We start from the raw sequence: 113,802 nt of genomic DNA on the forward strand, positions 1-113,802 counted from the left end.
CCAAGTTCTGAGTGGGAACCAAGGCGGACAAGGCGCAATGTATCCGCATCGGGTTTCTGATAAATCAGTATCAAGTCAGGCTTAATATGACAATCTCGAAAATCCTTCCAATCACCAGAAAGAGCATGATCGCAATATTTCGGCTCCAACAAGCTATCAGAAGCCAATAATTCAACCACTTGCATCAGTGCATCATCAAGAATTTCACGATACCGACCTTTCTTTTCTCTCTTGTAATCTCGCTTGAACTGGCTTGCGTAATCAATCGTCCTCATTGAGATCGGCCATTAAATCTTTCACTGTGGAGAATGATTTACCGCAACCTTTGCGAGCTTCTTTCATTGCGGCTATTGTTGTCTCGTTGGGTATCAAAGGCTCAAAAGGTAACACTTTTTCTCTTGCTACTCGCGTTAACATCATGCGAACGGCATCTGATACAGTCAGCCCCATAGCAGCCAGAACCGCAGCCGCCTCTGCTTTGATCTCCCCATCAATACGGGTTTGTACTAATTGGTTTGTAGCCATGTAAAGAACTCTCATTGAATTACATTGTAATGCAATTGTAATGCAATGAATGTCTATAATAACTAATGAGCAAGAAACAAACCTGCTACAATGGCGGGGTTTCGTTAAAGCTTTTCGACTCTGACTGTTACACCGTTTTCGAATGTCATTAAAATTTGTCCCTTAGATGGCAAGTCAGAAATCATCGAACTGTGATAACTTCCCGTCTTACGAATTGCCGGTAATACTTCAGCATTATTCTAAATACATTAAAGTTAAAATCACAACCTGAATTTTTTCTAACTCGCAATTCCCCCCTCAGGAGACTAATTATGTTTTCAACTCTTGATTTTCTCAAAGTTATCAGGAAATATTTAGCCTGATGCTACACAACTGTGAATAATCTGAGCACATCTATTTAGCCCCGCGCTGCGGAATTGGATAAGTTCTTCAAGCATCGCTAATTTGATATTGAGATTAAAAAATCCGAGTCCTGTTAAATACAGAACTCAGACTTTAATAGCAGCTTGACTTAAAACATCCCGTTTTTGGTATCAATTAGAAGATAAGAGGTGTTTACTTTTGCACTGTTCAATACCCTATTGCAAACCAAAATAAAAAGATTTATTTCGAGTATATTCAATAATAAAATCCTGTTACAAACAATTATCTTGCAACAATATTATGTGCTGATTTTAAGTCAGACTTATGACCTAATGTTAACAAAACCATTATAAGAATAATCTGTTTATTCAGGTCAATGTCATTATTTTGGCTGTTCCGGCCATTCAATATCGGCAGCCTGTAAAGTATCAACCCTGTTCAGCATTACTCTATATTTTTTCCATACCAACAGAGCCGCTTCCTCTTCTTTAGTCGCAATTCCTAAATCAACAGCATCTTGTAATGGTGCTATCTGCTGGCTAGCTTCCACAATAAATTGTTGTTTTTTACTTTCAACATACTGCTGCAATTCTTCTTTTGTTGGTGGAGGAATATCGGCCCATTCCGGTAAACCATTTTGACCTGCTACACGATATTTTCCTTCTGGTACATTACTGACAGCATATTCTTGATAAATATCAATACTAACTTCCATAATATCATCAGGCAATGAACCAGAAGCAATATAATTTTGTTTCAATTCTATTGGGTAGAATGCATTTGTCTTTGCACTATAAAAATACATAATTAATATCCTATCGCCAAATATCTCACTAAATTATTTGATAGCTCGTGTATAGAATTTCTGCACGTCACAATAAATTGACTTGCAGAAATAGGCATAGCAGCAACCCCAGATCCATAATTACCAAAATCAGGATATGTTGCAACAATCTGAAAACAAGCATTAGGAAATGGGATGGTGAAATTTCTGTAATCATTTATATTCATAGAGCCGCTTGCTTGCCCCCACTGAATAATTATTCCAGTATCACCACATTTCCACCAACCGTTCACAACCTTGTTAGCCGTATTCACATTAAGATTACAACATTTCGCAATTTTTTGTTCTAACACGCTTTTGAATTGTGTGGTGATTTTGGATACATTACCGTCATCCAAAACATCAGTGCCAGATTCTGTCGCAATAAAATCAGCTATAGCAGATGATATGGTTGATGTTTGACGCAATACCTTATTTAATACGTGATTAGGAATATACTGATTATCTGGAAACCCAACTGGCAAATCCGGATATATTTCATAGCCTTGCTGACTAAGTACATTAGCATTATTACTAACAGCAAAAGCTCTAAAATCATTTTTGGCACTCATATACATTTCCTTAAATTAAATGACATTATTTCATAATAAACATATTGAACTATCACTAAAGATGATTTCTCACAATTCACATCAATAATAGTCTAGTTTATAAAAACAATAATGAAATATTTTTATAACTAAAATGAGTAACTATTTTTATATAATTGGCAACAATAAATAACCAATGCATCGCAATCAAAAACATCCCAAAAATCATTATATTCAATATTGAAAACTATTATTTCCCATATCTTTCTTTTTCCTTCAATTCTTTTTCCTTTAAGTCAAGAATATAACTATTACAATATTTTAATTATAACACTAACAAAATGGCCTGAATAAACAACCCATTTATTCAGGCCCGTTAACGGCGATTTTCCCTTGTCATTTTCCATGTTATTCATATATAGCCAAAATCCATATTTAAATTCTGGCTATATTCTTATAGCATTCACTGAAAGATTACTACCTGAATTAACATCGGATGAACCAATAAATAAGTGCTAACTTAACACTCTCAAAATAATAATTTTATACACCTAAATAAATTATCGGTATCATACTAATGTTTAATGGGCGGTTTTCGTCTGCCGTTGGTACTACTCTTGATGCATCAAAAGTGGCATGTGAGAATTTTGCATATTCATCAGGAGCATTCTTCCTCGCAAGGCTATTTTTAGAACTCGCATTAACACCATAAAATACTCCGCTGGCACGAGCAATAAGCCCATCATTCCACAATCCTACATCACCTGTAATATTTCTAATTGCATCGCCCTGTATCACACCAGGTGTCAATCCAGCACGCGCAAATACCCCTCGCCCCTCAACAAACAGATTAGGAAGGTTGATTTTATCGCCATTCTGTTTGATTCCCCATGCTGCCTTATATGCATCAGATAAATTATTTAATGCACTACCAACAGCCGAATCAATTGGGTAAACAGCACCATTCGCAATATACTCTCCTTTAGCTAAATCTGATGCCGGATGTGCAGATAAATAGATATCACCCGGTCGCTTAGCGCCAACATCAATCGCGGAAAGTGTAATATCCTCAGTCAATGCCTTCCCGTTGATTTTCCTATTATCAGGTACTCTGCTATTAATATTTACAAGTAATGATTCGACTATTCCCTTAATTAACTTTTGCGTCACAGCCAATGTATCACTATCACCAATCACATCAGTAAGTTGAACAATACCTTTTTGGGTTAATGAGGCATTGGGAATTCCTATTATGGCTTTTTGTTCTAAAGCTTTATTTAATTGTGCGGTGAGTTTAGTTACATTACCATCATCTATAACATCCTGACCAGATTGTTCCCCAATGAAATCAGCTACAACCGCGGCTATCGTTGATGCTTGACGTAATGCCTTATTTAAGATGTGTGGCGTCATAGAATAGGGTGGAAACCCATCTTGCAACTCTGTACTCGCTTCATATCCTTGCTGATTTATTACATTAGCATTACTATCAATAGCAAAAGCTTTAAAATCATTTATGACACTCATATACATATCCTTAAATTAAATAACATTGTTTCATAATAAGCAGATTGAATTATCAATAAAAACGAAATATTTTTATAACTAAAAGGGATAACTGTTTTATATCATTAGCAACAACAAACAATCCGATATATACTCCGCTGGCACGAAAGATAAACCCATCATGCCACAATCCTATATAATCTGTTTATTCAGACCATTTTTCATTATTTCGGCTGATCCGGCCATTCAACATCAGGAGCCAGTGAAATATCAACTTTGCTCAACATTACTCTATATTTCTTCCATTCCAGTAGAACTGCTTTTTCTGCTTCGGAAGCAATACCTAAATCAACAGCGTCTTGTAGTGGCGCGACAAGATTATTAACTTTAGTCAATAACTGAGACTTATCATATTCTGCTTGCTGTATTAACTCCTCTTTGGTTGCAGCATGAATACTATCAGATCCTGCTTCCCTATTCTTCCCAACAGCCTTGTCAGAAGGTTTATTCAACGAGTTATATTCTTGTGCCCAAGGTGTCCACGGATTATCGTGAAATTGGCTACGCGTATATACTCGACTGCTGTTATAAACAAAATAACGTTGAATAACGCCTGCCGCTTTCAACACAATAAGCGAACCCGCAAATGGCTCAGGGTAATTCGCGCCATTTTTGGCATGAGCATTATACTCTTGATAATAAATCCCGGGTATTTTATAACTATTTAAATCCGCGTTATCACCTAAATTAATCGACTGCCCGGCGAAGATATCTTGAGAAGTAATATTGATATCCGCAGCCAAAGCTTTTCCATTAATTTTGCGGAGTCCTGTGATATATCGAGCATCAGACTCTGCTTTTGCATATACTCCAACTTCTCCAGCAGTAGGTCTATTCAGTGTGTTATATTCTCTAGCCCAAGGCGTCCACGGGCTTTCATGAAATTGACTACGTGTATATACCCGACTGCTGTTATAGACAAAATAACGTTGAATAACCCCGGCTGCTTTCAATACAACCAGCGAACCAGCGAACAACTCAGGGTAATTATTACCATTTTTGGCATGAGCATTATATTCTTGGTGATAAATCCCCGGTATTTTATAATTATCCAAATTGGCATTGTCACCTAAACTATGCGCCTGTCCAGCAAGAATATCCTGAGAAGTAATATTAATATCCTCAGTTAATACTTTCCCATTAACTTTTCGGGTATTTGGTATTCTGGTATTAATACTTTCATGTAACGAATTTATTATTTCCTGAACCAACTTTTGCGTAACCGCTAATGTATCACTATTACCCACTACATCGGTAAGCTGAACAATACCTTTTCGTGTTAATGAGGCATTTGGAACTTCTGCTGCAATTTTTTGCTCTAAGGCCCTATCTAGTTGATCGGTAAGTTTAGCTATATTACCATCATCCAAAATATCATTGCCAGATTGTGTCGCAATAAAATTAGCTACCACAGATGATATTGTTGACAATTGACGTAATACCTTATTTAACAGATTAACAGGAATATTATCTGGCGGAAATCCAATCTGTAAGCTCTGGTTTTCTTCATACTTTACTTGACTCACTACATTAGCATTATCACTAATAGAAAAAGCCTTAAAATCATTTTTGGCACTCATATACAATCCTCAAATTGAATAATATTATTTTAAGAGGAAATTCAAAAATAAAAACATCTATTTTTGCATTACAAATTACATATCAATATCCTATTGCAAACCAAAATGCAGAGCTTTCAGTCTCGTATGCCCAATAACTAAATCCTGTTACAGACAAATGTCTTGCAACAACATTATATGATGATTCTAGGTTAGATTTATCACCTAATGTCAACGAAACATTTACACAAGCATTAGGAAACTGAATAGGAAAATTAACTGGTGTATCATGTGCTGCCCAATTCACAATCCCCCACTGATAAATCACCCCGGTATCCCCACATTTCCACCAACCATTCACTGATTTCAAAGCTGTATTTTTATTTCCTTTAGCATTAACTAGGTTATCTACTTCTGCTTTTGTATACCCGCTAATAACCCTGTCAGAAGGTTTATTCAACGAGTTATATTCTTGTGCCCAAGGTGTCCATGGGTTATCGTGAAATTGGCTACGCGTATATACTCGACTGCTATTATAAACAAAATAACGTTGAATAACGCCTGCCGCTTTCAACACAATAAGCGAACCAGAAAGCGGTTCAGGGTAATTGACGCCATTTTTAGCATGAGCATTATAATCCTGATAATAAATTCCTGGTGTTTTACAGTGATCTAAATTTACATTATCACCTAAACTAATTGCCTGCCCATTCAAAATATCCTGAGAAGTAATAGTGACATCCGTAGCTAAAGATTTTCCATTCACCCTGCGAATTCCCGCAATATATCGAGAATCAGATTCTATTTTTGTATATGCGCCAATCTCATCAGCCGTAGGTTTATTCAGCGTATTATATTCTCTAGTCCAAGGTGTCCACGGATTATCATGAAACTGACTACGTGTATATACTCGACTACTATTATAGACAAAATAACGTTGAACAGTCCCTGCCGATTTCAATACAACAAGGGCACCGGCGAGAAATTCAGGATAATTAAGGCCATTTTTGGCATGAGCATCATACTCTTGATGATAAATTCCCGGTGTTTTATAGCTATTTAAATCCGCCTTATCACCTAAACTAATCGCCTGCCCACCTAAAATATCCTGAGAAGTAATAGTGATATCCTCAGACAATGATTTCCCATTAATTTTTCGGGTATTAGATACCTTAGCATTAATATTTTCACACAATGAATTTACTATTTCCTGAGCAAGCTTTTGCGTAACAGCTAATGTGTCACTATCGCCCAGCACATTAGTAAGCTGAACAATGCCTTTTTGTGTTAATGAGGCATTTGGAACTTCTGTTGTGATTTTTTGTTTTAAAGCCTTACTTAATTGCTCGGTAAGTTTCGCTATATCGCCATCATCCAGAACATCACCGCCAGATTGTGTCGCAATAAAATTAGCCACGACAGATGCGATTGTTGACGATTGACGTAATACTTTATTTAGCAAATTACTAGTAATATTATCTGGTGGAAACCCAGCCTGCAAACTCTGATCTTTCTCATATTTCTCTTGACTCACTACATTAGCATTATTACTAATAGAAAAAGCCTTAAAATTATTCTTAGTACTCATATACACCCCTTAGATTAAATAGCATCATCTATACCCGTTATCTTTCAAGTTGCCTCTTTGTTGGCTGCGCTCACTCACCCCGGTCTCATAGTTATCTATGCTCCCGGGGATTCGCTCCCTTGCCGTCGCAATCCATCTTGAAATCCATTGGGTATATAATCAACATATTGAATTATTATTAAAGTAATCATTAATAATTTAAAGCAGCCATAGTTTAATTCATAAAAATAATAATAAAATGTTCTTCTAACTTAGAAGAATAATTATTTTTATATCATTATCGGCAAGAAAAAACCCCAACAACTTTCATCTGTAAATATATTCAAGTCATTCATATTCAATATATAAATTATTTCAATCCGTCATTATTTATTTTTATATTTCAACTTCAGAACAAATAAAACCACAGTATAAATGGCCTGTTTATTCAGGCCACTTTCGTTACTTTGGCTGTTCCGGCCATTCGATATTGGGAGCCTGTGAAATATCTATCCTGTTCAGCATGACTCTGTATTTCTTCCATATTAATAAAGCATCTTTTTCAGCTTCTGTAGCAATATCTAAATCAACAGCATCTTGCAGTGGTGTTACCTTCTTATTTACAGTGAATAAAAGTTGTTGTCTCTTATTTTCTGCGTCGTTAATGACGACTTGCTGAATATCATTTTTCCATCTTTCTTCATCATCTTTCGAAATTGACCATTCTCCATTCCATCTATGATATTGCGACGGCCTTGGCTGTTCTATAAAACCATCAGGAATAATGACTTCTCTATTTTCCTGTGATTGCCCTGATTCAATATCATAAATCATGATTCCTTTTTTATTTTCAACGAGCTCCCATTGCCCTGACTTTTCACACGGCCAAAATCCATCTTTAAATAATGGTTGTATTCGTAAAGCATTCACTGGAGGTTCACTACCCGGATTAGCATCAACCGCGCCAATAAATGGTCGATGTAGTTTAGTATTATCAAAATAATAATTTATCATTGCCTTATACTCCCAAATAAATTATAGGTATCATACTGACGTTTAGTGGGCGATTTTCATCTGCCGTCGGTACTACTTGTGATGCATTAAAAGTTGCATATGAATAATGTGAATATCCATCAAACCTTCCTGTCTGGACGCTTGTTCTAAGATCATTACTGACCCCCTCAAATACGCCTCTGGCATTAGAAAATAGCCCTTGATTCCACCATCCCAGACTGCCTGTAATATTTCTAATCGCATCTTCCTGTATCACACCAGGTCTCATGCCGGCGCGCATGAATACCCCGCGCCCATAAAAATATAGATTCGGCAGGTTGATTTTATCTTTATCCTGTTCGATTCCCCAATGTGCCTTATATACATCGGATAATTTATTCAATGCCCTACCAACAGTTGAGTCAACCGTATAAGTATCTCCGTTCGCAATATATTCCCCTTTAGCCAAATCTAATGTCGAATGTGCAGAAAAATAGATATCACCCGGCCTTTTAGCGCCAACATCAATTACTGAAATATCAAGATCTTCAGCCAACGTCTTTCCATTGATTTTCCGACTATTGGGTACTCTATTATTAATCTTTTCAAGTAATGAGTTGACTATTTCCTGAACCAGCTTTTGTGTCACTGCTAATGTATCACTATCGCCAACTGCATTGGTAAGTTGAATAATACCTTTTTGCATTAATGTAGCATGAGGAATTCCTATTGTGATTTTTTGTTCTAAAGCGCTATTTAATTGTGTGGTAAGTTTAGCTACATCACCGTCATCCAGAACATTATTGCCTGATTGTATTGCGACAAAATTCGCTATGACAGATGCTATGGTTGACGATTGACGTAATACCTTATTTAGTAAATGAGTGGAAATATTATCCGGTAAAAACCCAGTCCGTAAATTTTGACTTTCTTCATATTCCTCCTGACTCACTACATTAGCATCATTACCAGTAGAAAAAGCTTTAAAATCATTCTTGGGACTCATATGTCCTCCTTGAGTTAAATAACATTATTTTATGATTAATATATAAAATTATTGTAAAAATGATTTATCACAACTCCACATCAATCAAAGTCTAGTTCAAAAAAAACAACAATAGGATTTTATTCTCAATTAGAATGTTAACTATTTTTGTATGACTGGCAGTAATAAATAACGCAATATTTAAAAAATACTCCTTCTAGATTCCTATGATTTTTTCTGATAATGTTTATTGAATTAATTAACTAAAGAAATAAGAATGACTTATTATATCGTAGAGATATTTTTAACATGCCAATAAGCTCATTTTTTACTTTTTGCCTAATCTTTTATTGGATCAAAGTACTCGCTAATCTTTGGAGGAAACCCAAAATACAAGATTGTTTATAGCGTATAACACAGGTGAATGAAAATAAAGATTCGCTCACTTTACCACCTAAAACATCGATACAAAATTATTTTAATCTTTAAAATAATTTTTAAAAACTGCTTGACTCTGAAGTTTTTCTGATTAAAATCACAGCCACAATTTAGATTTTCGTGAAACAAATCACATTTTATCAATAAAGAGAGTTCATCATGAAATCTGTTACATCTTTCATATCAAGTGTTCATCATGTTGTTGTCTACTTGTCAACACCTTGCTTTCTGTAAGTCTGCTTTTTAACCGATGCGTGTAAGGCCAGTTTCCAAGCTGGCTTTTATGTGAAGGACTTAACCCCCAGCCAAATTAACCGGCTAATCCATTTTTTATTTCCTGATTTCGTTTCAACATTTTGATAATGGTTGATGGACTTCAGTGCATTTTCCTTTGGAAAAGGAAAGGTGTTAAGGTAATAGCAACTCACCTTCCCTCCTGAAAATGCACTTATTAGTTTCACCGAATCCATTTGTTATTAATAATCCAATGCGTTAAAAATTCACTTCTTCAATAAAGCAACTTCATCCGCATTTTTCTGGCACAACAGAGTAAGATGAGTAATAGAATGGGTAAGATCATCTATAGTACTCTCCAGCTTTTTAATATCCATTTCCAGTTGCTTATTTTTTATATCCAATGTATTCATTCTTGCCAATTCAGCATATAATTGCTGACCATTCACTGCCTCCGTACTGTTCTTGGAAATATCCCCGGCAGCAACATTCACAATCTTACGTTGATTACCCGGTCTTCCTACAGAAACAACATTCGATTTGCTGGCAACAGAATTTGCGCCTAATGCAATGCCCCCATTTGCTGTTACAGAGGCGTTTTGCCCAATCGCAATTCCCTGAGACGCACTAATATTCACCTTTTGCCCCACGATAATAGAAGACGAAGAGCTGGATTTAGAGTCTGATCCTAATACAATACTCCTACTTCCTGTTACAGAAGAGTTTTGACCAATCACAATTGCTTGAGACCCACTGGCAGAAACCTTTTGCCCCAGAGCAATAGAAGACGAGCCGCTGGATACAGAACTGTCTCCTAATGCAACGCTAGCATTTCCTGTTGCAGAGGAATTTTGACTAATTGCGACTGCCTGATTCCCCCTGGCAATCGCTTTTTTCCCCAGAGCAATAGAAGCTGAACCACTGGATATAGAGCCTGATCCCACTGCAACACTCGAACTTCCTGTTGACGTGGAGTTTTGACTAATCGCTACTGCCTGAGCCCCACTAGCAACAACCTTTTGCCCTAGGGCAATAGAAGCTGAACCACTGGATACAGAATCAGCGCCAATTGCAATGGGCCATTTGACTTTATCATTCTCATTCTCTTTCTCTTCTCTACCCGCCAGTTGATTTTGCCCAATAGCAATAGCGCCCTCACTAATTGATTTAGAAATTAGTGGTGAAGCACCAATCGCTATAGCATATATTGCTGGTGCTTCTGCATTCCCAACAACAACGGAATCTTTACCAACTTTTTGATCAGTTATATTCATATCTTCTGTAGACATATATACCTCTTAATTCAGGAATTAAATTATTATCACTTGGTATTTTCCATCAAGAATAATCCAATCATATATTTACCCAAGAAAATGAAGTTAGTATGTTAAATCGAGCAGGAAAATTATTACATTATTCACTGAGACATATCCCATAAATCATTATCAAATAATAATCCTACCACCAAATAATTCATCATATATTCTCAGCCTTATAGCCAAGAATATATGAAACAACAACCAACGGATATTAATAATTCAATGCATCGAGAAGCCGTTTCTTCAATGATGCAACATCATCCACGCTATTCTGAACCAACAGAGTAAGATTAGCTATATCACTTTCCAGAGATTGAATCTTCTCTCCCAATTCCTGATTCTTTGCATCCAATAATATATCAATCCTTGCCGATTCAGCATATAACTGCTGACCATTAACCGCCTCATTACTGTGATTTGAAATCTCACCGGCCGCAACATGTATAATTTTACGTTCATGGCCGGTTTTTCCTACAGAAACAACATTCGGTTTATTAGCAATAGAATCTGCGCCTAATGCAATGCTCCCTTTTTCTGTTGCAGAGGAGTGTTGACCAATCGCCACGGACTGAGCCGCACTAGCCGTCACCTTTTGTCCCAAAGCGATAGAAGCCAGGCCGTTGGATACAGAGTCAGCACCAATCGCAATAGGCCAAATGACTTTCGCATCACCTTGTTTACCCGCAATTTGGTTTTGCCCAATCGCAATAGCCGCTTCACTGATGGTTTTAGAATTTCGGGGTGAAGCACCAATTGCGATAGAATGTACTGCTGGCGCTTCTGCATGTCCAAGTACAACTGAATCCTTGCCAGTTGTTTGTTCAGCTACATCGATATTTTCAATAGACATATTAAACCTCTTAATTTATAAATTAAATAATCATGCGTTGTTTGAAACTTAATAAAATGTGCAACAGAATATGGATTGCGTGAACCTGTAATTCTTTTACATATCAAAACCTAAATTAACGTTATATTTATTCCACCGACAATATTAGATATAAATCCCAACTTGTAAATAAATTAAAATTATTGGATGGTGAAATACATTGCATGGAATTTATTTAATGTATTATCAAGCTTTATTGAATATATATTCAATAAAGTTCATCATAACCAATTAATTAATCACCTCAATATTAATTGGTTTTTATATACTTAATCCAAGTAAACATAGGAGAAAACTTTATTATTAACCTTAAATTATTTGAAAAATAATTATCCAGTATACTTTTAACACCCAAAAAATACAATCACATTTGGCTAATTATAATTTTAATAATAAATACTCTCAATGAAAATTTTTACCACTGATGATTTCGCAGCTTTCATGGACAACAATTCACTAACTCAAGACATTCCCAATAAACTGTTGAAAGTTTATAATCTATTAGCCAAAAAATTTGTTAATATCAATAATAATCTTGAAGACAACTTATACCCTATGGATTTCAAGATGCATCGCGGCGGCAAGGGAGCGAATCCCCGGGAGCATAGATAACTATGTGACCGGGGTGAGAGAGTGCAGCCAACAAAGAGGCAACTTGAAAGATAACGGGTATATCATCTGATTTATTAATCGAGGTAACATGTAATGAATAATAATCGACTCATCAAAATGCAGAAAATGGCTGAGCGTTTTCATCAATCTGGCACAGTATCAAATATCACCATGAGAGAAATTAATGCATTGGTTAAACAAGATAAAAACATGAATCACTCTTCATCTAATGTGATGACCGGAAAACGCATAATTAAGTGAAAACATATTTTACCGGACACATTTCACTCACCGTATCAGCCAATTCAATTAATTCAACAGGGTAATCTTGTCCGGTAATGATTACCGTCTGATTAATTGGCCGTCCGTTTAATGCCTTGATAATTTCGTCGAGCAATAGATAACCGTTATTTATCGCGCAAGCCAATTCACTAAGCACTACCAATGATAATTCAGGATCACGCATCATGCGCAACGCATGCTGCCAAACCTCAGTACAAGCGGCAATATCCTGAGTACGATTTTGCATTTCTCCAGTCAGGTTCATTGATATTAATTGAAATTCTATCCCATGCGACTGCAACAAAGTACGCTCGCCGGCTGACCATTCATCCCTAATAAATTGGATAACGCCAGCCTTTAATCCATGACCCAACGCTCGTGCAACCGTTCCCATTGCTGCGGTGGTTCTCCCTCTACCATTACCGGTATAGATAATGACAATCCCCCGGTTTTCCTGAGCGGCTGCAACTTGTGCCATAAATCTCTCTTTTTGCCGCTGTTTTCTCTGTTTATATCGCTCCTCACTCATTTGTCCGGCTCCAATATATTAGTCAACTGTTTGTTTTGTTTGTATTCGCTTGAGATGACTCAGAGAATAATGTTTCTACCACCCGATCAACTTGTTGACGATCTTGACTGACCAACGATTGCATTAATCGCTCATCAGTGAAAAACCGCTCCCAAAAGTGACGACGTGCCGCCAAATGATGAAAATGTCGTTTTACCCGCTGGCGAAGTGTTCCACCGTAAGCGGCCAGACGGCCAAGATGCATCGGTAGCAGCCGTTCGAGTTTTTCACGCCATAATCTGACCAATACTGGCGCATTCCCCCCGGAGGAGATAGCTATCACCAATGGTGAACGATCAATCACTGACGGTGTGATAAAACTGGCTTGCTGTGGTTCATCCACCACATTACAAAAAATGCGGCGCTCCGTCGCACAATCACACACGTAGCTATTCACCGCCGCATCATTAGTAGCAGCAATAACCAGCCAACTATGCTCAAGCCAGTGAGGCTCAAACTCACTGCGAATGAGTGTCACTTGGCCGTTATCCCCCCATATCTTAAATTGTGGGGTAAATTCCCGTGCGTTAACTAATAGATGTGCGCCAGCATCTAATAACAGACGCGCTTTACGCTCGGCTACCTGACCTCCTCCAACCAGCAGACAGGTTTTATCCCGGATCTGACAAAACATCGGCAAATAATCCAACATAAGTCTCCTCCTACAGTTAACGCACACCACCCGGTATCATGGTCAGCAAGTGCTGACGAGGATAAAAACGAATTATGCCCCTCTGTTTCAGCCACCAGCATAGGTATTCAACATCATGATGGTGGCGATCACACAATAACCCGACGACACTGCCACTATGAGCAACATTCAGCCCGTAGATCCCACTCCGCTCTACCAATTCCAACAAACTGTCAAACGCCGGTTTTACCAACAACTTTTGACTGGCCAGTGCACTGAGCGTCGTAGCTTCTCCCAACCGCCAGTAATTCCGAGTCGTCACAGCCTGACAAAATAGTTTCCAAGCATGCTCTAGCATTGCGGCATTTTCCAATAATACCGGATGGCGATCTAAACGGTGATAATCAGCCGTGATCAGGGTTTCCGGGCTTTCCAATAACAAAATGTCTATAGATGGCTGCCAGTCACATGCAATTTGAGTGGTACCTGTTTGATGATCGAACAAGGTAAGCCGGCTGAATAACGTGCTATCCGTAGGCTCAAGCTGTACGCAAAAGCTAGCCAGTGTCGTTTCATCAAGTGTTTTCCCCAAATAACGCGCCGTCGCCAGCGCGGTAGCGGCAATATCAGAGGTACTACTTGCCAGCCCTTTTGCCATCGGGATCGTAGAAGTCAAAGCGATCCGTAAACCTCGCGCCATCTCTATCGACAAACCAAAATACGCCAGAACAGTTTTCATCACTTGGCGCATACGGGGACGTTCCTCTTTTCCCGGCACGCCATCTGTAACAGACACTTCGCTAAACCAATTCACCGGACAAGAGATCAATTTCTCACCACCAAGAATCCACCCTTGGATAAGTTCACCACACGATGCAGGACAACGCGCTTCAGCCATAACCAAATACCTGACGTAACGCCGATACCAGACGGCGATTATCATGCTCGCCCTTAATGGCGACCCGATAATGAGCTGCATTCAAGCCCGGATAATTAGCACAATGGCGAATCAATATTCTCTGTTTCAGCAATACTTGTTGAAGATCGATTTCTGGGCGCAGGCAACGCAGGAAGATATAATTTGCCGCGGGAGGCCAAACACGCAATGCCGGTGATGCAGCCAGTGCCTGATAAAGCCAACGTTGTTGCTCAGCTAACCAGCGGTGTGTTGCTTGAATGTAAGCGTTATCATTAAGAACAATTTCACCCGCCAACGCCGCGAAAGCATTAATGGTCCACGGCTCCCGCCAGCGCTTCATTGCTCGAATCCCCGTGACATCACTGCTGACCAGATAACCAAGGCGCAACCCCGGAATAGCAAAAAATTTCGTTAGTGAACGCAGAATATAAAGACGAGGAAAATGCGCTATCTGAGGAATAAATCCAGCAATATCCGGGAGAAAATCGATAAACGCCTCATCAACAATCAACGCAATATTATGCTGACGGCAACGTTCAAATATCGCCTGCAATAGCACAGCATCTGGCATCAACCCCGTCGGATTGTTCGGTGTCGCAAGAAACAAACAGTCAGGCCGATGGCGCTCTAATGCTATCAACAAGCGTTCATCAGGTTGATAGCTATCAGCTTCACTCATCACATACTCATCAATCTGGCAAGCCACTCGCTGCAAGGCGCGTCGATATTCAGCAAATCCCGGTATCAACAACATGGCTCGGCGCGGCTTAAGATAATTCACCACAGCATAAATCAATTCAGTCGCACCATTACCCGCCATCAGGTTTTCGACAGTGCAATGATGAGCCTGCGCTAACGCTGCATGTAACCGGCGATATTCTGTATCAGGATAGTACTCGGCACATTGCAATTGGTCGATAATGGCCGTTTTCAGGGATTCCGGCATTCCTAACGGATTGATATTCGCGCTGAAATCAATCATTTCTTCGACTGTAACACCGATTTTCAGCGCCATTTCCAGCACATTACCGCCATGTTCGCTCATCAAATAGTATCCCCAAATGTTAAGCAGAGAATCAGAGTGCCATCAGTGATGGAACAGAAGACAACAATAGATGATCCCGGCTAAAAGCCAGTGTTTCTCGCAAACGCACCACATCACCAATCACAATCAATGCTGGTGCAGTCAATCCCTGAGCGGCTACCCGCTGAGCCAAAGTTAACAGGGTTGCGCTGGCAACCTGCTGTTGCTGATGGCTAGCATACATCACAACCGCCGCCGGCGTTGTCGGCGCTTTACCGCCTGCGATCAATTGCTCACAGATACTCGCCAGTTGAGTCATTCCCATTAAGATCACCAACGTACCTTCCAGCTTTGCCAGCGTCGCCCAATCCTGTGATTCATTTCCCTGACGCAGATGGCCGGTAATAACATGAAAACCTGATGCATAATCACGATGGGTGACCGGGATCCCGGCACAAGCCAGACCACCAATGGATGAACTGATGCCCGGTACCACTTCAAAAGGGATTTTCGCCAGTGCCAAAGCTTCCGCTTCTTCACCACCACGGCCAAACACATAGGGATCTCCCCCTTTCAGCCGGACGACATTTAACCCTTGTTGCGCACACTCTACCAAGATTTGATTAATTTGCCGTTGCGGCACTGGGTGATAGTTCGGCGTTTTGCCGACATTAATCATTTTGCAATCATCAGGTGCTTCGGATAACAGCTCCGGGCTGACTAATCGATCATACACCAGCGCCTCCGCCTGACGGATACAATGTAATCCTCTGACAGTAATTAGCGCCGCATCGCCGGGACCGGCACCGACCAACCAAACTTTTCCGCTATTCATCATTTTTCTCACCCCGTAACGAAAGTCTGTTGGAAGATATATAACCGATAGCCAGCAACGCGATCTGGTGTAAGATCAATAATTCTTCATTTTTGTTAATGTATTGATGATAACCATCTGTTCTGACATCTTGGCGCCTTATCTGCCTGTTTCTCTTAATAACTTCGCCCTGTATCTTGTATCTATACCCTATGGATTTCAAGATGGATCGCGGCGGCAAGGGAGCGAATCCCCGGGAGCATAGATAACGATGTGACCGGGGTGAGTGAGTGCAGCCAACAAAGAGGCAACTTGAAAGATGACGGGTATACGCCATTTTTATTATGGCCCCTAATATTTTTGTGACTACAGTTGATTTTCCAACCAAATTGCCGATATTTAATACTGATTAATAAAAAAAAATGCCAACATACGCCTTATTGCAGACAAGAGGCGTAGCGATGGAAGCCAAGGAGTTATTTAGTGTCGGTATTGACATCGGCACCACCACCACACAAGTGATCTTTTCGCGTCTGTCACTGGTGAACCGTGCAGCGGTATCACAAGTGCCACGCTACGAGTTTGTTAGCCGCGAGATTATCTGGCAAAGCCCGGTATTATTTACCCCCGTAGACTTCGCCGGACAATTACGTGAAGACGAACTGTTCAGTCTGATCCAAGCACAATATCAGGCGGCAAACATCGATCCGAAAAGTGTCGATTCCGGTGCAGTTATCATTACCGGTGAAACCGCGAAAACATGCAATGCACGCCCTGCAATTATGACGCTGGCACAAAAATTAGGGGATTTTGTTGTCGCAACAGCAGGACCCCATTTGGAATCGGTGATTGCCGGTTTGGGCTCCGGCGCTCAAGCTCTTTCACAGCAGAAAATGACCAGAGTGCTCAATATTGACATCGGCGGCGGTACAGCCAACTATGCGCTATTCGATGCCGGGCGACTTATCGCCTCCGCTTGCTTAAATGTCGGCGGCCGCTTATTGGAGACCGATCTTCAGGGGAACGTTTTACGAGCACATCCGCCCGGAGCACTCATCGTTGATTCACTGTTTGGCGAAAACACAGATATTCAACATCTGACAGCCACGCAATTACAGCAAATTGCTACGCGGATGTCGCAATTGTTGTGGGAAGTCGTTACCGGGCAACTCACACTTCTGGCGCAACAATTACTGATGACCGAGCCGCTGCCAAACTGTGATGAACTCTACGCCGTCACTCTCTCCGGCGGGGTAGGAGAATGTTATCGTGAAACATCGGATCATGACCTATTCCGTTTTCACGATTTAGGACCATTGCTGGCACAAGCTATCCATCGTGATAATGATTTCGCCAAACTGCCGCTACAAATGCCAAAACAAACCGTACGCGCTACCGTCATTGGTGCCGGCGCTCATACATTATCGTTATCCGGCAGCACTATCTGGCTCGATACACTATCACTACCACTGCGCAATATTCCCGTCGTCCATCCTGACACAGAAGCCACTGAATCACTGGCAGAAGCCTGGCAACATGCGCTCACACAAATGGATCTGAATGCCGAGCAAGATCTATATGCATTGGCCCTACCCGACGCCTTGCCGGTGAATTATGCCGCCGTGCAGACATGCATTACCGCTTTACAGAACTTTGTCAGACGCTATCCCTCTTCTCACCCGCTGCTCATCGTTGCAGGTCAAGACTTTGGTAAGGCATTGGGCATGCTGTTACATCCTCTGATGGGAGAACGGCCGCTGGCGGTTATTGATGAAGTTATCACCCGCACCGGGGATTATATCGACATTGGCACGCCACTATTTAATGGCACTGTGGTTCCCGTCACTATCAAATCACTGGCTTTTCCTTCCTGAGAGAGCGTAAACATGAAATTGAAAACTCAGCTTTTTGGTAAGACCTATCAGTTTAAAGATGTCAAACAGGTGCTGGCAATGGCTAACGAATTGCGTTCCGGGGATGTGCTAGCCGGGGTGGCTGCCGAAAGTTCCCAACAACGCGTAGCGGCTAAACATATCCTCTCGGAAATGACGATTACGGATATTCGCATGAATCCGATCATTCCTTATGAAGAGGATTGCGTGACTCGCATTATTCAGGATGACATTAATGAAATTGCCTACGCCCGCATAAAAAACTGGAGCATTGGTGAATTGCGTGAATACATACTAAGCGATGATACCAGCGTGGATGATATCGCCTTTCTGCGTAAAGGAATCAGCGCCGAAGTCGTTGCCGCCGTGGCAAAAATCAGCTCCAATGCGGACCTGATCTATGGCGCGAAAAAAATGCCCGTGATCAAAAAAGCCAACACCACCATTGGGACGCCGGGAACGTTCAGCGCCCGGCTACAACCTAACGATACCCGCGACGATGTACAAAGCATTCTGGCCCAGATTTACGAAGGGCTATCATTTGGCGTTGGTGATGCAGTCATCGGCGTCAACCCGGTGACCGACGACGTAGAAAACCTCACCCGCGTACTAGATACCCTCTATGAGGTAATCGACAAATTCTCCATCCCAACACAGGGCTGTGTTTTAGCCCATGTCACGACCCAGATAGAAGCCATTAAGCGTGGCGCACCGGGTGGTTTGATTTTCCAAAGTATTTGCGGCAGTGAAAAAGGGCTAAAAGAGTTTGGCGTAGAATTGGCTATGTTAGATGAAGCACGTGCCATTGGCGCGGAATATTGCCGTCTTGCTGGCGATAACTGTCTCTATCTTGAAACCGGACAAGGCTCCGCCCTCTCCGCCGGTGCTCACTTTGGCGCTGATCAAGTGACGATGGAGGCACGAAACTACGGTTTAGCACGCCACTATGACCCATTTCTGGTGAATACTGTTGTCGGTTTCATCGGGCCAGAATACCTCTACAATGATCGCCAGATTATCCGTGCCGGATTAGAAGATCACTTTATGGGAAAACTCAGCGGCGTTTCAATGGGATGTGACTGCTGCTATACCAACCACGCAGACTCTGATCAAAACCAGAATGAAAACCTGATGATCTTGCTGGCAACCGCAGGATGTAATTTCATCATGGGGATGCCGCTCGGTGATGACATTATGCTCAATTACCAGACATCTGCTTTCCACGATACCGCCACTATCCGCCATCTGCTTAATCTACGCCCGTCACCGGAGTTTGAACGCTGGCTGGAACAGATGGGGCTGATGGCAAATGGCCGCTTAACATCACGGGCGGGCGATGCATCGTTCTTTTTCTGATTCTTTGCTGAGATAAATCATCATGAACCAAAAACCAATTGAAGAGAATGTAAGCGAGCGGGTATCTAACCTGAAACCTCATGCATCCCCTGAAATCACTAACGAAACGGAAAGCTGTACGCCGGATTTAGGCTCCTTGGAAGCCAAACAGTGGATCGGTGTCCAAAACCCAAACCGGATAGAAGTATTACAGGAATTACGCCGCAGCACGGTGGCGAGAGTCGGTACCGGCCGCAGCGGTCCACGTCCACGTACTCAGGCATTGCTGCGTTTTCAGGCTGATCACTCCCGTTCTAAAGATACGGTGTTAAAAGAGGTCCCGGTTGAATGGATAAAGAAACAAGGATTGCTAGAAGTGCAATCTCAAGTCAGCGACAAAAATCTCTATCTGACTCGCCCGGATTTAGGGCGAAAACTCAGTGCGAATGCGGTAGAAACTTTACTGACACAGTGTAAAACAGCGCCCGATGTACAAGTTGTTATCTCCGATGGCCTGTCTACCGATGCCATTATCACCAACTACGAAGATCTTGTGCCACCACTGCTAAAAGGGTTGGAACAAACAGGAATGTGCATCGGCACACCGTTTTTTGTGCGCTATGGTCGCGTCAAAATCGAAGATCAAATTGGCGAGTTACTCAAAGCTAAAGTGGTTGTTTTACTGATTGGAGAACGCCCCGGATTAGGGCAATCGGAAAGTCTCTCCTGCTATGCCGTTTACCAACCGACTGTAGAAAAAACGGTTGAAGCTGACCGCACTTGTATCTCTAATATTCATCATGGCGGCACGCCCCCAATCGAAGCCGCGGCAATTATTGTCGATTTAGCTAAAAACATGCTGGAACAGCAAGCTTCCGGCATTGCTCTTAGTCGTTGATGGAAGGGTATATACCCCTTTTACCTCGTTAAGAAAATCATCAATATAAAGATAAAAAATAGGATGGCAGGCCAGAACCTGCCCCCTGATTTATTCATCATAGCCCAACAATAAATGCGATATAACTTCAAGTTCTACATTTTGAACATAGTTACTTATGTTGGTGAATACAATTTTATAGTAATTAATAATATTAGGAGGTGATGCAAGTATTTCAGTCTTACCGGGGGAAATATCAACATAGCTATACATATTATAATTCCCAAGTGGACCAGCCCAAAAATTTACAGCCCTAATATATGCCACGCTATTGTTTTTTATAATTGCGTCAGCGAAATCAGTGGGGAGTATTGCATTACCCTTACTATAAAATTCAAATGGCTCGTTAGAGTTCATATATACCTTTTTTGATGGCATTCCATATTTGTTCCACAAAGGGTCCATTACAAATTCAATTTCTGCATTTTCGGTATTGCTAAGATTGGAGACTACAATTTTATAGCGGTAAAAAAGGTTCTTTGGTCCTACGAATATTTTAAGTTCGCCAGGATAAACATCAACATGACTATACTGCTGATAATCTCCAATCAAACCAGCCCAGTAATTGATAGCCCTAATTGGTACCATACTCTTGTTTTTTATAATTGCCGTTGGGGCAACACTTGGCATTACAATATCGCTATTACTATAAATCTCAACGGTTCCAAGAGGAGCTATAGAGATAGTTTTTTTCAATGACATTATTTTTTTCCTTATTATTTCTGTTGTTTAGTAATATATATAATAGGTAGTTTTACCTGTAAAATTTAACTTAACACTTCCCACGAACAGTTAAATGTTGAAATTTGTCAGCACAGTGAAAAAAATACAGTCAACGAATTCATTATATATAATTTGTCATTCATCATGTAATAAATAATAACCGAAATCAGATAATGTTTTTTCCGCTTTATTTATTATGATAACACTTTTTTCTCTCATTTCTATTACGACGGCAGCGCCATACTACTAAGTACAACAAACTTTCGAAAAACAGATTTAAATAAAGCATTTATTATACCCAATGGATTTCAAGATGGATCGCGACGGCAAGGGAGCGAATCCCCGGGAGCATAGATAACTATGTGACCGGGGTGAGTGAACGCAGCCAACAAAGAGGCAACTTGAAAGATGACGGGTATATAAGAAATTAAGCATGTTACGGTAAAAAATTCATATAGTTAGAAAACGAGTTTAAAAAATGGATTTAATTGACTTAAGAAAATTAATATTAAATAGCTGATTTACCTTAAAAGAATTGCTTAAGATAAAGAGAAACTTTATTATTCTACACAAAGACGATCCTGATATTTATGATAAATATCAAAGCAAAACAGATTGTTTTTGTCAATATCTGTTACTTATAGGTGAAGAAGTCGCTATACCATTGATATATTCAACACTAATTAACTTATTTATAATATCCGGAATGTTTTTCAGTGGAAAAGCATATGGAATTCCATTGATGTTTTTTGTTTACTTATCAATAACAACATCAGCTTTATTCTATTTCAGCCACTCCGTTAACTGTAATTTCATAACAGGATTAAAATTAGCAACATGCTATATTCGTTTTAAAATAAAAACCGGATATATAAAATATATTTTCAAGCCCTATATTTAATTAAAAAATCAAAACAAAAGTCAAACCATATAACATAAAAACATAATTTTTAATCCTATAGAGGAAAAAATTTCCTATCATTTTATTAAAAATTTACTCATTTTTTGGTGATAATTTATCGTTCCGGCTGTTAATACAAGCTGGAAAATTTGCAAGAACAACTAACCTTCGAAAAACATGCCTAAATAAAGCATTTATTAAGCATCACAAAACAATAGTTATGTTATAATAAGTCATTATATCGAATAAATATTATTAGGTTAAATAAATGGATCTGGAGAAATTAAGAAAATTAACCCTCAGTAGTGGATTCACATTTAAAGAGCTTCTTATGCTGCAAAGGACCTTTAAAAATCTTGACGATGACGAAAGAAAATATGTAATAAAGTATTATACAAAAAGCGATAATATTTACAACGTTATAATAGTGCTTGCTGAAGATGCCGGCGATCCCGTATTATTTTTTGCTCTCATGTATGTAGGTTGCATAATAATGGAGATTTTCCTCTATGACGAAAATTCAATATCCTATTTATCATTAATATCGATCATTTATATCATTTTAACAATAATATGCATATGCTATAAATCTTTTTATCACCGCTATCGTTATAATTTTTTCACATGCATAAAATTAGTTATTTTCTATATTCGTCTCAAAATAAAAGAAAACTTCAAACAGTTATAAAGAATAAGTATTTTACGGTAAGCAATTTATAGAGTTAGAAAAATGAGTTTAAAGAAATGAACCTAATTGACTTAAGAAAGCTAATATTAAATAGTGGATTCACCTTAAAAGAATTACTTAAGATAAAGAGAAGCTTTATTATTCTACACAAAGACGACCCTGATATTTATGATAAATATCAAAGCAAAACAGATTGTTTTTGTCATTATCTGTTATTTATAGCTGAAGAAATCGCCATACCATTACTATATTTAACCCCAGTTTATTTATAATAACAGGCATGTTTTTCAGCGAAAAAACATATAGCATTTCATTGATGTCATTTATTTACTTATTCTTTGCCATTTCTGCTTTTATTTACTATAGCCTCTCCGTTAGCTGTAATTTAATCACAGGCTCAAAATTGTTAATTTTCTATATTCATTTTAAAATAAAACACAAATTAAATCGTTGAAACAATAAATTAAATATGATAAAAATAACCATACAATCAAATAAATAGAGCCAAAAAAAATGAACCTAACCGACTTAAGAAAATTAATATTAAATAGTGGATTCACCTTAAAAGAATTACTTAAGATAAAGAGAAGCTTTCTTGTCCTGCATAAAGATGACCCGCACATTTATGATAAATATCAAAGAAAAACAGATTGTTTTTGTCATTATCTACTATTTATAGCTGAAGAAGTTGCTGCACCATTAATAATGTTAACCTCAGTTTGTTTATTTATAATATCAGGTATGTTTTTCAGTGAAAAGGAATATAGTATTCCATTAATGTCATTTATTTACTTACTCTTTTTTATCTCATTCTCAATTTATTATAGCCTTTCCGTTAGCTGTAATCCCATCACAGGGTTAAAATTAGCAGCCTTTTATATTCGTTTTAAAATAAAAAATAAATTTCAATCGTCATGAAGTTTATTTATATCATCTATCAAAAGTTTGACTTTATATATACTACCAGATATTTGAATGGTTAAAATAGGATTTGGTGTTAACCGCCATTTTCTGGAAAAATCCGAATTAATATATCTGAACAATTTCCCTGCTCCCGGTTTAAGTTTAAACATTCCATATGTTCCATATGCACTCGCCACTAAATCAACTGAACTATAAGCAATATCAGCTATATCATCATCATAACCCAAAACATGAGAAATATATTGATAGCCTTCTCTGACCCAACCTATATCTTGATTTTCATAAAGAATTGGAGTAACAGATTCATAAGCATTATTAAGTCCATGAGCGAACAAAACAGCCCCCATTGACTGGACCGTTTTAGATCTTCGCAACTTACCTGAATTAAAAACTGCAAAGCCAGCAACTGACTGAACAATACCAGCAACAACCCCACCGCCTATTTTTGCGTATTTAACTACGCCCTGATCTTCAAATATATCGGTTACAATATATTTGGTATAATCCTTACGCCTTAAAGCCTGATATTCTTTTTCCGTTATTTCATATTCATCTTTTACTTCATAAACCAATCTCTTTTTTTCATTTACATCAAATGTATTTTTAAATTCACGTGTTTTTATATTAACAAAGTCATCAACTTCTTTTAAATATGACATTCGCAATTGGCTATCTTCTATAAAAAAGCTGGCAGCCAAGTGTGCTTTACGCTTCAATGACGAAGCGTAATTATTTAAATCATAAGAAAGATGAGATATCCCTTTCATAAAATCCTCAGTAAACGTTGTCTTCCCATATGCTATATGCACTGGTGCCGGACATAATATGTTCCCACGTTATTGATTTATACATCAAAGATAAACTCTCTTGTGGCTGGCATTCATTATGCGTAGATGAATTTGGATAAAAGCCATTCAATGCACAGATATATGCGCCAGTGAGTTTTATTTTATAATAGAGCTCTAAACCACCTTTAGTTGATGTTCTGTAAAAATAAAAAATACATTGCAGCGATTCTTTATTCGTTATAGCCAACCCCAGCAGAGGAGAAGATTTATCTATTGGCTTTCTTATCTCAACCGGCTGATGGTTAACATGTTGACCTCTGGTTATATTGGAAGTCAATTCATAAACAAATATATGGTCTTCATGACCAAGCTGACATGTATTACCAATAGAATCAACCGTTGAACATCCTTGTGATATCAAACCTTGCTTATCACCCTTAATTTCCAAATATACCCGTCATCTTTCAAGTTGCCTCTTTGTTGGCTGCACTCACTCACCCCGGTCTCATAGTTATCTATGCTCCCGGGGATTCGCTCCCTTGCCGCCGCGATGCATCTTGAAATCCATAGGGTATAGATTATATTCGCCATAGAAAACCATCAATTAGTCAACATTCAAAAACATGAATATATATTATCTTGAGAAGAAATATAATATAAGTATTGATTCTATTTTCGAAGAATGTGATAAATCTCATGGCAATAAAAATTTTGTTAACCATTTTGTGTTAGGAATAGAATTCAACTACTGTAAATATTCTACTTAAATCAACCTTGAAATCCAAAACAACTACGTATGATGAAAGTCATTGACAAGAAAATATTACGAGATATATTTACCTGAAATACTTAAAGTTATTATTCAAGAATAAAAAAATCAAAAAGAGCGAAATTCAGTATCAAGTAAAATAGAGGATGGCAGGTTAAAACCTGCCTCCTGCTTAGTTTGGTAAATAGTGAAACTCTTAAAATATGCTCCATGAAAGTTCAACTACCAATTCCAAAACTGCGATGTCACTTCAATTTCCGTGTTGTAAATAGGACTAAGATTGGTGACTATAATTTTATAGAAATAAACAGCGTTAACAGGTGCGAGAAGCGTTTTCGTCTCACCGGGGTAAACATCAATATAGTTATATTGATTATAATCGCCAATCGGAGGAGCCCAGTAATTTATCACCCTAATGGGTGCCGGGCCATTGTTTTTTATAATTGCCTCAGGATAGCTATTGGGAAATATTATATTTCCGTGCTTAAAGATTTCAAAAGATTGATTAGGGTTTATATATATAATTTTCGATGACATTTTATTTCTTCCTTATTATAGCTGTTATTTGTTGGCATATATATACCCGTCATCTTTCAAGTTGCCTCTTTGTTGGCTGCACTCACTCACCCCGGTCACATCGTTAGCTATGCTCCCGGGGATTCGCTCCCTTGCCGTCGCGATGTATCTTGAAATCTATAGGGTATAATCAGGTAATTTTACCTGTAAAATTTAACTTAACACTTTCCATGAACAGTTAAATATTGAAATTTATCAGTGAAGTAAAGGAAATACGATATACGAATTCATCGTATACGAGATTTCACTCAACAGAACGGAGGAGTTTCATATTTGCTAGCAATCAATATGGGTTATCAAATTATCCTGATAATTAACGCGGCAACACAATATTACTTTCAGCGAGTAGTCCCATATTGTTATACACAGCACAAGCCGCATCCACCAAATGCATAGCCAACGCAGCGCCGCTACCTTCCCCTAAGCGCATGTCCAAATGCAGGTAAGGCGCTAGTTGCAGGTGTTGCAACGCAATAATTGAGCCTTTCTCTGCCGATAAATGCGAAGGAATTAGGTAATGACGCACATCAGGAGCAATTCGACAAGCGGCCAGCGCCGCCGCGTAAGAAGGGAATCCATCCAAAATCACCGGCAATCCGGTAGAGGCGGCGCCAAGCATTACGCCCGCCATACCCACCAAATCATAACCACCAACCTTTGCCAATACATCAATGCTATCTCTGGCATCAGGCCGATTGATTTCAATCGCCTGTTGCACAACCGCCACTTTGTGATGCAAGCGTTCTCTAGGGAAGTTAGCCCCAACGCCTACGATCAGTTGTGGATCATTGTTCGTAAGAACGCTGACTACCGCCGCCGCCGGTGTGGTATTCGCCATACCCAATTCGCCCACACCAAACAGTTTCACGCCATTTGTAACCTGTTCCAGCGTTAAACGTGCGCTTGCCAATAACAAATCTTCGGCTTGCTGGCGGCTCATCGCCGGTCCATGAGCAATGTTGCCACTGCCACGCCCCATCTTCATATTCACTAATCCCGGCACAGGATCACTGTCAATGCCCACATCCACAACTTTAATATCCGCGCCCGCATTCACCGCCAGCACGCAAACTCCGGTGATCCCTTTCATCATGTTCTGCGCATGAATAGCCGTCGCTGACTTAGGCGATATGGTCACGCCTTCGTCATAAACCCCATGATCAGCAACCATCACGATAATCTGCTTACGATCAATATGATGGTCCGATAATCCCCGCATTCCGGCAAGTTGAATCGCCAAATGTTCCAGACGTCCGAAGCTACCTGTTGGTTTAACCAGCCCATTCAATCGAGTAGCAGTACGCGCCATCGCAACGTTATCCAACGGCACAATCGCATTAATGATCGATGAAAGTGTTTGCATGATGTTATTTCCGTGTCTCAAGCTGCCAGTCAGTCCGGTTATTAAATGTTCGCAAGGTAGTAAATCCATGTTGGATTTCCACGACACTGTATGTTCCTTGTTCAAAATGAAAGTGCCACATAGCAGCAGGCGGCATAGCCAACAGACGCGCCAGTAACAAGCCCAATACTCCCTGATGAGCAACCAGCAACAGATTATCCTGACTTTCTGGTGTCAACAGTTGCTGAACCACATTTTCTATCCGAGCCGCAAATGTCGGAAAGGTTTCACCTTCGGTCGGGGATGACTGTTGCCAATCCGCTAACCAGGCAGCCCAAGCTTCAGCGTCTTCATGCTGCAAATCGCGGTGGTGACGCATTTCCCATGCGCCAAAATGCATCTCATTGAGTTGAGTATCAATGGTAGCTGACAGCGAATGACCGGCCAGAATAATCTTCGCAGTATGACGCGCCCGCCGTAACGCGCTGCTTATCGCTTGCGAAAATGTCACTGCCGATAGATAGCGAGCAACTTGCCGAGCCTGATTTATCCCCGTTTCAGTCAACGCCACATCCGTCATCCCACAGAAAACACCGCTCAGATTCGCTTCTGTTTGACCATGCCGAACCAAAAATAGTCGCATTATCGTTACTCTACCTCAGATGTTTTTTAGAGCAGTTAATTCAGAAACACGTAGATTCAGACTCGTTTTTTAGCATGTTACCCCCATTCATCATAAAATGACTTGCGAATGTGTATCGTAGTACATGTCTCGCCAGCCTTTTTGCTAGATTGGGAATCATTGATTTAATACCGTTTTGGGTAGCGATTACCCAACGTTCATACTGTTGCGCTTCGGACTTTGTGCCGAAGCACTTACGAATATGCTTGCCCTTGCGGGCGAACATCAGCAAGGTACTTGCCCGCTATCCAGTTTGGATACACTCACAAAATGTCTACCAGAAATTTCACCCAAACAAATAACGAGCCACAGCTAATGCTAACCCAGCGGTACCAATTATGGTTGCAGCTAACCACTTCGTCTATGCACTGATTTCTTTATGTAGATCGCCTTTTGTCGCAAACTCTTCAGATCGAGTTGTTAGCTTGGTTAACTCTATCTTTATTTGCATGACATCTGATTCAAGACGCGCCACTCTTGGCTCTAAACTGCCGCCATCACCGCCATCATTACGGGTAGTATCCATATCATCACCCCCTTTACGTTTAGTACTATACCCGTTATCTTTCAAGTTGCCTCTTTGTTGGCTGCACTTAGCGAGAATAGGGGTTGGGTATTTTGCCAGGAAATTACTCACAATAGCGCCAGTAAAAACACCAACTCCCCGATTTCCACTGACGCGCCAAGGGTATCACCGGTCTGACCGCCTAAACGGCGGTGCAGATACAGTGCCAGCAACCCAATAACCAGCAATGTGATCACCAACGCCAACATGCCAGACCACCGCATCAGTAGAGCAATCAATATTGCCCCACTTAACAATGTCAATAGTGTCTGATAACCGTTAACCCGACCGATATAGAGATTCCCCAAGCCACTCCCTTCACGAGCACAACGCTGGCGGTACATTAATAAGATAATCGCACTCCTGCCGGCAACAGATGCGGCAGTCAAAACCATCAGCATAGGAGCACCACGCAGAGATAATTCACTCACCACCAGCACTTTCGCCAAAATAAGCAAGATCAATGCCAACCCACCATTTGTTCCCAAACGGCTATCACGCATAATCTCTAGCATCCTTTCCCGCTTACGGGCAGAAAACACGCCATCACAGGTATCCGCTAAACCATCAAGATGAAGAGCCCCGGTTAACAACGCCAGCGCTAATACGTAACCCAGCGCCGCCAAGGGCGTGCCACTCCAAGGAGCCAGCAAGGTAAAAACCGCCGCTGCAAGCACACCGACAATTAATCCAACCAATGGGAAACTCGCTATGCCACGCACGTACTGATCGATTTCTAATCCCTGTGTCCAGCGCGATGGTACCGGAATGCGAGTCATAAATTGTAAGGTGGCAAGAAACAGACGCAGGCTCATTTAACTTTTACCTCAATCCCCGATATCATCAGAAATACTTCACTGGCAGCCGCCGCCAGCCGCTGGTTAACCCTTCCAGCAATGTCGCGGAAATGGCGAGCCAGACGGTTCTCCGGCACAATGCCCATTCCCAGTTCATTAGTAACCAGATATATCGGGGAAGTCATGCAAGTACAAGCCGCTAACAGATCGCTAATTTGCTGCTGAATCCCCACCTCTAATACAGCAAAGTCCATTTGTTCAGGTGGTATCTCTCCAGCTTGCTCAAATAATAGGTTGGTAATTAAGGTGGTGATACATTCCAAGATAACCGCTTCTCCCGGTCGGGTTTGTGTCGTGATAACTGCACCGAGATCGCGATAACCTTCCCATGTACGCCAATGAGCCGGCCGATTTTCGCGGTGCAGTTGTATACGTTCGGCCATTTCACTGTCTGTCACTACGGCAGTCGCAATATACAATACCTGTTCACTCGCTTGTGCCACCAGCCTCTCTGCCAGCGCACTTTTACCACTTCTAGCCCCCCCAGTGATTAAGATCACGGAGCCGAACCTTGTCGATGAGTTTTCATACACTGATAAATCCGTTCTATATCCAGATGTTCACGCATGGCTTTCGCCAGAAGGTCAAACTGCGTCTGTTTGTAGTGAGTATAATCCAATGTTTCCCCTTGATAAGCCGCCAATCCTTTACGCCAACGCAAAGTATTAAGCAGCGCACGGGTAAAATTAGCACTATCAAACAAGCCATGAATATAACTGCCCATCACATTGCCCTCTCGATTAACCGCGCCATCACACCAACCACCAGATTGGCCGTTACGCTCGGTAATACAGGCAAACGGGGTGGCATCCGCTCCCAGTAACGAGCTGCCCATATGAATTTCATAACCGCGAATAGGCTGTTCAATGCAATCTGACAACAAGCCCGGCAATGCCAACAAGCAATGACCATTTATTCTGGTTGTCACTTTTTCATGGGCAAATCGGGTTTCCATATCCAGCAATCCAAGACCATCCATCTGTTCAATCCCCGATTCCACACCATCAATGATCCGTTTCCCCAGCATTTGATAACCACCGCAGATACCGATAACAGGAACACCAGCCTGATGTGCCGTTAACAAGGCATCCGCTAACCCGTTCTGTCTCAGCCATTGCAAATCTCCCAATGTGTTTTTGCTACCGGGCAAGATAATCAGATCCGACGGCTGTAACGCGGATGGTTGAGTCACATAGCGCAAGCGAACATCCGGCTGCACCGCCAGCGCGTTAAAGTCAGTAAAATTAGCAATATGAGGCAAACGAATCACGGCAATATCCAGCGCTTTTTCTGTTGCGCCATCATATTTGCCGGTTTGTAGCGCTACGCCGTCTTCATCTTCCAGATCAATATTCAACCAAGGCATGACACCCAATACAGGCACTCCAGTTAAAGCTTCAATCTGTTTAATACCCGGCAGGAGCAGGCTGACATCACCTCGGAATTTATTGATGATCACCCCTTTTACCCGCGCTTTCTCCTCCGGGCGTAACAGTGCCAATGTGCCATAAATGGCCGCAAATACGCCGCCGCGATCGATATCCGCTACCAACAACACAGGGGCATCCACCATCTCCGCCATTCCCATGTTAACAATATCTCGATCTCGCAGGTTAATCTCCGCCGGACTGCCAGCCCCTTCCAGCACAATGACGTCATATTCACGAGCCAGACTGTGAAAAACTTCACAAATTTGCTGCTGTAAACTGGGCTTGTACTGGTGATACTCCACCGCATTCATGCTACAGGCCACTTTTCCCATTAACACCACTTGCGCCTTACGCTCGCTGGTGGGTTTAAGCAATACCGGGTTCATCCGTACATCAGGTTCGATACCCGCCGCCTCTGCCTGAAAAATCTGCGCCCTGCCCATCTCTTCACCGTTACTAGTGATACCAGAATTCAACGCCATATTCTGTGATTTAAACGGCGCACAGCGATAACCATCCTGAACAAAGATACGGCACAATCCTGCAACCAGTACACTTTTCCCAACATCGGATGCTGTACCCTGCAACATTAAAGACAAGCCCATCATGCTATCTCCTTTATATTGGTGTAGCAGAGCAAAAAGCTGCTCCTCAGTTTTTACAGCCGCGATTCCATTCGCCATGCAGCTTTAGCTGCCTTTCCGGCACTTATTTCTCAGTATGCCACTGTTTATTCACTAGAATGGTGGAGAAATAAGGTAATTTTTGATCGGCGTCTATCTGATCCAAACGGCGCCAGCACTGTTCACTTGGTAATGTCGCATCCGCCATCAATAAAGCATGTTCAAACAAATTCAGACGCGCCAACAACGCACTCACGGTGGTAAAACGGTTATAAATTTTCATCAACACCACGCAATCATGCGTTTGCAGTGCCTGCTCCAGCTCGGCTTCCGGCGCAGTACAAGACATTATCGCCATTGATTGCTGTTCCATCGCCAGTGGTAATACGGTACGCGCGGCAATCGCAGCAAAAGAGGTGATGCCAGGGACAATTTCCAACCACTCTTGCCGACCAATTCTCGCCAGCAAAAAGACCCAAGTACTGAACAACATGGCATCACCCAACGTGATAAAACCCACTTGCCGCCCTTGTGCTACTTCATCTTGTAACTGTTGCGCGACTTCATCCCATACCGCCTGTTTCTCTTCGCCATTACTGTTCATCGGAAAATGGCAGGTGCGAATTTCCGTGTGGGGTAGCAGGTACTCACGCACAATGGAGAGCGCCAGACTATCTCCTCCTTTACGCCCGGCAGGGGCATAAAGCACATCAAGGCCAGCGAGTATTCGCGCTGCACGCACGGTCACCAAGTCACTCGCTCCCGGACCAACGCCTATAGCATAAAGTTTTCCATTCATCACACCACCTCCCGCTGATCTGCCTGTAATGCATCTGTCAAGTGTTGAACGAACATTTGGCGAATTAATGGATTTTCACCTAATCCCTGTAACCAAGATTGCGTTTTGATCCCAACAGATTCCAGTTGAGAACGCCACGAATCCGGCTCGTCCGATGCCATATCGTTAATCGCATGATCACCGGCCACCAGCATTAGCGGCATTAAATGCACTTTACGTACCGCCTGTCGCCGCAAGCGGATAATGATATTGTCGATTTCCGGGTAGCTCTCCACCGCGCCAACCAATGCCGGGAAATTATGGGAACTCATCAGGTGATCAAGACACGCATAGGCAGAAAAAGCATGATGACTGGCGCCGTGCCCCATAAATACCACGCGTTCATCTTCAGCTAATGGCGGCATCTGACTTTTCAGGGCAATAAGCAGTTGTTGATAATCGGCAAAGCTATTAAGCAGCGGTGTGCCTACGACTAATCGTTGGAAATGATCACTGAAGGTACGCACTTCACTGACAATCTTTTCATATTCATCACCGTTGATGACATGGAGGGATTGAATAGCCACATCCTGATACCCTTCATTGACCAAACGCTCCAACGCCTGACGTGGGTTATCCACCTGTAAACCATCACGTTTTTTTAATTTACGGATGATCATCTCTGAGGTGAATGCACGATATAGATCGCGATCACGGTAAGCTGCTGCCAATTGTTGTTCACAGACATCAATATTCTTTTGCCGGGTTTGATGATAGCTGGTACCAAAGCTAATGATTAATAATGCTTTTTTCATTTTATTGCCCTCATTATTCCTGCCAACTGGCTAGGTGTTGGACAAACTCATCCAGCGAACTAATCTGCTCTCCTTCATCCCCCTGTAAAGTCTGTGTAGGACGGCACACCACAATACAGGGAATATTGAGTGCCAGACAGGGGGCCACTTTCTGTTGATATCCCCCCTCGGCCCCAGACTCTTTTGTGATCACCACATCAGGGTGACAAAATTCATACACTGCATGATTGAATTCAGCCGTAAATGGCCCACGCAACGCGATAATATGATCGACCCCCAATCCTAACGCTTCGCACTGAATCAATACCTCAGCGGTCGGCAATACCCGCACCAACAACGTTTTTCCCGGTAGTAAACGCTGATACAACTCCAATTGCTTACTGCCGGTGGTGAGCAAGATCCGTTGCCCTAGTGTCCGGGCAACGTCGCAAGCCGCCTCGATACTATTTACTTTGTGCAACAGTGGATGGCTCAGTAAATCAATCTCACTGGGACGCTGATAACGAGTAAGCCGCAGTGACAAGCGACGACAAGCTGTGAGCACATTTTGGCTTAGTGCATCTGCATAAGGATGAGAAGCATCAATCACCCAACGTACCTTATGCTGATCAAAGTAATCCACCATAGCCTCGGCATCCATTCGCCCCACCACCACCTCTCCTTGAATATCACCCGCCAGTTGTTTCCCTGCATCCGTAGCAACAGAGAGACGATAACGCGCTCCTGCTGCGTCTAGTGCCTGACAGAGCAACCGGGCATCGCTGGTACCACCGAAAACATGGATAGCCGGATGGCTCATAATTCATACCCCCGTGGCGTGATCATCAATCCATCACGGCAATAGGTTGTTTGATTGCCAACGATTACCAGACTGGTCATATCTACCGGGGAGAAATCCATCTCGCCGAAAGTAGTGATCCATTTATCCTGTTTTTTACGTCCCGCCGCTTTTACTACGCCAACCGGCGTCTGTGCTGCTTTCCACGGCCGCATAAGGTCAAATGCTTTGGCAAGATGCCCTTCCCGGCCACGGCTACGTGGGTTATAAAAACAAATAACAAAATCGGCTTGTGCGGCGGCAATAATACGTTTTTCAATCATCGGCCACGGCGTTAACAGATCACTTAAACTGATATGACAAAAATCGTGCATCAACGGTGCGCCCAACAACGACGCCGCGGCAATACTGGCGGTGATCCCGGCGACCAACTTAACTTCAAGCTCACATTGTTGCTGGCAAACCAATTCCAGCACTAAACCCGCCATGCCATAGATTCCCGCATCACCGCTGCTGATCAAAGCGACTTTACGGCCGGACAATGCCAAATCGATCGCCTTCTGGCAGCGCTCAATCTCCTTGCACATACCGGTCTTAATCACTTCTTTATCCATCGTTAGATGTTTAACTAAATGGGTGTAGGTTTTATAGCCGACAATAATTTCAGCTTCGCGGATCGCCTCAATGGCCTCCTGTGTCATCATGGATTCATTGCCTGGTCCAATACCGATTACTGTTAACATGATTGTGATACCCCCAAAGTGATAGTAACGCCCTGCTGACGCAAGGTCCGACCAACCAATTTTCCTTCACTCATCAACCAAGCGACAGGCTGCGAAACACTGCCAACCCCCACCGTCTGGCGGACAAAATCGGATGCAGGAAAACGTTGCTCATGAAGACTTAATTCATTAACACTGAACAACTGAAACGGTACACGCCAACGTTGTGCTAGCTGATTTAACGCCGGTTCATCCTTTTTAATCACAACACTGCCGATGGCACGTAACGCCATCAGATCGAAATGGTTTTCCGCCATCTGCTGCTGCAATAGCTCAATCACTGTTTGCAATGGCGTATCCCGGCGACAACCGATCCCGGCCACCACACGCTTCGGCACCAGTTTGTAAACCGGTAGAGGCAATTCCGGCAATGCATCTCGCAATGTGATACACACCAGCGCATCCAGTTCTGGCAATTCTTCCAGACACGCTACCGAGACAAAACCCCGGATATCACACTGCTCACGTTCACTAAGCAGTGGTTCATCCCACCACAACCCCACTTTTTGACCACTGACCAGCATTTGATTTATCACCTTCACCACGTGGCGAAAATCCTGCATATCGGCATCTAATTGCGTGGCAAGGGTGTCCAGCGCCGCCATGCCATTAACATCGGTGGCGGTTGTGATCACCGGATCAGCCCCCAATAACGCCGCCAAATGGTGAGTCAATGCATTAGCGCCACCCACATGACCGGATAACAGGCTAATAACATGCTGACCCCCTTCATCAATCACCACCACAGCGGGATCATGCATCTTGTCATTTATAAGTGGCGCAAGCAGGCGTACCGTGATGCCCAGCGCCGCCACCACCACCAACGCCGAATAGTGTTTAAATGCCTCACGCAACGTGTCGCCAAAGCTGCCATTAAAAGGCGTAAACCCCGGCTCCAGTAACTTTTCGCTGGTAAAACAGGTCAGAGGAAGATGAGTTTTCAATCGATGTACCAGTCTGACCCCTCCCGGCGTCAGACAGAACACCGCAATCGATTCATGCCCGGCGATATTCATGGCTAAACCCCGCATCATAAAGCTTGGAATAGTGGTACTCCTCTCCCAAAAAAGCACCAACCAGAATCAAAGCGGTTTTACGAATACCCGCTGCCTGTACTTTTTCAGCGATATCCGCCAAAGTACCGCGCACGGTTAAGCTTTCATCCCAAGTCGCTTTGTAGATCACCGCGACCGGCGTCGTTGCCGGATAGCCACCAGCTTGAAGACGCGCAGCCACATGTCTCATTTTCTGTACAGAAAGATAAATCGCCATTGACGTTTGATGAGCAGCGAAGGATTCCAGTTGTTCGAGTGGCGGCACCGGTGTACGCCCTTCAATCCGGGTAATGATCAAGCTTTGCGCCACTTCCGGTACGGTGTACTCCACCCCTAATTGCGCTGCCGCCCCAAGGAAAGCACTGACACCCGGTATCGAGACAAAACTGATACCCGCTTCGGTCAAAACTTCGCCTTGTTCGCGTATGGAACCGTACAACGAGAGATCGCCGGTTTGCAGCCGCACCACCAATTTACCCGCACGTACACCATCAACCATCAGTGCAACAATCTGTTCCAACGTCAGGCCGGCGCTGTCATGACACTCAGCCTCCGGCGGGCAATAATCCAACAGTTCGGTATTAATCAGTGAACCGGCATAAATCACCACCTGCGCCTGTTGCAGCAAACGGTAACCTTTCAGGGTGATTAGCTCTTTGTCACCCGGTCCGGCCCCGACAAACCACACTTTTCGCGGATCAAAATATTCAGACATCGATCTTCTCCTTGTAACAGGAAATTAGATAAGTCGGATTATTCGGTTTGAAATAGTGACCAGTACCCAGGGACGCCAGAGTAGATGCTTGTAGCTGTATACACTCCAAGTTACTGATCTGACAGGTCCGCAAATGTTCCAGTGCATCATTTAGGTTATTCAACAAAATGAAAGTCAGTACCAAGCGGCCACCGGGGTACATGTGATCCAGTGCCCAATCGATCAAAGCGGTCAATTGCCCGCCACTGCCACCAATAAATACGGCATCCGCCATCACATCCGATGCTAACGGAGCCTCTCCTGCAATAATCTCCACATTATGACAACCTAGTCGTTGGCGATTCTCCTCAATCAAGACCAGTGCTGCCGGGTTGCGTTCAATGGCAGTAACGGTCAGCGCCGGGAAGCGTAACGCCGCCTCTAATGCCACACTGCCCGTACCCGCCCCCACATCAATCAATTGGCTAGCATCATTCAGTTCCAGCCGCTCCAGCGCCAATGCACGTACAGGTTCTTTGGTCATCGGCACTTTCTGTCCGCGTAAAAATTCATCATCTCTCATTTAGGATCACCACCACATTCATGTCATAGTCAGTCGCCACCGCTTCCGGCCGCAGACGGTGAATACGCTCATTAGGCAAAGAGAGGTTTTCACCAATAATCAATGTACGGTTCAGGCCACGCTCAATAATGGCCTGCGCAATTGCCCGCGGGCCGACGCGCCCATCAGTTACCATGCCTACTTTGTCGTGTTGCAGAAGCCAGCCAAAATCCGGGGTACGCCCGTGACTGCTGGTCAGATAAATATCGTTCATATCCAGTGCAGCTTTGGCACACAGATACTGAATTGAACTGATACCCGGAATGATGCGCAGATCCTCTGCGGTAAAATATTCAGACAATAATTTGCCAATGCCATATAACAGCGGGTCACCAGACGCTAATACCACAATCCGGCGTGTACTGTTGTTCTGTAGCCAAGCAAGCAAACCAGCAAGATCAGCATCCACTACGCGGGTTTCATGAGTAACGCCGCTAAATATCTCCAGATGGCGTCTACCACCAACCAATACCTCCGCCTCAGTGATAGAGTGCTGTGCCTGCGGTATCAGATACGCAGTATCGCCGGGACCAATTCCCACTACGGTGATCATCGCATTGCCTCCAAAATGTCATTTAATGGGCGACTGGTGCCAAGTATTTGATTATCAAAGGAGAACATGATGGCATCACAGCGCGGCGGGTTAACCGCAAAACGCAACATTTCACTCATTCGTTCACAAATGCGTTCGGCAATACGGTCATAAACCGCTTGCAAGCCGTGTTCTGCAATCAGTTCCATTGCGGCTTCTGTGGTATCGCAACGACTCACCTCTAACAGCATTTCCTGCGACGCCCCCATCAGTGCCAGATAAGCAATTAACGTTTCCATGCGGCCATCAGCAATATGACTGTGGGTATGGAAAATTCCTGCGGCCACTTTCACCAGCTTGCCGGGGTGTCCCACCAACATGATATGGCGGAACCCAAGCCGCACCGCTTCCTGCAACATGTAACCCACGAAGTTACTCATGGTTACTACTAGCTGACCATCAAGCCCCAATTGTTCACGCACAAAACGTTCACCATGATTGCCCGGCACCAGAATGACCTTTTCAGCACCCGCCGAACGTTTCATTTCCAGTTCTATCGCCAACGAACGTTTCCAACTCTCTTCCGACATTGGCGTGACGATACCAGTGGTGCCAATGATGGAAATGCCGCCCAGTATCCCCAATCTCCCGTTGTAAGTTTTCTTTGCCCGCTCTTCACCTTCCGGCGCGAAAATTTCCACCTCCGCGCCCCGTAAAGGACCGATAGCCTCCCGTACCGCTGCCTCAATAGTCTGACGCGGTGTACGATTAATGGCCGAGCTGCCTACTGGCAATCCCACACCTTTGCGGGTAACCGTACCCACGCCTTCCCCGCCCCGCAGATGGATCTCACCGTGATCGCACAAGGTGACACGAGCAAAAATCAACATGCCATGAGTGGCATCCACATCGTCGCCACCGTCTTTACGAATAGCAGCAGTCGCCTGCTGCCCTTCAATCAGCGGCTGTTCAACATTAAGGCGTAATGTCACACCAGAAGGGGTAACAATAGAAACGTGATCGATAACTTGCTGACGCAGCACCATTAATGCGGCAACCTTGGCGGCAGCGGTAGCACAGGAACCCGTGGTATAACCTTTGCGATACTGCTTACCGTTATGCCAGATGCTGTCTAGTTGCATGGTGTCACTCATTGTGCCTCCTGCAATCGGTACAGAATGGCATTGATAATCGCCGCCGCGATATTACTTCCCCCTTTACGGCCTGCGGCGGCGATATAAGGCAGTTCACTTTGCATCAAAGCGGCTTTCGATTCCGCCGCACCGACAAAACCGACAGGCACCCCAACCACCGCCAATGGTGAAGCCTTCCTTTCCAACAAACGGAACAAGGCGGTTGGAGCGTTACCGAACACGAAGATTTTGTCCCCTTCTTCCGCCAGTGCGACATCTACCGCAGCCATAGAACGCGTGATACCCTGCGCTTTCGCCATCGCGACCACACGCGGATCACTGATATAGCAACGGCATTCACACCCCATCTGATGTAACAGTGCTTTGTTGATACCGGACTGAGCCATCGTCGTATCGGTATACAAAGTGCATCCCCGACTCAATGCTTCTGTAATGCGGGCCAGCACACCCGGCGAGAACCATAAAATATCCAACCAGTCAAAATCTGCGGTGGTGTGGATCACCCGTTTAATCACTGCTTCTTGCATTTCATCAACAAAACGGTAATCGGGCCGCTCACTAGCAATAATATCGCCAATGATTGCGAAGCTATTCTGTTCAATTTGCTGAGGTTTCTGGAGGTAGTTCATATTGTTGCCCTTTTTTAAGCCATGCCGACCAACAGTAAGCGCAACAGCGCAAACAACAGTAAGGCCAGTTGCGAAGCTATCATCATCAAATGGATACTGAGCGGGATATCCGTCAGCGCGATTTTACGGCGTTCATCACCCATCCAGGGTTTATCTACTCGTTCACCAAAATAACAATTCGGGCCGCCAAGGCGGATACCCAACGCTCCCGCCACCGTCGCTTCCGGCCAGCCACAGTTAGGGCTGCTATGCTGATAGCGATCACGCCAGCCAATACGTAGTGCCTGACGAAAATCAAGTCGAATGAAGCAAGCAGACGCACTCAACAACAGCCAACTCAACCGCGCCGGTAACCAGTTTGCTAAATCATCCATACGAGCGGAAACATACCCAATCGCGCGGTATTCCTGAGTTTTGTATCCCACCATTGAGTCAAGGGTGTTAACCGCTTTATAAGCCATTGCCAATGGCGCACCACCAATCATTAGAAAAAACAGTGGAGCAATAACCCCATCAACGCTGTTTTCCGCCACCGTCTCCACCACCGCGCGGGTGATTTGCGGTACATCTAGTTGGGAAGTATCGCGCCCGACAATCCGCGACAATTGCTGACGACTCTCATCCAATGAGCCTTGTTGTAATACCTCATGTACCTCTAGCGCGGCGTCACTCAGACAACGGCCAGCCAACAGGGTATAAATCATCCACACTTCAACCAGCCAGCCGACCCAAGGATGAATGAGGTTCATCAGCCACAGACACCCCCAACTCACCAACCAAGTCAGCCCCACAACCACTATCCATAGCCCTGCTCCACCAACTTTCAATGCACGTTCACTGTGACAACAGCGCCGAACCGCCCGCTGTACCACAGAGATCAGCTTACCAATCCAACGCACCGGATGAGGCCAATGCGGCGGATCACCTAACCAGCTATCGAGCAAGAAAGCAGCAAACCAGGCAGCAAGTGTCACAATAGCCTCCTTGCAGACCTCAACCAGCGATCAAGCAGACTAGGGCGCTGAGCAAAATGGATATGAAGATAACTAGCCAGTGTCTGCTGTACCTGATAGCCTCCGGCCCATTGCTGTATTGCCATCCCGTCACGCCATTTAGTACAGTCAAAAACTGAAGGCACTGAGCTGATAAAATCAGAATAATGAAACTCGTGGCCCCGTAAAATCTCACCTTCTGCGGCCAGCAAAGTGTCAAAACGGGCCTGTGCCTGACAGTAACCAAAGCGCATCAACCGCGTACCCATATGGCTTTCCCCCGGCAGAATACCGGCCATCTGGTGGCTCGCTCCCTCGCCATCGGTCAACGATTTACCAAGGTACATCAGGCCACCGCATTCAGCATAAATGGGAACTTGACGACAATGCGCATCCTGTAAAGCTTCCCGCATGGCACTATTGGCGGCCAACTTAGCGGCATAGATTTCCGGGTAGCCCCCACCGAGATAAATCATCTGACAATCGGGTAAACGGCGATCATGCAGTGGACTAAAACGGTGAATACGTACCCCCACCTGTTCCAACATCTCCAGATTATCGGGGTAATAAAAATTAAAGGCTTCATCATCTGCCAGCGCTAACGTCAAGCCATCAGCCAATGCGGGATCAGGCAATGATGGTGCCTCACCCTCGGGTAAAGTAGGACAGTCACAAAGCGCCAACAGACGATCAAGATGGATATGCGCCTCTACCTGCTGGGCCAGCCGCTGCCAGCGAGCATCATTGTCAGCCTGCTCTTGGGCAGGAATCAGGCCAAGATGACGAGACGGTAACGACACATCCTTCATCACGGGCAAACGTCCTAGCACCGGCACACCACAATAATGTTCAATCGCATGACGAATAAGTTCGAAATGATTTTCAGAATTGACGCGGTTAACAATGACACCCGCAATCGTTAAAGAGGGATCAAAACGGCAAAAACCCAGAACAGTTGCGGCAACAGAAGTCGATACTGCCTTACCGTCCACCAACAAAATCACCGGGCATCCCAACTGCTTAGCCATTGCAGCGCTACTGCAATAGTTTGGGTTGGTACCATAACCATCATACAACCCCATCACACCTTCAATGACCGCGACATCAGCATGACGCATATGCTGATTATAAAGACCATTAAGCGTCGCTGTTGGCAGCATAAATGCATCAAGATTACGAGATGCTACGCCACACACAGAGCTGTGCCAGCCGCTGTCCAGATAATCCGGCCCCACTTTAAACGGCTGGACAGTCAACCCTCTCAACATCAATGCCCGCAAAATGCCAAGGGTAACCGTAGTCTTACCACAGCCACTACCCGTACCCGCGATAACAAATGCCTTCCTACCTGACCATTGCATAGAAAATTCCCGATATGTCGATCGGAAAAGGAGCGCCCATAAGACGTGCCAACACTGCGCACACCACTTGGATGACAACTCGCTTCCCACCGAAGGAGTTAATGTCTCGTGCCTGTCAGGTCGGTCTTCTGGCTTAGCGTCACCCTTCCCCGCAACCTTCCCAGTCTTTCCGACCAGTGGCATCAGCGGAGTTGTCAGCATCACAGCAGCGGGGGCTGCGGAGGATTTTCACCTCCTTCCCAACCACACCATTAAGGTGCGGTATTAACCTAACGGCGGTTTATACCCGTCATCTTTCAAGTTGCCTCTTTGTTGGCTGCACTCGCTCACCCCGGTCACATAGTTATCTATGCTCCCGAGGATTCACTCCCTTGCCGTCGCGATGCATCTTGAAATCCATAGGGTATATAGGGTTTATTTATTTTTAACGTGGTCTACTTTTAAAATTATTAAATTATTAGATAACTAATGATATATATTCATTTTCACCATAATAACCTTATTAAATGCATTGAATTAAAATGTAGATCAAATATATATTTCCCATACCAATAAAGCGGCTAATTTTATTATTTTCGGTGATGAACTTATGCGTTTCATAACAAAAATCGCCGTCAATCTGGTGATAAAGATAGTAACAACACCGCAACAGATTAATCGTTGATCATAATCAACTATCTATTCATATCGTATAAGCTTATGATGTGTTTATGCTGCTTACACCATTGGTATAACCAAATCATAATGAGAATTTTCCATGTTATTAGATACTGCTGTACCTCGCATTATTGGCGCCTGTTTTTATTACTCACCGAAATCAGAACAAGTCCGCCCACTAATTCCATTGCTTATCGATATTGATAAATTATTTCCCTGGTCAAATAACCGCACAATAGAAAATCTGACGAAAAAGCTCGCTACCTTCTCAGTCGAATCTCTACAATATGACTACTCCATCTTGTTCGAAGGGCAAGGTGTTATGCCAGCCCCACCTTGGGGATCGGTTTATCTGGACAGAGAAAACGCGTTATCAGGTGAAAGCACGCTGGCTTACCGGGAATTTCTGACAAAACAGAATATCGTCATGTCCAGTAAACAACGGGAACCCGAAGATCAATTCGGTTTGATGTTGCTGGCCTTAGTTTATATTTTAGAACAAGGGCATAAACCTGCTGCACGTACATTGTTAGAACAGCACTTACTACCTTGGGCTTACCGTTATCTGGAATTGATGCAGACAACCAAACTAGAAAATGATTTTTATCCCATTTTAGCCACTATTGCTATTGACTATTTAAAAACACTGCAAACTGAATTAAAACTCATTCCGGCAAGACTAGAATTATTTTGCTAACACTTTTATTATTCCACAACAAATGCTCTGGGTGATAAATTTAGTAACAACTCATAAATATACACTCTCCCGGAGTTCAACTCTCATTTAATCAACTCATCCTTTATAACAACGAATTTATACCAGAAAAACCTTTATAGTCAGTTCTCGTTCCATTGAACGTTATAGCTCTATTGCAGTATATAAAACTATTTGGCTGATTTTTATGTTATTTATTATTGGCTATGGATAACAGGCACCCAATAGAATGATCTTATGCGCTAAAAAAACTGTCTATTAATTCATAAATTAGTAAACATTAAATACTCATATAGAGGATTTATTAAAGCTCTAAAAACACTTAGCGATAATTTTTTCTTCATTGAATGTCTGTTTCCATTACATGGAAAGATTAAAAATGTAAACAACATGAGGTAAAAACATGAGAAAAATTTTTTTAGCTACACTTATTACAGGGATTGTGTCAACAAGTTATTTCGCACACGCACTTCCCGAAAATAACAGCGAGCATATGGCTAATCTGCAAGACAATAATAGCAACGAAGCTCCGCTATTAAAATCTACCGATCCGGGTGCTGAGCGATTTAAGCATGTCGGAAAACTGAGCGGTCGCGGCCAATGTACCGCGACACTTATTGCCGGTTCAGAAACCCCTGATGCCAATCAACAAGCCCTTATTCTTTCCGCGGGCCATTGTTTTGATTCTTCATTAGATACCAATGAAGTCATCATTGATCAACCTGTAGGCCCAGGTTGGACATACACGCCAAACTACTTCATTGACTTAATTAATGAACACCAACCTGTTGATGTTGATAGAGTTTTATACGCAACAATGAAAGGCGGCGACCTTGCGGTTTTCAGACTTAAAGCAACGTATGGTGAGTTGGCAAAGCGCGGAATACTGCCGGTGACGTTACAAAAAGATCATGAACCATCGGCATTAGAATTAACCAGCCAGCAGATTGAACTTGCTCATATTCCGGTCAATGGCATAGAGAGTGATAAACGTTATCTGCGCTATTCGGCTTGCAACATTACTGGAAAAGCTTCGCTTGTATATGAAGGCATATGGGCTTGGTCTCCGGCCGCTGCGGTTAATTGCGCCGGTGTTGCCGGAGGAACTTCGGGTTCACCGGTTATGTTAAAAGATCAATCCAAGATAATTGGTGTATTAAATACCACCGTCGATCGAAGTTACTGGGGTTGCGGTCTTAACCGGCCTTGTGAATTTATTATCGATCACAGTTTCTCTCGTGCAGGCGCCAGTTATTATATGCCTATTGATAAAATTGCACGTGCATTTACTTCTGATGGAAAACTGGATTTAAGTAAATTTGACGATGGAAAAGGGATCACTATTAACGCCAGCGGCCCATTGATTACGAAGGGCACAGTTAACAACAAACCTGTCACCTGGAATTTACGCCTTGTAGAGAAAGGTTTTGATAATATTAGCTATAAAAGAGGGCTTGCGAGTAATATTGATTGTACCGATCCTAAAGGATACAGCAAACCTATTCCAGTCACGACACAACCGTTGGAAAAACTTACCGTTCCTTCCAAAGAAGGGATTTATACCATGTGTGTCATTGGGCAATATTCTGCAAATAAACGCTGGCAGAGTACATCTAATGCATCAATAAAATTACGTGAAATTGACAACACCCGTCCGGGAGTAAGACCGGGTTCGACATTACTTTTTGAAACAGATGATAGTTGGGTTGTCGACGCTAGGTTTAGCCCTTGGGAAGTTGTTGATATACGTTATAAGGCCGGCCCAAGAAAATCGACAAAATGCGATGATTATAAAGATTACTCTATTTATAGAAGAGTACCGATTACTCTTAAAAAGAAAGACTCACCAGTACGCTTTTGTATGTATGGCTTAGATCAAGCAGGCAACATAGGTGCAATATTTTTTGAGGACTTTGGAGAACAAAAATAAATTTTTAAAATGGGCCTGCATTTGCACTGAGAAATCCCCACAAACTCAGCGCTAATAAATCAAAGCCCTATTTCGATAGATTTTGGCAAAATGGTTTAATACATTGTCGAGAGCTATCACTAGTAAAATTAGCGGAGAATGTCGTAAGATATTCTCCACCATACCGCTGACAAACCTCGTTGAAAATAACGGGGTTTGTTTCTTTTATTATGAATCATAATGCCATCCATTTTCCTCATTAACCCGATGTAATCCTCCACCAAGGCGTTATTTTCGCTTATCCTGCAATAAAATGCTCGCTCTCCTGAGATAAAAACAACACAGCATTGCGACCAGCAAGGCTATCTTCTTAATATTTTGGGCTATAGATAACAGAACAGCCATTATTGTGGCAATACAATGGGGCAACTAATTCGCGGATAAATTCGAAATTAATAGCGGCATCGACTTGACGGACTATACCCGTTATCTTTCAAGTTGCCTCTTTGTTGGCTGCACTCACTCACCCCGGTCACATAGTTATCTATGCTCCCGGGGATTCGCTCCCTTGCCGCCGCGATGCATCTCGAAATCCATAGGGTATAAATGATTTTTAGGAACCAGCTCGTCAAGCGAGAGTGTTTCTGGCGGGAAAGTCTGGAGAGTGGGTGTTCTTAACAAGATGGCAAGCCCCGTTTAGTGAACGGCACTGAATTAAAACAGAGTACCGGATAAAAAAACCAGCACTTTGTCAATAATCTGATATTATTTCATCAAAAAAATGTTGTTGCGCAATGATCGACACGTGTTATGCTGTCTCTCGTAACGCAACAGGACTCAAACAATGATTAAAAGTTGGAAGCATAAAGGGCTACGAAAGTATTATGAGAAGGGAACCACGGCGGGAATTGTTGCACACCACGCTAACAGGCTAGACCTACTGTTAAACGCATTAGATTTAGCAAGCGGCCTGAATGATTTAAGTTTACCGAGTTTTCAACTTCACCCACTTACAGGAGATCGAAAGAGTATTTGGGCGGTAAGCGTATCGGGTAACTGGAGGTTAACTTTCGAATTTAACGATGGTGATGTTTATATACTGAACTACGAGGACTATCATTAATGACTAAACGTATGCCACCCCATCCGGGGCGCTATATCTCTGACGAGATAGAGCACTTAAATATTAGTCTTAGAGCGCTTGCTCGTGCACTGGATGTCTCACCGTCAACTATTGGGCGTGTTGTTGAAGGTAGCGCGGCAGTAACGCCAGGAATGGCCGTTCGTTTAGCCAACGTGATCGGCAGTACGCCGGAAATGTGGCTGAGACTCCAGGAAGCGTATAGCTTGGCACAAGTTAAACAGGAAATAGATTTAACTCGTCTCACTCCCCTGTTTACGCCAATACCTTAACATGGCGGCAAGCTCCGTCTGGTGAACGGAGCTGAATTAAAACAGAGCGCCGGATAAAAAAACCAGCACTTTGTCAATAATCTGACGGAGAATGTCGTAAGACATTCTCCGTAATATCAAATAAGAAATAATTCGTCTCGATTTAAGGCTATTTGCCTGATATCTCAGGTGAAGCCCTTTATTTTCAGCATTGTATACCACTAGCCAAAAGATTATCGTACTCAGCGTGGCTAATAAACTCAGGACGGATTTTTCAGAGCGTTTGCTGATTTTTTCATTTTTACTGACAAATATCAATTCAATTAAAACGTCTCAGTTTTTTCAAGTTTAATATGATAAACATCACCTATACCCTATGGATTTCAAGATGCATGGCGACGGCAAGGAAGCGAATCCCCGGGAGCATAGATAACGATGTGACCGGGGTGAGCGAGTGCAGCCAACAAAGAAGCAACTTGAAAGATGACGGGTATATAATCATATTAATACAACAAACATACAGATGATGTTTTTATAATTGATGGAATTATTTTGAAATTAGATAAAACCAATTTGTTATTATTTACATAATAAACCACATCCGTAAAAGATGCATTCACAAACATTTCATCAGGATGTGCATTTAAAAAAACAATTCAACAGATAAAAATATGAATTATACTTATAATTACGATATCAATAACGTCCAACAACACTTGCTTAAGTACAAATAAAATAATTTTAATGGGATGAGTTATTAATATCTTATGGAAGCTATTTAACGGGTGAAAATTGACCCACAAAAATCACCTAATGAGGCTCCGAATAATTTCATCAAAGGAGTTTATTAATATGATCACTTTGAAAACGTTAATTGGTACAACTATTGTGATTCTAGCTTCATCAACACAATTAGCTTTAGCTGCTGAGACAAAAGAAAACATTACCGATAAGGAGGCAACATTAGAAGTTTCAGAAAGTAGAATTTCTAATTTATCAGCCACATATGCACTACAAATTAAAAATTCATCAGCGACAAAGAGTATTACTCTTATTACACAATCATCTAATTGCATGTACGATAGTGGAGATGAAAAAATACGCTTAGAGGCAGGTAAAACCTATCTGGGAAATTTACAGGATAATAATAACTGGATAGATGGATGTACAAATGAAACTAAAACTGTCGATTGGAGTGTTAGTTATATTAATGTTGCCAATACAGACACAAAAAATTGTACACTAACATTTCGGCATGGTCGTGGTCATGCAAATTCAGATGGATCTGGCCCTGAATGGTATACATTAATTAAAGGGTGTCCTGATATAGTTGAAAATGCTATTTGCGGAGGACAGATTTGTTATAACAGCCAGGCTTTTTGGGTAAGAAATCGAAGTGTAAATATAGAGCTTTCCGTTAAATAAATTTGGATGTGTTAGTTGAAACTTTATCTAAAATTGGGAGTTACCTGCTTTGATATGGTTACCAAATCCCATACAAGATTACAGGTAACTCTCAGTTTATTTCGTTATAACAAATCTCCAGAATCAGAATACGCAAATCAGAAAAAAATAGTGACTAATACAGATCATAGCCAATCTGTTTCCACCATGATTGGGAAAGGCACGCATTTTGCCAATATATGTGCTCTACTTTGACTATTTTCAGGTTGTTTTATAGACAAAGGTTGCTCGTAATTAAACCATTTGCAATTCTGTTCCCCATAATCGTCATTTTGGTCATTTATTAACACATGGATATACCCAGTTTTTACCTTTTTTATCTCCATTTAATGCCCTGACATACTGCTTCGACACGATTTATTGTTAATTTATAGATTCTATAAAACATTGGTTTAACAGAAACCGCGGCATTGGCGAAAAGTGCTGTGCCGAACAACCGGAGAATTAATGGCAAGGTGTTGAGTGGGGATGTCGATATTACCTCTCAGGATATTTTTAATGGGCAAGCAATATCGATCCCTGACAAAGCCGATTTAAATGATTATCAAACGCCAGGGCTTTATTATCAGGGTTTGAATGTACAAGCGACAGCCGGTAAAAACTACCCCGAAGCATCCGCTGGTTCTCTTGTTGTTTTACAGGCTGCTGGCACTATTCAACGTTATTTTGTCTATAATAGCAGTCGGATATATACACGGGCTTTATACCCGTGGAGCGGTCCGGGATGGACACCTTGGGCACAAGAATATAACACGCAGAATAAACCTATTGCGAGTGAACTTGGTTTAACAGACACGGTGAATTTGGCGAAAAGTGCTTACCCAAAATCCGGTGGTGTTTTGAATGGGTATGTGGATGCAACAGGGTCTATTTCCGGCAGAGGTGTGTATGAATACCCAAGTATTCGTGTTTATAGTGCTGTAAACAAACCGTCACCGGGCGAGTTAGGCGCATATACCACAGGTGAATGTGATAATCGTTACGCCTTGAAGAACAATGTTGGGGTGATTAATTTACGGCTTGGAAGTTGGGTAACAGAAGGCGGATGGACAGACGAGACAAAAGACTGGTCTGCTCCTTCTGGGCATGTCCTTGTTGGCTTGGGTACAGTGATGTGGAGTTCAGGAAGACAGCACCTTGCCAGTGCACATTACCGCCCTGTACAAGCATACATAAATGGTATTTGGGTAACAATCTCCTCAATCTAGGGTGACATTATGAAAACTGGTATTTTTACACCTTATATTCCAAACGGTGGCATATCTTGTGTTCAATACTTAAGAGATGATGAAGGCAATGACTGGTATCAGATTCAAGAAAAATTTTTAGAAGAAACTATCAAATTCACATTTAATAAAGATGGCGTTATCACTTCAATATCAAAGGATATATCTAGTCTATTCCCTATATATTTATCCGTTGCTGAACTTGCATCAGAAGATGTACCAACGGAGATAATTATCACTGATGGGTGGGTTTTTGACGGTAAGAAAATCATCCAACGCATTTACACATTGGAAGAACAACGACAACAGGCAAAGAACCAGAAGTCAGAAAAAATGATTGCTGCAAATGAGGTAATTCAGCCTTTGCAGGATGCTATTGATTTAGGAATAGCAACTAACGAGGAAAAAATCTTATTACTCGAATGGAAAAGGTATCGAGTGTCACTGAATCGCATTGATACTTCATTAGCAACAGCAATTATCTGGCCTGAACAACCAAAGTAAAATAAACGACGGCCTGCTCTCCAGGCCGTAAGTTTTTAGATTTAAGAATTACAAACAGAGCTATAGGTACTTATCGTTTCTGAAACCATTTTTCTCACATCAAACTCATTAACTGCTTTTTCTCTAGCTTTTTCAGATAATTCTTTTAACTCTTGAGATGATAAATTAGCAACCAGATTTAAAATATTATATATTGATGTTTCATCCCTTGCTTTTGTGATCCAACCATTAACACCATGATCAATATTCTCTGGTAATCCTCCGAAATCACTGATAATAACAGGCAAACTGCAAGCCATCATTTCTCTGCAAGCAAAGCTGATAGTTTCACAATCAGTAGATAAAACAAACCCTATAGAAGCATTTTCCATATAATTAATAATTTTTTTATCATCATTAATATAACCAGTAAATTCAATATCGACGTGGGAGAAAGGAGCACCCACTAATTTATCTATGTCTCCTTGGTGAGGAGTACATCCAATAATTTTTATACGAAATTTATCAGATAGCTCTTTATTCTTTGCCAAGCATCTTATCAAAAAATGCCACCCTTTGTGTTCAGCGGTTCCAGCAGAAGAAATAAGTGTTATTTTCCCTTTTTCTATAACCGGATGTTCAGTTTTCCATTTATCAGTATCAATACCATTTTTTATAGTAACAACTTGTTTATCATAGATAAAAGAGGAACATTGATTTCTAATGGAGTCACTTACGAAAATAATTCTTTCATTAAATCTTTTCAGCCTGATTTTAGATAACCAAGATACAGGATAATGATTATGTTTTGTATAGATTATTTTGCATCTCATCCCGAAAAGTATTTTTGCGAGGATAGCAATTTTGTTGTCAGAAGTTCCATTAGTATGAATTATGTCTATTTTTTGACTTCTGACAATTTGTGATAAAATCTTACAGGTTGTTACGAGTTGTTTTAGCTTATTAAGCTTGCAGGAAAAGTAAAGAGGAATAACATTATTAAATCCGAAATTGGTAAGTTCTTTGTATAATCTGCTTTCAGGTGGACAAGCAATAAGCAGTTTTCCTTTATTATAATCAAAATATTTAACTATATTCATGATATATGTGGTATGACCTCCACCATTCCCTGCATGGAAATTTGTTATCATAATATTCATTGCTTACCTACTCTTATCTTTGTCATGAGTTAATTTTATCTAGAAATTAAAACCAATACAGACCTTATTGCTAAAATTCAGAACATAATCTTGATTTTCACATATTTCATTAGAAAACATTTTATAATTCTCAGGTATTTTAGATTCTTTAATACCTGTCCACCCTGAAAATAGTGTTAAGAAGCTCATAAAATTGTGTTGAACATCAATAATATTACGTGACATATCGTCGTAAGATAAGATAAACATAGGAACCTGATGGTTTTGTTTATATTTATCATTATGAGCAAACCTCATTCTTTTAGTATCTGTACCCTGTACAAAAGCTTTTAAAGAGTGGTGTATTACCGTAATTAATGCAAAAGAAAATAGAAAAATACTAATGTTTCTATGTAAATTAATGTTTACTTTCAGAGAGAACAAACAAAAGATCAGGATAAATGCACTAAAGAGATAATATTCAACTGGAATAGAAGAGATAAATTCACTGGCTTCTTGTTCGTTTGTATAGAATAACGAAAGAATTGAGTTGAAGTTTGGTGAGCCATATGTAAGCCCTATAGGGGCATAAACGAGAGTTGCTATACCGAGAACAATAAGCAGGGGCCTGTAAACCACAGTGACTTTGTTTAGCAAAAGAAAAGTAAAGAATATAACGAATACATACGCTATTTTTAAGCGATAACCTAAAGCCATATGGGCTAAAAGGCAAAAGATGAAAAGTGCAACAACTGGTAGCAGCTTGATTAGGTGGTTTTTTGTAAGTTTCATATTTATCTATCAATAGGGCACCATGTAATAGTAAAACGTAGTTTAGCTCTCGAAAAACAAGAAAAACGGAGATTCAATTTCCTCATCCATCCAGATTTTCTATTAGTACTATACTATGTATTTTTCGCTATGTGAATAAAATAAATTTTAGTTAAATTTTAAACCAGAATCCTTTACTTGCAATATAAAAGGAACCATATAATGCAGAAGTATCACCATAACCCCCAGTATAGGAAAATACACATATCATGCTACGCGCCAATAAATTATAGTAACAGGATAAAGTAAACAAAACAGTTATCAAATATATGTGTGGCTAAATTTTACCGTATTTATTCCTATTGAATATTTTGGAAAACTGGCTTATCAAGGCTTTCTGTAGTTCATTAACTGACGGCAATCTTTGTCAACGCAGCTTTTAAAGGCATTCAATGGGATTCAATATGGTAAAAATCGGGTAGATCTGAGTGCCAATAAATAACCAAAATAATGATTGAGAAAGAAATATATTAACCGCGATGGAATTACGAACAATGATTGGGTGGAAAATATACAGAAAAATTAGCGTCACTTTGCGTTTTAACGCAAGTTCATTTGAGATAAATAAATTTACTTTGTGTGTATGCGTGCATATGCTTATGTCAGGTTGAGAGGATATGAAATCAACTGACCTGATAAAAGAGCTGATTGCTGTTGGACGCGAACTTAGAAGGAGTTACCAATAACCGGAAAGACATACTCGGTTCCGCATCCCAAAAAAGATCTGCCTATCAGTATTGTCAAATCTATAAAGAAAATGGTGAGAGTTTAATCCCCGCCGACTTTGGAGGTCATCATGTTTTTTTCAGTAGGTGTTGAGTTATCGAAAAATGAAAATACAGCGTATGGTTTGGTCATTCCTGCTCTGTGTGTCGAAGATTATGGCTGTTTTTCTGCCGCGGATAATAAAGAAGACATTGCGATAATGGCGTGTAAGGCTATCTTGTTAACAGTAGAAGATATGGTCGCGAATAATAGCGCAGTTGAACATATTCAGGATGCTGGCTATCTGGTTTATGCAAAAAACACAGAATATCAATACATTGATAGTGGTTTGTTATTGATGTTGATTTATCTGAATTTTCCGGAAAACAACAGCGTATTAATATCTCATTACCCGATACACTCATTCAGCGTATTGATAATCGCGTCAAAGAAAGTCCGACACAATATCGAGATAGAAGTCACTTTTTAGCTGAAGCAGCAAAACATGAACTTAGGTAACACTATGGTGCATGGATGCGCCATAGTTTAAAAAGCATTCAATTGATGCTATGTTTGTGAGTCCTTTACACTGCCGTATGAACGCAAAACCCGAATGATAGGTGCCACACCTTCTTTGCTGGTCATAAAGCAACCAAAATAACGATTTATTTAGAGAAAAATACATTCATTTTGAAAAAACTATGAACAAGCTTTAGATGATAAATTAACGAGTTTACATAGTTTTCTTTAACTCGTATTATGCGATGTATTACACTTTTAGTTTTAGAATTATCTATCATGATCATGCAACTAAGGAAGCCGATAGTTTACTGAAATTTACTAAAGTAAAGTATCAGGAGGAAAACTCGTAAATATTGCGGGAACCAAATATAAAACCCTTTAATTTGCATGAAGCCCCCGCAAACCATTAGATCACTCATTAATACACATAAATCAAATAGATATTAATTAAAATCCTTTAATAAAATACATTAAAAAGCATCCTGTAATTACACCAAAAGTAAAATACTTTATTTTCCTTCTATTTTCGCGTTTCCTCTGTCTTATCTCTTCATCTGTATTTATATGGTCATCCCAACCGATATGCTTAACTGCGCTTTTATCTAAAATTACTGCATATTTATCTATCTCTGCATACTTCTTCGATAGTGTCATCTCTGTATCACCTGACAGATTATAAGGCATGAATAATTCATAATCTGATTTTCTTCTAAGCCCTGGATTAAAACTAAATCCCCTCCATTTGGGATCATTGCTTTCCAGAGTAGAAAAGCAAACACCTTCTAATTCTCTGAAATTACTAGGATAATGGAATGGATAATGAAGCATCACATCTTCTTTTAAATCCCTAAGCCATACTTGGAGTATGTTTTTATTAGATTTCAATGCAACAAAAGAATCCTCAATAAATCTGTCTCTATAAAAAAGCCAATCGTCTTCACAATGGAAGATATAGTCAGTTTTTACCTTACTATATGCTAGATCAATTGACTTAATTTGCCCTAGCTTAGGATTGTTTAAAATAATTTCACAGTATGGTAGCCAGTGCTCAGGTATGACAGAATGAATAGACTTATCTCCAGAATCCTCCGTTACAACAACCTCTTTTATAGGATAAGAATTATACTTATCAAACGACTCAATAGTTTGCTTTAATAAATCAAACCGGCCACAACTTGTAATGACCAAGGTAACATCACTTGAATCAGAAAATAACATAATATTTACTCATTGACTTTTATAAAATTCACTATTACTTGGTATGATAACAAACAAAATACTACTTTCATAGTGTCAGAAAAAATGACTTCATTTTAAGACCTTTTAGTAAAAGATCATATATTAAACCTAAATCTTAATTTCTTAATTTCTTAATATCCCCAATACAATATTTATGGCTTTATCCGTTTCACCCATAGACGGACAAATATTCTCCACAACATTGTATGTAATTTCAAGTATAATGATCGTCTTCTTCTTTGAATATTGAAAAATTCTTGTCTACGCTGCTTTTGTTTTTTTCTTTCTGGCTCCAGATTTGATTGAATATATAACGGCATTGTAGAGATGACGGGAGGTATCACTGCTTTCACTTTTATAATCCGTCTTTCATTGAGAAAACGCCACTTATCAGCTTCAAGCCAAACGGGCTGTAGAAAATCAAGTAAACATTGTGCAGCGTAATTATTAATTACGTAACCATAAGTGCCAGCTGCTTCAATCACATTAACTAAATAATACGGTCCCGTTATATTTTTCTTGAAAGTGTCAATATATTCAGTGGTCTTATTTAGTAAAATGACATTGGATTTATTCGGATTTTTTGCATTGAGTTTATCCAATGCTCTCAGTACATAAAAGATATTTTTATTGATTTCTACATCGTCTTCCATGATAAGAGCTAAGGGGATGTTTTCATCAACAATTCTCTGGTAAACAGATAGATGGCTTAACGAACATCCTAACTCACCAAGAGTCATTCCATTACTGTAAAAGTCGCGGCTAAGCTTCATCATGATCATAAGTAAGATATTTGAAAAGAAACTGAAAGATAATTATGGGAAAAACTTGGACTAAGTGGGAAGTTATGGAGATTCAATTGTAAATCCTTTTCAGTATTTGAAAGGCAGACCGAACGAGAATCATGCTTAGTCTGCCACCTGATTTTACTAAGCTCAATCAGTTTGACCTGCCTATTCAGACTCGTTATCGAATAACTTACCTTGCAGGCGATCTAGTTCCTCCTTTCGAATACGTTTCACTACGCTGTAAATCCATTGAATAGAAACACCAAACTTACGAGCCAGATCATGATGATTTTTACCGTTAAATTCGTTGAAAATCTCACGATCACGGAGGCTGACTTTCCAAATCATGCCCATAGGAAAATAGACATTCTGACCGCCCCAAACCTGCATCATATGGTTAGCAACAGCTTCACCAATTTGTTCGGCTAACGCAGGCTCAACATGGATTATTTCACTGACCGTGCAGGCTGTATGCTGTGCCAGTTCGACTAGCAACTCAGGACCTTTGCTACGAAAGTTATTCACATCATTCATACTTTTTCCTCGTGACGCGGTTCTGCCACTTCTTCAGTTTTTCAATAATGCTGCTGGCTTGGTCTGAATCTAACCACTGTAAACCATCAATATTCGTTTCACGCTTAACCCAGTGAGCTAAGGCTTGTTCAGAACTATTACGAACAATACCTATAGATGCCATTTCCAGCCACAATGCACGTATCTTCTTTGATTGGGGATGTCTATCTAATGGACGTGATTTTTTGGATTTCCTAAAGGATTGAATTTTAAAACCGCGCTTTTTCATAGCTTCCAAAACGCGAGTTAACTGCGGGATATCCATTTCCCGCGTAGAGGCTTTTCCGGTTTCTGAAAGTAACATCTGGCGATACGTATCCTCGTCTAGTTTTAGATCACTACGTGCAATATGAAAGTAAGCTGAATAAGTTTCTGTTTTGCCATCTTATTCATCCTCTGCTATGTACTCTTGAATTAAGTAAACCAGAATAGCCAGCATTAACTTGATACTACTGAGCTTGGCTTTTCGGTATAAGGCCGTTTTATCCATGAGTGGTCTCCAGTGGCTGTAAATCCCATGTTGACACAGATACACCGTATTGCTGACTGCAATGTGGACAAACCAAGATTAAATCAACAACCCACTCACCAAATTCAGGAGTCTGAATAACCTTGGCTTGTTTTAGATTCATTTTTTCAACAGGTTGTTTGCAGTGATTACATGTTATTTTCATAAGTATGTTCCTTACTTAATTTTCTGTTCAAATAGGATAATTGAAAAATCTTCTTTACCTGAATTAATTGATATTTCATTAATATCTTTTACAACAGCTTTATTTACATAATTACGGAGTGTAAGAAGCCGCAGTAGCTTTAAACATAACTTTTCTTTCTACCATATTTAATTATCTGTTACTTAATGAATGTTTTTATTAATACCAATATATTTTCTTCTTTTCCTCAACAAAGAAATTTTTTCAAGTAGATCGACAATGAAATTCCGAACTTAATATTTACAAGACTTCCATTTCTTTGGTTATGGTATGTTCCGTCCTTGTTGTAACCAACTTGAAATTAATAAAATCAGAAATTAGTCGAATCCACCTTGAATATTCAACTTGTTATAAGGCAATTTTAATATGAATATTGTTAATATTAATTGTTAAGTAAAACTTTTTCTTATAATGATCTCTTCAGCTAACACTGCGAATGATATTGGCATCAACCATAGGTATCTCATTAATTGCAGCCATGTTCATAGCTGCAATAATCAAGTTTCCGATAGCTAATGGATATAATAAACTAACAGTTTCTTTACTGCTATGCCGACTAAGACATAAACGGTCACGGATAGCACCAATAGCGCTATTATCTAAAATCTTGTTAGCCTTCATACCTACGCGACTAAATTTAAAATCCAGAAATGTTTCCAGATAATCATTAAGAGGAAACAAATTAACAACTTCACAACGTTGCACTACTTCACGAACCTCTTGATTACGTTCAGATAGCTTCAATTCCAGCTCAGACTGACCAATCAAAATGATCGATAATAGTTTTTTAAATCCATCTTCTAGTTCAAAGAATCGTTTAAGGTGTTTTAATGTCGGTAAAGGCAACGAATGTGCTTCTTCTATTATTAATACATGTTGGTAGCCTGCCCGTGAACTGTCTTTCAATATCTTGTGCAACTGGCGGAAGCGTGCTTCAGGCGATCGTTTCAAGTTTTCCAATGGTGCTAAGGTATTCACAATAGATTCAGCAATGTTTGATGCTTTTAAGGTTTTACCTTTTACGTCATTGTCTTCCATCGCTAATACATAGGGTTCAATAACAATAACGGGGGTATTTTCCCTGTTAATACGGTCAATAAGATCACGACGCAGTGTCGTTTTACCTGAACCCGATTCCCCTGATACTGCCAGAAAACCACCATAGCGGGCTGTTTGATACATGGCTTCTCGTACATAACGGCTATCTGGAGTGACAAAAACATCTTCAGCACTTTGAATTGCATTATCTTCAAATGGATCACGAAATAAACCAAAGTGCTTTTTCGTAGCTGGAAATAACACTTGTTTTTTTAGTAACATGTTTTCCTCCGCAGAAATGAGGGTTGTATTTTTATTATCGGTATAGGTGTCTGATTTATCGGTTGTTTGTACCACCTCAAAACTTTTTGCAGTATCGATACCTCTTTTTGCCAAGAATTCAGTAATACGCTGACGAATTGCACCTGCATTCTGTCGTGGCCATATATTGTGATTAACAATTTGAGCCAACGCCGCCGCTGAAATTCCTGCCGCACTTGCTGCTGCACTTTGCGTTAACTGATGTGCCTGTAACTGCTGTTTAAACACCAGCATAATAATCCCCCGTTAAGCGGCTATCTTTATTTCTGCATATGCTATTGATAATAAGAGATAGCAACATCATTCCCTGGCAAAATATCCTGTATACTTCTTACGTTATAATGAGTTTCACGAAAACAAACTGTGTCTCTTTTATAAATAAACCTCAGTTGTATTTTGAGTTGTCAGTGAAAGCAGTGGATCATGAATTTTAATTGCCATTTTTCTTTTCCTTAATATACACCATGAAAAATTAATTACCGTTAACAATACTGCGTGCAACAGTTGTTGATTTCCCCATGAATTCATCAACCAACTCATCAATTTGATCTGTTGGAACACCATTAGGAAAGCATTTAACTATTTGCTGATAAAATTCACCACACCATGCCTTACCATGTGATTGGAACCGTTCACGTAAAATTTTGACAACATCAACGGGGTTCATAAGCTGTTCAATTCGTGGACTATGTACCGTAGAGGCTTGTCCACGTTTTGGCATATACGTTGGTGCATCATTACGTTCAATATCCAAATATGGATCAAACCGACCATTGAGGGGAAGTGTTTTCAATTTACGTGCTATTTCAGTTTCAGCCGTGTTGTTTGTCCCCATGATTTTCTGTTCAACTTCGGCTAAATTACGTTGTGCAATTGTTTGAGGAATGGCTTGGAATTCACTACCAATTACAGGTGCGCCGATGGCAAAGCCGTACTCATCTTTAGTAACTTCATTAACAAGATGGAAAGCCTCAAAGCCATCTTCACCAGTAATGACTACCTGTGCCTCTTCGTCACGCCACGGATTGCGGGTGATCATGATTGAATCACCAACACTCACCCCAGGAACAGTACTGACGTCATACTCACGTCCCCTGAAAGATACTCGCAAGGTTGCTTGTACTTTGCGGCTTTCTGGTGCGCCAATTGCCAATTCACGACAAACGTTAATGGCTGGTGCTTTTACTAACTGTTCTACTGTGATTTTTAGCCAGCAATCTGTACGGGTTTGTCTATGTCGGCTATGTATTGCACCGCGGTTAAATTTCATACGCCATAGCCGTGCCAGACGGTTAAGTTCATCAATATTATCAACCTGTCGAAAGCGTAAACCGGATTCGAAATTGCGTTCGATGATGTCACGTGCTTTTTCAACAGAGCCCGTAGCACGGGCGTTACGGGCCTTGTGTTGTATCATTTGAATGCCTAAGGCCTTACACAAGTTACGTAGTGTAGGTGCTGTCAAAGCAGAACCGGGGTCAGTAAATAAAATTTGGGGTACACCGTGTAATACATCTGCGTCACCACGATCTTGCATTGCGTTAATCAACACAGAAGTAAAATTCTGACTGGTTTCACCGCCAAATAAGTATTCAACATATATCCAGCCACTTGTGTGATCTGTTAATTCAAACGACCAAACGCGATCATTAATGATACGAGCCAGATTTTTCGGCTTATTTTTATTAAATTCAGCCACAGGCATCATGCGTAATCCACTGTCAACCCCATTGTTTTTATTAGGGTTTTTTAGGTAATACAGTACACAAATTGAGGCGTCTAATTCCCAGACATGATTGGGATGCAGGCTAGCCAATTGTAGGCTGGGCGCAGGCACTTTCAACTGTTCAGGATGAAGTTTGTACTGGCGCAATGCACGACTAATAGCGTCAATGGATAACGGAGAAAATTCGCCCGTTTCGGTATCAATATGGCCTGCATTAATCAGGCCATTTGAACGCAGATCATTAACGGCCTGTTCGAGGCTATATAACCGTTTCCCTGTATTACAAGTGGCCTCCATCAATACCCCTGAGATCAAAGTTGCTTCTTCACGTGTCAGCGCGCTATTACCTGCATCAGAACGTTTCTTGCGTGGCTTTTTGCCAGAAACTTCACCAAGTTTTTTAATCAATGTTGAACGTGACATACACAGCTCTTCACAAGCCGCCCGATATATTGCTTCTTTACTGCCATGTCCGGCTTTATGTGCTGCCTGTGCAATAGAAACTAATCGTTCGGTCATTGTGGTATTCATGTTATTGCCCTTATTTCTTCAGTTTCTTTTCAAGCATTTTTTTCAATTCAGATTTATTCATGTGCCTCTTCCTTATCCATCCATTCTGGTCGTTCGAATCTTTCCTCTTCTGCTTCCGCACCTTCTTTAGCCCAATCAGGAACAATGCTGTGTTCTCTGTACTCAGGCAGATTAAAGTGATTACGTAGGTTACGAATTTTGACTTCAAGGTCGTCGAGGACGCCTGCCATAAACCCAACATGACTAATATCGGTTCGTGTGGTATGGTCATTAAGCGTTTCAAATCCATTGAAAAGATTGGTGATAGCTGCATCAATAGCAAAAGACAATGAATTAACCTCTTGTGTCAAAGCTACACCTTCTTCTTCAGGTTTTTCATGATTGATTCGGCGCTGAAGTTTGTGCTGGATTTCAGATTTCTCCTCAATCAAACTACTAACAAGTTCCTTTTTTTCTTGTACCGTCTGGCGTGAAATATCCAGATCAGCACGTGTATCACGCAGGGCTTTACGTAGTTCGCGGACAGACATGCGATCAATATCATCTAATGTCAGACCAGCTACAGTGCCACCTTCAGCCAATTCAGACAGTTCATCATCGTCTTCAAGCATCAATTCATACAGTTTGGAACGTCCCAAAAGCGAAAACGTTTTCGCTTTTGTTTCTAATCCAGGTGAAAGAAATTTGAGTGCAGCTTGTGCCATTTTTTGGGCAATACGGGGTTCCAGACCGAGTTGATCCTTAACGATGTTAACAAACTCGCCATGAGGTTCATTCTCTTTAAGAATAATGAGACGCTTCCCAGCTTCTAACATCGCTTCAGCACTCTGAGCCATGTAGAAACGGGTTTCATGGACGATGCGATCACGTTCATACGGCAAACCATCACCAAACTGTTCCATGATTTGCAGGCGGTGTGTTGTCATAGCGTTGAGATTGACCTGTAGATCGTCAGCAAGTTGAACATCTTCGGCCAGTTTTACTGATGTTGTATTTTTTGAGCGTGCCATTATATAAATCCCCTGTTAATTAATTTCTGCTACCAGCTAGAACGCGCTGATTCATTTCTGTAATTCTGGCCTGTGTGTTAGCCATTTCATTAGAGAACGATTGTGCTATTTGCAGTAATTGCATACCTGGTGCATATCTGCCACTACTCAGTTTTTGCGCCAACCCTTCTTCTATTAATGTATTTAGTGCACGATTAATATTTGCCGGAGATTCCCCCAGTAATTCCGCTAATTCACCATTACTCAGCCCAGACAAGGAATGACCACGTAGAGCCTTAAGAACCCGTAATATGCGCGTACCAGAACTGGAAACGTTAATTTTGCGCATGTCACACTCTCCCTTTTCAATATGTGATAATCTGTTACATAAAGTGATAAAATAGTTAGGCTAAATTTAAATGCCTAAACTTGGCGTTTTCAGACCTAGCTTTACAGCTATTTCATGGGCCTTTCCGTAATTAGCTTTGGATTGTCCATTAAGAACTCGGTATACAGCTTCGCGGGAATACCCGTTCTCCTGTGCCCATTGGGTAATAGTGATGCCGTGTTGATGAAAACGGCTTTTAATTTTCTCGGGTGTCATGCTATGGCCTCCGGTAATGCAATGATGTTTGTACAATACATGACATTATTGTCCCATTAATGGGACTTGTAAAGGGTTTTGGTGACAAAAATGTCTCTTGGTGAGAGATTAAAAAAAGAGCGTGAGCGATTGGGGTTTAGTCAGTCTGATTTCGCGGAGATGGTTGGCGCATCAAGAAAATCACAGATAAGGTGGGAAAAAGATGAATCTGCACCAGGGGCTGACGCTATAAGCCTTTGGGCAAAAGCAGGTCTTGATGTGTTGTACCTAATAACAGGGCAAGTTCAACAGTCAGCCTCTACCGCTTACAAAAACAGTGAGATAGATACAGAATTACTGGGAAAAATTGTTCATAAACTAGATTCGATGGCACAACAGGCTAATCGCCGCTGGACGCCCGATGAACTCGTCCTGCAATCATCAAAAATATATAACTTTTTAATTAAAGAGTCGGTTGTCGATGACAGTAGAATTGACAGAGTATTAAAACTGGTTGTTAATCATTAAAAAATAAAGGATTTGCATGGACAGAAGAGATGAAGAATTACAAACATTAGCAGGACAAGTTTTTGATAGCCTTAAACAACTTCCCCAAGATGGGCAGGAACGACAAATAACCATCAGCGTTGGTGGCAATAATCATGGCTCTATTCATGTAGGTTCAGTCGTCAATATTAACCCTATGCCATCTCGCCCGCGTGAGCTTCATGAAAGGAATAGTCGGGAATTATTTGCTATAAAACGAGAATTACTTATAGAAAATAAAGATGCTAAATGGCGTTATTACATCAATACACCTTGCCTGCTATTACTTAGCCTCGTGCTTATAGCATTCACGTTTGCCCTATGGAACGCTTATATGATATTTTTCGGTGAAGGATTTACTAATGTATTGGTACTTAATGATAAAACATTGATAATCTTTATTTCTTGGGTCGTGTTGATAGCGCTTTGCGGAAAAAAAATGGACAAGCACAGGAAGATAGAAAATAGGATAATAGATGAAAATCAGGATGTTATTGATACCATAGATGTCATCTTGCAACGTAGAAATTCTTAAAAATATAGTTATTTTCTATTTCATATAAGGGTATGGACTGTGCGTAACTTATTAATTCCCACAAATGCCAAACTTCCCAATGATTATATAGCCAATGGGAATAATTGTTTTCTTTACATAGGGGATAACGAAACAGTTTTATCTATATCTAAATCAGCTTGCCAATCTGTTTGTTTAGATCAACAGAATGTACCTGGTGGAACATTGAAATTGAAACTTTAGAAACAAATAGGATATTTATGTCTACTACAAACATAGAAAAGTTTAATGAAATTGTAGGTATTATATTTGGGAAACTATATGAGTCATTTCCTTTAAAGATAGATCTTTTATCTATAGAGGTAATCGGTGAACCCCTTCAATATTCTGATGGAACATACTCTGACGAACTTTGTACTACAGTAGAAGATCATAGATTTTTTCTGGATACAGTGGATTGGCTCATAACGAATGGTTATTTGGCAGGGACTATGAGCTCTGAAGGTTGTCATAGAGCCGTATTAACGGCTGAAGGTTTAGAAGTTCTTAAAGTAATCCCTGACAGCTTAGAAACCCCATTAGGTGATCGTATTAAGGAAACACTGAAGACTGAAAGTAAAGAAGCATTAAGGTCTTTAATTAGCCAAACTCTCGGAATAGGTTTACAGTTTGTATCCCGTTCTATTGGCTTAGGTTAAAGGTAAAAAATGGCAAAGCAAATATATTGCCTTGCCATTCTCGGTTATTAGAAATTACAAATAATCAGCTCTTTACTCTGTTTAGCTTTCCCCGTAACTTTCAAGTTGTAACCGATATTGACTACTTGCATTTTTAATCCTTTGAATGCCTTACGCATTTCTGGAATATCGTTCACCGAAATTACCATTTCCCCTCGGATGGTATGTGCTAGTTCTGCTAATAGATCATAGTTCTCAAGTCCGAAATCTATGCCATATCCTTCGGTCCCCCAATACGGTGGATCACAGTAAAACAGCGTATGTGGCCTGTCGTACCGTTGGACGCATTGTGCCCAGTCCATATTTTCAATGATCGTTCTTGCTAGTCGTAGGTGAGCCATTGATAGCTCTTCTTCTATTCTGAGTAAATTAAATCGCGGTGGGCTGGTGGTGGAAGTACCGAAAGTATGTTCAGCAACCTTACCGCTAAACGCCTGCTTTTGGAGATAGTAAAAACGTGCTGCTCTCTGAATATCGGTTAGCGTTTCTTCGGGGGTAATCTGCAACCATTTATAAATTTGACGACTGACCAATGCCCATTTAAATTGCCGGACAAACTCTTCCAAGTGATGTTTTATTACGCGATAAAGATTCACCAACTCACCATTAAGATCATTAATCACTTCACATTTGCTCGGTACTTTTAGGAAATACAGCGCGGCAGCACCACAGAACGGTTCGACATAACAGGTATGCTCAGGAAATAACGGTAAAATATGTTTTGCTAATCGGCGTTTACCACCAATCCACGGAACGATAGGTAAAGATTGTTCTTTCATTATCCGTAAGCCTTTTCCATTAGCTGAAAATGAGTTAGGCTTTCCCGGTCATCAATAATCAATAGCGGAAAGAGCCTCGGTTGACTCACAGTACATACCTGTGAGTTGATAGCCTACCCAGTATTCGAGTGTTAGGCAGGTCGCTCTTATCCTGTCTTTTACTTTTCTGATGCGCTCTTAACGCCCTTTAAAATCCTTTTCCCGATACATTGGCAAAACTGTTTCCATCAACAACTACGGAGACAGTTCAGTGAAAACTTTCAAATCGTTTGTATCACTTATCAAAAAATTACGCCTCGGTGGCTGGTTGTTAACAGCTGTTCTATTGCTGATCACTATCGGTTTAGTTTCCCCTCAACAAGTCCCTGTCGTGATCTACAAATTGTCGCTTATTGCTCTGGCTGTTGTCTTGGGGTACTGGCTAGACCGCAGTTTATTCCCGAAAGCAAGGCCCGGTCAGTATCTGAAATATGATGAAATACTCATGAAAGAAGGAAAATATCCCGTTCAGACTGGCTACCATATGGTATTTGCTGCCGTTCTGATACGCCGTGCACTGATTGTTGCCGCTACCTGTCTGAGCGTAGCTACAGGGTTGTGATTATGAATTGGCGGCAGATTATCGGAATTGTTTTGTTGTGGTGTAGTGGTATGGTCAGCCTAGCATTGGCTGACGAACTGCCACACCGTTCGCGGCAATACCGCAATGACTTAATACGTGCTTCTCGTGTGATCTGGGGATTGAATGCGCCTGTAGCTGATTTTGCCGCTCAGTTGCATCAGGAGAGTGGTTGGAAATCATGGGCAGTTTCTCCTGTCGGTGCTCAGGGCATGGCTCAATTCATGCCTGCAACCGCAAACTGGATCAGTCAACGTATCCCTGAATTATCTAATAAAGAACCATTCAATCCAACTTGGTCTATGCGGGCGATGGTTCACTATGATCATTGGCTATGGCTACGCATTAAAGCTGTCGATAAGTGCCAAAGAATGGCGATGGTGCTGTCTTCCTATAATGGGGGCTTAGGCTGGTTACTACGGGATAAGAAGAAAACCGAGGTAGTTGGTCTCAATCCGTGGGTCTGGTTCGGCCATGTTGAATCTCAGAATGCTGGACGTAGAGCGTCAGCATGGAAAGAAAATCGACATTATTCCAAACGCATATTACTGGAACTCGCGCCCCGTTATTTGGCTTGGGGAGGTACCAGCTGTGCCAATTAAATTATGGGCTAAACCTGTTGTATTGATTTTGTTGCTAATTGGTATGTTCGCTTTGGCTCACTGGAGAGGCCATACCATAGGCTTTCAGAAAGCAACGGAGACAGGAAACACTGCATTAGCACAGCAGAAAACCGAATTTCTTCTGTTGGAAAAGCAACGGACAGAGCGGGAACTGTCAGTACTCAATGCCTTGCCGCAACGTTACCAAATGCAGGTCAACTCAGCGCATCAGGCAGAAGCCAATTATCTCAACGATATTGAACAACTCCGCACTCAGAACCAACAACTGAAGAGGAAAATTGACCATGTTACCCAGAGTTGGATGGATGAAAAACAACAGTTTCATCCTGTTAATTGTGTGTTTACTCGTGGCTTCATGCAGCAATACAACGCCGCCCTCGGCCTGTCCAGTGAACAAACTCGCTCTGCCTCCGTTACCTCCGGCGCTGATGAAACGTTCCGTGGAAATGAAAGCTCTGATGCCCAACTACGGCCATCTGGTATCACACAACGAGATATCCTTGCCAATATCATCGACAACGGAGAACAGTGTCTTGCATTGAAAGCGCAGGTCAATGGCCTGCTGGATTACATCGAAGGATTACAACAATGACACTACAGATTGAATTTTGGGCTGCCGTAGGTTTTCTGCTCTCTTTCCTTGGTTTCGTTTTTGGTATCGCAAAGTGGTTATTCAGCAAAGCCGAAGAGCGACAGGAGGAAAGACACGCCTCGTTAGAGCAGGCGCTTAAAAATTCCGTAGACAATTGGTCTCAGCTCGAACGTGAGTTTATGCAGTTTAAGGCTGACTTGCCGCTGAATTACGTGCGCCGTGAAGATTATATTCGTGGTCAAACAGTAATTGAAGCCAAGCTGGATGCGCTTTACAGCAAATTAGAGATGGTGCAGCAGCACCGAATTGCCGGAGGTAAAAATGATTGATGTTGCTCGTGTTCGTCGTGAATCATTGCGCTGGAGTCTATTGGTCGCACTGAATAAAACCCGCCCATATACCGCCAGTGAAACGCTGTTATTGGATATATCTCGCGCGATTTATCCTGACGTCACTGCATTGGAATTACGGAAGGAATTGGATTATCTGGCAGACCGTAAATTAATTGACCTCAATAAACAGCCATCGGGTAGCTGGTTTGCTGACTTAACTCGTATTGGTGTTGATGTTGTTGAATATACGGTCGAATGTGGTCTTGGTATTGCTCGTCCTGAAAAGTACTGGAGTGAATAATGGCGCGTCGAAGCACTATCGATAAACTCCCTGAAGACGTTCGGCGTTGGTTGGAACGGGCTTTGACTGAATCAGGATTTAGTGGATACCAGGAACTCGAAACCTTGCTGCGTGATCAAGGTTATGTAATCAGTAAGTCTGCTATTCACCGTTATGGACAAAAAATAGAAAAGCGATACGGTGCAATACGGGCAGCAACAGAAGCAGCACGGATGCTCACAGAAGGTGCCGTGGATGATCAAGATGCACGTTCTGAGGCTGTGATCGCTCTGATTCAAACCGAAATCTTTGAGCACATCGTTAAATTGCAGGAAGCTGATGAGAAGGAAGTAGACCCAGCAGAACGAGTTACCCTGCTATCTAAGGTCGCCAAAAATGTTGCTACTTTAAGTAGGGCCAGCATCAACCTGAAGAAATATCAGTCTGACCTGCGCCAGAAAATCGCTGACAAAATGGAAGCACTGGAGAAAGAAGCCAATACCAATAATACCAATAATGGTGGTCGCATGAGTATTGAAACTTTGCGCCGTGTCCGGGAAGAGATTTATGGGATTGTCAAATGAGTGCAGCCATTCAACTTTACAAGTACCAGCGCACATGGTTTCTAGATCGTTCCCGTTTCAAGATAGGTAAGTTTGCTCGTCAGACGGGGAAAACATTTACCACAACACTGGAACTGACTGATGATTGTTTCGAAGTTGAGGCAACAGGTGGCCGTACACGTTGGGTGATCCTCTCCAGAGGGGAGCGTCAGGCCAGAGAAGCGATAGAAGAAGGCGTGAAAAAACACTGCCAAGCCTACAACATGGTGGCCCGTGAGATTGAAGGCTATTTCAAAGGGGCTTCAGGAGAACGCTATACCATGTTGGAAGCTGAATTGCCGGGCGGCTCCAGAATCACGGCCTTGCCTGCCAATCCAGACACGGCTCGCGGATTCGCATCCAATGTCTTTTTGGATGAGTTCGCCTTTCATCTCGACAGCCGCAAGATTTGGACGGCTTTGTTTCCTGTCATTTCCAACGGCTACAATTTACGAGTGACATCAACCCCCAATGGTAAAGGCAATAAATTCTATGAACTAATGACTGACAAGTCATTGGAACAGATTTGGTCACGGCACATTGTCGATATACATAAGGCTGTACAAGACGGCTTGCCACGGAACATTCAGGAAATGCGGACAGCCCTTAATGATGAAGATGCCTGGGCACAAGAATTTGAACTGAAATGGTTGGATGAAGCCAGTGCATGGCTTTCTTATGAGCTGATTGATGGTGTAGAGAATGACTTGGCTGGGCTGCCAGAACATTATCTGGGAGGCCCCTGTTTTGTTGGCGTTGATATTGGTATCCGCAATGACTTATTCGTTATTTGGGTATTGGAACAAGTTGGCGATGTCTACTGGACTCGTGAAATTATGACTCGCAAACGGGCAACATTCGCTGAACAGGATGCCCTGCTAGATGATGTTTTCTTCCGTTATCGCGTCTTGCGTTGCTGTATGGATCAGACTGGGATGGGCGAAAAGCCCGTCGAAGATGCCAAACGGCGGCATGGTAACAGCCGTGTAGAAGGCGTTATTTTTACCAGTAACAACAAACTGACACTGGCAACTAGGGGTAAAGAGGTGTTTGAAGACAAACAAATTCGCATTCCTCGTGGCGATCAACCCTTGCGGGCAGACTTGCATAAATTACAGAAAATTTTAGGGCCGACAGGCGCACCTCGTTTTGTCGCTGACAGTGATACAGCAGGTCATGCTGACCGAGCATGGGCAGGATTTTTGGCTGTGAATGCGTCAGATGGCCCATCAGGCCCTGTCACCATTTCATCCCGTCGTCAACGTCTGAGTGCTCAATTGTTGGGAGGATACTAATGGCTCGTGGTATCTGGGTTTCACCAACAGAATTTATTAACTTTTCCGAATCAAAGCAGTCATTCACTGAACAAATTGCATCGCGTAGCCGTTCCATTGACTTCTACAGTCTGGGCACATATCTACCTAACCCTGATACTATTCTCAAAGCCCAAGGGCGGGATATTCGTGTCTATCGTGAATTACGTACTGATCCTTTAGTTGGTGGATGTATTCGCCGCCGCAAGGCCGGAGTGAAAGCACTGGAGCGTGGTGTAGAACGTAGTAATGCCCCTGTGCGAGTCTTTAACTTTATCCGTGACATGCTCGCGGACTTGGATATGTCACGTATCATTGGCGAAATGCATGACGCTGTTCTATACGGCTATCAGCCTTGTGAATTGATGTGGAACCAGAATCAATCATGGTCAGTGACGGATATTGTTAGCAAACCGCCTGACTGGTTCCACTATGACCGTGATAACCAACTGCGTTTTCGTGCCCGTGATGCAGGCGTAGAAGGAGAACGGGTTCCTCTCTATAAATTTGTAACACCACGTCAAGATGCTACTTATGACAACCCTTATGGATTTCCAGATTTATCCATGTGCTTCTGGCCCGTCACCTTTAAGAAAGGCGGCATGAAGTTTTGGGTACGCTTTGCTGAGAAGTATGGTTCACCGTGGGTGATTGGAAAACATCCACGAGGTACGCCACAAAGTGAAATTGATCTGTTATTGGATTCGATGGAAGCGATGATTGATGATGCAGTTGCCGCCATTCCTGATGATTCCTCCGTTGAGATTAAAGAGGCAGCAGGTAAATCAGACAGCAGTGATATTTACCAGAACTTAATTACCGTTGCTCGCAGTGAGATCTCTATTGCGTTACTGGGACAAAACCAAACAACCGAAGCAAACAGCAATAAAGCCTCTGCACAAGCGGGATTGGAGGTAACGGATGATATTCGTGATGCTGATGCTGACGTTATCACCAGTGCCATCAATCAGGCTATACGCTGGGTTGTAGAACTGAACTTCGGTAACGTTGAATGTCCGGTCTATCGTCTTTGGGAACAGCAATCGGTAGATGAAACACAGGCTAATCGTGATGTTAAGTTGAGTCAGGCTGGTGTCAGATTTACTCCGCAATACTGGAAACGCGAATATCAATTGCAGGATGGGGATATTGATGAAACAACCTTGTCAACCACGCCTATTCCACCACTCCCACTGGCGTTCTCTGAAGCTGTTCACGCAGATTTAGCAGCACAAGACACCTTAGATGAAGCACTGGATATTTTGATGAATGAAGGATCATTGAATGAATCATTGGAATCTCTGCTGCTTCCTTTGTTCTATCGTGTTCAAAACGGTGTTAATCCCAGCGATCTAACAGGAGAGTTAGCCGAGCTTTATCCACACATGGACGCAGAGGGTTTGCAAGAGCAGCTAGCACGGGTTTTGTTTGTGTCTAACATCTGGGGGCGCTTGCATGAGCATAACCACGCCTGAACTGGCGTATTGCATGACATTACCTCCCAAGCGAGCCATTGGTTATCTGCAATCTAAGGGCTACAAGATAACGTGGGATTGGGAAGAACTTTGGCAAGAGACTCATGCCCGTGCATTCACGGTGGCGAAAGTCACGCGTCTGGATATTCTGGAAGATATTCGCCAGGCGCTACAGCAGGCACTGGATGAAGGCAAGACTGATCGTTGGTTTCGTCAGGAGCTGGAGCCAACATTAAGACGTAAGGGGTGGTGGGGAACGAAAGAAACCGATGACCCCGTTACAGGGGAACGTGTCACTGTTCAGCAAGGTAGCCCGTGGCGCCTTGAGACTATCTTTCGTACCAACATGTCGGTGCTGTACAGTGCAGGCCGTTGGGCCGAACAAATGGAAAATATTGATGACCGACCGTACTGGATGTATACAGGGATCAACGATAACCATACACGCAAGAGCCATCTCGCATTGCATGGTTTGGTATTTCGCTCTGACGACCCTTTTTGGCAAGCCTTCTATCCTCCCAATGGTTGGCGTTGCCGTTGCAGTGTGATTACCCTCAGTCATGATGATGTTCGTGCCAGAGGGGTGAAAGTTATGCATTCAGGTAAAGCAATGGGCTGGGAGTTGAAATTGGTTTCACAAAAAACAGGTGAGATGCAGCCTGTTGCTACATTCAATACCGGCATAACAAAAGTAGCGACTGATGTAGGTTGGTCATATTCGCCGGGGGCAGCATATCGTCCCGATTTATCCAGATATCATGGGGAGCTATCTGGACTGGCCCGTCGCGAACTGGGAAGACAGAATGAGTAATATCACTATCACCATTAATGATGGAGACCTAAGACGTGGACTGCGGGCGTTAGAATTGGCTACTAATGATCTGACACTTGCCATGCGTAAAATTGCTGGAACATTGTCAGCAGAAACCGCTTTTAACTTTGAAGCCGAAGGACGCCCGGCATGGATACCCTCAGTAGCGGCAAAAGAACGTGGTGGTCAGACACTGCAAAAAACTGCTCGTTTGATGCGTTCAGTCAGTACCCGATATGATGCTCACACGGCAATTGTCGGTACAAACTTAGTCTACGGGCGTATTCATCAATTGGGAGGTAAAACTGGCCGCGATCAATCTGTATTGTTACCAGCCCGGCCTTATCTGCCCGTAACAGAACAAGGCGAATTATCACCAGAAGCAGAAAGAGCCGTATTAAATACCATTCAACGACATCTTGAATCAGCGGCACACCGTTAAACGTTGCCTCACTATGCGGGTGATTTATCATTGTCATCCGCAAAAAACTTTATAAAGCGTTTACAGACTCAAATTTTCGGTATCTAATTGCATACAGTTCTCCACTTTTTTATTTCCTTCCGAAGTCTTTTCTAAAGCAGATTAAAAGTAGTTTTTTCTGATTATGGAGAAACTGCCTCTATTAACGTAATAGAGGCAGTGAAATGAAGTCACTTCACATTTTCAAATCCGGTACACATACCGATATGAATGGCAAACAATTGCCGTTCAGCCCCGCAGATTTGCAAGCTTGTGCAAACGCTTATGACTCATCGTTGCATGAAGCACCGATTGTGATTGGGCATCCAAAAGACAATTTGCCCGCCTATGGTTGGGTTAAATCGCTAACGTCTTCCGGTGATGACTTAATTGCGGAGCCTCAACAGGTTGATGTTCAGTTCGCTGAATTGATCGATGCAGGCCGCTATAAAAAAATTTCTGCTTCTTTCTATTTACCTGATTCCCCAAACAACCCCAAACCCGGCGTGCTCTATTTGCGTCATGTCGGCTTTTTGGGTGCGCAGCCACCCGCCATTAAAGGATTGAAACAAGTTGAATTCAGCGAACAAGAATATGGTGTTGTGGAGTTCTCTGATTGGAGTGATATCACCAACGCCTCACTTTGGGGGCGTTTGCGAGAATTTTTGATTAGTAAATTCGGTATGGATGAAGCAGACAAAGCGCTTCCTTCTTGGCAGGTAGATTCATTACGTGAAGAAGCTTATAGCACGGCTCAGCCTGCTCCTGCCTTTCATGAACCCAATAACACACATCAACATGAGGAAAACATCGTGACAAATGAAGAAAAAAAGGCGCTCAAAGATGAAAACACTCGCCTGAAAGAACAGCTTACTGCCCGTGATGCTGCCGACGCAAAGCGCAAACAAACTGAGCAACATGCCGGAAACGTGGCATTTGCCGAAAAGCTGATCACAGACGGCAAATTGGCGCCAGCTGCTCAATCTATCGTGATCGCCTTGCTGGACGCTGTAACCCAAGGAGATTCCCCTGTCGAGTTTGCTGAAGGTGATGTGAAAAAACCATTGGCTACTGCGTTTAAAGATCTGCTGAGTTCTGTCCAGCCTGTTATTGATTTTGGTGAACATGCAACAAAAGACCGGGTAGACCAAAACACATCATCAGATATTGCTGAGTTTTCTGATGCAGATCCTGAACGTCTGGCGTTGCATCAAAAAGCCGTCGCTCTGGTGAAGAAAGAAGGCATCAGTTACGACGTAGCCGTTACCCGCTGCCTGTAACACTAGGGACGTAATTATTGAGGAGAAATAAATGTCTGATTATTTGAAAGGCAAACGTATTGTTGATCCTGTGCTAACCAGTGTTGCTCGTGGTTATAAAAATGCGGCATTCATCGGCGAACATCTTTTCCCCGTCGTCGAAATGGAGAAAGAAGGTGCTAGTGTGCCGACATTTGGCAAAAGTGCTTTTGTGGAATATGACACCACGCGTGCCGTTGGTGCCAACAGTAACGTTTTGATCCGTGAGAAAGGCTCTTCGTTAGATATCGTGCTCAACGAACATGATCTAGCTGCACCTGTTGATTATCGTGAGAAATCGGAATCTTTATTTAATGAAGAAGCAAAGGCAATCCGTCGTTCCACCAATGGCGTGAATCTCAAGCGTGAACTGTATGCCGCTCGATTGGCACAAGACCCTGAAGTTTATCTTAATGACTCGGTGAAGAATCTGACAGCTAATGAACGTTGGGCTGGTGGCAAAGGTAATCCAATCAAAGTCATTGAAGCTGGAGTTGATGTTGTTCGTACTGCCATTGGTGTACGTCCAAACCTCATGACAATGGGGGCTAGCGTGATGTCACTGTTAAAATTTCATCCTGAAATTCAGGCAGCTATTGGAGCCAACGAACGTAAACGTATCACAATAGAAATACTCAAAGACCTTTTCCAAATCCAAAACGTTGTCGTTGGTGAACCTGTTTCTACCCCAAGTATTAAAGAAAATCCCGTTGATATCTGGGCTGATAATTTGATGTTGCATTACGTATCACCTCCGCAGGCAGGAGCAGAAAGCGCTGATGAATATGAACCCTCCTTTGGCTATACATTTCGCCGCAAAGGGATGCCTGTAGCGGATAAATATGAAGGTGTGGGCGGTAAGGTCAATTACTGTCGTTATACCGATATTTATAAAGTTGCGGTTGTTGGCGGTGATGCCGGCTATCTGATTACCAATATTGTGAAGTAAGGGAGACATCATCATGGCAGTAACACAACAATCCGTATTGACGACAACAATTATCGCCAGTGCGAACATCATCCAGCATCGTTTAGTTAGTACTGATAATGCACCGTGTCAGGCTGGAGCCGTTGCACTTGGTATAGCAGAGGTGGATGCGAAGGCTGGAGATGTCGTTCCTGTTAATGTATTGGGCATTATTGCTGTTGAAGCTGGTGGGCCAATAACCCGTGGGCAAGTCGTACAGTCGGATAAGGATGCCTGTGTGGTACCACTGAGTTCGGCTGAAAATGCTGCCGGAACATCTGTCGGGTTTGCGCTGGATGATGCCACAGCGGCAGGTAATATCATTCGCATCTTACGTGGCATATGACATGTATTGCTCACTGAAAGATTTGCAAGAGCAGATACCAACTCAATCATTGATATGGCTGTCTAACGAAGAACCTAATGCTCAGACGATCAATGAGCCTGTGGTTAACAGTGCCATCCGCTATGCTGATGAACTCATCGATGCCCATTTACGTGGGCGTTATATCCTGCCTCTGGCGGAAGTTCCCACGGTATTACGTGATGCCGCCATTACGTTAACACGCTATCGGCTGTATGCCCGCCGTCCAGAGGGTTCTATTCCTGAAGCCGTGATAGATGATTACAAAATTGTTTTGCGCCAACTGGCTGACATCCGAGATGCCAAACTAACACTGGGCCTGCTTTCCACAGGAAAAGATGCCCCTGAACCGGGGGAGTTTCGTGTTCGGGCGCGTCGTCCCACCTTTGGAGGGAGTAAAGGAATGTTGGAGAAATACTGATGGATGTTTCGCCGATCATTGATGCCATTATCATGAGGCTAAGAGAAAAACTACCTGGCTTACAGGTGGAGTATTTCCCTGAAAGGCCAACTGAATTCAGGCTGAACCATCCGGTGGGAGCCATTTTAATCAGCTATCCCGGTTCTCGCTTCGACAAGCCTGAAGATGTTGGAGCGGTATTGCAGACACAAACTGTCATGCTCAATGCCACCATAGTTTTTCGTCAGCTTAATGGACGTCACGGTGCCGTTGCCACATTAGATGATGTACGCCGGGTTCTCGGCGGATTCCAACCACCGAACTGCCAACGAAAATGTTGGCTGGTACGGGATACATTTCTCGGTGAGATAGCTGGTTTGTGGCAATACACGCTGGATTTTGCGACTGAAAGTGTATTTATCGAAGACTGTGAGTTACCGAATGGTTCGCCGTTAGCCCAAATCAATTATGAGGGAACTGAACAATGAAATACCTCTATACAGGCCCAGCAAGCGGCGTCACTTTAGCTGATGGCACTGAAGTTTTGCTCTGGTCAGAAAAAACTGTTGATTTACCAGAGCAGCATGATTATGTGAAAACATTGATCGCGCTGAGATATCTTCATCCACTGTCAGAACAGCAAAAAAATCCCCTGAAGAAAAAAGAAAAGCCTGAGGAGGCCACTGATGGCCGCTAATTATTTGCATGGCGTCGAAACTATCGAAATCGAAAAAGGCTCGCGTCCTGTCAAGACAGTGAAATCCGCCGTGATCGGCTTAATTGGTACTGCACCGATAGGGCCAGTAAATGCAGTGACACTTTGTCTGTCAGAAAAAGATGCCGCTCAATTTGGTACTCAAATGAATGGTTTTACCATCCCACAAGCACTGGATGCTATTTATGATCATGGGGCGGGAACTGTGCTGGTTATTAACGTTCTTGATCCTGAGGTGCATAAAGCTAATGTTGCCAGTGAAAGCATTAGCTTTGATAAAACCACAGGAACAGCGAAACTGGCTAATCCCGTGGTCAGTAATGTCTTACTAAAATCCACCTCTGGTAGTGCCCCTTATGTAGAAGGGCAAGATTATTCTTTGGATGCTCAAACAGGCAGCCTCAAGAATATCGGTAAAAACATTGCTGCGGGCGCAACCGTGATTGCCAGCTATGACTTTGCCGATCCTACATTAGTGACGCCTGCTGACATTATTGGCAGCATCAGTGCAGCGGGTAACCGTACAGGTATGAAGTTACTGAATGATACTTATAACCTGTATGGGTTCTTTGCCAAGATTTTGCTGGCTCCTGTCTACTGTACCCAGTTAAGTGTGACAACAGAACTGATTGCCCTTGCAACTAAATTGGGTGCCATGACCTATATTGATGCCCCGATAGGCACCACTTTTGTTCAGGCTATCAGTGGCCGCGGCCCGTCTGGCACAATCAATTTTAATACCAGTTCTGATCGTGTCCGGCTGTGTTACCCACACGTCAAAGTCTATGATGCGGAAAGCAATAGCGAGCGCCTGGAACCCTTGTCATCTCGTGCAGCAGGGCTGCGTGCCAAGATTGATGCAGACAAAGGTTTTTGGTGGTCATCCTCCAATCAAGAAATTATGGGGATCACAGGTATTGAGCGCCAGCTATCCGCCATAATTGACGATCCACAAAGTGAAGTGAACCAGCTCAATGAACAAGGGATTACTACAGTGTTCAATAATTATGGCTCTGGTTTGCGCTTATGGGGCAACCGTACCGCCGCGTGGCCAACTGTGACACACATGCGTAACTTCGAGAACGTGCGCAGAACGGGCGACGTGATTAATGAATCCCTGCGTTACTTCAGTCAGCAATATATCGATATGCCGATCACGCCAGCGCTGATAGATGCCCTGACAGAATCTGTGAATGCCTATGGTCGTAAATTGATTGCTGATGGCGCTTTGTTGGGATTCAAATGCTGGTTTGATCCGACCCATAACGAAGAAACGGAGCTGGCATCAGGTCATCTGTTACTCAGTTATAAGTACACACCGCCACCACCACTGGAACGGCTGACATTTGAGACCGAAATTACCTCTGAATATTTGCTGAATTTAAAGGGAAATAATTAATGGCCGGAAAAATAGAGATTAACCGCATCACCAACGCCAATATTTATATTGACGGCAATAACCTGTTGGGACGGGCTGAAGAAGTGAAACTGCCAGACGTTTCCATGACCATGCAGGAGCATAAGGCGCTGGGGATGGTCGGCAAAGTGGAGCTACCGGCAGGCTTCGATAAACTGGAAGGCGAGATTAAGTGGAATAGTTTCTACCGTGACGCCATGTTATCTGCTGCCAATCCCTATAAGTCTCTGGCATTGCAGTGCCGTTCCAGCGTCCAGAAATTCAGTTCACAGGGGCGCATTGATGAAGTGCCATTGGTGACATATCTGACCATTTTATTTAAGAAGAATCCGCTGGGCACATTTAAGCAACATGAAAATGCTGATTTTTCCAGTAGCTTTACCAGTACCTATATTAAGCAGGTACTGGATGGTGAGGAGCTGTTAGAACTGGATTATCTGGCCAATATCTTCCGTGTTGGCGGCATTGATCAACTGACCGATTATCGCATCAATATTGGAGGTTAAACTAAATAATGACTGCACTCGCTCCAAAGCCAGAAAGCTTGCCAACTTGATTGATAAGTGGACTCCTCCGGAAGGTTGGTTTTCCGATATCGGTGCAGCGAAAGGGAAAGAATATCTGATAGACTTTTTCCGTAACTGTAAAGGCTTTCGCACTCACTAATGACAGGGGCATCAGCCCCTTTCTTCTTTAATCCCCTTTAATATTTCCGTTTCCATACATGAATGATACTGAATGAAACTTACAGAGGAGTATCATCATGTCAACCACGACTTACCATCTTCAATTTCCCTATACCACAGCTGCTGGCGTTCGCATTGAAGAGCTTCAGTTATCACGTTTGAAAGTTAAAGATATCAAGGCTGCCCGGCGAGCCAGCGAAAATCCTACTGACTGGGATGATATTTTGATAGCACGTTCGACAGGATTGTTACCAGAAGATATCGAACAGATGGATGTCGCTGATTATCTGGCACTACAGAAACGATTTCAGCAAGTTATCGGATTGGATCAGGGAAATAAAAACAGTGTGGCAAGCATCGGCGATGTTGGCACGATGGTTCCGGTTCCAGCCGAGCGAGATTGATAATCTGGCGCTGGATGAATTTGAATGTTGGTTGAATGAGGCCAACACTCAAATCAAACGCGAGAATGGAGGCAGTTAATTCGTGTCAACAGAATTTTCCATTGGTGTCATTATTGGTGGAGCCATTAGTAGTGCGTTCAGTTCTGCCATGTCTGGTACACGCCGTACTCTAGGAACACTGGGAGAAACGACTCGCCAACTGGAGAACCGACAGCAGGCACTGAACCGTGCTGTTGAACGTTACGGTCAACTTGGTTCCCGTAGTGCCCAGCGTTTGAATGCGGATCTACAACGCATCAGTCGAACACTGGAACAGTTGAACCGCCAGCAACAGCGCTTACAGTCTACGGCTAGTATGAGTGATGCAGCCAAAGCGAATCGTATGGCGCTATATGCACAGGGAGCCGAAACCTATGCATTAACTCGCACGATATCCTCTCCCGTTGTTCAGTCCGTAACAAAGTATGCCTCTTTTGAATCAGGATTAAGGGATATAGCTGTCACGGGCAATTTGTCTCCGAAAGAAGAGCAAAAAATCGGAATCATCTTGCGCCAGAACGCCAAGCAAACAAACCAATTACAAGAAACTCTGCTGGAAGGTATTGGTACATTGGTTGCCGCCGGAAAATCTCCCATGAAATCGACCGATATGAGTAGATTATTGGGCCGCGTCGCCACGGCATCCAAAGCTAATATTAATGACTTAGCCAAAATGGCTCTGTCCTTTGAGTCCCTGAAAATTGAAGGCGATCAAGCGCTAAAGGAAGCCTTTAACCGAGCCGTTTTCGGTGCTAAATCGGGTCGTTTTGAATTAAAAGATCTCGCCCAATACTTTCCAGAAATGGCGCAGCAATTTGCTGGTAAGGGAATATATGGTCAGGAGGCAGTTTCACAGATTATAGCCAGCTTGGAAGTTGGCCGTGAAGGCGCAGGAACGGAAGGTGAAGCAGCTACCAATATGAGGAATTGGCTAGCTTCAATGGGACGTGGTGATATTGCCAAAAGATACGCTGAAGCTGACGTCGATTATCAAACCTCAATGAGCAGATATGTTTCTTCGGGGTACTCACAATATGAAGCCTCAATCATGATCGCAGACCGCTTTATCAAGAGTAAAGGCGCTGATCTCATGAAAGAGTGGAAAAAAGCGGGAGCCAGAGGTGATGAAGATGCACAGCGTATGCTCATGGAATCCTTCGGGCTATCCTCTATTTTCACCGACGTACAGACAGTCAACCATCTCTTGTCCATGCGGCAACGTTGGGGAGATTATCAGCGTATCAAAACAGGCATGGGGACTGATTCGGCTCAAAAATCTGTTGATACCGACTTTGATAAACAAAACGATACCTTAGAAGCACAGTGGCGGCGTACTCAAATTGAGTTTAATGATTCGGCTATTAGCATTGGTCAGTCGCTGCGTCCAGCATTAATACAGTTAGCTGAAACCTTTATTCCATTGATGGACAAGACCGGAAAATGGCTGGCCGCTAATCCTGAACTTATCAGCAATGTTGTCACGTTGGTCGGCGGGTTCTTGGCATTCAAAGCAGCTTCAATCGGTGTCAGATTAGGTCTTAATATTTTGCTTTCCCCTATAACTGATATCTGGAAAGGCGCAATGTTAATGCGCACTCGGTGGTTACTGTTTCGAATGGCTATCGGTAGTGGCGGCAGATTCAGTGTCGTTGCAAACATCTTGGGGAAAATAGCCGGAGCAGCTCTCTGGTTGGGCAGAACCCTTGGTAGTGCTCTCTATAAGGGCTTGATGGTAGCTGGCAGAGCTATTTTGTGGATTGGACGCGTACTATTAATGAATCCTATCGGATTGATCATCATTGGTATTGCAGTGGCCGCTTATCTTATCTATCGCTATTGGAAGCCCATCAGTAATTTCTTTAAACGGCTTTGGGTCTTAGTGAAATTCGCTTTCCAAATGGGATGGCAGGGAATCAAAAATATTTGGTCTAACGTCAAAGGTTGGTTTACAGCTCGATGGAATGACATTACTAATGCGTTTGATGGCGGAATATTTGAGGCCAGTAAATTAATTTTAAATTGGTCGCCATTGGGATTGTTCTATAAAACATTTGCTGACGTTATGAAATGGTTTGGCATTGATATACCCAATAATTTTACTGATTTTGGTAAAAATATGGTTAATGGGTTGGTTAATGGTATTTCTAATATGCTGACCACGGCTAAGGACACCATTAAAAACTTTGGTGGCAAAGTTTCTAGCTGGTTTAAAGAAGCGTTGGGTATTCAATCCCCCAGTCGGATATTTATGGGATTTGGCGATAATATTGTGCAAGGTGCGGTTGTTGGTATTGATCGTACTACGCCGTTAGCTGCTCGTGCCACTCAGCGTCTAGCTGAGGGAATGACCCCTGATGTCCCACAAATTTCACCTCCTGAGATGATGTCAGGCAATCCGGTCAGACGAACAGGTTATAAAGATGCCAGCAACAACAATAACGGTTTTTCTATCTCTTTCGCCCCGCAAATATACATTGGTGATAAACAACAAACGGCTATACCCGATATTAGTCAAGCCTTAAACCTGAGTATGCGTGAATTAGAAAAACTGCTGGAACGTATTGTTATTCAGAGAGAACGCCGGAGGTACGGATAATGTTTGCAGTATTAGGTGATATCGAATTTGAGCTTATCACATATTGGGATGGTTTTGATGTAACGTTTGGTGTTGATTATGCCGAACATGCACGAATTCAAGGTAAACCCGGCTTGCAGTTCGTGGGTGAGAAACTGGATGAAATTCAAATTAGTCTGGTCTTTCATCAACATTATTGTGCGCCGGATGTTGAATTGAATCGGCTGCGTGAAGCAATGCGGAAACATCAAGCACTCGCGCTAGTATTCGGAAATGGTGATTACCGTGGCTGGTTTGTTATTACTGATGTGACAGCCACCAGTGAACAAACGGATTCAGTAGGTAATGTATTTGCCCTCAATGCCTCGGTGACATTACGTGAATATATCGGTGATCCTAAAAAATCGCTGAAACCACCTGCCATTAAATCCCATGTTCCGAATACAAAGGCGTTGTCTAATGCAATACCGAAACCATCAGGTATGGCTAAAAAAGTCAGGGATGGCGTGAATTATGCCAAACAAGCACAATCAGCACTGCAAACGACTATCAGTGCGGTACGTATTGCACAGAAGATGAAAGACAACCCGGCCGTAGCGTTAACCCGCGTACCAGGTCTTCTTACCGGACTCAACAATATTGTTGGGCCATTAGGGAAAAGCTATCCGGCTTTTCAATCACTCGGTAACTCATTGCCAGATGCAATTCAATTGACCAGAGCAACGGGACAAGCAGCAACATTTGTTAACAATGCTCAATCGTCATTAAGCCGTGCAGATAGCCGTAATATCGCGGCTGCATTGGACTCTGTATCAGCTCAACTTGAATCGGCAAGTTCAACATTTACATCAATATCACCCGCGATCAGTAAGATGGCAGCGCAAATTACCACAAGGGCACTTTGATCATGTTTCTTGAACACATAACGAAAGATGGCGATAGATGGGATTTATTGGCTCACTATTATTATGGTGACCCTTTAGGTTACGCTCGCATAATTGCTGCTAATCCGCACGTTGCAGTTACACCTATATTGCCATCAGGTGTCGTATTGTTGATCCCTATCATTGACGCTGACAATGTAGTAACTGCCGAGGATACACCACCGTGGCTGAGATAATTGATCCCAAGCAAACACCATCTATAACGGGTGTCTCAGAGGTTTTAAGTCCGACATTCACGTTACGATATTTGCAAAAAGATATCACAAATGACATCACTCCTTATGTCACTCGTGTCAGCTATACCGACAACATCAAAAGCGAATCCGATGAAATAGAGGTAGAGTTGGATGATACTGATGGTCGCTGGCTGGATAAATGGTATCCGGGCAAAGGTGATACATTAACATTGAAGTTGGGCTATTTCGGCGAACGGTTACTGAATTGTGGCTCATTCTATATTGATGAAATTGAAGTCAGCATCCCTCCTTCTATTGTATCTGTCCGAGGTGTAGCAACGTCCATTAATACGGCATTGCGTACCAAATCTAACCGTGGATTTGAGAATACAACTCTGGCAGCTATTGCTAACCGCATCGCCAAGAAACATCAGTTAAAGCTGATCGGTAGTATCGAAATCATCAAGATTGACAGGGTGACGCAATATTCAGAAACTGACGTGGCGTTCCTGAAGCGGTTAGCCAATGAATATGGTTATGCCGTTAAGATTGTCAGTGAACAGCTAATTTTCTCCCACTTGGCTACTTTGCGCAGCCAAAAAACCATAAAAAAATTATACCCTCGCGATGTCGCTCAATTTTCGCTGCGGGACACGATTAATAAAGTCTATAAAAAAGCCAAAGTGAAACACCAAAAGGCTGATGATAAAAAGTTGATTGTCTATGAAGCTGATGGCCCGACCAGTGTAAGTCATCAGTCCAATTCAAAAGGCAAGAGTAGTGGTAAAGAAACCAGCGTAGATACCTTAAAAGTAAACAGCCGAGCTGCTAACAAGGATAACGCTGAAATAAAGGCCAAATCAGCACTGGATTCATATAATGAGTACCAGCAGAACGGCTCACTTTCATTGATGGGTGCCCCTCAGCTAACCGCCGGAAATAAAATTGAGTTAATTGAATTTGGCAAGTTATCTGGGCAATGGTTAATTACTTCAGCTCACCACTCTTTTGATCGCAACAGCGGATATATAACCGAACTTGAAGTTGCTCGTGGCCCTGTTACATCAAGTAGATCCAAGAAAGATAAAAAGGGTAAGACTCAGAAATTGGTTGTCTATAAGCCCGATGGTTCTTCCGACATGATAATCAAGGAGAAATCCAAATGAGCAGCGTAACTCGTCAAGTCGGCACGATTAGCGCCGTAGATCCTGCTACTGTTCGTGCCCGCGTACGATTGCCTGAATGCGATAATATGCGTACTAACTGGCTGAATGTGTTGCAGCGTAATACCCAGAATAACAAGGACTATTGGTTGCCTGATGTTGGAGAACAGGTTGAAGTACTATTGGATGCCAATGGTGAAGATGGTGTTATTTTAGGTGCTATCTATTCCAGTATTGATAAACCGCCACCAACTAACAATAAAGACGTTCGTGGTATGACTTATGCAGATGATGCAGCTTTTTACTATGATCGTACCTCACACACCCTGACTATTAATGGTGGCATTCAGCACATTAAGATCGCGGTGGGAGCCAATGTTGTTATTCATGCACAGCAGGCAACTATTGATGCGCCGGAAACAATCGTAACCGGAAATATGTTAGTGAAAGGTCAATTAACTTATCAAAATGGACTGTCGGGTTCTGGTGGTAATGGAGCTGCTGCGACCATTCAGGGCAATGTCAGCGTTAATGGCAACATCCATGCAACGGGCAACATCATGGATGAAGGTAGTAACTCAAATCATCATCTTCATTAGTTTCTTTAAACATCTTTAATATTAGATATGCCTACAGGGGATGATACTGTTCCCCATGAATACGAACTCACACTCTGTTTTTTGGCAACTCGCTCTCCAGAACTCAGGCAAAATTGCCTGTGGGCTGGATGATATCGCCCAAGCAATACGCATTATTCTACGTACACCACGTGGCAGTGACCCACATCGACCTGAATTTGGCAGTAATTTACACCTTTATATGGATTATCCAATAGACCGCGCGATTCCTCACGTTGTCAGGGAGTCTATTGACGCTATTACTCGTTGGGAACCTCGTTGTCAGTTGTTATCGGTGAAACCAAATGTTGAGGCAGAGCACCTGACTTTGCGCGTGAATTGGAAAGCAGTTGATGGCATCACACAATCTACGGAGTTGCTATGGCGCTGACAGAACCTGATTTTATCGAGCGTGATGTAGAGAAAATCACAACCGAAATGATCGCAAAGTATGAGGCTGATGTAGGTAAGACTTTGTACCCAGCACAGGCAGAACGCCTGCTGATCAATTTATTTGCATACCGTGAAGCACTGACCCGAATGCGGGTTCAGGAAGCCGCCAAGCAGAATTTGGTCGAGTTTGCCCGTGCGCCCATTTTGGACTACTTAGGGGAATTGGTCGGAGTATATCGGCTACCCGCCCAACCGGCGCATACAATACTGCAATTTAGTGTTGATGAAGCATTAGAGCAAGATGTACTCATTCCAGTTGGAACTCGTGTTAATGCATCGGACAGTATTACTTTTGCTACTAATACAGATGCTGTTCTGAAAGCAGATACACGTTTCGTTAATGTCACAGCTACTTGTACAGATGCTGGATTATCAGGGAATAGCTGGCAACCAGCACAAGTCAATACATTGTTGGATGAAATCGACGACATTGACCTGCAAGTGACCAACACAATAGTGAGTAGTGGTGGTTCGGCAGAGGAAAGTGACGAGAGGCTACGTGTACGAATCAAAATGGCCCCTGAATCGTTTACTAATGCGGGCAGTCGTCAGGCTTATCACTTTCATGCCATGCGTGCTCACCCCAATATTGTTGATGTTGCAGTCAGGTCTCCCATTCCGGGTGTTGTTGAACTGTTTCCACTATTGGCGACGGGGCTGCCAGATGAAAGCATTTTAACGCTGGTGAAAAGTTTTTGTTCTGATGAAAAAATCCGCCCGTTGACTGACACTGTATATGCAAAACCTCCCGTGAAGGTTGATTATACCATCAAGGCGAAACTGACCTTGTACAGTGGCGTTAATGCACCTGATATTCAATCAGCAGCAAAACAAGCCATACAAGCATGGGTAGCTGCACGAGCAACAACGTTAGGGAAAGATATTGTTCCCAGCCAAATCATCTCAACATTGTCTGTTTCTGGCGTCTATCAAGTCGTACTGGAGTCTCCCACGTTTCAGGTTGTAGGTGAAAATGAATGGGCGAACTGTATCGGTATCACTGTTGTGGTCACTGGAGTCGCTGATGGTTAAGTTACATCTAGCACCTCCACTAGAAGCTGATATCAGTATGCGTGCATTAGGTCAGTTGGCCTCCCGTTTTGATGATATCGATTTAACTCAATTAATGGTTTATCTCATTGATACTGTCGATAGCAGCGCACTGCATTGGCTGGCAAATCAATTCTCCCTATTTGGCGATGGTTGGGAGCTTGTCGAATCAGACAATGCTCGCCGTACGTTAATCAAGTCAGCTATAGAATTGCATCGATATAAAGGCACACCGTGGTCAATTCGTGAAATTATCCGTCGTTTTGGGTTTGGTGAAATTGATTTAATTGAAGGCACTGGTCAAATCAATTATGACGGACATGCCAACCATAACGGTAATTATGTTCATGGAGATTCAACATCCTGGGCAAATTATCGCGTCATACTTCAGCAACCTATTACCAATGATCAAGCCTCGCTATTGCGTACCACATTGGCAGCGTTTGCGCCAGCACGCTGCCACCTTGCCAGTTTGGAATATCAATCTGTATCAATTCGTTACAATAATACTGTCAGTTATGACGGTAGTTACAATTATGGGAGCAGTTAAAATGGCTAATTTGCTGGAAACCCCACAGTGGTCAGAGGGAGTGTATCAAATAGAAACCTCAGATCCCGTGTTAGGCGGGCCTGATGGTATTTCCAATCGGCAGGCTAAACAGTTGGTCAACCGCACAAGTTATCTTAAACAGAAACTAGAACAAAATGGGAATGAGTTGAGGGAACATTCTGAGGTGCAAGATCCGCATACTCAGTATGCACCGAAAGCCAGTCCCATTTTCACAGGAACGCCAATCGCCCCCACACCTGCTAAAAACGTTAATAATACTCAGATTGCAACAACAGCATTTGTGCAATCACTGACGAATACGGCGAATCAAAGTGCTGTAGCTGCAAATAACAACGCTAATAGCCGAGTACCGTCCATTCGTAAAGTGAATGGAAAAGCGTTGTCATCTGATATTTCATTGAATGCCGGAGATGTGGGAAGTTATGCTAAATCTGAGAGCGATAATACTTTCTTGCGCATTTCTAGCGATAAAACCGCAACCGTTGGTAGTTTATTGATTGATAGTAAAACTCCTTTTCCTGAGCTACGTTTCAAATCGAAAGATGGGTATGTGGTAGGAATTAATAGTTCGGAAGGAAAATTGTTACATATTTATTCTAACGATCCGAGCAATCAGCGACGTTATAATATATTAACACCTGAGCGAAGCGGTACACTCGCATTACAAAATGCAGCTATAAAATCTGAAAATGGCTGGTGGCAATGCGGGGATACGGGAATAATGATTCAATGGGTTAAAGTTGCATCAAACCAACAGTCATGGGTAAAAGTCAATTATCCAATTTCTTTTAAAAATCAGTTTATTGGATATGTCGCAAGCATGTCGAGTATAAATACATCAACAGGTCACACATTAGTACGTAATGCAACATTATCGACGTTTGAATATCAGGCTGGCACTCCCAACAACAATGAAAATCCAGGTAAAGTTGTTCATATATTATTTTGGGGGGTATAAATGGTTTATTTCTCCAGAAAAGAAGGCGCTTTTTATAGTGAAGCCCATGAAGAATGCGTTGAAATAACAGCAGAGAAACACAATGAATTACTAACAGGGCAGTCACACGGTTTGTCTATTGTCAGTAATAAAGAGGGTTATCCAGTGCTTACTGAACGCGCTCCGTCCGTTTATCATAAATACGATGGTGAAAAGTGGATAATATCAGAAAGCGGTGTGATAAAACTTAGGCAGGAACAGCAGCAACAAGCAGAACATAAGAAACAGCAACTTATGTTCACTGTAAGTAAACAGATAGCTCCGTTACAAGATGCTGTAGATTTGGGGATGGCGAGTGATGAGGAAAATTCTCGGTTGACCGCTTTGAAAAAATATAGGGTATTGCTGAACCGTGTTGATGCTAGCTTAGCACCAGATATTTATTGGCCCGAAAAACCCAGAGTAATAGAATAAGGGCTGCAATAAACTCGCCCCAATAGTTAGACAGTCTAAGCAGCTAATATGGTCTAGGTTCGATATTATACCGAACTTAGACCATTTAGTTGAGAATTAGTCACCTGGAGGAATTACTTCGGATAACTCGTTCAATAGGTTGTCCATTCTCGTCAAAATATCGGCTTGGCCAAATTTCTGAGGGATGTACTCCGAGATTGTTCGCAATAATCCACTCTCCTTTAGGCCAAGGTCGTGATAGAGCATTAGCTAATGTAGATGAGCTAAGTCCCTCCTTACGTGATACCGCTGCTAAGGTAGTGCCGAGCTTACGTAAGGCAGCGATAATGTCGGCGGTATGCCAATCTTTTTTATTCATTTCCTTTATATCTCCATATAACAAACGCAATAAATTATCCTATTTTGGGATATTTAAGTAAATGGTTGATATTCGATTTTGGGATATTAATCAAGGTTAAAGAAATGGCATCGATTTATTCATATGAATATCAATTGGTTATAAACACTCTTCGTAAAGCTAGGATAGAAAAAGGTATTACTCAAAAAAGCTTGGCTCAAGCCTTAGATCGACCTCAATCATTTATTGCTAAAATTGAAAATGGTGAAAGAAGGTTGGATGTGGTTGAATTTGTGCATATAGCACACTTGCTATCTGTCGATTATGTGCTAATTTTAGAAAAAATTTTGTTCAAAAAACAACCTAAAAAGTTAAAATGATCGGAGCTTATAAAATAAAAAATCCCATTTTGGTATAAATCAACAATCGATTGATATTTAATCCTAAATGCTTAGTAGGATTAAATATATGGTTTCAATTTACTCTGATGAATATCAAATAGTTATCAAAGCACTCCGTGAGGCTCGTATAGCAAAGGGGGTCACGCAAGAGAATTTAGCTCAAGCGCTAGATCGCCCTCAATCGTTTATTGCGAAAGTTGAGAATGGTGAAAGAAGATTGGATGTTGTGGAATTTGTTCATATAGCACATTTGTTATCATTAGAACCAAGTGTTCTCATAAAAAGAATCCCAAGAAAATATTCCTCGATATGCTGATAACTTTCTATCTACGCTAGTTTCATCAGATAGCGTAGCTAAAGAGGGATTCACATAGTTAACTATATTAACTATGTGGTAGAACAATTAGGGTTTAATATCCCTAAAGTTGTTTTTTATACTCCGTGTTATGCAGTATCTATACACATTTTACTCGGCTAACACTTAATTGGAGCTATCTGCGCTCTTTTTGCGCAGATAGATGTAACTAAACCGGTTCCGCTCTAGGCTGGAGGGGGCTGGTTTATGAGATCATGAGGTCGGCCTTTTCAGCTATAGCGATTTCCCCAATTTTCGGAGCTTCGGCTCCTTTAATTTGACCAACGATTTTTACGCATTGCGTATTGCTAATTTATATGCTGAATTCCGAAAATGACTTCACGTTTTTCCTGTCTATACGCTCATTCTTCTCGTTCGGTTAGGTAAATTTGTCAGGCGCTTCTTAATAACTTCTTAGTCTCAAGATAGAGGTTTATAAGGCTAAGATAGCTTTACATTAGAGGTAGGTTCAAGTTCAGCTAAGATCATAGCTGAATGCATTCCAATCATTTTCATTTGGTTTCTGTACTGTGCATTATGATAGGGGTGTTAACCCCATTTTAATAAGTGCAGAATATACCGCCTAACTGTTCGGAATTGGTTACCGTGCTACAGATTTAAAGGAAAAATGGGTAAATTGAATAAATTACAGTCATATTTACGACGCTAGTTGTGTAAAAAATTTTCAATAGATGAAACGCAATTGTCGCTTTATTTATCGAGCGGATAAGTGAAATTTATCGCGCGCGGCGTCATCATCACCTCATCTTTGGAAAGTTGTTTGCCATTTACCGCTTTGATTATTTCAACATCTAATCCTAAGGATGATGCTTGCTGTAACATCGAGTATTTTCTTTCGATATCTGATTCTAAGTTAATTATAAAAATTTTCATTTTTTCTGGTAAAATCATGAGAAGATTTAAGTAAAAGATAAACTATGGAATTTATAGCCACTTAATTTTAAAATAATATAAATTGATATTTTACTTAGCTACAGTACCAAGATCCCCTCATATGAAAGGCTAAAATATTTTCCATTCTTTGAAATCCTATTTTTTCTTATCTTCATAAATACTCTTTTAAAAAAAATAAAACACTATGATTTAATATAAAAATTAGTGTTGAAAGATTCTTTACTATCCGATAGACAGAGTAGAATACTCCTTAATGTGAACTTTGCATTATAATCTCTTTTGTGTTAATTAGTGCATATCATCAAATATTAAGTGCTGATTTCACTCTTTTTAAATAATTTGAATCAAATAAATTGGAAATAGCCATTTTTATTGTATTACTGTCAGATAGTTTTTTTCCGCTAACTATATCCTGCAATTTACTTATTAATTCAGATGGTTTATCAACAGGATATAGTTCACCATTAATTTCATTCTTTATGATATCAGCAGGGCCAGTTTTGCAGTCAGAGCTTATGCAATATATACCTTGAGCATTAGCTTCGCTTAATACCATAGGAAACCCCTCAAAATCTGAAGTTAATAACAGTGCTGTAATTTCTTTAATTTCATTCATAATATAATACCACGGTTCTTTATGCCACCCGTGCCATACTATATTACTGGTTATATTTAGATTATCCGCTACACTGCGTAATATTTTCTCATCACAACCACTACCAACAATATTTAATTCCCAATTACCATGAACTTGCGATAATGCCTTAAACATACCACTAATGTTTTTATGACCGTCGGCTAATCTGCCTACATATAGAAATTTAGTTATATTCCCGTTTGGTTGAGGGATTGTTTCGCTTTTCTGAGAAACAGGATTGAAGATAGTAAAAATTTTATCTGGATTAACACCTCTATCAATAAATTGTTGAGTTATACTTGAACTAATAGAAAGGTGATAATCAGCTTTTGTTGCATAAATATTTTTATACAATTGATCAAGAGAAGTATGAACCCATGAAAATAGAGGAGTTTTAGAAAAGATTAATTTTTTTGCCAGACTTGTTATGTAACAACTTAATGGATCTATCGCAATAATGATATCCGGATTTTCTCTTCTCATAAATTTAGAGAATAAAAAGGCAAAGTGTACTCTGCGAGCTTTTGTGTTATATATCTTAGAACGGATGCGATGAAATGACATTCCATTTAACCAATCATCATTTATTTCAACAGATTCTTGGCGGATATCATTGATAAAGAAGAAACTGACGTCTGACGCTGGGCAATCTTCTGATAATAAAGCTACTAATTTTTTGCATACAGTTTCCCTTCCTCCAAAACCAGACATGTCATAGCCTACGATAATGATTTTTTTAGCTTTCATAATTAATCTAACCTTCTTATATGGGTTTTTATGAATTTCATATCTCTATATCAATAACATATTCATGTAACGGTAAAAGGTAGCTTGTATTATGAAAAAAAGAACCAAAATTCAAGCTATTCACTAGCACCATACTACATGATTTTCATAATGTGAATCAGAATATTCAAGAATTTTTTAAAACCTGAATACTTAAAGCGAAAGAGAATTAACATGGTATAAAAATATAACTATGATTTTCTGGTATAGGGAAATGTATATGAATTTATTTAAAAAAATATATTACTAGCTTGTTATTATCACCAGTTATCTTGTGAGTTACTAGAAGGCATTAGCTATAACACTAATATACAACTCACAAAGGAGAGTGGAATATCAAAGCATCAGTTGTAATATCTGCTTATCATCCCAAGAACTGAAAAGATAAAAAGTTGTATGATTTACGAAAGTAAACCGTGTAAATTCGCTGATTTATCACTCAGAACTTGCTGGTAATTCCTGAATGGTTAATGTCTTTTTCTTTAAATCGTCGTTTTGGTTATCGATTGACATGTGAATATATACCCTATGGATTTCAAGATGCATCGCGGCGGCAAGGGAGCGAATCCCCGGGAGCATAGAGAACTATGTGACCGGGGTGAGTGAGTGCAGCCAACAAAGAGGCAACTTGAAAGATGACGGGGATAGTTTTTCAGGTCAGTTAATGTTTGATACTAATGAAACATCAACACGGCTTAATAATACTAGGAGAGTGTGAGTTAAATGAACCAACTTTGATCAAGAGCTTTGAATTCTCTACACTTCGTAATCGTAGTGGGCTTTCGAACCTAAATTGATGAAAAAACTTCAAAAACTAATTGGCAAAATATTAACTCTGTAAAAATAAAAAGATTTGTTCCGCACATGATACAAGTTGAACAGAATTGCGCTCTTTTGCAATTGTTGTGATTTTTGAAAAATTAAATGCTCCTGGATAATTCCCACCATTAGCTGATACCGCATTTTTCTCCAACTCCACCGTTTCCATCAAGCCAATGAATTATCTAGCCTGTAATTTAAATTGTGCATTTTCTAAGATAAGCCGTCAATTGCTATATCTCAGCAATTTTCTCGCCAAAATAAAGTACATTAAAAAACACAAACAATTGACCAGTAAAAAAAGATAAAATTTCTAAATGAATTTCATACTATGAAAAATTGTTAATGTAAAAATATAAAGCTTATTAACAGTCTAAAATGGCCTGTTTTTACAGGCCATTTAGATTGTTGTCATGATTATATAAAAATTAAATTTTATCTTTCCTTTTAGTCAGTAATAAATTAGCCAACAACCAAATTATTTTATTTTTAGAATTAATTATTTTTAGCCTAAATAAAAAATTATTTCTCTTCCGAATAAATTCAGCATCTTGTCTTTGATAAGAAAAATCGGATAAAAAAGAAGAAAGCTCATCAAATCTTTTGGATGCTAGCATTTTCCACATTAGCTGGCCTTTTAGGCTTAAAGCTTTTGATTTAACTTTCTTCATAAAGATTTCACGATCTTCGTTATGGTATTGCATGTCCATATCTTGATAAATCGTGTCCCAAGCTTGGATTTCATCTATATAATTCTTTACACCCCACTTCTTATTCATGATGGAATCACTTCGGTAAATATAATTATAAAGATATTCTGGGATGTAAGAAAATTTTGCTTTACAGATACATAACAAAATAAATGAAATATCTTCTCCTACAATTAGGTTTTCATCAAACCAAATTTTATTTCCTAGCAAAAAATCACGTTTAATTAACATACAACAAATTCCAAAATAATCAAAGTTCAAAAAATTGAATGCCAGGTTATTTAAATCTCGATAATCTTTAGAATAAATCTCTTTGCCTGTATAAACATTCTTGAACAAACAAAAAGTAATATCACTCTTTGTCTCACTATTTTTTCGCAACACCGATTCAATAAACGAAGGCTCAAAAGAGTCATCACTATCTAGGAAAGTGACATAATCTCCTTTGGCTTTACTTAAGCCAATGTTTCTTGCTGCGGAAATCCCTCTGTTTTCTTGAGAAAAAATCGCAATATTGAAGTATTGTTCAGACAGCCGGTTAAGAACATCCATTGTGCCATCAGTTGATCCATCGTTGACAATGATGATCTCAGTGTTTTTATATGTCTGATTAAGAACACTATTAATAGCATTTTCTATAATATCTTCGACATTAAAGGCCGGGATGATAATTGAAACTAATACATCATTATTCATAATAGTACAATCCGCTAGTTACCTACAGGAATCCTTTAGAATTATTCAATAAAGAGCTTTCAATACTAAATATATATTCTGATATAAGTACATGTGTGAATTGAACCAACATCAGTATTCCTGCTCCTAATTGTCAAATTTAAAGACATTTAATTGATTATCAATATGATCGATATGGGGTATTATACTGCTTTCCTCCCATTAATTGTATCAATTAATGACTAAGGTGAAGATTTACTGTGAAAAATGTTCTCTATCTAGTAACATTATTACTCGCTCACTAATAAAATCAGTCCTGTACCATCACACTTCCAGAATCTTTTTATAGCTTTTAAGCTGAGTTTTTGCTGTTATATCGAATTAGCCTTAGTTTTACACAGTTAAGAATGTGATTTTTCATAGGTTGGTAACTGTCGCAAAATTAAAAAAACTATCAGAATCTAGATTTACAGTAGAACGAAAAAATTTCCCGGGTAAAAAATCAGTATATTTTTCACCAATAGGAATTACGTAGTAAATTTATTTTTCACTATGTAAAGTTAATTACACAAAATAAAAATATAATGAAAATATTTATCGTTATAAATCTCACTGAGCATTCCCGCAACTCATCGATAGGAAATGAAGTTCATTCAACAGTAAACGAGCTAGATATACAAAAAGAAAACATAAAATTTTAACAACTTTGCGTTTGATGTTTTTGCGTGTATTTGTTCGTTCATGGGTGAAGAAAGTCAGGCCATGATTTTTTATTATTATAGACACAATTAAGAGTTGTATAACTATGATTTGCAAAATAGTGTTTTTATTTAGCTCATCTTTTAAAGTTCTTTTGTTATTCAATATCGTATTGTGCCAAACTTTCTTTGTCACGATTATTAATATGCCGCTGCTTTCCAGAAAACTCAGATAAATCAACGTTGATAACAAACCAGTTATCAATGTATTGATATTTTGTGTTTTTTGCATAAACCAGATAGCCAGCATCCTGAATGTGTTCAACTGCGCTATTATTCGCGACCATATCTTCTACTGTTAACAAGATAGCCTTACACGCCATTATCGCAATGTCTTCTTTATTATCCGCGGCAGAAAAACAGCCATAATCTTCGACACACAGAGCAGGAATGACCAAACCATACGCTGTATTTTCATTTTTCGATAACTCAACACCTACTGAAAAAAACATGATGACCTCCAAAGTCGGCGAGGATTAAATCCCCGCCATTTTCTTTATAGATTTGATAATACCGATGGCAATCTTTTTTGGGATGCGGAACCGAGTATGTCTTTCCGGTTATTGGTAACTCCTTCTAAGTTCGCGTCCAACAGCAATCAGCTCTTTTATCAGGTTGGTTGATTTCATATCCTCCCAACCTGACATAAGCATATGCACGCATACACACAAAGTAAATCTATTTATCTCAAATGAACTTGCGTTAAAACGCAAAGTGATGCTAATTTTATGTATATTTTCCACCCAATCATTGTTCGTAATTCCATCATAGTTAATATATTTCTTTCTCAATCATTATTTTGGTTATTTATTGGTACTCAGATCTGCCCAATTTTTACCATATTGAGTCCCATTGAATGCCTTTAAAAGCTGCTTTGACAAAGATTGCCGTCAGTTAATGAACTACAGAAAGCCTTGGTTTAACAGAAACCGTGGAATTGGCGAAAAGTGCAGCTAATATCAACACCATTTATCCTGTCGGAATCGTAGTTTGGTTTGCACAAAATAAAAACCCAAATACACTGTTTCCAGGTACTACATGGAAATATATTGGTGAAAATAAAACAATTCGTTTAGCTAGTACGAGTGGCTCAAACGTACTGAGTTCTGGCGGTTCTGATAGTGTTACGCTCTCAGCAACGCAGTTACCTGTACATAACCATTCATTTAGTGCAACAACTAGTTCATTTGATTATGGGACAAAGACAACAAACACAGCAGGAAACCATTACCATACTGTAAATGGTATGGGAAGGCCCGGAGATATACGTCCAAAAGTATCTACAACCTCAGGCGGGAGTTATACTTTCCAAAATCCAGATACTAACTCAGCAGGCAATCATAACCACATTGTAGCGATTGGTGCCCATAGCCACTTAGTAACTGGGACAACAAGAAACACAGGTAGTGGTTCAGTGATAAATGTAGCTAACGCCTATGTAATGTTAATGGGTTGGTATCGTTCTGCATGAGTTAATTGATGGTTTAATTCCTCTTTGTCATTTTAAAACAAGGAGGAAACCAATACGAAACTAGCAAGATTTAGTGAAATCCTACTTTATAAAGAGCAAACGCAATGAAACGGGAAAATGTTTTTACTCTTTGAGTGTCATTTATATTGTGAATTTTTTCTATTAAAGAAAACCATTTTTTTACTGTGGACTCTCTACCATATTGTTCAAATCTTTTTTTTCCATTAGATACCATTGATGTATATAAATCTGGTCGGTTTCGTAGTTGATCCACTGCCTCTATGAATTGCTCTGGTGTCTTGGCAATTAAATAATCTAATTCACTTATTCGTATAGCTCTCATAGAAGGTTCATTATCACAAATTAAAGGGCAACCAGCACTCCACGCATTGATAAGTTTGCTAGCCGGCTTTCTCATAAGGTCAGGGCTACATTCTTTCCTAAAACTTATAGCTATATCGATGTCACTATAATTAGTCCAGTCATCTGTTGATATTCTAAGTGCTATACCTCTTTTATTTAACTCGCTTATAAGATTTTTATCTGTAAAAAAATCAGGTAAAGCATCAACATGTCCAAAAAAACCAATAGTTTTTATTTCATTGCTATCTTTAGATCTGCATTTTAAGTTTGGTTGTGGCCAGTGTGGTAAAAAGATTTTTCTAGGTTCTGTTTGTAGTGGATTTTGTACAACGGTATAATCAGCTCCATAAACAGGGGGACGATCAGCTTGACAAACAATAGTGCATCCTATCCACGGCTTAGTTCTAAAGCTAAAATCATCGTAGTGTAATATATTAACTGCATCAGCACGGACTTGATTAGTTAATGTAATATCAAGATAATTACCGTAGTAATATTTGAGATTAATTAAAGTTTGAAAAACCCAGCAAGCTTTACCTTTACGATAAAATCTATCCGGAATAGAATCAGGATTGATTTTTTGATTAATTATCTCTTCAAAATCATAAGCATAGTTGTTTATGAATTTTTGGTTAGAAACACCGTTAACGATAATCTTTTTCATTGTTAAGCTACCTCCTAAGTTTTAAACTTTAAATAATATCATCTTTAATATTTAAGTTAACATAATTATAATACGTTATAAATTGTTTTTATAAATTATTTCGAACTGCACTATCCAATTATCCGGAACTCAATAATCATATCTAACTAGTTGAATTATAAATAAGTTTTCATTTGGTACTAAGGAAAAGTTTTACCTATTACTGAGCGATTAAAAGAGACGTAGCTTTAGAAACTAGATTGGCTGAATGGGAGGCGTTTTACAATTATCACTGGCCGCATGGTAGCTTGAAAGGTAAAATACCTCATGAAGCTCTTGTTGAAAAAAATGCTCTGTTAGGCGAGGTCGTAGATTTCACTCGGAACCAATTAAATAATCCCTCTCAGAATGAACTGCACTCCTAATTAATTACCTAAAGGATTATCCCAGAATGACAACAATAAGGGCTGCTTATGCAGCCCGATAACAATCGAAGTCAGAAATCTTTTTATCCATATCACCCAGAAGAACCCTTAAAATAGCAGTAAGGGCCGTTTGGCCCCATCATTACTTTGGCACTTCCGGCCACGGCACATCCGGCGCTTGATTCACATCTACACGAGTAAGCAATACTCTGTATTTTCTCCATTCGAGTAGAGCTTCTTTCTCTGAGTCTGTAGCGACTTCTAAGTCAACAGAGTCTTGTAGCAATGAGATTGTTTCATTTGCTTGTTGTAACAGTGCTGCCTGCTGTTGTTTTGCTTCATTGATTTGATGAGACTTGAGTAAGTCTTTATCAACTACCCACTTTTTGCCATCCCATTTGTCAAAGTCGGTGGGCGGTTTCTTGAATGTGAGCGTGTCGGGCAGCTCACCGATTTCCGTAATTTCAATAGCCGTACGAGTCAATGTGTCGTAAGCGATTTTTCCACGATAGTCAGGCAGGATTTCCCAGCATTTACTGTCTACACTGCGACAAACAGCCTCATCATGAGATTTAGGTAGCTCTGGCGCATCAGGATAAGCGCCGGCTGACAAACTGACACCGAGCATGACATATTCGATATCAGAATTTGTGAATTCTCGCGTGATTTGATTCGAGTGATAAACCTTTATCCAGCCTGCCTGAATTGCCAAACCATCTTTACCTAAGATTGCTGTTTCATGTTCTAAAGAGTATTTCTGTTCAGTCATTATGCTGCTCTCACTATGTAATTAAATGCGACGTTGCGCGGGCGGGTTTCGTTTGCTGTACGTGCGACGTGTGATGCGTCGAATGTAACGTCATCGGCACCCCGTTTGCCGGAGGGATAACTTGCATATAACCCACTGCTTGAATTTCGTGTCGCATTAAAGGCACCCGATAAACTTTCGAGCTGTGAATAGCCGTCCATCAATCTTACTGCGAAACCGCCAGTAATATTTTGAATTGCATCCCCCTGCCACGTACCACACACACGCCCCGGATCGACTCCCCGACTATCATCCCATCCTCGAATAAATTCGCCTCTTAAATCGGGCACTCTACCGGCAGGATAGGCTTCCGCTAGCTTCGGATATAAAGATTTATCAAATGTCTGACCGTTGCAAGTGAGGTAGCCTTGGGGTGTATAACGATGCGGATACGGAAGCGGGACGCCGACGGGGAGCGCCGGATTTGTTGTGCTATATTGAATAGTCCAAGGCAGGTATTGCTCCGGCCCATCCCAAGTTTGTCGTGTCGCAATATCTCCGTGATGAGAATAATATGTTTGATGAATTCTCTGATCATTACTCTTAAATACAGAAAGAAATCCATACGCGTAAATTTTACCGCCATTATAAACGGGTAAGTCAGTTACAGAATTAGGATTAGCGATAGTTACAAGATAGATACCCGTTTCGCGCATGTCCGAGAATCTGCCATTATCGCTCAGACCACCGCGAACATCTGGAAAAGCCCCCACATCCCCGGCATTCAAACTGACATCCCCACTCAACGCCTTGCCATTAATTTTCCGGCTGTTCGGCACGGCACTTTTCGCCAATTCTACCGTTTCTGTTAAACCAAGGTTTTTTATAAACTCACTTTTATTAGGGACATCTGCTCCATTTTGGTTTTTTGCCAATCTGCTATTAGCATTATCTGTAGCCCTGTTTGCTTCATCATGAGCATTTTTAGCTGCTACGTTTGCTGTATTTGCAAAATCATATGCTTCTTTAATTGCCTTTGGCGTCGCCGCTAAGGTTTCATTTGTGCTATTTGTTGCATTACTCAGTTGTACAATCCCCTTCTGAGTCAATGAGGCATCAGAAACACCACTCAATTTGCTCTCAGCGATTTTTCTAACATCGTGGACCGACTTCGGTGTCGCCGCTTGATCTTCTCTGTCAGAATTTGTCGCGCTGTTGAGTTGCGATATGCCTTTCTGCGTCAGTGAAGCAGCAGGGATTTCCGTAGTAATTTTATGTTTTAATGCTAAATCCAATTGCGCTACGAGTTTCTCCAGATCACCATCATCCATAACGTCTTCACCGGTTTTTTCTGCAATATATTTCCCTATCACCGCAGCAATAACCGAAGATTGGCGCCAAACTTTATTTAATCGCTCACTCCTTGCTATCCCTGATTTAAAACCCTCCCCAATAAAATCTGAACTTTCATATTCTTCTTGTGACAAAGTATTCGCGTTTTCACCAATGGCAAATGCTTTAAAATCATTTTTAGCCATTTCTAACCCTCCACTATATGGTAATTAACCGTTATCCCCATAGGTTTAAGCGAGAGATAACCCTGATGGATGATTTCTTTAGTAATTGTACTGATTGATTTTCCTTTAATCGTTACTGTGAATGACATATCCAAGTTATCTTCAAAAGATACCGATAGGCCATTATTTGAATGAATAAAACTCAGGATGTTATTAAATGACCCGGCCGTTCCATCCCAGTTATTCGCGCCTATTTTCGCTTTAATGACAACCCGATAATTATCATCATCCAGTTTGATATAACTTTTATCACTGTCAAATCGCCCTTTCCATTGTCCACTATCAAATCCCAAGTCAGTAATATCAAAGGAGAAGTAATAGGATTCAATTGGAGTTTGGATCATTCGATTTCTTCCTACCCATTCTCCAATAATATCAAGCTGTTTGCCCACCGCTTTATCAAGGTCAAAACGGCTAATCAGTAAATCTGTGGTCAGCGCATTCTGGTTGAAAATATCAGTCACAGCTTCCAGCGTCCTGACATATTTTTTACCTTCCATGTGATATGCAGGAATTAGCTTCATATATTTGTTCATTCGAGCACCGTTACTATTTTAATATTTTCAGGTGAGCACGTCGGCGCTTGATTAAATGCGATGTCAATGTTCGCCGTTCCGGTTGTCGATGCTGATTTACCCACTATCACAGATAATACTTCATATGTCTGTCCACCGTTTTTATTGCATAAGTTTGCCGGTACAAATAAACGAGTAACATAGACTCCATCACCAATATAAAGCGATTTTATATAGTTAGATATTTCATTACGAATATTATTGCCAATATCTGATGTATATCCGATAAAGGGTTTAATGTGTATTTCAACGTAAATTGGCACCAGTGTAGGACGATAGAAGTTAATCGTTTTTTTATTGCCATAATCATCGGTAATCGTTTCAGAGGTGGTGCCAAATGTCGGTATGCCCGGCGTTTTTTTCACCAAGATGGTCCGGGCAATCTCTTTCGAGTCTCCACCATCAATGACAAGTGCAATGCTGTGAGCAGGTATGCCATTCTCATCCGTTTTGTCTGAGTCGTTGTCATATCCCCGGTAACGTGAAACTCCATGCAGGTTGGCAATGGCCCCCATCAGGCCATCCATAATGGTTCTCGAAGGCAGCGCAACGGAAACCGCTTGCCGTATTCGCAGTTCTACATCGGTTTCAATTCCCCGACCAAGTGTAGCCGCAACCGGGTTCGTCACGGTTTGCCAGCCCAATGTTGGCGTAGCAATTTGGTTAACCGTGTGGGGCAATGCGCCAATCGCACCCGATTTTTGACAAAGCGCGGTCACAATAGCCTGCCCGTGTGTATCTATAATCACTTCATCCGGTAGTGACCAAGCGTTGCCCGCATCATCCCGGACAGAAGCGTTGCGGATAACCGTGCCTGCTCGACCAGTAACCAAAATATCCACTGTTGAGTTGCTGGCGCTTTTTCTGGTGATGCCGTTGATTTTGACATTGCGGGAAAGCCCTTCGCCCACCGCCGTTGTCGGGCTAAATGAGTTATAGGAAGCAATGGTTGCGTTGTTACAACCGTGAATAACGTAGGCTATCAGCGATAAAAAAACACCGTCTTTACTGTCAGATTCAATGTAAATATCGTCCCCATAAATATCCCTGAATATCGTCTTCCAGCTATTCAAGATGGTTTGATAATCAGGAGCATTGATCCCGTTTTTATCAATAGCAGGTAACATTGTGTTGATAATACTTTCATACATCAGCAGTTACTCCTGTCTGTCCATAAATCGTGTCTATCGTGGCTGTAATGGTGATTTTTCTTGTTTCCGGGTTTCTTTCACTACGGTATTGGGTAATGTTCTCTACACCCGGCGTTTGCAGTATTCGCTGTCTAATAATCAGGTCATAAAAACTCGATGTGCCTTTACCCAACACGTCGTCGTAATCTGTCCCCTCTCGGTTATCAAGAAACCATTCGCCACTGTGCAACATCAGGCGCGTTTTCACCGCTTGTGCGACGGCTTCCGGTGAGTTGATAAGAAAACCCGCCTCTCCACGCCCAAATACATAGTCGTTGTCAATTTCTCTTCTGTATCTCATTGAGGTTTCCCCGTCTTACCGCCACCTGATTGCACACCACTATGTACATGGTTTTTAAGGCTAATCCCTGCCGCTGTCACATCATGACTCACCGTGACCGGGCCTTGCAGGGTTGCGGTGCCACCACCAACGCCCATGCCCTGTGATAAGTTGCCGTTAATGGTGACGTTGCCGTTTAGGATGATGTCAGGTGAAGTGATTTCAGTACCGCCATTGGCTGTCGCGATAAGTTTTGCCGGTGTGATAATCGTGACGTTATGGCTGCTGGGATCAAGTTCAATATACGCCGCGCCATCATCACTTCTCAGTTGCGCGGTGTGAGTGCTGATATTCGCTATTTTTTGTTGCTGAGATTGCGGGCCAATAAGCGCAAATCCATCGGACAGGTTATGCTGCCTGGGGTCCACCGGCTCTTGTACACCGCCAGATTGCCACCAATAATCGATGCAACGATCAGCAAATACGACTAAGCATTCATCACCGGCTCTTACCGGGAAGGTTAACGTCACGCCACCTCCCCTTGGGAATATAACCGGCACATCCACTAATAGTGGCAAGGATACCGATTCCAGTTCCCCGTCTCTTTGCCTGATTTTCCATCTGATGGCCGGTTGCGCGGTGATGGTTACCGCATCAGCATTAAATGATTGAATAATGCAAGGCAAGGAGACATACAATCCGGCGCTAATGACTTCTTGCATAGCAAAAAAGACCGCTTCGGGTCTATTGAGTCGTTCGTCAGTATTTATCATTCGCTCTCTGCCTTATCCTTATTGTGAGTTGATTGATTCAGCAAAGTATGATCGCTCTTGGCGATACACATTATTGTCATGTACCACTCCGTTTCGCGGGTATCGCCGGAGTACTCCACATTGAAGACAATGTAATCACCATCAGCGTCCAACGTTGCCGGTTGTGCTTTTGCATCCTTATGATCGCCAGATTGAGCAGCTTGTTTAGTCGCCGGATCAACTGGTTTGATTGAGCGGTTATCCAGTCGGATTAATGTCCCGGGGCGGATATTCGGGTTAATTAAGCATGTAACGTTAATACCTGAACCAATAGTTTGTTCAGGCATACCAATAAGACCTGTCTTTGAAGTCAGGACAATGGCTTCAGTTAAGTATTTATTTTTGGGTACAATATGTAGTTTGTTATCTTCATAGCGCCAATTAGCATCACATTGTTTTGCCAAATTAGAAACTTCATTGCGGTGCATGCCAAAAAGTACTTTTCCCCTGGGTGATGCTGATTTACTGAATTCAGGGCGTAGACCGGCGGTAATGCCATATTTGGCAATATCACGCATTAGCAAATGATCTAAATCTGCTTGCGAATATCCAGCCGCAATGGTGGTATTCACAGTCGCGTAATTGTGTGCTTCATCCCCGTCCGCTGCATGAATCACAACACAAGTATCCGTTGCGTTGTCTCTTTTTACATACGTGTACTGAATTTGGCCTGAGAATATTTGTCCTGAGTTCTCCTTGTAACCCGCCACAAATTTAATTTTTTTAAATTCATTTTTACGTAATTTATTACTGGTTTCGTTATTGAGGTTATATAGAGTAAAAATACCGCTAGCAGGATTGGAAGATTCCGTTCTGCTAATGTTAAATGTGATTTTCAGGTCTGATAAATTTACTTTTTCGCCATCTTTGTCTACAACGATAAGGTGGCATTCTCTTATCCATTGTTTTGACATAATTCACCTAATTAATAGAAATAAAAGAACCGCAATTAAGCGGCGTATGTAATAAATTATTAAAAATATCTTTCCCTTACCCCCATCAAGTTAACTTATTACAAAGTATAACCTGTCCTCTTTACCAAGATTATTCCTGAAAGGTTTCTCCTGATTTATATCACCATAAAAAATTAATGAGCCGTTAAAACCAAGATGGCGATATTGTTCCAGTAAGTCAACCCCAAAAACCAACGGCAAACCTGTAACGATAAATTCACTGTCCGGCGTCATAATATCCAAAATCCAACCCGCGATATCACGCCACATTAATCTCATTTTATAGTTAATGCCATTTAGCTGAATGTCGAATTGCTGATTTTGCGGTGATAAAGGAATTTCTACAACCCTAGCCATTTTTTACCTCGCTCTATAATAAAATCAAGAATAATTTTTGGCATTGATGGCTTCACCGTGACTTTAGCTCCCATATTAATGACAGGTGCTGTATCTTCAGGATTTTTCATATTTTCCGCCGGCGCGGCCTTATTCGGTGATGTTTCAACAATAACAATTTCACGCAGGTTTAAAGCCACCGATAAAACATTTTCACTGGTTCTATCTGTTGTGACACTGATATCTTTAATCAACATATTTTTATATAAGCGCTTTCCCGTTACGACATCAAACGGTTTATGTGATGCCCTCAGGTCAAGTAACTGTTGATATATATCACGCGGACTGGTTCCAAGGCTCAGCCCGGTAGAAATATCAAATACTTTTGTCGTATCAATAATATCAAGCAGCGAACCTCCACCGGCAAAACCTAAATCCATTCTTACTTCCGATGGGCTGTCATAAGCATGATCACTGAATGTCACCCCCTGCTGGACCGGATGATCGGTGATATTCGATACATCGGTATGGGTTTCTGAAATAACGACACTCGGTACAATAACACCTATTTTTCTCTTTTGCTGAGAAAACATGACTGATAATATATCCATTGTTATTTCACCTGTGTTTGCATATTTCTAAGCAGCATACTGTGAGTACGTTCTACCGTTTCTCCAGTCAGTCTTGCTGCTTCTCTGGGGGATTCAACACCGTTGACTTCAATATGATAATTGACCTCTCCTATTCCCGGTATATTATTGCCGGCAGATATTGGCGCACGATGTAATAAAAAGGGAGTCAATCCCTGATGATTCATCATACCGTTGATATTGGTTACCGCGCCGTTGATCATTCGGTGATCAATGGAAATATTCTGCAAAGAGTGAGCTACATGATTTAAATGTCCAGCCTGCTTTGGCGCTTTATTCGCTGGCTGTAGCTCTGCCATAATCGCCTTCCTGATAAATTCTGGTGAATAGGGATTACCACCACTTTCCTCTATCATCATGCTATCAATCAGCCGTTGCATCACATCAGGATCAGTGAGATCAAGGAACGTATCCTTAGAAACTCCCATCATTTTAGACACGTTGGCAATGTACTGTTTGGTTTTATTATGATCTTTCTTTGGTGCCCATGTCGGGACAATACTTGCAATAGTCTGTAGCTTTTTTCCTGTGGTTTTACCACGAAAATAACGCGTCAACTGATGAGCAGTAGCTCTTAATCCACTATAAGCATCTGGATACTGAGCAAATCTGGGCTTTGGGTTATCTTCAAGCACCGCCCCGGTCTGATGTACAAAGTTCATATTTAATGGATTGTTATTCCGTACTCCTCGCGAAGATTTTAATTTTTTTAGCTTTGCTGCTGTAAGCTCACTATTAAAAATATTCGTTGGTTGATTAACTGGAGTATTTAATTCCTTAGGCGCATCGTGATGTTCAACAATACCAGCCTTAAGATGATCTTTATTTAATCGCTTAGTCTTGCGCTTCTTTTTCGTTTTATTTGATCGTTCTGATACTTTACTGGAAATATCAGCAACTTTTTGGCTATATTCTTTGTGGATTATCGTTTTCTTACCATCAATTTGTTCTTGGTATTTTTCATATTTATCTTTACTGAAAAATGGAGTCAAGTCAGAAGCAAGATAAATCCCATGTGTTGACATCCAATTATCGAGTTGATCATATGTTATAAGTGGTTTTTTATTTTTATCATACTCTCTTTTCCGCCGTGACAACGTTTCAGCCACTGTTTCGTGATTTTTCTTTGCTTCTTCCTGTAATGCATTTAACCGACTATTAAAATCAAATAATACACCCAGAACAATTTTTCTTCCTGTAAATTTCCATAATTCATTCAATGTCGCCAATAAACCTTTCGCAGAAATTTCTCCTTTATCTAACCATTTAACTAATTCCTCAATGGCATTAAATATGTCATCACTATCAAGTATGCTGGTATTTTGATTAGCACAATCCGTTGTTGCTTTTAATAACTGCTCATTCATTGATGCGACCAAGGAGGCAGTATTAAAATGGCGACCATTTGTATCATGGGATTGAGCATTAATGCTCGGCAGAAATCTCTCTACACCTCCCACAGCTCGACGGACGCTTTCCTCATTGATAGATTTAATTTTTTCAACCACTGCGTCTGTTTCTTGCAACTTCCCGTATAACTTATCCAATCCGTCAGCTATTTGGGTGATAAAACTGGCCACAACTGATGTTGCGTTTTCAATTTCCGCCCTCATTTTGAGAATGCCAGACGTGACTTCGGTGATAACAGCCATAAATTTACGCTGTTCCACTTCATCAACATCAAACCTCAGCGATATCAGGAAATCTTTAGTTGTTTCAACGTCATTGCTCATTTCGCCACCTCTCTATCATGGCCTCATTTTCCGATTTAACATCAAGGGCATCATTCATCAATGCAATATCAGCCAGATCAAGAACGCTGTTTTTCAATGATTCATAACGGCACATGCCCGCAATGACCGGGCGTAACAGATAATCACGCCCTTTCGGGAGGGTTTCAAAATTTAAATTGGCTTGTCCTGAGATTACACTGCACTCTCTAATGGGGCGGGAAAAAAATTTCCCAATGCGTCTCGAATAATAAATCCGACAATTTTCAACAGTTCGAAGCCGTTGATGTCATCGAACATCAATACCTGTCCATCAGGTTCATAAATCCGGTTCCAGATACCATTCTGTTCACGAGAAACCACTGATAAGCAAATATCATTAATTTCATGTCGGTTGGATTTTCCTAATGCATTGATGGATTCCACCAAATAAGGGAGCACTTCTTCAAAGCCCGTCACTCCATCATCACTTTTAGCTGTCACAATCTTTTTCATCAGCGGTCCAAGTGCCGGAATAGCCGGAGCCAAAGCCACCGCTAAATCTTGTTGCTGAAAAGCGTTCAATTTACCACTGCGATATTTTTTGCCATCAATTTCAAATTCCATGATCACTTATCCTCAAGCTCGCTCAAACTACCGCAGCATAAGTCCGACGTAAAAATAGAGGCAAATGCTGCGGCAAATTTAAAGGTGATTTAAATGGTTGTGAAGTAAGCTGGTTAGAATGTGCCTAACATGATGTCGATTTTTCCGCAATCAAATACCCAAGAAACGGTACCGCCTGCTTTGTTATTCTGCAAATCCGGTTGTTTCTGAAAGGCGACAGAGCGAGCAACAGCAATGTCATTACTTTGTTTATTGCGAATAACAATCACGTTATTACCCCATGCCGCCGATGAAAGCGATTGTGTGCTGAGCATCGCGTTCAATTTAGCGTTTACCGGGCTCGTCTTAAGTAAATTAACGGTGATAGTTCCAGACTTGGTTGCATGCAATGAATGCATGACTTCTCCGTCTGCACCGGTGGTCATGGTGTTTTTACTCTCCGACATGGTGACGGTAATTCCCTCATCAGAGAGCGCGGCACCGTTACCAAGATCAAAAGAGCCGCCAACTCCGGTAATAGAAGCGGAAACATCAAGAAAAGAATATGTAGCCATTTTCAACCCTTATCTGTTTACATTAATGATGACATCAGCGTAGTGGACAGCACCGGCTAATTTGATTGCACACTGAATAACCGGTGCTTTTCGTGCTTCTCTATCAGCCTGTGCCTGTGTCGCAATTGGCGGTGCGTAAACGTAGTAACCTTTGGTTAATGTTGCGCCCGTATCCAACGCACCAATCGGATCGCCACCCCATACACCATGAGCGATTAATCCATTTGTCGCCGCTTGCGCCAGTGACTGTTCAACATTGGTGATTAATCGTGTGACACCTTCATCAGTCTGTGGGATCTTGCTGGTACTGGTGTAAAGCAGGTTATAAAGATTGTTCTGAACGTAGTTCTGCAACCAATCCAGACCGTGGCGCTCATCAATGAAATCCCCATTCACCATGACACCTTCCTGAATAATGGCCGTATCATTGCTGTATTTAACAAAAACGTTGCCATTCATCCTTTTCAACACATTGGCTTGCGTTGCGGTGAGGTTTTCTGCGGTTACCGCGGGCTCTTGTTTAAATTTCAAGGTGATAGTGGTGTTATTGCCGTTGAAATTGACGGTAAACATACGGCCCAACAGCGAAGCAACCGTGTAGGATTTACCGGTTGAATATTGCCAAAGTGTGCGTTGATAGTTTCTCTCTTTTAATTTTGAGCCGATATCAGTTTTAACATCAGCATCCAAGACATCCGCTTTTTGCGCTGTATGTCCATAGATGCGGGGAACAGATGCGGATTCAATGTAATCAGCAACAGAGAGAATATCTTTATCCGTCAGAGAGTCATCAGCGATAACCAACCCATACCAGCCACTGGATACCGATCCCAGTGCCGCCACCGCCTCAGCAATGGTTTCTGCTTTGGTAGATTCGATAGCGGTAGCTCCCGATATTTCGTCCAGCTTTAATAAATCACCAATATAAGTTCCCGTCGTTGCCGGTGAAACATAGCCAACCGCATCGACAGAATTCGGCATAATAGCGAAACGCGAAGAAGAACTATCATATGCGACTGAACAATCTTTTAACTTATCTGCTATCCGTTGGGCCACACCATTAAGATTGGCCTCTTTACTCAAATCGACGCCGCTGTATACCGTTTCTTTACCGTTAATCGTCAATTTAAAAGAGCCATCGGTGACAGCAATAAATTTGCTCATCATTTGCTGCTGTTTAGTCAATACCGCCCCTTGTAAAGAGGAGACCACATTGTCCTTAGCCCACCGACCAATATATAAATCAACCGGACGGGGTGACTGGGAATAATAAAGCGCCGCGGCCTGATACTCTGGTGAACTCAGCCCAAAATCAGCACCGACACCATCGATATCCGAATACCGGCGTAAACGTTCATGAGGGTTGATCACGTTACTTGCACCGATGATCAGTAACGCCCCAAAGTTCCGGGATTGAGCCGCATGAGGAGCCATATTCAACGTGACATTGATAATGTTTGAAACAGGTAAACCCTGCATAATTTAATCTCCTAAGAATTTGACAGGCGCTTCCACCAGTGATTTAACACCGTATTCACGCACCACTTTTCGCCGCAAGGTGATCGTCATGTCATAACGACGCACCCTCTGGTTATTGATAAGTTCCGGTAACGAAGTCAGCCAGCTGAGTTTGTCGACTGAAAGACCGAAACGTTCTAATTCGTCATTGTTCTGACTGACCGCCACGCCATCACGAAAACGGGCACCGTACCGCTGGCTGTTCGGGCCATAAAAGGAAATCAAGCACACAATTTCCTCATGACGCCATAATTTGGTTCCTTCATCAGTCTGGTTCTCAAAAGCAGGCGAGGCATCCGAAATAAAATCCGTAATGTCAAAATCACACCTGTCATCATCTACCGGTAACTGGGGCAGGTGTGCTGATGTCCATCGAGAACGCACGTTATCGTCAGGCAAACCAGAAACACCTCCTAGCCAACGACTTAATATATTTTCCAGCTCATCATCGTACTCAGGCCCAGGCGTGGTAGGTGTTAACCAACCCGCTTTATCACTACCGTTGCTCATCAAAAATACCTCCATCAAACAGCAATAACTCACCCTGTGCCATGGGTAAACCAAGCCCTGCATTGAGGACTAGTTCTTAGTTTTCAACACCGAGTTATGATTGATTTAATAGGGATACCGACCGCGAAAAAGGTAAAAAATATGTGTAAGCGATTCGCGACGGCAAATACGAAAAAGGCCGCAACACAGTGCGGCCTTCGACAATAATGATTTAAATTTTCACTTATTTATCAGAGTACAATAGAAGATACTTAAAGTTCACTCGTACTATACCCGTCATCTTTCAAGTTGCCTCTTTGTTGGCTGCACTCACTCACCCCGGTCACATAGTTTGCTATGCTCCCGGGGATTCGCTCCCTTGCCGCCGCGATGCATCTTGAAATCCATAGGGTATAAATAGAGTTCATTGGATAACAGGAATTTTTTAAATTGAATTTGATGGCTTAAATCCTAATTTCCCCCATTACCTGCAATATCGGAATGAAAAAAGCCCCGATATTTCTATAGTTTATTTCTATAGCTCATTTCTATCGGGGCTTATTCGCAACTTTAACTGATTAGTACACTACCATAGCTTTTTGCGTACGCGCAAGCTTTTTGTGTTTTTGTATTTCATCATCCATTTCTAACTTAATATCAAGCATAGCCAAACATCCCTGGACAAAACTTTCTCCCTTTTGCAACCGGGAACGTACTTCAATATCAGGTACTTTAATTAAACGCGCGATGGACCGTTTGGAAAGCCTTAAAGCGTAGTACATAAATAAAACTTCAATTTCTTCAGATTTACCTACCGTCTGCAACTTTGCGATACAAGCATCAATGATCAAGCCATCGTTATCACAGCAGGAAGGACGTAATGAACGAGTTGACGCAATCAGACCTTTAAATCCAGCAGCGATCGGTGGCCAATTAATACCAGTGGCATCATCAACCCAACCGCCCCAACACTCTAAAACTTGTTGAATATTGCGCATATATTTTGACCTTAACTTTTAGTAACAAATAGTAGTAAAAATTATTTTCATGATGGTCTCATGCATCCATGCATTCGGCATTATAACAAATTTCTCATTCTCTATTTTTGTGTTTCTCTGTTACGTAACTACATCATTTAAATACACCTGTTTACTTAGTCTATTAAATACAAATAGTAAATAACCCCTATTCTTGACCAAGCTTAGTTTCAGAGGAAAACACATAAATATCGTTATTAATACGGATGATCATAAAGTGCTTCTCTTCCTCATCTACGTATTTATTATACAAATTTATAATCTTCATTTAATCCTCTAATGTACCTTCCTTTAAAACGCTTAGCATCTAAAGCAACTCGCATGTTCTTTATTATTTATCAAAAGTTTTCAAGCAACATAACACCCCCTTTTTATTATGAGATAAAAAATTCATTAAATAAAAAATAGCACAAATTTTTTATCTCATGGATATTTGAGTGTAAAAAATATTTTTGATCGACGTTGAAATCCGTCATAAAATGCCGATTAAGAATGGTATCCACACTTATGCCGAAGACACAGAAATCGGCCTGTTTACAGGGTGATGGACAACGAAACTGGTACAAATGTGAGATCGCAACAACCCTATTCGAAATATCGCCAGCAGGTCAGGCAAAAAATTTAAGATATCCACAGAATTAATGTTGCTAACGATAAATTACCGATTATCAGGTAAATATCTACGTGAAAAGTTTTAACACTGTCAGATATATCCGCTTCTAACCAATGTGATTTTTAAACCTATGCTATTTCCTACTCACCCTATCCCATTTTATTTTCAGCTCTCGCCAGACGAATAGATGGATACACATCTATAGCAAATATTTTTTCATGTCTGGAAAACAGATATCCCAAATGCTAATATTTTTCTCTGTTAGTTTTTACTAGTGAAAATAAATCCGTATTATCTAAAAATTTGCCATCCTATATTTCTAGTTACATGGTTTTATTTCGACCAGCCTGACAGTAAATTTAACCATGCCATGAATTCAAAAACTCGTTTTTGCGGGAAATTGTACTGGAAAATAGCAGAATTAACTGGATATATATACCCTATGGATTTCAAGATGCATCGCGACGGCAAGGGAGTGAATCCCCGGGAGCATAGATAACGATGTGACCGGGGTGAGCGAGCGCAGCCAACAAAGAGGCAACTTGAAAGATGACGGGTATAAACAGCAGCATCTACTATCAAGCAAGAAAAAAGCCGTCATCTTCTGAAAAGATAACGGCTTCCTATTTGATTTGGTGCCGGCTACCGGAGTCGAACTGGTGACCTACTGATTACAAGTCAGTTGCTCTACCAACTGAGCTAAGCCGGCGTGTTTCAGGGCTAGCCCCCGAAAGCGAGCGCAGTATATTACAACCCATTGCAAACAATCAAGCATAAATGATAGATGATTTAAAAATATCACCAAAACACTCATCATGAGTGACATGCTCAACGACATACCATGGCTTGAATGATACAGCCAATGAGCGAGTTATTTTCAACATCAAAAAACTGGCTATTTACTGACAAATCAGAAATGACAACGAAATGTTTTATTATCTCTGTTACCTATTAGAAAATAGCCATTGATCGTAAAATAGCCTGATCGCCTGGTGGCAGTGGAAGATAAAGTATCCAAAATAACCTATCTCCAAACAATATAAGGATCGGTTAACATGTTAAAAAACAAATACTCAAAATACGATAGAACACAAGACGACAAAACATATTTTCAAGGCGTAAGCGCAATCAAATTGAGCTTGTTTTTTATAAGCCAAAGGCAAGCCATAACAGCTTTCTTATCATTGTCAGAACCACAATATTCCCACTCTTTTTTAAATTATTACCATAGGGAAATAGTTGACTGCTATAAATGCAATGTGCTATTTAAATTAGACGCAAATCAAAAAAACTAAATCAGGCATGCGCTAATATTAGGTATAAATCAGATCGTTTCTACATGTTATTATAACTTAAAATCATTAATTATGAGGTAAATTATGTTGGGCAAAAATAACTTAATTGCACATCAAGTCTTATTTACCTTCAAGGATGGAATAAGCTGGGATAGTGAAAAGGCTATATTAGCAGAGAAGGTGACGTTAAATCATATAAATGAGATAAGTGAAATAAAAGGATGGTTTTGTGGTCGAAGTACGGTAGACAGAAAGCAATCAGTTGACTTTAGTTTAATTGGTTACTTTGAAAGTTACGAAGACTTGGACATATACATGCATCATCCCGATCATATAAAAGGCGTGGTGCTATGGAAAGAAATAAGTACATGGACAGTCTCGGATATTATTATCGATATAAATAAGTTGATAAATTTCACTCAGTTAATAGGAAAGTCGTATGGAATTTGACGAAAACCTACATAAAAGTGTCGTCGTTATCGCTGATAGTCTGCCACTTGGGTTAGCCATGAATGCACTGAGCGTCATTAGTGTTTCAATTGGTAGAAATATCAACGGGATTGTAGGACACGATGTCTTTAGTCAAGATAGCATTTGTTATCCCGGTGTCATTAAAACGCCTTTGCCTGTTTTGAAAGCAAGTCATGATGTACTGACCGCTATTCATAATGAATTAAAATCTAACGATAATTTTAAATTGAGTCCTTTCTCCTGTTTAGCGCAATCATGCAGAACATATGAGGAATACGAAGGAAAATTATCTGCTGAACATTCGGATGAATTGAAGTTATCTGGCATTGGCATAGTTGGACCAAAGAAAGATATCAATAAAATCACTGGTAACTTACCACTTTATAAATAACCAGGTAATATATATGTATTCCATTTTTAGAAATGAACTTCATGAATTAGGTATGAAATACCTTACCGAGTTAAAAAAATATCTGTCTGGCGAGATAAATATCTCTGCATTGGAAAAAATACAATACGAAAAATTAAAAGAAATCATAAATTATACGAAAAATGGGTCAGCTTTCTATCAAGATCGTCTAGACGCAATAAACCCAAATGATGATGAAAATTTATCCTCATTGATTGAAAAACTTCCCTTTACTACAAAATCAGATCTAAGTAAGGCGGGAAACACGATATCTTCAGATAACCTAAGTAACGCTTGGATATATTATGAAACCACAGGGACGACTGGGCCATCAACACCTTGTCCTCGCAATGAAATAGACTCTTTAGTCAATAACAGTTTTCTGACTCTGCAATATGAGTCTATTTTCAATCAAGAAGGCAAACAACACATTATTGGCGTGATGGGTCCAACGGAATTGCACTCCACTGGAGATACATTTGAAGATGTATTTCGCAGTTTAGGGCATACCGTTATCAAAATGTGGCCTCGTTCGCCCGTTGTTGGTATGCACAGAGTACTCAGGCTGATACAAGACCTCAAAATAACTGCTTTAGTTTGCACACCTGCGGTCGCCGCTGAGTTGCTAAAATATTGTCGGAACAATGCATGTGATGCAAAAGAATTAGGTATCGAGATCATTTTGGTGCTTGGCGAACTTATTACCCCCAATAGATTAAGAAACTTATCTCGGAATTGGGGCGCTAAAATTTACAACTGTATGTATGCCTCACAAGAAACGTCAATTCTGGCGGCTTGTGACAATACCAATAAGCTTATTACTATTCCATACAACAATTATTACGAACTCATTTGTCCTTTTACTCAGCAAAAACTCAATGTTGGTGATAATCACGTTGCTGGTGAATTAGTGATTACCCATTTATATAAAGGGAATAAACCTCTGATTCGATACAAAACAGGGGATATGGTTCGGTGTAAAGCAATAGGCTTAAATCAATGGGAAATAGAACCCATCGGCCGAGTAAAAGATGTATTACTATTAAACAATGCCAATGTGTATGCTTTTGATATTGAAAATGCCATCTTTGAAGAACTCGAATATTGTTTTGAATACTTTATTGAAATCAACAACACAGCCGGTACAGATGAGCTCAAGATCACTTTAGAGCCGAGTGACGAATTAAATGATGCATCACTCATTAATAAGATAAAGCAAAAAATGGAATCTAAATTCAATATGAATGTTGACATCCATGTCGGAGATGTCGGTGGACTTATTGGAACCGCAGCAATGGTAAGTTGGAAAGCAGCACGAATCCATGATCTGAGAGATGATACCAACAATATTGAGCGACATTCGGCTTTAGAAATCATGAACAAGAGGGCAACTAAATGATAAACAATATCGTTAGCCCAGTTAATAAAGATTGGATCGTATTTCTAGACGGGGAATATCTCAATTTTAGCAATGCGACCTTTCTTGCCAATACACAAGCGTTAAATTATGGCACCGGTACATTTGAGGGAATCCGGGCTTATTGGGATCAAGACAATAACCAACTTAATCTATTTAGAGTGCATGAGCACTATGAACGGTTAATTCAATCAGCTAAAACATTAAAAATTGAATTGCCCTATACCAGTCAGGAGTTAACCGATATTACTAAAAACATCATCATTAAAAATGGTTTCAAACAAGATATTTATATCAGGCCATTAGCGCTTAAAAAGTCGTTAATGCCGGGTGAGAAATTTGGCGTTAAGCTAAGTGGTGTAAATTCAACCCTCTGTATTAACGCTTTACCTATGGGCGCTTATGCCAAAAAAACAGCGTTTAAATGTCTTATTTCAAAATGGCGACGTGTATCAAATGCGGCAATTCCATCATCTGCCAAAATTACCGGCACTTATGTTAATTCCGCACTTGCTCATGAAGATGCCAAAGAAAACGGATTTGATGATGCTATCATGTTGAATGAACAAGGCATGTGTGCAGAAGCAAGTACATCAAATGTTTTTATTGTAAAAGATAATTGCGTTATTACACCATCGCTTAGCGCTGGCATTCTCAATGGAATAACCAGACAATCTGTTTTCGATATTTGTAAATTCCGCAATATTCCCTGTATCGAGTCAGAAATTCAACAAAAGGATCTCTATGAAGCAGATGGCTGTTTTTTAACAGGCACTGGCCTTGAAATATCAATTGTGTCACAAATAGATAATGTGTCATATATACAAAAAGAAGATTCTATAGCCAATGTTATTGCCAAAGATTATCAAGAAATAATTAGAGGT

130 protein-coding genes, 1 tRNA gene, 5 pseudogenes and 1 riboswitch (1 of these 137 only partly in view) are annotated in these 113,802 nt (G+C 41.3%); of the genes and pseudogenes, 57 read left to right on the forward strand and 79 right to left on the reverse strand.

The genetic code is table 11. The features are described 5' to 3' along the window. The 11 genes from LGZ98_RS00005 to LGZ98_RS00055 all read right to left on the reverse strand — a co-directional run. Positions 1-275: type II toxin-antitoxin system YafQ family toxin (locus LGZ98_RS00005; RefSeq protein WP_262977539.1), on the reverse strand; the 275-nt coding region annotated here is incomplete at its 3' end. Beyond that, positions 262-525, reverse strand: a complete 264-nt coding sequence (locus LGZ98_RS00010; protein ID WP_113041932.1) for a type II toxin-antitoxin system RelB/DinJ family antitoxin — start codon at positions 523-525, stop codon at positions 262-264. The genes LGZ98_RS00005 and LGZ98_RS00010, both read right to left, overlap by 14 nt. A 745-nt stretch (positions 526-1,270) precedes the next feature. Then, complete coding sequence (locus LGZ98_RS00015; protein ID WP_113041933.1) at positions 1,271-1,693, reverse strand: tail fiber assembly protein; 423 nt, start codon at positions 1,691-1,693, stop codon at positions 1,271-1,273. A gap of 2 nt (positions 1,694-1,695) precedes the next feature. Continuing rightward, positions 1,696-2,283: a gp53-like domain-containing protein gene (locus LGZ98_RS00020; RefSeq protein ID WP_113041934.1), complete on the reverse strand. Its 588-nt coding sequence runs from the start codon at positions 2,281-2,283 to the stop codon at positions 1,696-1,698. A gap of 522 nt (positions 2,284-2,805) precedes the next feature. Further along, positions 2,806-3,789 carry a tail fiber protein gene (locus tag LGZ98_RS00025; RefSeq protein ID WP_113041935.1) on the reverse strand — a complete coding sequence of 328 codons (984 nt, stop codon included), beginning with the start codon at positions 3,787-3,789 and terminating at the stop codon, positions 2,806-2,808. Between the two features lie 203 nt (positions 3,790-3,992). After that, on the reverse strand, positions 3,993-5,408 hold the full coding sequence (locus LGZ98_RS00030) for a tail fiber assembly protein (protein WP_262977540.1): 1,416 nt from the start codon (positions 5,406-5,408) through the stop codon (positions 3,993-3,995). A gap of 82 nt (positions 5,409-5,490) precedes the next feature. Continuing rightward, positions 5,491-6,975, reverse strand: coding sequence for a pyocin knob domain-containing protein (locus tag LGZ98_RS00035; protein WP_262977541.1), 1,485 nt, complete (start codon positions 6,973-6,975; stop codon positions 5,491-5,493). 441 nt (positions 6,976-7,416) lie between these two features. After that, a complete protein-coding gene (locus LGZ98_RS00040; RefSeq protein WP_113041938.1) occupies positions 7,417-7,968 on the reverse strand; it encodes a tail fiber assembly protein in 552 nt (183 codons plus the stop codon). Positions 7,969-7,972: 4 nt separating this feature from the next. Beyond that, entirely contained in the window at positions 7,973-8,953 is a 981-nt protein-coding gene (locus LGZ98_RS00045) for a tail fiber protein (protein ID WP_113041939.1), read from the reverse strand. Positions 8,954-9,870: 917 nt separating this feature from the next. Continuing rightward, the gene (locus LGZ98_RS00050; RefSeq protein ID WP_229015603.1) at positions 9,871-10,893 is read right to left on the reverse strand and encodes a hypothetical protein; all 1,023 of its coding nucleotides are present in this window, start codon (positions 10,891-10,893) and stop codon (positions 9,871-9,873) included. Positions 10,894-11,134: 241 nt separating this feature from the next. Continuing rightward, the gene (locus LGZ98_RS00055; RefSeq protein WP_113041940.1) at positions 11,135-11,773 is read right to left on the reverse strand and encodes a hypothetical protein; all 639 of its coding nucleotides are present in this window, start codon (positions 11,771-11,773) and stop codon (positions 11,135-11,137) included. 574 nt (positions 11,774-12,347) lie between these two features. Between LGZ98_RS00055 and LGZ98_RS00060 the strand changes: the two genes are divergently transcribed. Both LGZ98_RS00060 and LGZ98_RS00065 read left to right on the forward strand, forming a co-directional pair. Continuing rightward, positions 12,348-12,494 carry a hypothetical protein gene (locus LGZ98_RS00060; protein ID WP_158536532.1) on the forward strand — a complete coding sequence of 49 codons (147 nt, stop codon included), beginning with the start codon at positions 12,348-12,350 and terminating at the stop codon, positions 12,492-12,494. A gap of 23 nt (positions 12,495-12,517) precedes the next feature. Then, positions 12,518-12,685 (forward strand): hypothetical protein, encoded by a 168-nt coding sequence (locus tag LGZ98_RS00065; RefSeq protein ID WP_158536533.1) that lies wholly within the window; start codon positions 12,518-12,520, stop codon positions 12,683-12,685. Here the strand turns inward: LGZ98_RS00065 and cobO are convergent. From cobO to cobA, 5 genes and pseudogenes are all read right to left on the reverse strand, one after another. Next, positions 12,678-13,235, reverse strand: coding sequence for a cob(I)yrinic acid a,c-diamide adenosyltransferase (gene cobO / locus LGZ98_RS00070; protein WP_113041941.1), 558 nt, complete (start codon positions 13,233-13,235; stop codon positions 12,678-12,680). The genes LGZ98_RS00065 and cobO overlap by 8 nt on opposite strands. 58 nt (positions 13,236-13,293) lie before the next feature. Continuing rightward, positions 13,294-13,923, reverse strand: a pseudogene (locus tag LGZ98_RS00075) (NAD(P)-dependent oxidoreductase); the annotation flags it as partial. Positions 13,924-13,942: 19 nt separating this feature from the next. After that, positions 13,943-14,803 (reverse strand): GHMP family kinase ATP-binding protein, encoded by an 861-nt coding sequence (locus LGZ98_RS00080; protein WP_262977542.1) that lies wholly within the window; start codon positions 14,801-14,803, stop codon positions 13,943-13,945. Further along, on the reverse strand, positions 14,796-15,869 hold the full coding sequence (cobD, locus tag LGZ98_RS00085) for a threonine-phosphate decarboxylase CobD (protein ID WP_113041944.1): 1,074 nt from the start codon (positions 15,867-15,869) through the stop codon (positions 14,796-14,798). Before cobD ends, LGZ98_RS00080 begins: the two co-directional genes overlap by 8 nt. A 31-nt stretch (positions 15,870-15,900) precedes the next feature. Then, on the reverse strand, positions 15,901-16,683 hold the full coding sequence (gene cobA, locus LGZ98_RS00090; protein WP_112878671.1) for a uroporphyrinogen-III C-methyltransferase: 783 nt from the start codon (positions 16,681-16,683) through the stop codon (positions 15,901-15,903). 440 nt (positions 16,684-17,123) lie between these two features. Between cobA and eutA the strand changes: the two genes are divergently transcribed. The 3 genes from eutA to eutC are packed head-to-tail and all read left to right on the forward strand — an operon-like array spanning position 17,124 to position 20,787. After that, the gene (eutA, locus tag LGZ98_RS00095; protein WP_262977586.1) at positions 17,124-18,536 is read left to right on the forward strand and encodes an ethanolamine ammonia-lyase reactivating factor EutA; all 1,413 of its coding nucleotides are present in this window, start codon (positions 17,124-17,126) and stop codon (positions 18,534-18,536) included. A 12-nt stretch (positions 18,537-18,548) separates the two neighbouring features. Further along, positions 18,549-19,910, forward strand: a complete 1,362-nt coding sequence (locus LGZ98_RS00100; protein ID WP_113041946.1) for an ethanolamine ammonia-lyase subunit EutB — start codon at positions 18,549-18,551, stop codon at positions 19,908-19,910. 22 nt (positions 19,911-19,932) lie between these two features. Further along, the gene (eutC, locus tag LGZ98_RS00105; protein WP_262977543.1) at positions 19,933-20,787 is read left to right on the forward strand and encodes an ethanolamine ammonia-lyase subunit EutC; all 855 of its coding nucleotides are present in this window, start codon (positions 19,933-19,935) and stop codon (positions 20,785-20,787) included. Positions 20,788-20,877: 90 nt separating this feature from the next. Here the strand turns inward: eutC and LGZ98_RS00110 are convergent, their stop codons facing one another. Continuing rightward, positions 20,878-21,528, reverse strand: a complete 651-nt coding sequence (locus LGZ98_RS00110; RefSeq protein WP_113041948.1) for a hypothetical protein — start codon at positions 21,526-21,528, stop codon at positions 20,878-20,880. Positions 21,529-23,651: 2,123 nt separating this feature from the next. On the opposite strand from LGZ98_RS00110, the gene LGZ98_RS00125 reads away from it, so the two are divergent. After that, complete coding sequence (locus LGZ98_RS00125; protein WP_113041950.1) at positions 23,652-24,056, forward strand: hypothetical protein; 405 nt, start codon at positions 23,652-23,654, stop codon at positions 24,054-24,056. On the opposite strand, the gene LGZ98_RS00130 is transcribed toward LGZ98_RS00125, so the two are convergent. The 22 genes from LGZ98_RS00130 to LGZ98_RS00235 all read right to left on the reverse strand — a co-directional run bounded on the left by LGZ98_RS00130 (position 24,044) and on the right by LGZ98_RS00235 (position 41,886). Beyond that, positions 24,044-24,829 (reverse strand): DUF4225 domain-containing protein, encoded by a 786-nt coding sequence (locus LGZ98_RS00130; RefSeq protein WP_113041951.1) that lies wholly within the window; start codon positions 24,827-24,829, stop codon positions 24,044-24,046. The two genes, LGZ98_RS00125 and LGZ98_RS00130, sit on opposite strands and share 13 nt — an antisense overlap. A gap of 7 nt (positions 24,830-24,836) precedes the next feature. Then, the gene (locus tag LGZ98_RS00135; RefSeq protein ID WP_113041952.1) at positions 24,837-25,298 is read right to left on the reverse strand and encodes an Hcp family type VI secretion system effector; all 462 of its coding nucleotides are present in this window, start codon (positions 25,296-25,298) and stop codon (positions 24,837-24,839) included. Further along, positions 25,268-25,441 carry a hypothetical protein gene (locus tag LGZ98_RS00140; RefSeq protein WP_158536534.1) on the reverse strand — a complete coding sequence of 58 codons (174 nt, stop codon included), beginning with the start codon at positions 25,439-25,441 and terminating at the stop codon, positions 25,268-25,270. The genes LGZ98_RS00135 and LGZ98_RS00140 overlap by 31 nt, the downstream gene beginning before the upstream one ends. A 400-nt stretch (positions 25,442-25,841) precedes the next feature. Further along, a complete protein-coding gene (locus tag LGZ98_RS00145; protein WP_113041953.1) occupies positions 25,842-26,156 on the reverse strand; it encodes a hypothetical protein in 315 nt (104 codons plus the stop codon). Between the two features lie 352 nt (positions 26,157-26,508). Beyond that, the gene (cobT, locus tag LGZ98_RS00150; protein WP_113041954.1) at positions 26,509-27,558 is read right to left on the reverse strand and encodes a nicotinate-nucleotide--dimethylbenzimidazole phosphoribosyltransferase; all 1,050 of its coding nucleotides are present in this window, start codon (positions 27,556-27,558) and stop codon (positions 26,509-26,511) included. 4 nt (positions 27,559-27,562) lie between these two features. Next, entirely contained in the window at positions 27,563-28,180 is a 618-nt protein-coding gene (locus LGZ98_RS00155; RefSeq protein ID WP_113041955.1) for an adenosylcobalamin/alpha-ribazole phosphatase, read from the reverse strand. Between the two features lie 400 nt (positions 28,181-28,580). Next, positions 28,581-28,856: a hypothetical protein gene (locus LGZ98_RS00160; RefSeq protein ID WP_228901306.1), complete on the reverse strand. Its 276-nt coding sequence runs from the start codon at positions 28,854-28,856 to the stop codon at positions 28,581-28,583. Beyond that, on the reverse strand, positions 28,853-29,599 hold the full coding sequence (gene cobS / locus LGZ98_RS00165; RefSeq protein WP_113041956.1) for an adenosylcobinamide-GDP ribazoletransferase: 747 nt from the start codon (positions 29,597-29,599) through the stop codon (positions 28,853-28,855). The genes LGZ98_RS00160 and cobS overlap by 4 nt, the downstream gene beginning before the upstream one ends. Next, complete coding sequence (gene cobU / locus LGZ98_RS00170; protein WP_113041957.1) at positions 29,596-30,141, reverse strand: bifunctional adenosylcobinamide kinase/adenosylcobinamide-phosphate guanylyltransferase; 546 nt, start codon at positions 30,139-30,141, stop codon at positions 29,596-29,598. The genes cobS and cobU overlap by 4 nt, the downstream gene beginning before the upstream one ends. Further along, the gene (locus LGZ98_RS00175) at positions 30,138-31,676 is read right to left on the reverse strand and encodes a cobyric acid synthase (protein WP_113041987.1); all 1,539 of its coding nucleotides are present in this window, start codon (positions 31,674-31,676) and stop codon (positions 30,138-30,140) included. The genes cobU and LGZ98_RS00175 overlap by 4 nt, the downstream gene beginning before the upstream one ends. A gap of 103 nt (positions 31,677-31,779) precedes the next feature. Beyond that, positions 31,780-32,493 carry a cobalt-factor II C(20)-methyltransferase gene (locus LGZ98_RS00180; RefSeq protein ID WP_113041958.1) on the reverse strand — a complete coding sequence of 238 codons (714 nt, stop codon included), beginning with the start codon at positions 32,491-32,493 and terminating at the stop codon, positions 31,780-31,782. Continuing rightward, a complete protein-coding gene (gene cbiK, locus LGZ98_RS00185) occupies positions 32,493-33,287 on the reverse strand; it encodes a sirohydrochlorin cobaltochelatase (RefSeq protein WP_113041959.1) in 795 nt (264 codons plus the stop codon). The genes LGZ98_RS00180 and cbiK overlap by 1 nt, the downstream gene beginning before the upstream one ends. Positions 33,288-33,300: 13 nt before the next feature. Continuing rightward, positions 33,301-34,086: a cobalt-precorrin-6A reductase gene (locus LGZ98_RS00190; RefSeq protein WP_113041960.1), complete on the reverse strand. Its 786-nt coding sequence runs from the start codon at positions 34,084-34,086 to the stop codon at positions 33,301-33,303. Continuing rightward, on the reverse strand, positions 34,083-34,808 hold the full coding sequence (locus tag LGZ98_RS00195) for a precorrin-3B C(17)-methyltransferase (protein ID WP_113041961.1): 726 nt from the start codon (positions 34,806-34,808) through the stop codon (positions 34,083-34,085). Before LGZ98_RS00195 ends, LGZ98_RS00190 begins: the two co-directional genes overlap by 4 nt. Continuing rightward, complete coding sequence (cbiG, locus tag LGZ98_RS00200) at positions 34,802-35,863, reverse strand: cobalt-precorrin 5A hydrolase (protein ID WP_011147211.1); 1,062 nt, start codon at positions 35,861-35,863, stop codon at positions 34,802-34,804. The genes LGZ98_RS00195 and cbiG overlap by 7 nt, the downstream gene beginning before the upstream one ends. After that, a complete protein-coding gene (locus tag LGZ98_RS00205) occupies positions 35,844-36,617 on the reverse strand; it encodes a cobalt-precorrin-4 methyltransferase (RefSeq protein ID WP_165577944.1) in 774 nt (257 codons plus the stop codon). Before LGZ98_RS00205 ends, cbiG begins: the two co-directional genes overlap by 20 nt. Further along, the gene (locus LGZ98_RS00210) at positions 36,610-37,179 is read right to left on the reverse strand and encodes a decarboxylating cobalt-precorrin-6B (C(15))-methyltransferase (RefSeq protein ID WP_113041964.1); all 570 of its coding nucleotides are present in this window, start codon (positions 37,177-37,179) and stop codon (positions 36,610-36,612) included. Before LGZ98_RS00210 ends, LGZ98_RS00205 begins: the two co-directional genes overlap by 8 nt. After that, complete coding sequence (locus tag LGZ98_RS00215) at positions 37,169-37,771, reverse strand: cobalt-precorrin-7 (C(5))-methyltransferase (protein ID WP_262977544.1); 603 nt, start codon at positions 37,769-37,771, stop codon at positions 37,169-37,171. Before LGZ98_RS00215 ends, LGZ98_RS00210 begins: the two co-directional genes overlap by 11 nt. Continuing rightward, the gene (gene cbiD / locus LGZ98_RS00220) at positions 37,768-38,904 is read right to left on the reverse strand and encodes a cobalt-precorrin-5B (C(1))-methyltransferase CbiD (protein WP_113041966.1); all 1,137 of its coding nucleotides are present in this window, start codon (positions 38,902-38,904) and stop codon (positions 37,768-37,770) included. The genes LGZ98_RS00215 and cbiD overlap by 4 nt, the downstream gene beginning before the upstream one ends. Continuing rightward, positions 38,901-39,533, reverse strand: a complete 633-nt coding sequence (locus LGZ98_RS00225; RefSeq protein WP_113041967.1) for a cobalt-precorrin-8 methylmutase — start codon at positions 39,531-39,533, stop codon at positions 38,901-38,903. The genes cbiD and LGZ98_RS00225 overlap by 4 nt, the downstream gene beginning before the upstream one ends. Positions 39,534-39,547: 14 nt before the next feature. Then, complete coding sequence (cbiB, locus tag LGZ98_RS00230; RefSeq protein WP_113041968.1) at positions 39,548-40,507, reverse strand: adenosylcobinamide-phosphate synthase CbiB; 960 nt, start codon at positions 40,505-40,507, stop codon at positions 39,548-39,550. Beyond that, entirely contained in the window at positions 40,504-41,886 is a 1,383-nt protein-coding gene (locus LGZ98_RS00235) for a cobyrinic acid a,c-diamide synthase CobB (protein WP_113041969.1), read from the reverse strand. The genes cbiB and LGZ98_RS00235 overlap by 4 nt, the downstream gene beginning before the upstream one ends. 101 nt (positions 41,887-41,987) lie before the next feature. Continuing rightward, a riboswitch (cobalamin riboswitch) is annotated at positions 41,988-42,173 on the reverse strand. 470 nt (positions 42,174-42,643) lie between these two features. Here LGZ98_RS00235 and LGZ98_RS00240 point away from each other — a divergent pair. Beyond that, positions 42,644-43,240 (forward strand): molecular chaperone TorD family protein, encoded by a 597-nt coding sequence (locus tag LGZ98_RS00240; RefSeq protein ID WP_113041970.1) that lies wholly within the window; start codon positions 42,644-42,646, stop codon positions 43,238-43,240. A gap of 421 nt (positions 43,241-43,661) precedes the next feature. Then, positions 43,662-45,188, forward strand: a complete 1,527-nt coding sequence (locus LGZ98_RS00245) for a trypsin-like serine peptidase (protein WP_262977545.1) — start codon at positions 43,662-43,664, stop codon at positions 45,186-45,188. Positions 45,189-45,619: 431 nt separating this feature from the next. On the opposite strand, the gene LGZ98_RS00250 is transcribed toward LGZ98_RS00245, so the two are convergent. Beyond that, on the reverse strand, positions 45,620-45,799 hold the full coding sequence (locus LGZ98_RS00250) for a hypothetical protein (RefSeq protein WP_191214754.1): 180 nt from the start codon (positions 45,797-45,799) through the stop codon (positions 45,620-45,622). Positions 45,800-46,011: 212 nt separating this feature from the next. Between LGZ98_RS00250 and LGZ98_RS00255 the strand changes: the two genes are divergently transcribed. Next, entirely contained in the window at positions 46,012-46,290 is a 279-nt protein-coding gene (locus LGZ98_RS00255; protein WP_011147220.1) for a type II toxin-antitoxin system RelE/ParE family toxin, read from the forward strand. After that, on the forward strand, positions 46,290-46,580 hold the full coding sequence (locus LGZ98_RS00260; RefSeq protein WP_011147221.1) for a HigA family addiction module antitoxin: 291 nt from the start codon (positions 46,290-46,292) through the stop codon (positions 46,578-46,580). The genes LGZ98_RS00255 and LGZ98_RS00260 overlap by 1 nt, the downstream gene beginning before the upstream one ends. Before the next feature lie 85 nt (positions 46,581-46,665). Here the strand turns inward: LGZ98_RS00260 and LGZ98_RS00265 are convergent. Further along, a pseudogene (locus tag LGZ98_RS00265) lies at positions 46,666-46,826 on the reverse strand (IS4 family transposase); the annotation flags it as partial. Between the two features lie 86 nt (positions 46,827-46,912). Here LGZ98_RS00265 and LGZ98_RS00270 point away from each other — a divergent pair. The 4 genes from LGZ98_RS00270 (at position 46,913) to LGZ98_RS00285 (ending at position 49,753) form a co-directional block, all read left to right on the forward strand. Next, positions 46,913-47,086 (forward strand): hypothetical protein, encoded by a 174-nt coding sequence (locus tag LGZ98_RS00270; RefSeq protein ID WP_158536536.1) that lies wholly within the window; start codon positions 46,913-46,915, stop codon positions 47,084-47,086. Between the two features lie 325 nt (positions 47,087-47,411). Beyond that, positions 47,412-47,984 carry a hypothetical protein gene (locus tag LGZ98_RS00275; RefSeq protein WP_113041972.1) on the forward strand — a complete coding sequence of 191 codons (573 nt, stop codon included), beginning with the start codon at positions 47,412-47,414 and terminating at the stop codon, positions 47,982-47,984. Positions 47,985-48,433: 449 nt separating this feature from the next. Next, positions 48,434-49,231 (forward strand): pyocin knob domain-containing protein, encoded by a 798-nt coding sequence (locus tag LGZ98_RS00280; protein WP_262977546.1) that lies wholly within the window; start codon positions 48,434-48,436, stop codon positions 49,229-49,231. Positions 49,232-49,240: 9 nt separating this feature from the next. Next, a complete protein-coding gene (locus tag LGZ98_RS00285; RefSeq protein WP_262977547.1) occupies positions 49,241-49,753 on the forward strand; it encodes a tail fiber assembly protein in 513 nt (170 codons plus the stop codon). A gap of 41 nt (positions 49,754-49,794) precedes the next feature. Here the strand turns inward: LGZ98_RS00285 and LGZ98_RS00290 are convergent, their stop codons facing one another. Together LGZ98_RS00290 and LGZ98_RS00295 are read right to left on the reverse strand one after the other, a co-directional pair. Further along, a complete protein-coding gene (locus tag LGZ98_RS00290; protein ID WP_262977548.1) occupies positions 49,795-50,892 on the reverse strand; it encodes a glycosyltransferase family 4 protein in 1,098 nt (365 codons plus the stop codon). A 39-nt stretch (positions 50,893-50,931) separates the two neighbouring features. After that, on the reverse strand, positions 50,932-51,663 hold the full coding sequence (locus LGZ98_RS00295; RefSeq protein WP_113026141.1) for a hypothetical protein: 732 nt from the start codon (positions 51,661-51,663) through the stop codon (positions 50,932-50,934). A 656-nt stretch (positions 51,664-52,319) separates the two neighbouring features. Here LGZ98_RS00295 and LGZ98_RS00300 point away from each other — a divergent pair. Together LGZ98_RS00300 and LGZ98_RS00305 are read left to right on the forward strand one after the other, a co-directional pair. Next, positions 52,320-52,474: pseudogene (locus tag LGZ98_RS00300) on the forward strand (type II toxin-antitoxin system HicA family toxin). 24 nt (positions 52,475-52,498) lie between these two features. Then, positions 52,499-52,926: pseudogene (locus LGZ98_RS00305) on the forward strand (type II toxin-antitoxin system HicB family antitoxin). 450 nt (positions 52,927-53,376) lie between these two features. Here LGZ98_RS00305 and LGZ98_RS00310 read toward each other — a convergent pair. From LGZ98_RS00310 to LGZ98_RS00355, 10 genes and pseudogenes are all read right to left on the reverse strand, one after another. Beyond that, positions 53,377-54,147: a glycosyltransferase family 2 protein gene (locus tag LGZ98_RS00310; RefSeq protein ID WP_262977549.1), complete on the reverse strand. Its 771-nt coding sequence runs from the start codon at positions 54,145-54,147 to the stop codon at positions 53,377-53,379. A 173-nt stretch (positions 54,148-54,320) separates the two neighbouring features. Beyond that, positions 54,321-54,941, reverse strand: coding sequence for a glycosyltransferase family 25 protein (locus tag LGZ98_RS00315; RefSeq protein WP_262977550.1), 621 nt, complete (start codon positions 54,939-54,941; stop codon positions 54,321-54,323). Positions 54,942-55,121: 180 nt separating this feature from the next. Further along, positions 55,122-55,490 carry a Mor transcription activator family protein gene (locus LGZ98_RS00320; RefSeq protein WP_112896822.1) on the reverse strand — a complete coding sequence of 123 codons (369 nt, stop codon included), beginning with the start codon at positions 55,488-55,490 and terminating at the stop codon, positions 55,122-55,124. Next, positions 55,483-55,913: pseudogene (locus LGZ98_RS00325) on the reverse strand (gp16 family protein). The gene LGZ98_RS00320 and the pseudogene LGZ98_RS00325 overlap by 8 nt, the downstream one beginning before the upstream one ends. 98 nt (positions 55,914-56,011) lie before the next feature. Next, positions 56,012-56,203: a hypothetical protein gene (locus LGZ98_RS00330; protein WP_040153038.1), complete on the reverse strand. Its 192-nt coding sequence runs from the start codon at positions 56,201-56,203 to the stop codon at positions 56,012-56,014. Between the two features lie 459 nt (positions 56,204-56,662). Further along, entirely contained in the window at positions 56,663-57,835 is a 1,173-nt protein-coding gene (locus LGZ98_RS00335) for an ExeA family protein (RefSeq protein ID WP_046975920.1), read from the reverse strand. A 238-nt stretch (positions 57,836-58,073) separates the two neighbouring features. Further along, positions 58,074-59,858, reverse strand: a complete 1,785-nt coding sequence (locus tag LGZ98_RS00340; RefSeq protein ID WP_262977551.1) for an integrase — start codon at positions 59,856-59,858, stop codon at positions 58,074-58,076. 53 nt (positions 59,859-59,911) lie between these two features. Further along, entirely contained in the window at positions 59,912-60,868 is a 957-nt protein-coding gene (locus LGZ98_RS00345) for a DUF3102 domain-containing protein (protein WP_262977552.1), read from the reverse strand. 19 nt (positions 60,869-60,887) lie between these two features. Further along, positions 60,888-61,196 (reverse strand): helix-turn-helix domain-containing protein, encoded by a 309-nt coding sequence (locus LGZ98_RS00350; protein WP_040153029.1) that lies wholly within the window; start codon positions 61,194-61,196, stop codon positions 60,888-60,890. Between the two features lie 66 nt (positions 61,197-61,262). Continuing rightward, positions 61,263-61,451 (reverse strand): DNA-binding protein, encoded by a 189-nt coding sequence (locus LGZ98_RS00355; RefSeq protein WP_036777229.1) that lies wholly within the window; start codon positions 61,449-61,451, stop codon positions 61,263-61,265. A gap of 90 nt (positions 61,452-61,541) precedes the next feature. Between LGZ98_RS00355 and LGZ98_RS00360 the strand changes: the two genes are divergently transcribed. The 3 genes from LGZ98_RS00360 (at position 61,542) to LGZ98_RS00370 (ending at position 63,188) form a co-directional block, all read left to right on the forward strand. Continuing rightward, positions 61,542-61,958, forward strand: coding sequence for a helix-turn-helix domain-containing protein (locus LGZ98_RS00360; protein WP_082303644.1), 417 nt, complete (start codon positions 61,542-61,544; stop codon positions 61,956-61,958). Between the two features lie 16 nt (positions 61,959-61,974). Then, a complete protein-coding gene (locus tag LGZ98_RS00365) occupies positions 61,975-62,511 on the forward strand; it encodes a hypothetical protein (RefSeq protein ID WP_262977553.1) in 537 nt (178 codons plus the stop codon). A gap of 239 nt (positions 62,512-62,750) precedes the next feature. After that, positions 62,751-63,188, forward strand: coding sequence for a hypothetical protein (locus tag LGZ98_RS00370; protein ID WP_011147632.1), 438 nt, complete (start codon positions 62,751-62,753; stop codon positions 63,186-63,188). A 47-nt stretch (positions 63,189-63,235) separates the two neighbouring features. On the opposite strand, the gene LGZ98_RS00375 is transcribed toward LGZ98_RS00370, so the two are convergent. Continuing rightward, positions 63,236-64,006, reverse strand: a complete 771-nt coding sequence (locus LGZ98_RS00375; RefSeq protein ID WP_262977554.1) for a DNA adenine methylase — start codon at positions 64,004-64,006, stop codon at positions 63,236-63,238. 250 nt (positions 64,007-64,256) lie between these two features. Between LGZ98_RS00375 and LGZ98_RS00380 the strand changes: the two genes are divergently transcribed. From LGZ98_RS00380 to LGZ98_RS00520, 30 genes are all read left to right on the forward strand, one after another. After that, positions 64,257-64,607 carry a putative holin gene (locus tag LGZ98_RS00380; protein ID WP_011147630.1) on the forward strand — a complete coding sequence of 117 codons (351 nt, stop codon included), beginning with the start codon at positions 64,257-64,259 and terminating at the stop codon, positions 64,605-64,607. 2 nt (positions 64,608-64,609) lie between these two features. Beyond that, positions 64,610-65,227, forward strand: a complete 618-nt coding sequence (locus LGZ98_RS00385; protein ID WP_262977555.1) for a transglycosylase SLT domain-containing protein — start codon at positions 64,610-64,612, stop codon at positions 65,225-65,227. Beyond that, positions 65,217-65,840 (forward strand): hypothetical protein, encoded by a 624-nt coding sequence (locus LGZ98_RS00390; protein ID WP_262977556.1) that lies wholly within the window; start codon positions 65,217-65,219, stop codon positions 65,838-65,840. The genes LGZ98_RS00385 and LGZ98_RS00390 overlap by 11 nt, the downstream gene beginning before the upstream one ends. Then, entirely contained in the window at positions 65,837-66,169 is a 333-nt protein-coding gene (locus tag LGZ98_RS00395; protein WP_011147627.1) for a hypothetical protein, read from the forward strand. Before LGZ98_RS00390 ends, LGZ98_RS00395 begins: the two co-directional genes overlap by 4 nt. After that, a complete protein-coding gene (locus LGZ98_RS00400) occupies positions 66,162-66,473 on the forward strand; it encodes a hypothetical protein (protein WP_112896738.1) in 312 nt (103 codons plus the stop codon). The genes LGZ98_RS00395 and LGZ98_RS00400 overlap by 8 nt, the downstream gene beginning before the upstream one ends. Next, entirely contained in the window at positions 66,473-67,036 is a 564-nt protein-coding gene (locus tag LGZ98_RS00405; RefSeq protein ID WP_113044106.1) for a DUF3486 family protein, read from the forward strand. Before LGZ98_RS00400 ends, LGZ98_RS00405 begins: the two co-directional genes overlap by 1 nt. Beyond that, on the forward strand, positions 67,033-68,349 hold the full coding sequence (locus LGZ98_RS00410; protein ID WP_113044105.1) for a phage terminase large subunit family protein: 1,317 nt from the start codon (positions 67,033-67,035) through the stop codon (positions 68,347-68,349). Before LGZ98_RS00405 ends, LGZ98_RS00410 begins: the two co-directional genes overlap by 4 nt. Beyond that, positions 68,349-69,842: a DUF935 domain-containing protein gene (locus tag LGZ98_RS00415; protein WP_113044104.1), complete on the forward strand. Its 1,494-nt coding sequence runs from the start codon at positions 68,349-68,351 to the stop codon at positions 69,840-69,842. The genes LGZ98_RS00410 and LGZ98_RS00415 overlap by 1 nt, the downstream gene beginning before the upstream one ends. Then, positions 69,823-70,653 (forward strand): phage head morphogenesis protein, encoded by an 831-nt coding sequence (locus LGZ98_RS00420; protein WP_113044103.1) that lies wholly within the window; start codon positions 69,823-69,825, stop codon positions 70,651-70,653. The genes LGZ98_RS00415 and LGZ98_RS00420 overlap by 20 nt, the downstream gene beginning before the upstream one ends. Then, a complete protein-coding gene (locus LGZ98_RS00425; protein WP_113044102.1) occupies positions 70,646-71,095 on the forward strand; it encodes a phage virion morphogenesis protein in 450 nt (149 codons plus the stop codon). The genes LGZ98_RS00420 and LGZ98_RS00425 overlap by 8 nt, the downstream gene beginning before the upstream one ends. A gap of 203 nt (positions 71,096-71,298) precedes the next feature. Next, positions 71,299-72,393, forward strand: coding sequence for a peptidase (locus LGZ98_RS00430; protein WP_113044101.1), 1,095 nt, complete (start codon positions 71,299-71,301; stop codon positions 72,391-72,393). Positions 72,394-72,424: 31 nt separating this feature from the next. Then, positions 72,425-73,360, forward strand: coding sequence for a hypothetical protein (locus LGZ98_RS00435; RefSeq protein WP_113044100.1), 936 nt, complete (start codon positions 72,425-72,427; stop codon positions 73,358-73,360). Positions 73,361-73,373: 13 nt separating this feature from the next. Then, positions 73,374-73,724, forward strand: coding sequence for a DUF2190 family protein (locus LGZ98_RS00440; protein ID WP_011147618.1), 351 nt, complete (start codon positions 73,374-73,376; stop codon positions 73,722-73,724). A 1-nt stretch (position 73,725) separates the two neighbouring features. Then, positions 73,726-74,163 carry a gp436 family protein gene (locus LGZ98_RS00445; RefSeq protein ID WP_041380252.1) on the forward strand — a complete coding sequence of 146 codons (438 nt, stop codon included), beginning with the start codon at positions 73,726-73,728 and terminating at the stop codon, positions 74,161-74,163. Beyond that, the gene (locus LGZ98_RS00450; protein ID WP_011147616.1) at positions 74,163-74,630 is read left to right on the forward strand and encodes a Gp37 family protein; all 468 of its coding nucleotides are present in this window, start codon (positions 74,163-74,165) and stop codon (positions 74,628-74,630) included. Before LGZ98_RS00445 ends, LGZ98_RS00450 begins: the two co-directional genes overlap by 1 nt. Then, entirely contained in the window at positions 74,627-74,839 is a 213-nt protein-coding gene (locus LGZ98_RS00455) for a hypothetical protein (RefSeq protein ID WP_011147615.1), read from the forward strand. Before LGZ98_RS00450 ends, LGZ98_RS00455 begins: the two co-directional genes overlap by 4 nt. Further along, entirely contained in the window at positions 74,829-76,256 is a 1,428-nt protein-coding gene (locus LGZ98_RS00460; protein WP_011147614.1) for a phage tail sheath subtilisin-like domain-containing protein, read from the forward strand. The genes LGZ98_RS00455 and LGZ98_RS00460 overlap by 11 nt, the downstream gene beginning before the upstream one ends. Continuing rightward, entirely contained in the window at positions 76,256-76,780 is a 525-nt protein-coding gene (locus LGZ98_RS00465) for a phage major tail tube protein (protein WP_011147613.1), read from the forward strand. The genes LGZ98_RS00460 and LGZ98_RS00465 overlap by 1 nt, the downstream gene beginning before the upstream one ends. Positions 76,781-77,037: 257 nt before the next feature. Beyond that, complete coding sequence (locus tag LGZ98_RS00470) at positions 77,038-77,364, forward strand: phage tail assembly protein (protein WP_011147612.1); 327 nt, start codon at positions 77,038-77,040, stop codon at positions 77,362-77,364. Beyond that, positions 77,324-77,443, forward strand: a complete 120-nt coding sequence (locus tag LGZ98_RS24100; protein WP_105395088.1) for a GpE family phage tail protein — start codon at positions 77,324-77,326, stop codon at positions 77,441-77,443. The genes LGZ98_RS00470 and LGZ98_RS24100 overlap by 41 nt, the downstream gene beginning before the upstream one ends. A 3-nt stretch (positions 77,444-77,446) precedes the next feature. Beyond that, positions 77,447-79,999 carry a phage tail tape measure protein gene (locus LGZ98_RS00475; RefSeq protein WP_262977557.1) on the forward strand — a complete coding sequence of 851 codons (2,553 nt, stop codon included), beginning with the start codon at positions 77,447-77,449 and terminating at the stop codon, positions 79,997-79,999. Further along, positions 79,999-80,883, forward strand: coding sequence for a phage tail protein (locus tag LGZ98_RS00480; protein WP_046975940.1), 885 nt, complete (start codon positions 79,999-80,001; stop codon positions 80,881-80,883). Before LGZ98_RS00475 ends, LGZ98_RS00480 begins: the two co-directional genes overlap by 1 nt. A gap of 2 nt (positions 80,884-80,885) precedes the next feature. Continuing rightward, positions 80,886-81,098 carry a tail protein X gene (locus LGZ98_RS00485; protein WP_046975941.1) on the forward strand — a complete coding sequence of 71 codons (213 nt, stop codon included), beginning with the start codon at positions 80,886-80,888 and terminating at the stop codon, positions 81,096-81,098. Beyond that, the gene (locus LGZ98_RS00490) at positions 81,086-82,264 is read left to right on the forward strand and encodes a phage late control D family protein (RefSeq protein ID WP_046975942.1); all 1,179 of its coding nucleotides are present in this window, start codon (positions 81,086-81,088) and stop codon (positions 82,262-82,264) included. Before LGZ98_RS00485 ends, LGZ98_RS00490 begins: the two co-directional genes overlap by 13 nt. Continuing rightward, positions 82,261-82,860 carry a phage baseplate assembly protein V gene (locus LGZ98_RS00495; protein WP_046975943.1) on the forward strand — a complete coding sequence of 200 codons (600 nt, stop codon included), beginning with the start codon at positions 82,261-82,263 and terminating at the stop codon, positions 82,858-82,860. Before LGZ98_RS00490 ends, LGZ98_RS00495 begins: the two co-directional genes overlap by 4 nt. A gap of 55 nt (positions 82,861-82,915) precedes the next feature. Next, the gene (locus LGZ98_RS00500) at positions 82,916-83,269 is read left to right on the forward strand and encodes a GPW/gp25 family protein (RefSeq protein WP_046975944.1); all 354 of its coding nucleotides are present in this window, start codon (positions 82,916-82,918) and stop codon (positions 83,267-83,269) included. Beyond that, complete coding sequence (locus LGZ98_RS00505) at positions 83,260-84,363, forward strand: baseplate assembly protein (RefSeq protein WP_046975945.1); 1,104 nt, start codon at positions 83,260-83,262, stop codon at positions 84,361-84,363. Before LGZ98_RS00500 ends, LGZ98_RS00505 begins: the two co-directional genes overlap by 10 nt. Next, positions 84,356-84,931: a phage tail protein I gene (locus tag LGZ98_RS00510; protein WP_046975946.1), complete on the forward strand. Its 576-nt coding sequence runs from the start codon at positions 84,356-84,358 to the stop codon at positions 84,929-84,931. Before LGZ98_RS00505 ends, LGZ98_RS00510 begins: the two co-directional genes overlap by 8 nt. Before the next feature lies 1 nt (position 84,932). Further along, positions 84,933-85,910 (forward strand): gp53-like domain-containing protein, encoded by a 978-nt coding sequence (locus LGZ98_RS00515; protein WP_238591492.1) that lies wholly within the window; start codon positions 84,933-84,935, stop codon positions 85,908-85,910. Beyond that, on the forward strand, positions 85,911-86,363 hold the full coding sequence (locus tag LGZ98_RS00520) for a tail fiber assembly protein (RefSeq protein ID WP_262977558.1): 453 nt from the start codon (positions 85,911-85,913) through the stop codon (positions 86,361-86,363). A 100-nt stretch (positions 86,364-86,463) separates the two neighbouring features. Here LGZ98_RS00520 and LGZ98_RS00525 read toward each other — a convergent pair whose 3' ends face one another. After that, a complete protein-coding gene (locus LGZ98_RS00525) occupies positions 86,464-86,721 on the reverse strand; it encodes a helix-turn-helix domain-containing protein (protein WP_011147602.1) in 258 nt (85 codons plus the stop codon). 104 nt (positions 86,722-86,825) lie between these two features. On the opposite strand from LGZ98_RS00525, the gene LGZ98_RS00530 reads away from it, so the two are divergent. Together LGZ98_RS00530 and LGZ98_RS00535 are read left to right on the forward strand one after the other, a co-directional pair. Further along, complete coding sequence (locus tag LGZ98_RS00530) at positions 86,826-87,080, forward strand: helix-turn-helix domain-containing protein (RefSeq protein ID WP_041380249.1); 255 nt, start codon at positions 86,826-86,828, stop codon at positions 87,078-87,080. An 88-nt stretch (positions 87,081-87,168) separates the two neighbouring features. After that, positions 87,169-87,417: a helix-turn-helix domain-containing protein gene (locus tag LGZ98_RS00535; RefSeq protein WP_011147600.1), complete on the forward strand. Its 249-nt coding sequence runs from the start codon at positions 87,169-87,171 to the stop codon at positions 87,415-87,417. Between the two features lie 750 nt (positions 87,418-88,167). Here the strand turns inward: LGZ98_RS00535 and LGZ98_RS00540 are convergent. Then, positions 88,168-88,368: a glycosyltransferase family 25 protein gene (locus LGZ98_RS00540; RefSeq protein ID WP_315901972.1), complete on the reverse strand. Its 201-nt coding sequence runs from the start codon at positions 88,366-88,368 to the stop codon at positions 88,168-88,170. A gap of 304 nt (positions 88,369-88,672) precedes the next feature. Next, a complete protein-coding gene (locus tag LGZ98_RS00545; RefSeq protein ID WP_113041978.1) occupies positions 88,673-89,755 on the reverse strand; it encodes a glycosyltransferase in 1,083 nt (360 codons plus the stop codon). A 628-nt stretch (positions 89,756-90,383) separates the two neighbouring features. On the opposite strand from LGZ98_RS00545, the gene LGZ98_RS00550 reads away from it, so the two are divergent. Then, complete coding sequence (locus LGZ98_RS00550) at positions 90,384-90,512, forward strand: hypothetical protein (RefSeq protein ID WP_262405111.1); 129 nt, start codon at positions 90,384-90,386, stop codon at positions 90,510-90,512. Between the two features lie 111 nt (positions 90,513-90,623). Here the strand turns inward: LGZ98_RS00550 and LGZ98_RS00555 are convergent, their stop codons facing one another. The 3 genes from LGZ98_RS00555 to LGZ98_RS00565 form a co-directional block, all read right to left on the reverse strand. Next, positions 90,624-90,782, reverse strand: coding sequence for a hypothetical protein (locus LGZ98_RS00555; RefSeq protein WP_158536537.1), 159 nt, complete (start codon positions 90,780-90,782; stop codon positions 90,624-90,626). 259 nt (positions 90,783-91,041) lie between these two features. Beyond that, positions 91,042-92,019: a glycosyltransferase family 2 protein gene (locus LGZ98_RS00560; RefSeq protein WP_113041979.1), complete on the reverse strand. Its 978-nt coding sequence runs from the start codon at positions 92,017-92,019 to the stop codon at positions 91,042-91,044. Between the two features lie 835 nt (positions 92,020-92,854). Beyond that, positions 92,855-93,208, reverse strand: a complete 354-nt coding sequence (locus LGZ98_RS00565; RefSeq protein ID WP_228901333.1) for a type II toxin-antitoxin system HicB family antitoxin — start codon at positions 93,206-93,208, stop codon at positions 92,855-92,857. 479 nt (positions 93,209-93,687) lie between these two features. On the opposite strand from LGZ98_RS00565, the gene LGZ98_RS00570 reads away from it, so the two are divergent. Further along, on the forward strand, positions 93,688-94,227 hold the full coding sequence (locus tag LGZ98_RS00570; RefSeq protein ID WP_262977559.1) for a phage baseplate protein: 540 nt from the start codon (positions 93,688-93,690) through the stop codon (positions 94,225-94,227). A gap of 70 nt (positions 94,228-94,297) precedes the next feature. Here the strand turns inward: LGZ98_RS00570 and LGZ98_RS00575 are convergent, their stop codons facing one another. From LGZ98_RS00575 to LGZ98_RS00670, 19 genes are all read right to left on the reverse strand, one after another. After that, positions 94,298-95,254: a glycosyltransferase gene (locus LGZ98_RS00575; protein ID WP_113041975.1), complete on the reverse strand. Its 957-nt coding sequence runs from the start codon at positions 95,252-95,254 to the stop codon at positions 94,298-94,300. Positions 95,255-95,800: 546 nt separating this feature from the next. Continuing rightward, positions 95,801-96,427: a tail fiber assembly protein gene (locus LGZ98_RS00585; protein WP_113041974.1), complete on the reverse strand. Its 627-nt coding sequence runs from the start codon at positions 96,425-96,427 to the stop codon at positions 95,801-95,803. Then, positions 96,427-97,944 carry a phage tail protein gene (locus LGZ98_RS00590; RefSeq protein ID WP_262977560.1) on the reverse strand — a complete coding sequence of 506 codons (1,518 nt, stop codon included), beginning with the start codon at positions 97,942-97,944 and terminating at the stop codon, positions 96,427-96,429. The genes LGZ98_RS00585 and LGZ98_RS00590 overlap by 1 nt, the downstream gene beginning before the upstream one ends. Positions 97,945-97,946: 2 nt before the next feature. Next, complete coding sequence (locus LGZ98_RS00595; RefSeq protein ID WP_262977561.1) at positions 97,947-98,519, reverse strand: DUF2612 domain-containing protein; 573 nt, start codon at positions 98,517-98,519, stop codon at positions 97,947-97,949. After that, positions 98,516-99,709, reverse strand: a complete 1,194-nt coding sequence (locus tag LGZ98_RS00600; RefSeq protein WP_262977562.1) for a baseplate J/gp47 family protein — start codon at positions 99,707-99,709, stop codon at positions 98,516-98,518. Before LGZ98_RS00600 ends, LGZ98_RS00595 begins: the two co-directional genes overlap by 4 nt. Continuing rightward, entirely contained in the window at positions 99,702-100,049 is a 348-nt protein-coding gene (locus LGZ98_RS00605; RefSeq protein ID WP_113042579.1) for a contractile injection system sheath initiator, read from the reverse strand. Before LGZ98_RS00605 ends, LGZ98_RS00600 begins: the two co-directional genes overlap by 8 nt. Next, positions 100,046-100,801 (reverse strand): phage baseplate assembly protein V, encoded by a 756-nt coding sequence (locus LGZ98_RS00610; protein WP_113042577.1) that lies wholly within the window; start codon positions 100,799-100,801, stop codon positions 100,046-100,048. Before LGZ98_RS00610 ends, LGZ98_RS00605 begins: the two co-directional genes overlap by 4 nt. Beyond that, entirely contained in the window at positions 100,798-101,754 is a 957-nt protein-coding gene (locus LGZ98_RS00615; RefSeq protein ID WP_228900510.1) for a phage protein, read from the reverse strand. Before LGZ98_RS00615 ends, LGZ98_RS00610 begins: the two co-directional genes overlap by 4 nt. Positions 101,755-101,844: 90 nt before the next feature. Then, entirely contained in the window at positions 101,845-102,150 is a 306-nt protein-coding gene (locus tag LGZ98_RS00620) for a phage baseplate plug family protein (protein ID WP_112877510.1), read from the reverse strand. Beyond that, positions 102,135-102,740 carry a phage baseplate protein gene (locus LGZ98_RS00625; RefSeq protein ID WP_165577961.1) on the reverse strand — a complete coding sequence of 202 codons (606 nt, stop codon included), beginning with the start codon at positions 102,738-102,740 and terminating at the stop codon, positions 102,135-102,137. The genes LGZ98_RS00620 and LGZ98_RS00625 overlap by 16 nt, the downstream gene beginning before the upstream one ends. Before the next feature lie 2 nt (positions 102,741-102,742). Further along, the gene (locus LGZ98_RS00630) at positions 102,743-104,512 is read right to left on the reverse strand and encodes a hypothetical protein (RefSeq protein WP_262977563.1); all 1,770 of its coding nucleotides are present in this window, start codon (positions 104,510-104,512) and stop codon (positions 102,743-102,745) included. Further along, entirely contained in the window at positions 104,502-104,627 is a 126-nt protein-coding gene (locus LGZ98_RS00635) for a DUF6889 family protein (protein ID WP_255417038.1), read from the reverse strand. Before LGZ98_RS00635 ends, LGZ98_RS00630 begins: the two co-directional genes overlap by 11 nt. Before the next feature lie 77 nt (positions 104,628-104,704). Next, complete coding sequence (locus LGZ98_RS00640) at positions 104,705-105,115, reverse strand: phage tail assembly chaperone (RefSeq protein WP_165577963.1); 411 nt, start codon at positions 105,113-105,115, stop codon at positions 104,705-104,707. A gap of 113 nt (positions 105,116-105,228) precedes the next feature. Then, positions 105,229-105,669, reverse strand: a complete 441-nt coding sequence (locus LGZ98_RS00645) for a DUF3277 family protein (RefSeq protein WP_011147252.1) — start codon at positions 105,667-105,669, stop codon at positions 105,229-105,231. Between the two features lie 9 nt (positions 105,670-105,678). Continuing rightward, positions 105,679-107,148: a DUF3383 domain-containing protein gene (locus LGZ98_RS00650; protein WP_011147253.1), complete on the reverse strand. Its 1,470-nt coding sequence runs from the start codon at positions 107,146-107,148 to the stop codon at positions 105,679-105,681. Positions 107,149-107,151: 3 nt separating this feature from the next. Beyond that, on the reverse strand, positions 107,152-107,700 hold the full coding sequence (locus LGZ98_RS00655; RefSeq protein WP_422615641.1) for a phage neck terminator protein: 549 nt from the start codon (positions 107,698-107,700) through the stop codon (positions 107,152-107,154). A gap of 248 nt (positions 107,701-107,948) precedes the next feature. Then, positions 107,949-108,104: a hypothetical protein gene (locus tag LGZ98_RS00660; RefSeq protein ID WP_158536565.1), complete on the reverse strand. Its 156-nt coding sequence runs from the start codon at positions 108,102-108,104 to the stop codon at positions 107,949-107,951. A gap of 150 nt (positions 108,105-108,254) precedes the next feature. Next, positions 108,255-108,674, reverse strand: coding sequence for an antiterminator Q family protein (locus LGZ98_RS00665; protein WP_113042570.1), 420 nt, complete (start codon positions 108,672-108,674; stop codon positions 108,255-108,257). Positions 108,675-109,959: 1,285 nt separating this feature from the next. Next, positions 109,960-110,035 (reverse strand) — tRNA-Thr (locus tag LGZ98_RS00670). A gap of 670 nt (positions 110,036-110,705) precedes the next feature. On the opposite strand from LGZ98_RS00670, the gene LGZ98_RS00675 reads away from it, so the two are divergent. The 4 genes in view from LGZ98_RS00675 to LGZ98_RS00690 are tightly spaced (at most 13 nt apart) and all read left to right on the forward strand, a layout consistent with a single transcriptional unit that may run on beyond the window. Next, on the forward strand, positions 110,706-111,071 hold the full coding sequence (locus LGZ98_RS00675; RefSeq protein WP_112877528.1) for a Dabb family protein: 366 nt from the start codon (positions 110,706-110,708) through the stop codon (positions 111,069-111,071). Further along, positions 111,061-111,483: a DUF2000 domain-containing protein gene (locus LGZ98_RS00680; RefSeq protein WP_113042568.1), complete on the forward strand. Its 423-nt coding sequence runs from the start codon at positions 111,061-111,063 to the stop codon at positions 111,481-111,483. Before LGZ98_RS00675 ends, LGZ98_RS00680 begins: the two co-directional genes overlap by 11 nt. 13 nt (positions 111,484-111,496) lie before the next feature. Further along, on the forward strand, positions 111,497-112,900 hold the full coding sequence (locus LGZ98_RS00685) for a phenylacetate--CoA ligase family protein (protein WP_113042567.1): 1,404 nt from the start codon (positions 111,497-111,499) through the stop codon (positions 112,898-112,900). Next, positions 112,897-113,802 carry the 5' portion of a branched-chain amino acid transaminase gene (locus LGZ98_RS00690; RefSeq protein ID WP_113042565.1) on the forward strand. It continues 42 nt past the right edge of the window, so the window shows 906 of its 948 coding nt (coding positions 1-906); it begins with the start codon at positions 112,897-112,899; its stop codon lies off the right edge, out of view. Before LGZ98_RS00685 ends, LGZ98_RS00690 begins: the two co-directional genes overlap by 4 nt.

Origin of the sequence: Photorhabdus kayaii (assembly GCF_025384895.1) — a bacterium.
GTDB lineage: Bacteria > Pseudomonadota > Gammaproteobacteria > Enterobacterales > Enterobacteriaceae > Photorhabdus > Photorhabdus kayaii.

Excerpts from the sequence above, each read along its gene's own strand:
- LGZ98_RS00010 (WP_113041932.1), bottom strand. The coding sequence starts at position 525 with ATGGCTACAAACCAATTAGTACAAACCCGTATTGATGGGGAGATCAAA.
- LGZ98_RS00015 (WP_113041933.1), bottom strand. The coding sequence starts at position 1,693 with ATGTATTTTTATAGTGCAAAGACAAATGCATTCTACCCAATAGAATTG.
- LGZ98_RS00020 (WP_113041934.1), bottom strand. The coding sequence starts at position 2,283 with ATGAGTGCCAAAAATGATTTTAGAGCTTTTGCTGTTAGTAATAATGCT.
- LGZ98_RS00025 (WP_113041935.1), bottom strand. The coding sequence starts at position 3,789 with ATGAGTGTCATAAATGATTTTAAAGCTTTTGCTATTGATAGTAATGCT.
- LGZ98_RS00030 (WP_262977540.1), bottom strand. The coding sequence starts at position 5,408 with ATGAGTGCCAAAAATGATTTTAAGGCTTTTTCTATTAGTGATAATGCT.
- LGZ98_RS00035 (WP_262977541.1), bottom strand. The coding sequence starts at position 6,975 with ATGAGTACTAAGAATAATTTTAAGGCTTTTTCTATTAGTAATAATGCT.
- LGZ98_RS00040 (WP_113041938.1), bottom strand. The coding sequence starts at position 7,968 with ATGATAAATTATTATTTTGATAATACTAAACTACATCGACCATTTATT.
- LGZ98_RS00045 (WP_113041939.1), bottom strand. The coding sequence starts at position 8,953 with ATGAGTCCCAAGAATGATTTTAAAGCTTTTTCTACTGGTAATGATGCT.
- LGZ98_RS00050 (WP_229015603.1), bottom strand. The coding sequence starts at position 10,893 with ATGTCTACAGAAGATATGAATATAACTGATCAAAAAGTTGGTAAAGAT.
- LGZ98_RS00055 (WP_113041940.1), bottom strand. The coding sequence starts at position 11,773 with ATGTCTATTGAAAATATCGATGTAGCTGAACAAACAACTGGCAAGGAT.
- LGZ98_RS00065 (WP_158536533.1), top strand. The coding sequence starts at position 12,518 with ATGAATAATAATCGACTCATCAAAATGCAGAAAATGGCTGAGCGTTTT.
- cobO (WP_113041941.1), bottom strand. The coding sequence starts at position 13,235 with ATGAGTGAGGAGCGATATAAACAGAGAAAACAGCGGCAAAAAGAGAGA.
- LGZ98_RS00080 (WP_262977542.1), bottom strand. The coding sequence starts at position 14,803 with ATGGCTGAAGCGCGTTGTCCTGCATCGTGTGGTGAACTTATCCAAGGG.
- cobD (WP_113041944.1), bottom strand. The coding sequence starts at position 15,869 with ATGAGCGAACATGGCGGTAATGTGCTGGAAATGGCGCTGAAAATCGGT.
- cobA (WP_112878671.1), bottom strand. The coding sequence starts at position 16,683 with ATGAATAGCGGAAAAGTTTGGTTGGTCGGTGCCGGTCCCGGCGATGCG.
- eutA (WP_262977586.1), top strand. The coding sequence starts at position 17,124 with ATGGAAGCCAAGGAGTTATTTAGTGTCGGTATTGACATCGGCACCACC.
- LGZ98_RS00100 (WP_113041946.1), top strand. The coding sequence starts at position 18,549 with ATGAAATTGAAAACTCAGCTTTTTGGTAAGACCTATCAGTTTAAAGAT.
- eutC (WP_262977543.1), top strand. The coding sequence starts at position 19,933 with ATGAACCAAAAACCAATTGAAGAGAATGTAAGCGAGCGGGTATCTAAC.
- LGZ98_RS00110 (WP_113041948.1), bottom strand. The coding sequence starts at position 21,528 with ATGTCATTGAAAAAAACTATCTCTATAGCTCCTCTTGGAACCGTTGAG.
- LGZ98_RS00125 (WP_113041950.1), top strand. The coding sequence starts at position 23,652 with ATGAACCTAACCGACTTAAGAAAATTAATATTAAATAGTGGATTCACC.
- LGZ98_RS00130 (WP_113041951.1), bottom strand. The coding sequence starts at position 24,829 with ATGAAAGGGATATCTCATCTTTCTTATGATTTAAATAATTACGCTTCG.
- LGZ98_RS00140 (WP_158536534.1), bottom strand. The coding sequence starts at position 25,441 with ATGGCGAATATAATCTATACCCTATGGATTTCAAGATGCATCGCGGCG.
- LGZ98_RS00145 (WP_113041953.1), bottom strand. The coding sequence starts at position 26,156 with ATGTCATCGAAAATTATATATATAAACCCTAATCAATCTTTTGAAATC.
- cobT (WP_113041954.1), bottom strand. The coding sequence starts at position 27,558 with ATGCAAACACTTTCATCGATCATTAATGCGATTGTGCCGTTGGATAAC.
- LGZ98_RS00155 (WP_113041955.1), bottom strand. The coding sequence starts at position 28,180 with ATGCGACTATTTTTGGTTCGGCATGGTCAAACAGAAGCGAATCTGAGC.
- cobS (WP_113041956.1), bottom strand. The coding sequence starts at position 29,599 with ATGAGCCTGCGTCTGTTTCTTGCCACCTTACAATTTATGACTCGCATT.
- LGZ98_RS00175 (WP_113041987.1), bottom strand. The coding sequence starts at position 31,676 with ATGGGCTTGTCTTTAATGTTGCAGGGTACAGCATCCGATGTTGGGAAA.
- LGZ98_RS00180 (WP_113041958.1), bottom strand. The coding sequence starts at position 32,493 with ATGAATGGAAAACTTTATGCTATAGGCGTTGGTCCGGGAGCGAGTGAC.
- cbiK (WP_113041959.1), bottom strand. The coding sequence starts at position 33,287 with ATGAAAAAAGCATTATTAATCATTAGCTTTGGTACCAGCTATCATCAA.
- LGZ98_RS00190 (WP_113041960.1), bottom strand. The coding sequence starts at position 34,086 with ATGAGCCATCCGGCTATCCATGTTTTCGGTGGTACCAGCGATGCCCGG.
- LGZ98_RS00195 (WP_113041961.1), bottom strand. The coding sequence starts at position 34,808 with ATGTTAACAGTAATCGGTATTGGACCAGGCAATGAATCCATGATGACA.
- cbiG (WP_011147211.1), bottom strand. The coding sequence starts at position 35,863 with ATGAATATCGCCGGGCATGAATCGATTGCGGTGTTCTGTCTGACGCCG.
- LGZ98_RS00205 (WP_165577944.1), bottom strand. The coding sequence starts at position 36,617 with ATGTCTGAATATTTTGATCCGCGAAAAGTGTGGTTTGTCGGGGCCGGA.
- LGZ98_RS00210 (WP_113041964.1), bottom strand. The coding sequence starts at position 37,179 with ATGAGAGATGATGAATTTTTACGCGGACAGAAAGTGCCGATGACCAAA.
- LGZ98_RS00215 (WP_262977544.1), bottom strand. The coding sequence starts at position 37,771 with ATGATCACCGTAGTGGGAATTGGTCCCGGCGATACTGCGTATCTGATA.
- cbiD (WP_113041966.1), bottom strand. The coding sequence starts at position 38,904 with ATGAGTGACACCATGCAACTAGACAGCATCTGGCATAACGGTAAGCAG.
- LGZ98_RS00225 (WP_113041967.1), bottom strand. The coding sequence starts at position 39,533 with ATGAACTACCTCCAGAAACCTCAGCAAATTGAACAGAATAGCTTCGCA.
- LGZ98_RS00235 (WP_113041969.1), bottom strand. The coding sequence starts at position 41,886 with ATGCAATGGTCAGGTAGGAAGGCATTTGTTATCGCGGGTACGGGTAGT.
- LGZ98_RS00240 (WP_113041970.1), top strand. The coding sequence starts at position 42,644 with ATGTTATTAGATACTGCTGTACCTCGCATTATTGGCGCCTGTTTTTAT.
- LGZ98_RS00245 (WP_262977545.1), top strand. The coding sequence starts at position 43,662 with ATGAGAAAAATTTTTTTAGCTACACTTATTACAGGGATTGTGTCAACA.
- LGZ98_RS00255 (WP_011147220.1), top strand. The coding sequence starts at position 46,012 with ATGATTAAAAGTTGGAAGCATAAAGGGCTACGAAAGTATTATGAGAAG.
- LGZ98_RS00260 (WP_011147221.1), top strand. The coding sequence starts at position 46,290 with ATGACTAAACGTATGCCACCCCATCCGGGGCGCTATATCTCTGACGAG.
- LGZ98_RS00270 (WP_158536536.1), top strand. The coding sequence starts at position 46,913 with ATGATAAACATCACCTATACCCTATGGATTTCAAGATGCATGGCGACG.
- LGZ98_RS00275 (WP_113041972.1), top strand. The coding sequence starts at position 47,412 with ATGATCACTTTGAAAACGTTAATTGGTACAACTATTGTGATTCTAGCT.
- LGZ98_RS00285 (WP_262977547.1), top strand. The coding sequence starts at position 49,241 with ATGAAAACTGGTATTTTTACACCTTATATTCCAAACGGTGGCATATCT.
- LGZ98_RS00290 (WP_262977548.1), bottom strand. The coding sequence starts at position 50,892 with ATGAATATTATGATAACAAATTTCCATGCAGGGAATGGTGGAGGTCAT.
- LGZ98_RS00295 (WP_113026141.1), bottom strand. The coding sequence starts at position 51,663 with ATGAAACTTACAAAAAACCACCTAATCAAGCTGCTACCAGTTGTTGCA.
- LGZ98_RS00310 (WP_262977549.1), bottom strand. The coding sequence starts at position 54,147 with ATGTTATTTTCTGATTCAAGTGATGTTACCTTGGTCATTACAAGTTGT.
- LGZ98_RS00315 (WP_262977550.1), bottom strand. The coding sequence starts at position 54,941 with ATGAAGCTTAGCCGCGACTTTTACAGTAATGGAATGACTCTTGGTGAG.
- LGZ98_RS00320 (WP_112896822.1), bottom strand. The coding sequence starts at position 55,490 with ATGAATGATGTGAATAACTTTCGTAGCAAAGGTCCTGAGTTGCTAGTC.
- LGZ98_RS00330 (WP_040153038.1), bottom strand. The coding sequence starts at position 56,203 with ATGAAAATAACATGTAATCACTGCAAACAACCTGTTGAAAAAATGAAT.
- LGZ98_RS00335 (WP_046975920.1), bottom strand. The coding sequence starts at position 57,835 with ATGCTGGTGTTTAAACAGCAGTTACAGGCACATCAGTTAACGCAAAGT.
- LGZ98_RS00340 (WP_262977551.1), bottom strand. The coding sequence starts at position 59,858 with ATGAATACCACAATGACCGAACGATTAGTTTCTATTGCACAGGCAGCA.
- LGZ98_RS00345 (WP_262977552.1), bottom strand. The coding sequence starts at position 60,868 with ATGGCACGCTCAAAAAATACAACATCAGTAAAACTGGCCGAAGATGTT.
- LGZ98_RS00350 (WP_040153029.1), bottom strand. The coding sequence starts at position 61,196 with ATGCGCAAAATTAACGTTTCCAGTTCTGGTACGCGCATATTACGGGTT.
- LGZ98_RS00355 (WP_036777229.1), bottom strand. The coding sequence starts at position 61,451 with ATGACACCCGAGAAAATTAAAAGCCGTTTTCATCAACACGGCATCACT.
- LGZ98_RS00360 (WP_082303644.1), top strand. The coding sequence starts at position 61,542 with ATGTCTCTTGGTGAGAGATTAAAAAAAGAGCGTGAGCGATTGGGGTTT.
- LGZ98_RS00365 (WP_262977553.1), top strand. The coding sequence starts at position 61,975 with ATGGACAGAAGAGATGAAGAATTACAAACATTAGCAGGACAAGTTTTT.
- LGZ98_RS00370 (WP_011147632.1), top strand. The coding sequence starts at position 62,751 with ATGTCTACTACAAACATAGAAAAGTTTAATGAAATTGTAGGTATTATA.
- LGZ98_RS00375 (WP_262977554.1), bottom strand. The coding sequence starts at position 64,006 with ATGAAAGAACAATCTTTACCTATCGTTCCGTGGATTGGTGGTAAACGC.
- LGZ98_RS00385 (WP_262977555.1), top strand. The coding sequence starts at position 64,610 with ATGAATTGGCGGCAGATTATCGGAATTGTTTTGTTGTGGTGTAGTGGT.
- LGZ98_RS00395 (WP_011147627.1), top strand. The coding sequence starts at position 65,837 with ATGACACTACAGATTGAATTTTGGGCTGCCGTAGGTTTTCTGCTCTCT.
- LGZ98_RS00400 (WP_112896738.1), top strand. The coding sequence starts at position 66,162 with ATGATTGATGTTGCTCGTGTTCGTCGTGAATCATTGCGCTGGAGTCTA.
- LGZ98_RS00405 (WP_113044106.1), top strand. The coding sequence starts at position 66,473 with ATGGCGCGTCGAAGCACTATCGATAAACTCCCTGAAGACGTTCGGCGT.
- LGZ98_RS00410 (WP_113044105.1), top strand. The coding sequence starts at position 67,033 with ATGAGTGCAGCCATTCAACTTTACAAGTACCAGCGCACATGGTTTCTA.
- LGZ98_RS00415 (WP_113044104.1), top strand. The coding sequence starts at position 68,349 with ATGGCTCGTGGTATCTGGGTTTCACCAACAGAATTTATTAACTTTTCC.
- LGZ98_RS00420 (WP_113044103.1), top strand. The coding sequence starts at position 69,823 with ATGAGCATAACCACGCCTGAACTGGCGTATTGCATGACATTACCTCCC.
- LGZ98_RS00425 (WP_113044102.1), top strand. The coding sequence starts at position 70,646 with ATGAGTAATATCACTATCACCATTAATGATGGAGACCTAAGACGTGGA.
- LGZ98_RS00430 (WP_113044101.1), top strand. The coding sequence starts at position 71,299 with ATGAAGTCACTTCACATTTTCAAATCCGGTACACATACCGATATGAAT.
- LGZ98_RS00435 (WP_113044100.1), top strand. The coding sequence starts at position 72,425 with ATGTCTGATTATTTGAAAGGCAAACGTATTGTTGATCCTGTGCTAACC.
- LGZ98_RS00440 (WP_011147618.1), top strand. The coding sequence starts at position 73,374 with ATGGCAGTAACACAACAATCCGTATTGACGACAACAATTATCGCCAGT.
- LGZ98_RS00445 (WP_041380252.1), top strand. The coding sequence starts at position 73,726 with ATGTATTGCTCACTGAAAGATTTGCAAGAGCAGATACCAACTCAATCA.
- LGZ98_RS00450 (WP_011147616.1), top strand. The coding sequence starts at position 74,163 with ATGGATGTTTCGCCGATCATTGATGCCATTATCATGAGGCTAAGAGAA.
- LGZ98_RS00455 (WP_011147615.1), top strand. The coding sequence starts at position 74,627 with ATGAAATACCTCTATACAGGCCCAGCAAGCGGCGTCACTTTAGCTGAT.
- LGZ98_RS00460 (WP_011147614.1), top strand. The coding sequence starts at position 74,829 with ATGGCCGCTAATTATTTGCATGGCGTCGAAACTATCGAAATCGAAAAA.
- LGZ98_RS00465 (WP_011147613.1), top strand. The coding sequence starts at position 76,256 with ATGGCCGGAAAAATAGAGATTAACCGCATCACCAACGCCAATATTTAT.
- LGZ98_RS00470 (WP_011147612.1), top strand. The coding sequence starts at position 77,038 with ATGTCAACCACGACTTACCATCTTCAATTTCCCTATACCACAGCTGCT.
- LGZ98_RS24100 (WP_105395088.1), top strand. The coding sequence starts at position 77,324 with ATGTTGGCACGATGGTTCCGGTTCCAGCCGAGCGAGATTGATAATCTG.
- LGZ98_RS00480 (WP_046975940.1), top strand. The coding sequence starts at position 79,999 with ATGTTTGCAGTATTAGGTGATATCGAATTTGAGCTTATCACATATTGG.
- LGZ98_RS00485 (WP_046975941.1), top strand. The coding sequence starts at position 80,886 with ATGTTTCTTGAACACATAACGAAAGATGGCGATAGATGGGATTTATTG.
- LGZ98_RS00495 (WP_046975943.1), top strand. The coding sequence starts at position 82,261 with ATGAGCAGCGTAACTCGTCAAGTCGGCACGATTAGCGCCGTAGATCCT.
- LGZ98_RS00500 (WP_046975944.1), top strand. The coding sequence starts at position 82,916 with ATGAATACGAACTCACACTCTGTTTTTTGGCAACTCGCTCTCCAGAAC.
- LGZ98_RS00505 (WP_046975945.1), top strand. The coding sequence starts at position 83,260 with ATGGCGCTGACAGAACCTGATTTTATCGAGCGTGATGTAGAGAAAATC.
- LGZ98_RS00510 (WP_046975946.1), top strand. The coding sequence starts at position 84,356 with ATGGTTAAGTTACATCTAGCACCTCCACTAGAAGCTGATATCAGTATG.
- LGZ98_RS00515 (WP_238591492.1), top strand. The coding sequence starts at position 84,933 with ATGGCTAATTTGCTGGAAACCCCACAGTGGTCAGAGGGAGTGTATCAA.
- LGZ98_RS00520 (WP_262977558.1), top strand. The coding sequence starts at position 85,911 with ATGGTTTATTTCTCCAGAAAAGAAGGCGCTTTTTATAGTGAAGCCCAT.
- LGZ98_RS00525 (WP_011147602.1), bottom strand. The coding sequence starts at position 86,721 with ATGAATAAAAAAGATTGGCATACCGCCGACATTATCGCTGCCTTACGT.
- LGZ98_RS00530 (WP_041380249.1), top strand. The coding sequence starts at position 86,826 with ATGGCATCGATTTATTCATATGAATATCAATTGGTTATAAACACTCTT.
- LGZ98_RS00535 (WP_011147600.1), top strand. The coding sequence starts at position 87,169 with ATGGTTTCAATTTACTCTGATGAATATCAAATAGTTATCAAAGCACTC.
- LGZ98_RS00540 (WP_315901972.1), bottom strand. The coding sequence starts at position 88,368 with ATGATTTTACCAGAAAAAATGAAAATTTTTATAATTAACTTAGAATCA.
- LGZ98_RS00545 (WP_113041978.1), bottom strand. The coding sequence starts at position 89,755 with ATGAAAGCTAAAAAAATCATTATCGTAGGCTATGACATGTCTGGTTTT.
- LGZ98_RS00555 (WP_158536537.1), bottom strand. The coding sequence starts at position 90,782 with ATGGAAACGGTGGAGTTGGAGAAAAATGCGGTATCAGCTAATGGTGGG.
- LGZ98_RS00560 (WP_113041979.1), bottom strand. The coding sequence starts at position 92,019 with ATGAATAATGATGTATTAGTTTCAATTATCATCCCGGCCTTTAATGTC.
- LGZ98_RS00565 (WP_228901333.1), bottom strand. The coding sequence starts at position 93,208 with ATGTTTTTTTCAGTAGGTGTTGAGTTATCGAAAAATGAAAATACAGCG.
- LGZ98_RS00575 (WP_113041975.1), bottom strand. The coding sequence starts at position 95,254 with ATGAAAAAGATTATCGTTAACGGTGTTTCTAACCAAAAATTCATAAAC.
- LGZ98_RS00585 (WP_113041974.1), bottom strand. The coding sequence starts at position 96,427 with ATGACTGAACAGAAATACTCTTTAGAACATGAAACAGCAATCTTAGGT.
- LGZ98_RS00590 (WP_262977560.1), bottom strand. The coding sequence starts at position 97,944 with ATGGCTAAAAATGATTTTAAAGCATTTGCCATTGGTGAAAACGCGAAT.
- LGZ98_RS00595 (WP_262977561.1), bottom strand. The coding sequence starts at position 98,519 with ATGAACAAATATATGAAGCTAATTCCTGCATATCACATGGAAGGTAAA.
- LGZ98_RS00600 (WP_262977562.1), bottom strand. The coding sequence starts at position 99,709 with ATGTATGAAAGTATTATCAACACAATGTTACCTGCTATTGATAAAAAC.
- LGZ98_RS00605 (WP_113042579.1), bottom strand. The coding sequence starts at position 100,049 with ATGAGATACAGAAGAGAAATTGACAACGACTATGTATTTGGGCGTGGA.
- LGZ98_RS00610 (WP_113042577.1), bottom strand. The coding sequence starts at position 100,801 with ATGATAAATACTGACGAACGACTCAATAGACCCGAAGCGGTCTTTTTT.
- LGZ98_RS00615 (WP_228900510.1), bottom strand. The coding sequence starts at position 101,754 with ATGTCAAAACAATGGATAAGAGAATGCCACCTTATCGTTGTAGACAAA.
- LGZ98_RS00620 (WP_112877510.1), bottom strand. The coding sequence starts at position 102,150 with ATGGCTAGGGTTGTAGAAATTCCTTTATCACCGCAAAATCAGCAATTC.
- LGZ98_RS00625 (WP_165577961.1), bottom strand. The coding sequence starts at position 102,740 with ATGGATATATTATCAGTCATGTTTTCTCAGCAAAAGAGAAAAATAGGT.
- LGZ98_RS00630 (WP_262977563.1), bottom strand. The coding sequence starts at position 104,512 with ATGAGCAATGACGTTGAAACAACTAAAGATTTCCTGATATCGCTGAGG.
- LGZ98_RS00635 (WP_255417038.1), bottom strand. The coding sequence starts at position 104,627 with ATGTGCCGTTATGAATCATTGAAAAACAGCGTTCTTGATCTGGCTGAT.
- LGZ98_RS00640 (WP_165577963.1), bottom strand. The coding sequence starts at position 105,115 with ATGGAATTTGAAATTGATGGCAAAAAATATCGCAGTGGTAAATTGAAC.
- LGZ98_RS00645 (WP_011147252.1), bottom strand. The coding sequence starts at position 105,669 with ATGGCTACATATTCTTTTCTTGATGTTTCCGCTTCTATTACCGGAGTT.
- LGZ98_RS00650 (WP_011147253.1), bottom strand. The coding sequence starts at position 107,148 with ATGCAGGGTTTACCTGTTTCAAACATTATCAATGTCACGTTGAATATG.
- LGZ98_RS00660 (WP_158536565.1), bottom strand. The coding sequence starts at position 108,104 with ATGAACTCTATTTATACCCTATGGATTTCAAGATGCATCGCGGCGGCA.
- LGZ98_RS00665 (WP_113042570.1), bottom strand. The coding sequence starts at position 108,674 with ATGCGCAATATTCAACAAGTTTTAGAGTGTTGGGGCGGTTGGGTTGAT.
- LGZ98_RS00675 (WP_112877528.1), top strand. The coding sequence starts at position 110,706 with ATGTTGGGCAAAAATAACTTAATTGCACATCAAGTCTTATTTACCTTC.
- LGZ98_RS00680 (WP_113042568.1), top strand. The coding sequence starts at position 111,061 with ATGGAATTTGACGAAAACCTACATAAAAGTGTCGTCGTTATCGCTGAT.
- LGZ98_RS00685 (WP_113042567.1), top strand. The coding sequence starts at position 111,497 with ATGTATTCCATTTTTAGAAATGAACTTCATGAATTAGGTATGAAATAC.